At 63.2% G+C, this 111,205-nt stretch carries 109 protein-coding genes, 1 tRNA gene and 1 pseudogene (1 of these 111 running past the window's edge); 53 read left to right on the top strand and 58 right to left on the bottom strand.

Features of this window, described 5'->3' with window-relative positions; genetic code table 11:
* The 7 genes from J1C52_RS06350 to J1C52_RS06380 all read right to left on the bottom strand — a co-directional run.
* On the bottom strand, positions 1–970 hold the 5' portion of the coding sequence (locus J1C52_RS06350) for an ABC transporter substrate-binding protein (RefSeq protein ID WP_227427092.1). Its footprint begins 17 nt before the window's first position; the window shows 970 of its 987 coding nt (coding positions 1–970); the start codon lies at positions 968–970; its stop codon lies off the left edge, out of view.
* Positions 971–997: 27 nt separating this feature from the next.
* Positions 998–1,843 carry an ABC transporter permease gene (locus J1C52_RS06355; RefSeq protein WP_227427093.1) on the bottom strand — a complete coding sequence of 282 codons (846 nt, stop codon included), beginning with the start codon at positions 1,841–1,843 and terminating at the stop codon, positions 998–1,000.
* Positions 1,840–2,772, bottom strand: a complete 933-nt coding sequence (locus J1C52_RS06360) for an ABC transporter permease (RefSeq protein WP_227427094.1) — start codon at positions 2,770–2,772, stop codon at positions 1,840–1,842. The genes J1C52_RS06355 and J1C52_RS06360 overlap by 4 nt, the downstream gene beginning before the upstream one ends.
* 95 nt (positions 2,773–2,867) lie before the next feature.
* Entirely contained in the window at positions 2,868–3,650 is a 783-nt protein-coding gene (locus J1C52_RS06365) for an ABC transporter ATP-binding protein (protein WP_227427095.1), read from the bottom strand.
* Position 3,651: 1 nt separating this feature from the next.
* Entirely contained in the window at positions 3,652–5,109 is a 1,458-nt protein-coding gene (gene hydA / locus J1C52_RS06370; RefSeq protein WP_227427096.1) for a dihydropyrimidinase, read from the bottom strand.
* 19 nt (positions 5,110–5,128) lie between these two features.
* Complete coding sequence (locus J1C52_RS06375; protein WP_227427097.1) at positions 5,129–5,542, bottom strand: hypothetical protein; 414 nt, start codon at positions 5,540–5,542, stop codon at positions 5,129–5,131.
* A complete protein-coding gene (locus tag J1C52_RS06380; protein WP_227427098.1) occupies positions 5,539–6,786 on the bottom strand; it encodes a Zn-dependent hydrolase in 1,248 nt (415 codons plus the stop codon). Before J1C52_RS06380 ends, J1C52_RS06375 begins: the two co-directional genes overlap by 4 nt.
* A gap of 187 nt (positions 6,787–6,973) precedes the next feature.
* Here J1C52_RS06380 and J1C52_RS06385 point away from each other — a divergent pair, with 187 nt between their 5' ends.
* Positions 6,974–7,591: a TetR family transcriptional regulator C-terminal domain-containing protein gene (locus tag J1C52_RS06385; protein WP_227427099.1), complete on the top strand. Its 618-nt coding sequence runs from the start codon at positions 6,974–6,976 to the stop codon at positions 7,589–7,591.
* Here the strand turns inward: J1C52_RS06385 and J1C52_RS06390 are convergent.
* The 8 genes and pseudogenes from J1C52_RS06390 to J1C52_RS06425 form a co-directional block, all read right to left on the bottom strand.
* On the bottom strand, positions 7,572–8,417 hold the full coding sequence (locus J1C52_RS06390) for a DMT family transporter (RefSeq protein WP_255618399.1): 846 nt from the start codon (positions 8,415–8,417) through the stop codon (positions 7,572–7,574). The genes J1C52_RS06385 and J1C52_RS06390 overlap by 20 nt on opposite strands.
* 31 nt (positions 8,418–8,448) lie before the next feature.
* Positions 8,449–9,753, bottom strand: a complete 1,305-nt coding sequence (gene preA / locus J1C52_RS06395) for an NAD-dependent dihydropyrimidine dehydrogenase subunit PreA (RefSeq protein ID WP_227427101.1) — start codon at positions 9,751–9,753, stop codon at positions 8,449–8,451.
* Between the two features lie 98 nt (positions 9,754–9,851).
* Positions 9,852–11,186 carry an NAD(P)-dependent oxidoreductase gene (locus J1C52_RS06400; RefSeq protein WP_227427102.1) on the bottom strand — a complete coding sequence of 445 codons (1,335 nt, stop codon included), beginning with the start codon at positions 11,184–11,186 and terminating at the stop codon, positions 9,852–9,854.
* Between the two features lie 509 nt (positions 11,187–11,695).
* Positions 11,696–12,424, bottom strand: coding sequence for an amino acid ABC transporter ATP-binding protein (locus tag J1C52_RS06405; RefSeq protein WP_227427103.1), 729 nt, complete (start codon positions 12,422–12,424; stop codon positions 11,696–11,698).
* Positions 12,421–13,077 carry an amino acid ABC transporter permease gene (locus J1C52_RS06410; RefSeq protein ID WP_227427104.1) on the bottom strand — a complete coding sequence of 219 codons (657 nt, stop codon included), beginning with the start codon at positions 13,075–13,077 and terminating at the stop codon, positions 12,421–12,423. Before J1C52_RS06410 ends, J1C52_RS06405 begins: the two co-directional genes overlap by 4 nt.
* The gene (locus J1C52_RS06415) at positions 13,077–13,793 is read right to left on the bottom strand and encodes an amino acid ABC transporter permease (protein WP_227427105.1); all 717 of its coding nucleotides are present in this window, start codon (positions 13,791–13,793) and stop codon (positions 13,077–13,079) included. Before J1C52_RS06415 ends, J1C52_RS06410 begins: the two co-directional genes overlap by 1 nt.
* Before the next feature lie 77 nt (positions 13,794–13,870).
* Positions 13,871–14,740 (bottom strand): amino acid ABC transporter substrate-binding protein, encoded by an 870-nt coding sequence (locus tag J1C52_RS06420; RefSeq protein WP_227427106.1) that lies wholly within the window; start codon positions 14,738–14,740, stop codon positions 13,871–13,873.
* Between the two features lie 27 nt (positions 14,741–14,767).
* Positions 14,768–15,763, bottom strand: a pseudogene (locus tag J1C52_RS06425) (D-cysteine desulfhydrase); the annotation flags it as partial.
* Positions 15,764–15,952: 189 nt separating this feature from the next.
* Between J1C52_RS06425 and J1C52_RS06430 the strand changes: the two are divergent.
* Positions 15,953–16,819: a LysR family transcriptional regulator gene (locus J1C52_RS06430; protein WP_227427108.1), complete on the top strand. Its 867-nt coding sequence runs from the start codon at positions 15,953–15,955 to the stop codon at positions 16,817–16,819.
* Positions 16,820–16,882: 63 nt separating this feature from the next.
* Here J1C52_RS06430 and J1C52_RS06435 read toward each other — a convergent pair.
* The 4 genes from J1C52_RS06435 to J1C52_RS06450 form a co-directional block, all read right to left on the bottom strand.
* A tRNA-Met gene (locus J1C52_RS06435) sits at positions 16,883–16,959 on the bottom strand.
* Between the two features lie 62 nt (positions 16,960–17,021).
* The gene (gene mnmH, locus J1C52_RS06440; protein ID WP_227427109.1) at positions 17,022–18,080 is read right to left on the bottom strand and encodes a tRNA 2-selenouridine(34) synthase MnmH; all 1,059 of its coding nucleotides are present in this window, start codon (positions 18,078–18,080) and stop codon (positions 17,022–17,024) included.
* A gap of 51 nt (positions 18,081–18,131) precedes the next feature.
* On the bottom strand, positions 18,132–20,663 hold the full coding sequence (locus tag J1C52_RS06445; protein ID WP_227427110.1) for an ABC transporter permease: 2,532 nt from the start codon (positions 20,661–20,663) through the stop codon (positions 18,132–18,134).
* Positions 20,663–21,364 carry an ABC transporter ATP-binding protein gene (locus J1C52_RS06450; RefSeq protein ID WP_227427111.1) on the bottom strand — a complete coding sequence of 234 codons (702 nt, stop codon included), beginning with the start codon at positions 21,362–21,364 and terminating at the stop codon, positions 20,663–20,665. The genes J1C52_RS06445 and J1C52_RS06450 overlap by 1 nt, the downstream gene beginning before the upstream one ends.
* Here J1C52_RS06450 and J1C52_RS06455 point away from each other — a divergent pair.
* Positions 21,363–22,082 (top strand): arylesterase, encoded by a 720-nt coding sequence (locus J1C52_RS06455; protein WP_227427112.1) that lies wholly within the window; start codon positions 21,363–21,365, stop codon positions 22,080–22,082. The genes J1C52_RS06450 and J1C52_RS06455 overlap by 2 nt on opposite strands.
* Here the strand turns inward: J1C52_RS06455 and J1C52_RS06460 are convergent.
* Both J1C52_RS06460 and gltX read right to left on the bottom strand, forming a co-directional pair.
* Positions 22,079–22,393: a hypothetical protein gene (locus J1C52_RS06460; protein ID WP_227427113.1), complete on the bottom strand. Its 315-nt coding sequence runs from the start codon at positions 22,391–22,393 to the stop codon at positions 22,079–22,081. The genes J1C52_RS06455 and J1C52_RS06460 overlap by 4 nt on opposite strands.
* Positions 22,390–23,721, bottom strand: coding sequence for a glutamate--tRNA ligase (gene gltX, locus J1C52_RS06465; RefSeq protein WP_227427114.1), 1,332 nt, complete (start codon positions 23,719–23,721; stop codon positions 22,390–22,392). The genes J1C52_RS06460 and gltX overlap by 4 nt, the downstream gene beginning before the upstream one ends.
* A 65-nt stretch (positions 23,722–23,786) precedes the next feature.
* On the opposite strand from gltX, the gene J1C52_RS06470 reads away from it, so the two are divergent.
* The 3 genes from J1C52_RS06470 to J1C52_RS06480 all read left to right on the top strand — a co-directional run bounded on the left by J1C52_RS06470 (position 23,787) and on the right by J1C52_RS06480 (position 26,462).
* On the top strand, positions 23,787–24,200 hold the full coding sequence (locus tag J1C52_RS06470) for a metallopeptidase family protein (protein WP_227427115.1): 414 nt from the start codon (positions 23,787–23,789) through the stop codon (positions 24,198–24,200).
* A 68-nt stretch (positions 24,201–24,268) separates the two neighbouring features.
* Complete coding sequence (locus tag J1C52_RS06475; RefSeq protein ID WP_227427116.1) at positions 24,269–25,765, top strand: fused MFS/spermidine synthase; 1,497 nt, start codon at positions 24,269–24,271, stop codon at positions 25,763–25,765.
* Positions 25,766–25,820: 55 nt separating this feature from the next.
* Positions 25,821–26,462: an imm11 family protein gene (locus tag J1C52_RS06480; protein WP_227427117.1), complete on the top strand. Its 642-nt coding sequence runs from the start codon at positions 25,821–25,823 to the stop codon at positions 26,460–26,462.
* A 233-nt stretch (positions 26,463–26,695) separates the two neighbouring features.
* Here the strand turns inward: J1C52_RS06480 and J1C52_RS06485 are convergent, their stop codons facing one another.
* Positions 26,696–28,471: an SLC13 family permease gene (locus tag J1C52_RS06485; RefSeq protein WP_227427118.1), complete on the bottom strand. Its 1,776-nt coding sequence runs from the start codon at positions 28,469–28,471 to the stop codon at positions 26,696–26,698.
* A 185-nt stretch (positions 28,472–28,656) separates the two neighbouring features.
* Between J1C52_RS06485 and acuI the strand changes: the two genes are divergently transcribed.
* A complete protein-coding gene (acuI, locus tag J1C52_RS06490; protein WP_227427119.1) occupies positions 28,657–29,649 on the top strand; it encodes an acryloyl-CoA reductase in 993 nt (330 codons plus the stop codon).
* Between the two features lie 95 nt (positions 29,650–29,744).
* Positions 29,745–30,443: a c-type cytochrome gene (locus J1C52_RS06495; protein WP_227427120.1), complete on the top strand. Its 699-nt coding sequence runs from the start codon at positions 29,745–29,747 to the stop codon at positions 30,441–30,443.
* 4 nt (positions 30,444–30,447) lie between these two features.
* Here the strand turns inward: J1C52_RS06495 and J1C52_RS06500 are convergent, their stop codons facing one another.
* On the bottom strand, positions 30,448–31,902 hold the full coding sequence (locus J1C52_RS06500) for a sensor histidine kinase (RefSeq protein WP_227427121.1): 1,455 nt from the start codon (positions 31,900–31,902) through the stop codon (positions 30,448–30,450).
* A complete protein-coding gene (locus J1C52_RS06505; protein WP_227427122.1) occupies positions 31,899–32,630 on the bottom strand; it encodes a response regulator transcription factor in 732 nt (243 codons plus the stop codon). Before J1C52_RS06505 ends, J1C52_RS06500 begins: the two co-directional genes overlap by 4 nt.
* A 192-nt stretch (positions 32,631–32,822) precedes the next feature.
* On the opposite strand from J1C52_RS06505, the gene J1C52_RS06510 reads away from it, so the two are divergent.
* From J1C52_RS06510 to J1C52_RS06525, 4 genes are all read left to right on the top strand, one after another.
* Positions 32,823–34,061, top strand: coding sequence for an ABC transporter substrate-binding protein (locus J1C52_RS06510; protein WP_227427273.1), 1,239 nt, complete (start codon positions 32,823–32,825; stop codon positions 34,059–34,061).
* 97 nt (positions 34,062–34,158) lie between these two features.
* On the top strand, positions 34,159–35,028 hold the full coding sequence (locus J1C52_RS06515) for a carbohydrate ABC transporter permease (RefSeq protein WP_227427123.1): 870 nt from the start codon (positions 34,159–34,161) through the stop codon (positions 35,026–35,028).
* Positions 35,021–35,911 carry a carbohydrate ABC transporter permease gene (locus J1C52_RS06520; RefSeq protein ID WP_227427124.1) on the top strand — a complete coding sequence of 297 codons (891 nt, stop codon included), beginning with the start codon at positions 35,021–35,023 and terminating at the stop codon, positions 35,909–35,911. The genes J1C52_RS06515 and J1C52_RS06520 overlap by 8 nt, the downstream gene beginning before the upstream one ends.
* A 4-nt stretch (positions 35,912–35,915) precedes the next feature.
* Positions 35,916–37,013, top strand: a complete 1,098-nt coding sequence (locus tag J1C52_RS06525; RefSeq protein ID WP_227427125.1) for an ABC transporter ATP-binding protein — start codon at positions 35,916–35,918, stop codon at positions 37,011–37,013.
* Positions 37,014–37,348: 335 nt separating this feature from the next.
* Here J1C52_RS06525 and J1C52_RS06530 read toward each other — a convergent pair whose 3' ends face one another.
* The 6 genes from J1C52_RS06530 to J1C52_RS06555 all read right to left on the bottom strand — a co-directional run bounded on the left by J1C52_RS06530 (position 37,349) and on the right by J1C52_RS06555 (position 41,015).
* Positions 37,349–38,152, bottom strand: coding sequence for a DUF1217 domain-containing protein (locus J1C52_RS06530; protein WP_227427126.1), 804 nt, complete (start codon positions 38,150–38,152; stop codon positions 37,349–37,351).
* Positions 38,149–38,553: a flagellar biosynthesis repressor FlbT gene (gene flbT / locus J1C52_RS06535; protein ID WP_227427127.1), complete on the bottom strand. Its 405-nt coding sequence runs from the start codon at positions 38,551–38,553 to the stop codon at positions 38,149–38,151. The genes J1C52_RS06530 and flbT overlap by 4 nt, the downstream gene beginning before the upstream one ends.
* Positions 38,550–38,927, bottom strand: coding sequence for a flagellar biosynthesis regulator FlaF (gene flaF, locus J1C52_RS06540; protein ID WP_227427128.1), 378 nt, complete (start codon positions 38,925–38,927; stop codon positions 38,550–38,552). Before flaF ends, flbT begins: the two co-directional genes overlap by 4 nt.
* Positions 38,928–39,001: 74 nt before the next feature.
* Complete coding sequence (locus J1C52_RS06545) at positions 39,002–40,195, bottom strand: flagellin (protein WP_227427129.1); 1,194 nt, start codon at positions 40,193–40,195, stop codon at positions 39,002–39,004.
* Between the two features lie 214 nt (positions 40,196–40,409).
* Positions 40,410–40,751 carry a hypothetical protein gene (locus J1C52_RS06550; protein ID WP_227427130.1) on the bottom strand — a complete coding sequence of 114 codons (342 nt, stop codon included), beginning with the start codon at positions 40,749–40,751 and terminating at the stop codon, positions 40,410–40,412.
* 6 nt (positions 40,752–40,757) lie between these two features.
* Positions 40,758–41,015 (bottom strand): rod-binding protein, encoded by a 258-nt coding sequence (locus J1C52_RS06555; RefSeq protein ID WP_227427131.1) that lies wholly within the window; start codon positions 41,013–41,015, stop codon positions 40,758–40,760.
* Positions 41,016–41,105: 90 nt separating this feature from the next.
* Here J1C52_RS06555 and J1C52_RS06560 point away from each other — a divergent pair, with 90 nt between their 5' ends.
* Both J1C52_RS06560 and J1C52_RS06565 read left to right on the top strand, forming a co-directional pair.
* Entirely contained in the window at positions 41,106–42,449 is a 1,344-nt protein-coding gene (locus tag J1C52_RS06560; RefSeq protein WP_227427274.1) for a flagellar hook-length control protein FliK, read from the top strand.
* 39 nt (positions 42,450–42,488) lie between these two features.
* Positions 42,489–43,154, top strand: a complete 666-nt coding sequence (locus tag J1C52_RS06565; RefSeq protein WP_227427132.1) for a flagellar hook capping FlgD N-terminal domain-containing protein — start codon at positions 42,489–42,491, stop codon at positions 43,152–43,154.
* Between the two features lie 11 nt (positions 43,155–43,165).
* Here J1C52_RS06565 and J1C52_RS06570 read toward each other — a convergent pair whose 3' ends face one another.
* From J1C52_RS06570 to ileS, 6 genes are all read right to left on the bottom strand, one after another.
* Positions 43,166–44,278: a pyridoxal phosphate-dependent aminotransferase gene (locus J1C52_RS06570; RefSeq protein ID WP_227427133.1), complete on the bottom strand. Its 1,113-nt coding sequence runs from the start codon at positions 44,276–44,278 to the stop codon at positions 43,166–43,168.
* A gap of 42 nt (positions 44,279–44,320) precedes the next feature.
* Positions 44,321–45,847 carry a cryptochrome/photolyase family protein gene (locus J1C52_RS06575; RefSeq protein WP_227427134.1) on the bottom strand — a complete coding sequence of 509 codons (1,527 nt, stop codon included), beginning with the start codon at positions 45,845–45,847 and terminating at the stop codon, positions 44,321–44,323.
* The gene (locus J1C52_RS06580) at positions 45,841–46,506 is read right to left on the bottom strand and encodes an SDR family NAD(P)-dependent oxidoreductase (RefSeq protein WP_227427135.1); all 666 of its coding nucleotides are present in this window, start codon (positions 46,504–46,506) and stop codon (positions 45,841–45,843) included. Before J1C52_RS06580 ends, J1C52_RS06575 begins: the two co-directional genes overlap by 7 nt.
* A 25-nt stretch (positions 46,507–46,531) precedes the next feature.
* Positions 46,532–46,807, bottom strand: a complete 276-nt coding sequence (locus tag J1C52_RS06585; protein ID WP_227427136.1) for a DUF3253 domain-containing protein — start codon at positions 46,805–46,807, stop codon at positions 46,532–46,534.
* Positions 46,786–46,992, bottom strand: coding sequence for a DUF2798 domain-containing protein (locus tag J1C52_RS06590; RefSeq protein WP_227427137.1), 207 nt, complete (start codon positions 46,990–46,992; stop codon positions 46,786–46,788). The genes J1C52_RS06585 and J1C52_RS06590 overlap by 22 nt, the downstream gene beginning before the upstream one ends.
* Positions 46,993–47,054: 62 nt before the next feature.
* Positions 47,055–49,931, bottom strand: coding sequence for an isoleucine--tRNA ligase (gene ileS / locus J1C52_RS06595; RefSeq protein ID WP_227427138.1), 2,877 nt, complete (start codon positions 49,929–49,931; stop codon positions 47,055–47,057).
* Positions 49,932–50,140: 209 nt separating this feature from the next.
* Between ileS and J1C52_RS06600 the strand changes: the two genes are divergently transcribed.
* Positions 50,141–50,554, top strand: a complete 414-nt coding sequence (locus J1C52_RS06600; protein ID WP_227427139.1) for a VOC family protein — start codon at positions 50,141–50,143, stop codon at positions 50,552–50,554.
* Here J1C52_RS06600 and cutA read toward each other — a convergent pair.
* From cutA to J1C52_RS06615, 3 genes are all read right to left on the bottom strand, one after another.
* Positions 50,536–50,865: a divalent-cation tolerance protein CutA gene (gene cutA, locus J1C52_RS06605; RefSeq protein WP_227427140.1), complete on the bottom strand. Its 330-nt coding sequence runs from the start codon at positions 50,863–50,865 to the stop codon at positions 50,536–50,538. The genes J1C52_RS06600 and cutA overlap by 19 nt on opposite strands.
* Entirely contained in the window at positions 50,862–51,833 is a 972-nt protein-coding gene (locus J1C52_RS06610) for a hypothetical protein (protein WP_227427141.1), read from the bottom strand. Before J1C52_RS06610 ends, cutA begins: the two co-directional genes overlap by 4 nt.
* Positions 51,834–51,962: 129 nt before the next feature.
* Positions 51,963–53,333: an L-serine ammonia-lyase gene (locus J1C52_RS06615; protein ID WP_227427142.1), complete on the bottom strand. Its 1,371-nt coding sequence runs from the start codon at positions 53,331–53,333 to the stop codon at positions 51,963–51,965.
* Between the two features lie 131 nt (positions 53,334–53,464).
* Between J1C52_RS06615 and J1C52_RS06620 the strand changes: the two genes are divergently transcribed.
* From J1C52_RS06620 to J1C52_RS06650, 7 genes are all read left to right on the top strand, one after another.
* Entirely contained in the window at positions 53,465–53,851 is a 387-nt protein-coding gene (locus J1C52_RS06620; RefSeq protein ID WP_227427143.1) for a c-type cytochrome, read from the top strand.
* A 60-nt stretch (positions 53,852–53,911) separates the two neighbouring features.
* Positions 53,912–54,700, top strand: coding sequence for a ribose-5-phosphate isomerase RpiA (gene rpiA / locus J1C52_RS06625; protein ID WP_227427144.1), 789 nt, complete (start codon positions 53,912–53,914; stop codon positions 54,698–54,700).
* A gap of 18 nt (positions 54,701–54,718) precedes the next feature.
* Entirely contained in the window at positions 54,719–56,083 is a 1,365-nt protein-coding gene (gene gorA / locus J1C52_RS06630; RefSeq protein ID WP_227427145.1) for a glutathione-disulfide reductase, read from the top strand.
* 65 nt (positions 56,084–56,148) lie between these two features.
* Entirely contained in the window at positions 56,149–57,276 is a 1,128-nt protein-coding gene (gene hflK / locus J1C52_RS06635; RefSeq protein ID WP_227427146.1) for an FtsH protease activity modulator HflK, read from the top strand.
* A complete protein-coding gene (gene hflC / locus J1C52_RS06640; protein ID WP_227427147.1) occupies positions 57,276–58,280 on the top strand; it encodes a protease modulator HflC in 1,005 nt (334 codons plus the stop codon). Before hflK ends, hflC begins: the two co-directional genes overlap by 1 nt.
* A 12-nt stretch (positions 58,281–58,292) precedes the next feature.
* Positions 58,293–58,496 carry a DUF2065 family protein gene (locus J1C52_RS06645; protein WP_227427148.1) on the top strand — a complete coding sequence of 68 codons (204 nt, stop codon included), beginning with the start codon at positions 58,293–58,295 and terminating at the stop codon, positions 58,494–58,496.
* A 123-nt stretch (positions 58,497–58,619) separates the two neighbouring features.
* Positions 58,620–60,107 (top strand): Do family serine endopeptidase, encoded by a 1,488-nt coding sequence (locus tag J1C52_RS06650; protein ID WP_370633233.1) that lies wholly within the window; start codon positions 58,620–58,622, stop codon positions 60,105–60,107.
* A gap of 70 nt (positions 60,108–60,177) precedes the next feature.
* On the opposite strand, the gene J1C52_RS06655 is transcribed toward J1C52_RS06650, so the two are convergent.
* Positions 60,178–60,636 (bottom strand): peptidoglycan-binding domain-containing protein, encoded by a 459-nt coding sequence (locus J1C52_RS06655; protein WP_227427149.1) that lies wholly within the window; start codon positions 60,634–60,636, stop codon positions 60,178–60,180.
* Between the two features lie 145 nt (positions 60,637–60,781).
* On the opposite strand from J1C52_RS06655, the gene J1C52_RS06660 reads away from it, so the two are divergent.
* The 12 genes from J1C52_RS06660 (at position 60,782) to tpiA (ending at position 74,211) form a co-directional block, all read left to right on the top strand.
* On the top strand, positions 60,782–61,105 hold the full coding sequence (locus J1C52_RS06660) for a 2Fe-2S iron-sulfur cluster-binding protein (protein ID WP_227427150.1): 324 nt from the start codon (positions 60,782–60,784) through the stop codon (positions 61,103–61,105).
* Positions 61,106–61,195: 90 nt separating this feature from the next.
* The gene (locus J1C52_RS06665; RefSeq protein WP_227427151.1) at positions 61,196–62,935 is read left to right on the top strand and encodes a PAS-domain containing protein; all 1,740 of its coding nucleotides are present in this window, start codon (positions 61,196–61,198) and stop codon (positions 62,933–62,935) included.
* Positions 62,936–62,995: 60 nt separating this feature from the next.
* Complete coding sequence (gene tsaE, locus J1C52_RS06670) at positions 62,996–63,475, top strand: tRNA (adenosine(37)-N6)-threonylcarbamoyltransferase complex ATPase subunit type 1 TsaE (protein WP_370633234.1); 480 nt, start codon at positions 62,996–62,998, stop codon at positions 63,473–63,475.
* Positions 63,472–66,411 carry a double-strand break repair protein AddB gene (addB, locus tag J1C52_RS06675; RefSeq protein WP_227427153.1) on the top strand — a complete coding sequence of 980 codons (2,940 nt, stop codon included), beginning with the start codon at positions 63,472–63,474 and terminating at the stop codon, positions 66,409–66,411. The genes tsaE and addB overlap by 4 nt, the downstream gene beginning before the upstream one ends.
* Positions 66,404–69,709 (top strand): double-strand break repair helicase AddA, encoded by a 3,306-nt coding sequence (gene addA / locus J1C52_RS06680; protein ID WP_227427154.1) that lies wholly within the window; start codon positions 66,404–66,406, stop codon positions 69,707–69,709. The genes addB and addA overlap by 8 nt, the downstream gene beginning before the upstream one ends.
* A 57-nt stretch (positions 69,710–69,766) precedes the next feature.
* The gene (gene trxA / locus J1C52_RS06685) at positions 69,767–70,087 is read left to right on the top strand and encodes a thioredoxin (protein ID WP_227427155.1); all 321 of its coding nucleotides are present in this window, start codon (positions 69,767–69,769) and stop codon (positions 70,085–70,087) included.
* Positions 70,088–70,186: 99 nt separating this feature from the next.
* Positions 70,187–70,738, top strand: coding sequence for an ATP-dependent protease subunit HslV (gene hslV / locus J1C52_RS06690; protein ID WP_227427156.1), 552 nt, complete (start codon positions 70,187–70,189; stop codon positions 70,736–70,738).
* A complete protein-coding gene (gene hslU, locus J1C52_RS06695) occupies positions 70,735–72,036 on the top strand; it encodes an ATP-dependent protease ATPase subunit HslU (protein WP_227427157.1) in 1,302 nt (433 codons plus the stop codon). Before hslV ends, hslU begins: the two co-directional genes overlap by 4 nt.
* An 82-nt stretch (positions 72,037–72,118) precedes the next feature.
* Positions 72,119–72,469 (top strand): SUF system Fe-S cluster assembly protein, encoded by a 351-nt coding sequence (locus J1C52_RS06700; RefSeq protein WP_227427158.1) that lies wholly within the window; start codon positions 72,119–72,121, stop codon positions 72,467–72,469.
* Positions 72,469–73,032, top strand: a complete 564-nt coding sequence (locus J1C52_RS06705) for a sugar O-acetyltransferase (RefSeq protein ID WP_227427159.1) — start codon at positions 72,469–72,471, stop codon at positions 73,030–73,032. Before J1C52_RS06700 ends, J1C52_RS06705 begins: the two co-directional genes overlap by 1 nt.
* Before the next feature lies 1 nt (position 73,033).
* Positions 73,034–73,426, top strand: a complete 393-nt coding sequence (locus J1C52_RS06710; protein WP_227427160.1) for a HesB/IscA family protein — start codon at positions 73,034–73,036, stop codon at positions 73,424–73,426.
* 56 nt (positions 73,427–73,482) lie between these two features.
* Positions 73,483–74,211, top strand: coding sequence for a triose-phosphate isomerase (gene tpiA, locus J1C52_RS06715; RefSeq protein ID WP_227427161.1), 729 nt, complete (start codon positions 73,483–73,485; stop codon positions 74,209–74,211).
* Here the strand turns inward: tpiA and J1C52_RS06720 are convergent.
* Positions 74,208–74,888, bottom strand: a complete 681-nt coding sequence (locus tag J1C52_RS06720; protein ID WP_227427162.1) for a rhomboid family intramembrane serine protease — start codon at positions 74,886–74,888, stop codon at positions 74,208–74,210. The genes tpiA and J1C52_RS06720 overlap by 4 nt on opposite strands.
* A gap of 85 nt (positions 74,889–74,973) precedes the next feature.
* Complete coding sequence (locus tag J1C52_RS06725) at positions 74,974–75,669, bottom strand: sugar transferase (RefSeq protein WP_227427163.1); 696 nt, start codon at positions 75,667–75,669, stop codon at positions 74,974–74,976.
* A gap of 448 nt (positions 75,670–76,117) precedes the next feature.
* On the opposite strand from J1C52_RS06725, the gene J1C52_RS06730 reads away from it, so the two are divergent.
* A complete protein-coding gene (locus J1C52_RS06730; RefSeq protein WP_227427164.1) occupies positions 76,118–76,954 on the top strand; it encodes an ExeA family protein in 837 nt (278 codons plus the stop codon).
* Between the two features lie 3 nt (positions 76,955–76,957).
* On the opposite strand, the gene J1C52_RS06735 is transcribed toward J1C52_RS06730, so the two are convergent.
* On the bottom strand, positions 76,958–77,380 hold the full coding sequence (locus tag J1C52_RS06735) for a VOC family protein (RefSeq protein ID WP_227427165.1): 423 nt from the start codon (positions 77,378–77,380) through the stop codon (positions 76,958–76,960).
* Positions 77,381–77,513: 133 nt separating this feature from the next.
* Between J1C52_RS06735 and J1C52_RS06740 the strand changes: the two genes are divergently transcribed.
* The 7 genes from J1C52_RS06740 (at position 77,514) to J1C52_RS06770 (ending at position 87,015) form a co-directional block, all read left to right on the top strand.
* On the top strand, positions 77,514–78,293 hold the full coding sequence (locus J1C52_RS06740; protein WP_227427166.1) for a thymidylate synthase: 780 nt from the start codon (positions 77,514–77,516) through the stop codon (positions 78,291–78,293).
* The gene (locus J1C52_RS06745) at positions 78,293–78,772 is read left to right on the top strand and encodes a dihydrofolate reductase (RefSeq protein WP_227427167.1); all 480 of its coding nucleotides are present in this window, start codon (positions 78,293–78,295) and stop codon (positions 78,770–78,772) included. Before J1C52_RS06740 ends, J1C52_RS06745 begins: the two co-directional genes overlap by 1 nt.
* 419 nt (positions 78,773–79,191) lie before the next feature.
* Positions 79,192–79,833, top strand: a complete 642-nt coding sequence (locus J1C52_RS06750; protein WP_227427168.1) for a hypothetical protein — start codon at positions 79,192–79,194, stop codon at positions 79,831–79,833.
* 24 nt (positions 79,834–79,857) lie between these two features.
* Complete coding sequence (gene bcsA / locus J1C52_RS06755) at positions 79,858–82,287, top strand: UDP-forming cellulose synthase catalytic subunit (RefSeq protein ID WP_227427169.1); 2,430 nt, start codon at positions 79,858–79,860, stop codon at positions 82,285–82,287.
* Positions 82,284–84,515 carry a cellulose biosynthesis cyclic di-GMP-binding regulatory protein BcsB gene (locus J1C52_RS06760; protein ID WP_227427170.1) on the top strand — a complete coding sequence of 744 codons (2,232 nt, stop codon included), beginning with the start codon at positions 82,284–82,286 and terminating at the stop codon, positions 84,513–84,515. The genes bcsA and J1C52_RS06760 overlap by 4 nt, the downstream gene beginning before the upstream one ends.
* A complete protein-coding gene (locus J1C52_RS06765; RefSeq protein WP_227427171.1) occupies positions 84,512–85,582 on the top strand; it encodes a glycosyl hydrolase family 8 in 1,071 nt (356 codons plus the stop codon). The genes J1C52_RS06760 and J1C52_RS06765 overlap by 4 nt, the downstream gene beginning before the upstream one ends.
* Entirely contained in the window at positions 85,579–87,015 is a 1,437-nt protein-coding gene (locus tag J1C52_RS06770; protein ID WP_227427172.1) for a hypothetical protein, read from the top strand. The genes J1C52_RS06765 and J1C52_RS06770 overlap by 4 nt, the downstream gene beginning before the upstream one ends.
* A gap of 52 nt (positions 87,016–87,067) precedes the next feature.
* Here J1C52_RS06770 and phaZ read toward each other — a convergent pair whose 3' ends face one another.
* Positions 87,068–88,348: a polyhydroxyalkanoate depolymerase gene (gene phaZ / locus J1C52_RS06775; RefSeq protein ID WP_227427173.1), complete on the bottom strand. Its 1,281-nt coding sequence runs from the start codon at positions 88,346–88,348 to the stop codon at positions 87,068–87,070.
* A gap of 121 nt (positions 88,349–88,469) precedes the next feature.
* Between phaZ and J1C52_RS06780 the strand changes: the two genes are divergently transcribed.
* The 3 genes from J1C52_RS06780 (at position 88,470) to phaR (ending at position 91,538) form a co-directional block, all read left to right on the top strand.
* Positions 88,470–90,272, top strand: coding sequence for a PHA/PHB synthase family protein (locus J1C52_RS06780; RefSeq protein ID WP_227427174.1), 1,803 nt, complete (start codon positions 88,470–88,472; stop codon positions 90,270–90,272).
* A 136-nt stretch (positions 90,273–90,408) separates the two neighbouring features.
* Positions 90,409–90,852 (top strand): phasin family protein, encoded by a 444-nt coding sequence (locus J1C52_RS06785; RefSeq protein ID WP_227427175.1) that lies wholly within the window; start codon positions 90,409–90,411, stop codon positions 90,850–90,852.
* Between the two features lie 143 nt (positions 90,853–90,995).
* Positions 90,996–91,538 (top strand): polyhydroxyalkanoate synthesis repressor PhaR, encoded by a 543-nt coding sequence (gene phaR, locus J1C52_RS06790; protein ID WP_227427176.1) that lies wholly within the window; start codon positions 90,996–90,998, stop codon positions 91,536–91,538.
* Between the two features lie 3 nt (positions 91,539–91,541).
* On the opposite strand, the gene J1C52_RS06795 is transcribed toward phaR, so the two are convergent.
* The 9 genes from J1C52_RS06795 to J1C52_RS06835 all read right to left on the bottom strand — a co-directional run bounded on the left by J1C52_RS06795 (position 91,542) and on the right by J1C52_RS06835 (position 100,135).
* The gene (locus J1C52_RS06795; protein ID WP_227427177.1) at positions 91,542–92,837 is read right to left on the bottom strand and encodes an NAD(P)/FAD-dependent oxidoreductase; all 1,296 of its coding nucleotides are present in this window, start codon (positions 92,835–92,837) and stop codon (positions 91,542–91,544) included.
* Positions 92,834–94,189 (bottom strand): glutamine synthetase family protein, encoded by a 1,356-nt coding sequence (locus J1C52_RS06800; protein ID WP_227427178.1) that lies wholly within the window; start codon positions 94,187–94,189, stop codon positions 92,834–92,836. Before J1C52_RS06800 ends, J1C52_RS06795 begins: the two co-directional genes overlap by 4 nt.
* The gene (locus tag J1C52_RS06805; protein WP_227427179.1) at positions 94,186–94,872 is read right to left on the bottom strand and encodes a type 1 glutamine amidotransferase; all 687 of its coding nucleotides are present in this window, start codon (positions 94,870–94,872) and stop codon (positions 94,186–94,188) included. Before J1C52_RS06805 ends, J1C52_RS06800 begins: the two co-directional genes overlap by 4 nt.
* Positions 94,873–94,949: 77 nt before the next feature.
* Complete coding sequence (locus J1C52_RS06810) at positions 94,950–96,284, bottom strand: glutamine synthetase family protein (protein WP_227427180.1); 1,335 nt, start codon at positions 96,282–96,284, stop codon at positions 94,950–94,952.
* Positions 96,285–96,287: 3 nt separating this feature from the next.
* Positions 96,288–97,139, bottom strand: a complete 852-nt coding sequence (locus tag J1C52_RS06815; protein ID WP_227427181.1) for an ABC transporter permease — start codon at positions 97,137–97,139, stop codon at positions 96,288–96,290.
* A complete protein-coding gene (locus J1C52_RS06820; RefSeq protein WP_227427182.1) occupies positions 97,136–98,017 on the bottom strand; it encodes an ABC transporter permease in 882 nt (293 codons plus the stop codon). Before J1C52_RS06820 ends, J1C52_RS06815 begins: the two co-directional genes overlap by 4 nt.
* 48 nt (positions 98,018–98,065) lie before the next feature.
* The gene (locus J1C52_RS06825) at positions 98,066–98,803 is read right to left on the bottom strand and encodes a transporter substrate-binding domain-containing protein (protein ID WP_227427183.1); all 738 of its coding nucleotides are present in this window, start codon (positions 98,801–98,803) and stop codon (positions 98,066–98,068) included.
* Between the two features lie 25 nt (positions 98,804–98,828).
* Complete coding sequence (locus tag J1C52_RS06830) at positions 98,829–99,602, bottom strand: ABC transporter ATP-binding protein (protein ID WP_227427184.1); 774 nt, start codon at positions 99,600–99,602, stop codon at positions 98,829–98,831.
* A 107-nt stretch (positions 99,603–99,709) separates the two neighbouring features.
* On the bottom strand, positions 99,710–100,135 hold the full coding sequence (locus tag J1C52_RS06835; RefSeq protein ID WP_227427185.1) for a YHS domain-containing (seleno)protein: 426 nt from the start codon (positions 100,133–100,135) through the stop codon (positions 99,710–99,712).
* A gap of 132 nt (positions 100,136–100,267) precedes the next feature.
* On the opposite strand from J1C52_RS06835, the gene ettA reads away from it, so the two are divergent.
* The 6 genes from ettA to J1C52_RS06865 all read left to right on the top strand — a co-directional run bounded on the left by ettA (position 100,268) and on the right by J1C52_RS06865 (position 105,833).
* Positions 100,268–101,923 carry an energy-dependent translational throttle protein EttA gene (gene ettA / locus J1C52_RS06840; RefSeq protein WP_227427186.1) on the top strand — a complete coding sequence of 552 codons (1,656 nt, stop codon included), beginning with the start codon at positions 100,268–100,270 and terminating at the stop codon, positions 101,921–101,923.
* A gap of 127 nt (positions 101,924–102,050) precedes the next feature.
* Positions 102,051–102,353, top strand: coding sequence for a BrnT family toxin (locus tag J1C52_RS06845; protein ID WP_227427187.1), 303 nt, complete (start codon positions 102,051–102,053; stop codon positions 102,351–102,353).
* The gene (locus J1C52_RS06850) at positions 102,310–102,564 is read left to right on the top strand and encodes a CopG family antitoxin (RefSeq protein WP_227427188.1); all 255 of its coding nucleotides are present in this window, start codon (positions 102,310–102,312) and stop codon (positions 102,562–102,564) included. The genes J1C52_RS06845 and J1C52_RS06850 overlap by 44 nt, the downstream gene beginning before the upstream one ends.
* A gap of 64 nt (positions 102,565–102,628) precedes the next feature.
* Positions 102,629–103,942 carry a 3-deoxy-D-manno-octulosonic acid transferase gene (locus J1C52_RS06855; RefSeq protein WP_227427189.1) on the top strand — a complete coding sequence of 438 codons (1,314 nt, stop codon included), beginning with the start codon at positions 102,629–102,631 and terminating at the stop codon, positions 103,940–103,942.
* Between the two features lie 77 nt (positions 103,943–104,019).
* Entirely contained in the window at positions 104,020–104,712 is a 693-nt protein-coding gene (locus J1C52_RS06860) for a hypothetical protein (protein WP_227427190.1), read from the top strand.
* 20 nt (positions 104,713–104,732) lie between these two features.
* Complete coding sequence (locus J1C52_RS06865; RefSeq protein WP_227427191.1) at positions 104,733–105,833, top strand: hypothetical protein; 1,101 nt, start codon at positions 104,733–104,735, stop codon at positions 105,831–105,833.
* Here the strand turns inward: J1C52_RS06865 and J1C52_RS06870 are convergent.
* On the bottom strand, positions 105,830–106,744 hold the full coding sequence (locus tag J1C52_RS06870; RefSeq protein WP_227427192.1) for a glycosyltransferase family 2 protein: 915 nt from the start codon (positions 106,742–106,744) through the stop codon (positions 105,830–105,832). The two genes, J1C52_RS06865 and J1C52_RS06870, sit on opposite strands and share 4 nt — an antisense overlap.
* 2 nt (positions 106,745–106,746) lie before the next feature.
* Positions 106,747–107,730, bottom strand: coding sequence for a KpsF/GutQ family sugar-phosphate isomerase (locus J1C52_RS06875; RefSeq protein ID WP_370633235.1), 984 nt, complete (start codon positions 107,728–107,730; stop codon positions 106,747–106,749).
* 105 nt (positions 107,731–107,835) lie between these two features.
* Between J1C52_RS06875 and J1C52_RS06880 the strand changes: the two genes are divergently transcribed.
* Positions 107,836–108,186, top strand: coding sequence for a fluoride efflux transporter FluC (locus tag J1C52_RS06880; RefSeq protein ID WP_227427194.1), 351 nt, complete (start codon positions 107,836–107,838; stop codon positions 108,184–108,186).
* Positions 108,183–108,524, top strand: a complete 342-nt coding sequence (locus tag J1C52_RS06885) for a fluoride efflux transporter FluC (RefSeq protein WP_227427195.1) — start codon at positions 108,183–108,185, stop codon at positions 108,522–108,524. Before J1C52_RS06880 ends, J1C52_RS06885 begins: the two co-directional genes overlap by 4 nt.
* 24 nt (positions 108,525–108,548) lie before the next feature.
* On the opposite strand, the gene J1C52_RS06890 is transcribed toward J1C52_RS06885, so the two are convergent.
* From J1C52_RS06890 to J1C52_RS06900, 3 genes are all read right to left on the bottom strand, one after another.
* The gene (locus J1C52_RS06890) at positions 108,549–109,337 is read right to left on the bottom strand and encodes an enoyl-ACP reductase FabI (protein ID WP_227427196.1); all 789 of its coding nucleotides are present in this window, start codon (positions 109,335–109,337) and stop codon (positions 108,549–108,551) included.
* 11 nt (positions 109,338–109,348) lie between these two features.
* On the bottom strand, positions 109,349–110,578 hold the full coding sequence (gene fabB, locus J1C52_RS06895) for a beta-ketoacyl-ACP synthase I (RefSeq protein ID WP_227427197.1): 1,230 nt from the start codon (positions 110,576–110,578) through the stop codon (positions 109,349–109,351).
* 91 nt (positions 110,579–110,669) lie between these two features.
* Positions 110,670–111,137 carry an RrF2 family transcriptional regulator gene (locus J1C52_RS06900; RefSeq protein WP_227427198.1) on the bottom strand — a complete coding sequence of 156 codons (468 nt, stop codon included), beginning with the start codon at positions 111,135–111,137 and terminating at the stop codon, positions 110,670–110,672.
* Positions 111,138–111,205 lie beyond the last annotated feature (68 nt).

Raw genomic sequence — 111,205 nt, forward strand, 5'->3', positions numbered from 1 at the left:
CGGTGATGGCATGGGTCCATGCCCCTTCGGGTTCGCGGGTGATGACCGGGTCAGAGCCGCCCGCCAGAAGCGAGGCGACCGTGCGCTCGTAATCGGCCGGGTCCAGCGCGCCGTTCGAGCCTGCGGTCAGCAGCGCCACTTCGCCCATCATGCGGATCTGATGCGCTTCGGTCTGCGCGCCGGTCTGGTCGTATTCCAGAACGATCATGGCGGCGTCTTCGGGGTTTTCCTCGGCCCATTTCCAGCCGCGCATGGATGCGCGCACGAAGCGGGTCATCTTGTCGACAAAGGCCGGGTCGGACAGGTTCTCTTCCAGCACATAGAGGCCGTCTTCCAGCGTGGCGACGCCCTGGTCCTCGTATTTGAACGTGACCAGATCCTCGGGCGTCAGGCCGCCGTCGATGACCTGCCAGTATTCGTTGTAGGTCATGGTCGAAATGCAGGCCGCCTGACCGTTCAAAAGCGGGTCCACGTTGAAGCCTTGGCGCAGAACCTCGACCCCGTTTTCGCCGCCCTCGGTGGGAATGCCGAGCTGGCTCATCCAGCTGAGGAAGGGGAATTCATTGCCGAAGAACCACACGCCCAGCGTTTTGCCAGTGAAGTCCTCGGTGGTCTCAATGCCCGCATCCTTGCGGCAGGTCAGCATCATGCCCGACGATTTGAAGGGCTGCGCGATATTGACCATGGGCAGGCCTTTCTCGCGCGCGGCCAATGCCGCGGGCATCCATTCCACGGTCACATCGGCACCGCCACCGGCCAGCACCTGCGTGGGCGCGATGTCGGGGCCGCCGGGCAGGATGGTGACGTTCAGGTCTTCTTCGCTGTAATAGCCGTTTTCCAGCGCCACATAGTAGCCTGCGAATTGCGCCTGCGTGACCCATTTCAGTTGCAAGGTCACGTCATCGGCAGCAAACGCCGTGCTGGCGGCCAGCGACAGGGCCGCTGCGGTGAATGTCGTCTTCAGTTTCATGGTCTTCCCCCGTGTTGGTTGGTGGTCTTATTTGCGGTGCGATGGGTGCCAGAATGTCACCCGCCGTTCGATCCAGGCTATCAGGCCGTATGCGCTGGTGCCGACCATCGCTGCCACGGCAATTTCAGCCCAAACCAAGTCTATCGACAAGCTGCCCACGGCGGTCGAGATGCGAAAACCCATCCCGCGCGTGGGAGAGCCGAAATATTCAGCAACTATAGCGCCGATCAGTGCCAGCGTGGTGGCAATTTTCAACCCGTTGAAGACAAAGGGCATCGCGGCGGGCAGGCGCAGTTTGAACAGGGTTTGCGCGTAGCTTGCGGCATAGGTGCGCATCAGGTCGCGCTGCATGGAATCGGTGGCCTTCAACCCTTGCACCGTGTTCACAAGGATGGGGAAGAACACCATCACCACCACGACAGCCGCCTTGGATTGCCAGTCGAAACCGAACCAGTTGACCATGATGGGCGCGACCCCCACGATGGGCAGCGCGGCGAAGAAATTGCCGATGGGCAGCAAGCCGCGCGTCAGAAAGCCCGAGCGGTCGATGGCAATCGCGCAAAGGAACGCCGCCGCTGCCCCGATGAGGAACCCGCGAAACGCGCCTTTCACCACGGTTTGCACGAAATCCGTCCAGAGAATGTCGAGCGAGGCGGCGAAGGTCTGGGCCACAAGGCTCGGGGCGGGCAAGATGACCTGGCTGACCTCCAGCCCCCGCACGATCCCCTCCCAGAGCACCAGAAGGGTGACACCGAACAACAGCGGCACCGTCAGGCGCACCAGCCCCGTGCTGCGCCAGCGCGAATTGGCCAGCCATATATTCGCACCCCATGCCGCGATCCAGAAACCAAGGCTTGCGACAAGGGCCATCATGCGCGCCCCTCCATCCGGCCAAGCGCCACGCGCTGGGTCAGGTCCAGAAGCGTGACCAGAAGGCCCGCAAGGATGGCGGCGGCAAAAAGCGCGGACCAGATGGCCAACGGCGCGCCGAACTGGTCGCCGATCAGGATGCGCGCGCCTAGGCCCGACACGGCCCCCGTTGGCAACTCACCCACGATGGTGCCCACGAGCGCCGCTGCAATGCCGATTTTCAGCGAAGTGAACAGGAACGGCAGCGACGCGGGCAACCGCAGCTTCAGGAAGCTTTGCAGCCCGCTTGCGTCATAGGTTTTCAACAGGTCTAACTGGCTGGGGTCGGGCGCTCGCAGCCCTTTGACCATACCCACCAGCACCGGGAAGAAGCAAAGATAGGCCGAGATGATCGCCTTCGGCACGCCGCGCCCCTCGATACCCAGTTGCGACGAGACGACGATAATCATCGGCGCCAGCGCCACGATGGGAATGGTCTGGCTGATGATCGCCCAAGGCATCAGGCTCATATCCGCCACGCGGCTATAGACAATCGCAACCGCGCCAAGGATGCCGACCGCCATGCCCAAGGCAAAGCCCCAGAGCGTGGATTGCAGCGTGATCCACGCGTGATAGATCAGCGAGCGATTGGAAAAAGCGCGGCCTTTCAAGGCCATGTCGCCTGTGGTTTTCCAAAGCTCTGCACCCACTTGCGCAGGCGTGGGCAGGCGTGGGCGGTCCAAGGCATAGGCCGCGCGTACATGCTCGGAATTGTCGGCCATCAGGCGAAAGACCGATACGGACCGCCGTTCGACCGAACCCTCGGGCGTGATCGTGGAGCCCGCGCGCTCTGCTTGGTCAAGTGCCACGCGGATATTCATGGGCGCGACGGCCAGATACCACAGCAGCACGATGCCGCCCAAAACAGTCAATATGGGCAAAAGGTTACGCATCGGCGACACCCGCCCCGGACTTGATCCGGGGCCTTGCCGTCGGCGCGGCCGGCCAGCGGCCCCGGATCAGGTCCGGGGCGCGGGGTGCTTCGCCCTTAGTCATAGCTATGCCCCGCCCGCAGCCCTTCGCGCACCCGGTGCGACAGCGCCAGGAATTCCGGCGTTTCCCGCAAATCGAGCGGCCGCTCGCGAGGCAGGGTGCTTTCAATGACATCGGTAATCCGCCCCGGTCGCGGGCTCATCACCACGATCTTGGTCGAAAGATACACCGCCTCGGGGATGGAATGCGTCACAAACCCCACCGTCTTGCCGGTTTTGGCCCATAATTTCAGAAGCTGTTCGTTCAGATGGTCGCGCACGATTTCGTCGAGTGCGCCGAAGGGTTCGTCCATCAGCAAGATATCGGCATCAAAGGCCAATGCCCGCGCGATAGAGGCGCGCTGCTGCATCCCGCCCGAGAGCTGCCACGGGAATTTCTTCTCGAACCCTTCCAGATCGACCAGCTTCAACACGTGCTGCACCCGGTCGGCCATGTCCGATTTCGCGTAGCCCATGATCTCCAGCGGCAGGCGAATATTGCCGCCGATGGTGCGCCACGGGTAAAGGCCTGCATGCTGGAACACATAGCCATAGGCACGGTTGCGCCGCGCCTCTTCCGGGGTCAGGCCGTTCACGGTCAAGCTGCCCGCCGTGGGCTTTTCCAAGGCCGCGATGCAGCGCAGAAAGGTCGTCTTGCCGCAGCCGGACGGGCCGATGAAGGACACGAAATCGCCCTTCTCGATGGTCAGGTCCACGTCTTTCAGCGCGTGGACCGGGCCATCGTTGGTCTGGAAGGTCAGGCTCAGGTTCTGGGCCTGGATTACAGGGTCTTGCACCAAGTCAGACCCCCGTCGCCGGAATGCCCGTGCGCTGCACCGGGCGCGGGGCGGTCAGGTCTTTCCACGTGCTCAGCGCTTGGTTCGTCACGCCATTTCCGGGGCGCTTGATGAATTGACCATGGCCCTCTTGGGTGCGCACCTCGCCGTCATGGATGGCCACTTGCCCGCGGGTCAGCGTGAAGCGCGGCAGGCCTTTCACTTCCTTGCCCTCGAACACGTTATAATCAATGGCCGATTGCTGGCTGGCGGCGCTGATCGTCTTGGTCTTGGCCGGATCCCAGACCACGATATCGGCATCCGCGCCCACAAGGATGGCCCCTTTGCGCGGGTAGCAGTTGAGGATCTTGGCGATATTGGTCGAGGTGACGGCGACGAATTCGTTCATCGTCAGCCGGCCTGTTTCGACGCCATGGGTCCAGAGCATGGGCATCCGATCTTCAAGGCCGCCGGTGCCGTTCGGGATCTTGGTGAAATCGCCCACGCCGTAGCGCTTCTGCTCGGTGGTAAAAGCGCAATGGTCTGTCGCCACGACCGACAGCGACCCCGATTGCAAGCCCGCCCAAAGGCTGTCCTGATGCTGCTTGTTGCGGAAGGGCGGCGACATGACACGGCGGGCGGCATGGTCCCAGTCGGGATGGGAGTATTCGCTGTCATCGAGCGTCAGGTGCTGGATCAGCGGCTCGCCCCAGACACGCTTGCCTTGGGCGCGGGCGCGGCGGATCGCTTCATGCGCTTCCTCGCAGGAGGTGTGCACGACATACAACGGAACCCCCGCCATATCGGCGATCATGATGGCGCGGTTGGTGGCCTCGCCCTCGACCTGAGAGGGCCGGGAATAGGCATGGGCTTCGGGGCCGGTATTGCCGGCGGCCAGAAGTTTCGCCGACAGCTCCGCGATCACATCGCCATTCTCGGCATGGACCATGGCAATGCCGCCAAGTTCCGCCAAGCGGTTGAAGGATGAATAGAGTTCGTCGTCATTCACCATCAGCGCACCCTTGTAGGCAAGGAAATGCTTGAAGGTGTTGATGCCGCGCTCTTCGATCACGGTTTTCATGTCGTTGAACACCTGCTCGCCCCACCATGTGACCGCCATGTGGAAGGAGTAATCGCAATTCGCGCGGGTGGATTTGTTGTCCCAACGCTTGATCGCGTCGAGCAGGCTTTCGCCTTGGTTCGGCAGGCAGAAATCCACCACCATCGTGGTGCCGCCCGCAAGGGCCGCGCGCGTGCCGGATTCGAAATCGTCGCTGGAATAGGTGCCCATGAAGGGCATTTCCAGATGTACATGCGGGTCAATGCCGCCGGGCATGACATAGGCGCCCGTGGCGTCAAGCTCAGTGTCGCCTTTCAGGTTCGGGCCGATTTCGACTATCTTGCCGCCCTCGATCAGCACATCGGCCTTGTAGGTCAGGTCATGCGTGACGATGGTGCCGTTCTTGATGACTGTGGTGGTCATGCGGTGCCTCCTTTTCCACTTATTGCATTGTGCAAACGCGTATTGTGCCTCTGCCTGACGCACCCGCGAGGCATTCGCATTGGGTTCTTCCGTTTGCATAGATCACGAGGTAACACCGAGAAGGGCACCCGTCCGCCTTGTCATAGCGATTGAGAGCAGCGGATAACTCATCTTCCGACATTCGTTCGATGCGTGCGATCTGGCCATCATTGGCCGCGTTCACGATTTCAAAGTAATCACTATCCGAGATGAGATCGGGATTGTCGTCTCTCAAAACAGGAACGAATATCACTTGCTTGGTTATGCGTTCGTCGGCAAGTGCCTGTTGTTTTACAACCTCAAGCGCTTTGGCCCTGTAGGCGGTTATCAGTTCACCATCCTCGCTGTTGAATTGCGCGAGCCACTCAACGATTGTGTCGGTCCCAACGCTCATTCCACAATCTCCGCCGTGTTCAGCACCGCGTGCAGCAGCACATCCGCGCCTGCCTTGGCCCAGTCCTTGGTGATCTCTTCCGCCTCGTTATGCGACAGGCCATCCACGCACGGGGTCATTATCATCGCCGTTGGGGCCACATCATTGATCCAGCACGCGTCATGCCCCGCGCCCGACACGATATCCATGTAGCTATAGCCCAGTTCTTCCGCCGCATCGCGCACGGCCTTCACGCACCCCTCGTCAAAGGCGGGCGGGTCGAATTGGCCGACGATGTGGCTCTCAAAACTGACGCCGATCTCTTCGCAAAGCCTGGGTGCGCGTTCCATGAATTCCGCGACCATTGCGTTCAGCTTGTCCAGCAGATGCGTGCGCATATCGACCGTGAAGACGACGCGGCCGGGGATGATGTTGCGCGAGTTTGGATAGACGTCGATATGCCCGATGGCACCCACCGCGTTCGGCTGGTTCTTCATCGCGATCTCGTGCACCAGTTCCGTCACCAGCGCCAGCCCGCGGCCTGCGTTCTTGCGCATATGCATGGGGGTGGAGCCGGTGTGCGATTCCTTGCCCGTCACCGTGCATTCGATCCAGCGCAGCCCTTGCCCGTGGGTGACGACGCCCACATCCTTGCCCTCGGCCTCTAGGATCGGGCCTTGTTCGATATGCAACTCGAACATGGCGTGCATCTTGCGCGCGCCGACCGGCTCATCACCCACCCAGCCGATGCGCTTCAACTCGTCCCCGAAGCGTTTGCCTTCAGCATCGACCCGGTCATACGCCCAATCCTGCGTGTGCCGCCCGGTAAAGACGCCAGAGGACAGCATGGCAGGCGCAAAGCGTGTGCCCTCTTCATTGGTCCAGTTCACCACCACGATGGGATGCTTGGTCTTGATGTCCAGATCGTTCAGCGTGCGCACCACTTCCAGACCGCCCAACACGCCGAGGACGCCGTCATACTTGCCGCCCGTGGGCTGTGTATCCAGGTGGCTGCCCATATAGACCGGCAGCGCATCGGGGTCTTGGCCTGCGCGGGTGGCGAACATGTTGCCCATCGTGTCCACGCCCATGCTCATGCCCGCATCTTCGCACCAGCGCTGGAACAGGGCGCGGCCCTCGGCATCGGCATCGGTCAGGGTCTGGCGGTTGTTGCCGCCCGCCACGCCGGGGCCGATCTTGGCCATCTCCATCAAGCTGTCCCAAAGCCTGTCGGGGTCGATGCGGAAATTTTCGGCGTTGCGCATGTCATGTCCTTCTTGGCAACTGAGAATCCGCCTTGCGGCGTCACTGGCTGGGCAGAGCGTGGGCCAGCACTTGGCCCTTGGTCAACAATTTTTGACCAAATGGACAGAAAAACATCGCAAGCTGCGCGGAACAGTTGAATCCTGCCCGCGCCTTGTGCAGCATAACCGGGAAAGGCGAGCAGTGCAGATGGACAGCCCCAGAAAAGCGACGCGGATTCAACGCGAGAAGCGCGAGATCATTCTGGCCGCGGCGCTGGATGCCTTCTCCGAGGATGGGCTGCGCGGTGCGACCTTGGAAAAGATCGCCGAGAAGGCGGGCATGTCGAAGCCGCATGTCGTCTATTACTTCGGCAGCAAGGACGCCATCTATACAGAATTGCTGCAAAGCCTGCTCGATGTCTGGGTGCAGCCCCTGCGTGACCTGTCCGAAGATGCCGACCCTTTGGCCGCGATCCTGACCTATATGCGCCGCAAGCTGCGGATGAGCCAGGACATGCCGCGCGAATCGAAGATGTTCGCGACAGAGATCCTGCACGGTGCCCCACGGATGCGCCCGCAGCTTTCGGGCGAGTTGAAGGCGCTGGTCGATGAAAAGGCGGCCCTCATCGCGGGCTGGAGCGCCGAAGGAAAGATCGCGCGGGTCGATCCGCATCACCTGATTTTTTCAATCTGGGCGATGACGCAGCACTACGCCGATTTCGACATCCAGGTCGAAGCGGTGTTGGGCGAAGAGCGCAAGCCGGGCCTTTACGACGAGGCGGATGCCTTCCTGACAGAGTTCTTTGTCAGGGCGCTTCGGCCCTGAGCAGCATGAGAAGCGCCGCGAGCGTGGCGGCGATTCCCAGCAGGATCAACGCGTTGGGCCAGCGCCCGATGCTGATGTCCCACAAGACCACCCATGACGGGACCAGGTAGGTATAGGCCATGACCTTGGCGGGCGGCAGGCGGCTGGATGCATATTGCAACAGGAAGAAGGTGAGCGCCGTCGTCACGATGGCCAGATACGCCAAGACCCACCACAGGCGCGCGGGCAGGTCCATGAAGGGCGTTCCCAAAGCCTCGGGCGCGGCATAGGCACATGTCACGACCAGCGCCCCCAAAGTGGTAGCGAAAGCGGATTGCAGGGGCGTCACATCTTGGCAAAAGCGACGCAGCACGGCCGGGACGGCGGCATGGGCCAGCGCGCCCAAGACGAAAATCGCCTCTCCGGTGCCGATCTCGAATCGCAAGAGCGCCGCAAGGTTGGCGCGGAAGATGACCCAGGTCGCCCCCAGCGCCCCGATCAGCAGGGCCGACAGAACCCAAGCGCCTGTGCGCTGGTGCAGGAGCAGCCAGCCATAGCCCGCGGCCATCAGGGGCGTCAGGGTAAACACGGCAGAGGTGGACACGGCGCTGGTGCGCGCCAGTGCCTCGAACATGGTGATGAAATAGAGGGCCATCAACGCACCCACCAGTGCGAAGCGCCAGAAGCGCGCCCAGACCGGGCGCACCCCCATCCATACCAGCACCGCCCCCAACACGACCGCGGCCAGCGCGAAACGCAGCGCCATCAGCACGCCGGGGTCTATATCGCCCGCGACAAGGTGGCCGAAGGAAAAGCTGAGCGAGACCAAGGCCGAGAAAAGCAGCATCGCCGCATGGCCTTGCCTGTCAGCTGTCAATCTATTCAGCCGCCTTGGCCATCGGGTTGTTGGGGTGGGTTGTCCAGTTGGCATAGGCCTCTTCCACCACCTTGCCCGTGCGTTCATCGGTCTGGCCGGGGGCAAGTGTTTCCATGGTGATGCAGTCTTCCACCGGGCAGACATTGACACATAGGTTGCAGGCGACGCATTCGTCATCCTGCACCTCGAAGACGCGGTCGGGCGACATGGAAATCGCCTGATGCGAGGTGTCTTCGCAGGCGGCATAACAGCGCCCGCATTTGATGCACAGATCCGGGTTGATGCGCGCCTTGGTGATGTGGTTGAGGTTCAGGTATTGCCAATCCGTGACATTCGGCACGGCGCGGCCCACGAAATCGCTGGTCGATTTGTAGCCTTTCTCATCCATCCATTGGCTGAGGCCAGAGATCATTTCCTGCACGATCTTGAACCCATAGGTCATGGCGGCGGTGCAGACCTGCACATTGCCCGCGCCAAGCGCCATGAATTCAGCGGCATCGCGCCATGTGGTCACGCCACCGATGCCGGAAATGGGCAGGCCCGCAGTCGCCGGGTCGCGCGCGATTTCGGCCACCATGTTCAGCGCGATGGGTTTGACCGCAGGGCCGCAATAGCCGCCATGCGTGCCGCGACCGTCGATCATCGGCTCCGGGCTCATGGCGTCCAGATTGACCGAGGTGATGGAATTGATCGTGTTGATAAGCGAGACGGCATCCGCACCGCCATTCTTGGCCGCGCGTGCGGGCACCCGAATATCGGCGATATTGGGCGTCAACTTCACGATCACGGGCTTGTCGTAATACATCTTGCACCAACGCGTGACCATTTCGACATATTCGGGCACTTGGCCCACAGCCGCGCCCATGCCGCGCTCGCTCATGCCATGCGGACAGCCGAAATTCAGCTCGATCCCGTCGGCGCCGGTCTCTGCCACGCGCGACAGGATGGCTTTCCACGATTCCTCGTCGCAGGGCACCATGATCGACACGATCATCGCCCGGTCGGGGTAATCGGCCTTGACGCGGGCGATTTCCTCTAGGTTGGTTTCCAGCGGCCGGTCGGTAATAAGTTCGATGTTGTTCAATCCCAGCAGACGGCGATCCGCGCCCCAGATCGCGCCGTAGCGCGGGCCGTTCACGTTGACGACGGGCGGGCCTTCGGCACCGAGCGTTTTCCAGACAACGCCGCCCCAGCCGGCCTCGAAGGCGCGGCGGACATTGTATTCCTTGTCGGTCGGCGGGGCAGAAGCCAGCCAGAACGGGTTGGGGCTTTTGATGCCCAGAAAGTCTGTCGTCAGGTCAGCCATGGCGGCAACTCCCTACCTGTGGTTTTCGCGCTGCGCGCCCCGGACCTGATCCGGGGCCGTGTGGTCCAAGAGTTCCCGGGTCAAGCCCGGAACGGGTGTCACGCCATGAGCGTGCGGTGAATGTCTTCGGCGGCGTCGCGGCCTTCGGCCACAGCCGTGACAGTCAGATCATCGCCGCCCGTGGCACAATCGCCGCCGGCCCAAACCCCGGCGACAGAGGTCGCGCCACTGTCGGAAACGGCGATCTTGCCCCGCTCCAGCGTCAGGCCATCGGGCGCACCGCTCAGCGTCTGGCCGATGGCCTTGAACACCTGGCCGGCGGGCAGGGTGAAAGTATCATCCGTGACCACCAGCTTGCCGTCGCGGGTTTCTGTATAGGCAAAGGTGACACCGGTCAGGCTGCCATTGCCCTCTATCCCCACGGGCGCGGCATTGCAGATCAGGCGCACGCCCTTGTGCTGCGCATGTTCTTGTTCATGCCCCGAGGCGGACATCGCGTCCTGCCCGCGCCGATAGACGATAGTCACCTCTTCGGCACCCAGAAGCTTGGCCTGCACGCCTGCGTCGATCGCGGTCATGCCGCCGCCGATGACAACCACGCGCCGCCCGATGGGCAGGGCGGCCAAATCCTCGGCCTGCCTCAGCTCGGCAATGAAATCGACCGCATCCTCGGCATGATCCTTGTCTTCGCCCGGAATGCCGAGCGCGTTCACCCCGCCAAGGCCCATGCCAAGGAAAACGGCGTCATACTCGGCCTGCAACGTCGCAAGACTTATCTGCGCGCCCAGCTTCTCGCCGTGACGAATCTCGATCCCGCCGATCTGCAACAGCCACTCCAGTTCGCGCTGGGCGAAATCATCGGCGGCCTTGTAGGCGGCGATGCCGTATTCGTTCAGGCCACCGGCCTTGGGCCGGGCTTCGAAAATCACGACATCATGCCCGTGCATCGCCAGCCTGTGCGCGCAAGCCAAGCCCGCCGGACCGGCGCCGACCACGGCCACACGCTTGCCGGTGCTGGCCGCGCGGGTGAACGGGTGGGTGCCCGCTGCCATCAGCGTGTCGGTGGCAAAGCGCTGCAATTGCCCGATTTCGACCGGCTTGCCCTCTGCGGCTTCACGCACACAAGCCTGTTCGCACAGCGTTTCGGTCGGGCAGACCCGCGCGCACATACCGCCGAGGATATTCTGGCTCAGGATCGTGCGCGCCGCAGCCTCTGGCGTGCCTGTCGCGATCTGCCGAATGAAGAGCGGAATGTCGATTTCGGTCGGGCAGGCGGTGATGCAAGGCGCGTCATGGCAGAAATAGCACCGGTCGGCGGCAACCGTCGCCTCATGCGCGTCCAGTGGCGGATAGGCGTCGCGGAAGTTCTGCTTCAGGGTTGCGGGGTCTAAGCGTGCTGGCTTCAGGCCGTCGCTTCGCTGCGGTGTGGTCATGGCTGATTCCCGTTGGCTACTGCACATAATGCAGCACACTTCTAGAATTCTGACCAGATGGTAAAAAATTCTGGATGCAAAAAACCATGATCGCATGATAGGGCGTTTTGCGCGCGCGCGACCCGTAAGGGTTTATCCTGAAAGGGGTTTTTGGGCTGTGAGCGTCTGGAGATGCAAATTTGGCGGGCCAAGTCTGTCCTGCCTGCAATTTGTGCAGTTTTGCAGTTTCGGCGCGCTCTGATCCGCGTCGCCCCGTGATTTCGGCCATGCAATTTGGCCAAGTCGAGCGTCAGAGGGACATCGGGCAACTCTTGGCCGCTGCGCGGCGCGCGGGCCGTCAAATTCCTTCAAAGGAATTTGCAAATCTCTTTAAAAGAGATTTGACCCCGCCCAAAGCAGCCTTGTCCCCGTCAGGAACGCCGGAGCGCTGGCGCTGGGCTAGCCGAAGGGCGAGCATTCGTGAACTTGGCTCTTGGCCCGATTGCGAATGCGTTTCGGAACAGGGGTTTTCAGTGGTTCAGGATCTTGCTCAGGAAGTCTTTTGCACGGTCGCTTTCCGGCGCGCTGAAAAACTGCTCCGTAGGTCGATCTTCGACGATTGCGCCCGCATCCATGAAAACCACGCGATCGGCCACTTTCCGGGCGAAGCCCATTTCATGCGTGACCACCATCATCGTCATGCCGTCGCTGGCCAGTTCCACCATGACATCCAGCACTTCGTTAATCATTTCGGGGTCCAAGGCCGATGTCGGTTCATCGAAGAGCATTGCAATCGGGTCCATCGCCAGCGCCCGAGAGATGGCGACCCGTTGCTGTTGACCGCCGGACAAGGCACCGGGGTGCTTGTCGATATGTTGTGTAAGGCCGACCCGGTTCAGAAGCGTTTCCGCTTTGGCGACGGCCTCGTCCCGGCTGCGATCGAGCACTTTCTGCTGGGCAAGGCATAGGTTTTCCCGAACCGTCATGTGCGGGTAAAGCTCGAAATGCTGAAAGACCATGCCGATCCGCGCCCGCAGCTTGGTCAGGTCGGCCCCGCGCGCCGTGACCTCGGTGCCATCCACCAAGATGCTGCCCTTCTGCGCGGGCTCCAACCCGTTCACGCATTTGATGAGCGTCGATTTCCCGGACCCGGACGGCCCGCAGACCACGACGACCTCGCCCTTCGCAACCTTGGTGCTGCAATCGGTCAGCACCTGAAAGTCGCCATACCATTTAGAGAGGTTTTCTATCTCGATCATGCTGTTTTTGCTTTCTGAAGGCGCCGCACGAAAAGCGATCCTGCGAAACAGATCACGAAATAGACGATGGCGGCGAAGATATACATTTCGACAAGGCGCCCTTCCGTGCGCGCGACGATGGACGAGACGGTCATGAAGTCCCGCAGCGAGACGACGAACACAAGGCTGGTATCCTGGAACAGGATGATGCCCTGCGTCACAAGGATCGGGATCATATTGCGAAAGGCTTGGGGCAGCACGATGTAACGCTGTATCTGCCAATAGTTCAGCCCGCTTGCCTGACCTGCCTGCGCCTGTCCTTTGCGCACGGACTGGATGCCGGCCCGGATGATTTCCGAGAAATAGGCCGCCTCGAACAGGGTGAACGCAATCAGGGCGGAGTAGAAATTGCCGATCGGGCGGCCCAAAGCCAGGGGCACAAGGAAATAGAACCAGAAGATCACAAGGATCAGCGGAACGGAGCGGATCAGGTTCACATAGGTCGCCGCGAACAGCGACAGCGGCAGGATGCCCGACAAGCGCATCAGGGCCAGCAATGTGCCAAGCACAATGCCCCCCATCATGGCAAGGAAGGTAAGCCAAAGGGACAGCTGCAAACCTTCCATCAGGAAGGGCAGATTGTTGGCGATGACTGCGAAATCGAAATCCGACATTATCGCGACCCCATATAGCCGGGAATGCGGGTGTAGCGCTCAGCGACCTGCATGATGATCGTGGCCAAGAGCGCGATGCAGACATAGATGACGGTCGCGGCCGTATAGGCTTCGAACCCGTTGAACGTGTATTCGGCGATCTGCTGGCTTTGCGCTGTCAGTTCCAAAAGCCCGATTGTCAGCGCCAGGGACGAATTCTTGAAGATTGTCAGGAACTCAGATGTCATTGGCGGAACGATCAACCGGAAAGAGATGGGTAGCAGAATGTAGCGATAGGTCTGCGCGACCGAGAACCCGTTGGCATAAGACGCGTTCGTCAGCCCTTGTCCGACGGCGCTGATGCCGGCGCGCACCTGCTCTGCAACCCGGCTGGCCGTGTAAAGGCCCAACGCGATGACGGCCGTGACATATTCCGGGTTGGGCATGTCACGCTTGATCCACCGGCCCATGTCGTCGGGCACCAGTTCGGGCATGACGAAATACCAAAGAAACATCTGCACAAGAAGCGGCACGTTTCGGAACAGCTCGACATAGGCCGTGCAAATGAAGGCGATCGGGCGCGACGGGAGGGTGCGGCCGACGCCGACAAGGATGCCCACGATAAGGGCCAGAACCCAGGCGGTCAATGCGACGGCGAAGGTCCATTGCACGCCCATGACAAGCCAGTCGAGATAGGGATCCGTGAACAGGACGCCCCAGTTCCAATTATAGTCCATTTTGGCCGATCCTTGCGCGCGGGACGAGGGGAGGAGGTTAAGGGGGACAAGCCGCCCCCCTTTTCATGCCGCAGGCGTTATTGCGGCAGTGCATTCAGCTGGAAAGCCGTGCGCAGCATGTCCGATTGCTCGACACCCAAGGGGCCAAACCAGCGCTCGTAGATTTCATTGATCTCGCCAGAGCGGAACAGGTCTGCCAGCGCCCGTTTGCCGACCAGTTCGAAATCGCTTTCGTTGCGCGGCACCATCAGGGCATAGGGGTCATAGGACAGAAAATCGCCCACAACAGCAAAGGCCTCGGGCGTGCGCGACTTGGCAACAAGGCCGTGCAACAGGATATGGTCGGTCGAATAGGCATCGACGCGGTCGGTTTCGAGCGCGAGCATCCCCTCTGCATGGTCGCGCACGGGCAGTATATCGATGTCCAGGCCGCGTGCTTCCATCTCGCGCAGGATGGCGCGTTCGTTCGTGGTGCCCTGCGCAAGGCCGATGCGCTTGCCAGCAAGGTCGTCGATCCCGTTGATGCCGCTGTCGGCGCGCGTCAGGATCTTCGTGCCGGTGATAAAGGTGATGGGCAGATATTCGACCTGTTCCTGCCGTGTCAGGTTGTTGGTGGTCGAGCCGCATTCCAGATCTATCGTGCCATTCGCCATCAGCGCGATGCGCGTTTGCGGCGTGACCGGCACGAACTGCACCTCAAGCTCTTTGCCAAGCGTTTCTTCAACGGCATCGACAACGGCCATGCACAGGTCGATGCTGTAGCCTACCGGTGTCTGGTTCTCATCAAGATAGGCAAAGGGGACAGAGCTTTCGCGGTGGCCCAGAACGATGCTGCCACGTTCCGCGATCGCGGCCAGCCGCCCTTGCGTGATGTCTTGCGCAACTGCCGCGCTGCCGAAGGCCGCCACGGTCGTCGTGATTGCCAGAAATTTCGTCAGATGTTTCATAACCAGTCTCCTGTCGGTGAGTTTGTTTTACTTGGACGAGAAAAGATCGGGGTATCCGAACAGTGCCGCGCTACCGCCGGTGTGAAGGAACACGATATTCCGCGCGCCGCTGAACTCTCCGCGCTGCACAAGGTCGATCAGCCCGGCCAGCCCCTTGCCGGAATAGACCGGGTCGAACAAAAGCCCTTCCAGCTCGGCCAGCAGGCGCACGGCGTTCCGCATTGCGTCGGTCGGCAACCCATAGCCGGGGCCGACATAGTCGCAATTGGCGCGCACGCGGTCGCGGTCGATGTCAAAGCCCGCGCCCAGGTGGTCCATGGTTCTGCACGCCAGATCGTAGACCATGGATTCCTGTTTCTCGCGGGGCGCGCGCACGCCGATCCCCAGCAGGTTCAGGTCCGATTGCGCGGCTGCAAGACCGGCGACCAGTCCCGCTTGCGTGCCAGAGCTGCCGGTTGCATGAACAAGATGGTCAATCTCGAGGGACATGTCACTGGCCTGCGACAGCAGTTCCACCGCGCAATTGACATAGCCAAGCGCCCCGACCGGGTTCGACCCGCCGCCGGGGATGATATACGGCGTCCGACCGTCCGCGCGCAGGCGCTCGGCAAGGATTTCCATCTCTTTCGCCATGTCGGCCCCGCCGGGCCGCCGACCGACCGTTGCACCGTGCAACCTGTCCAGCAGGACGTTGCCGCCGTCGGTATAGTCGGTGTTCGTGTAGCCCGTGCGGTCTTCCAGAAGGATATGGCATCCCAGTCCAAGCTTCGCCGCCGCTGCCGCGGTTTGCCGGGCGTGGTTGGACTGGGTTGCCCCTTGCGTGATGACGCAATCCGCCTTCTGCGCCAACGCATCGGCCATCAGGAATTCCAGTTTGCGGGTCTTGTTGCCACCTCCGGACAGCCCGGTGCAATCGTCGCGCTTCACCCATATTCGCGGTCCGCCCAAATGCGCGCTCAACCTGTCCATCGGTTCCAATGGCGTTGGAAGATGCGCCAGTGACACGCGCGGAAAGCTCTGAAGCTTTCGGCGTACGGAGTCGCAACTATCCTTAACAAGGGTTTGGGCGGAGGACGCGTCAACAACCACACTCATGGCGTTACAGCCTTTCATTTGTTTATTTTGTTTGGGTATCACTTCCTTTCGGCCGCACAAAATGCTTCTATCTTTGGGCACTCATAGAAAAAGTATGACTAAAGCATGGATACACGGTTGTTTGGCGATGTCTTGACCTTGCTTGAGGAAGGTAATCTCAGCAGGGCCGCAGAGCGGCGCAACATTACCCAGCCCGCCTTTTCACGGCGGATACGCGCTTTCGAGGACTGGGTCGGAATGCCCTTGCTGGATCGTGCGCCGAACCGGGTCGGCCTGCATCCAACGCTGGACGCGAATGCCGACGAAATACGAGCGACGATCCGGCGTATCGAAGAGCTTCGGGCCCGGTTGCGCAGCGCCGGCGCTGGAACCGCGCGGCTGGTCGTGGTCACGCAACATGCGCTCGCCGCACGTATTACGCCGGATGCATTGGGCGCGATCCACCGGGTGGAACCGACCATGACGATGCGTCTGCGAACCATGAACCGCGAAGACTGCGTGTCATTTTTCGTGCGTGGCGATGCCGATTTGCTGATGATCTACGAAGCGCGTGGCTTTCCGCCCTTGCCATTCGACGACAGCATCAGCCGACGTGTCTGGATGCCCGATACCCTGATCCCGGTATGCGGTGGCGCCATGCGCCATTCGCTTGCGTCAGATCAGAAACCAAAAGGGCGCTTCGCGATCATCCGCTACCCGGAAGACAGCCATTTCGGTCAGTTGGTCAGCCGCAGCGGGAATGAAACTGCCATGATGGCGGCCGGAGGGCATGTTGTGGTGGAAACGGCCTTCAGCGTTGCAGCGCTTGAACTGGCCTTGGCGGGGATCGGGGTGGCATGGATTCCGCACAGCATGTGCATTCGCAAGCTGGCATCGGGCGAACTGGTAAACCTGGGCGCCCATTTCGGTCTGATCCCTTTGGATGTAAGCCTGTTCCATGCCAAGAAAAACCGTCAAGCGCAGCAAATCGTCGCGCAGCTTTAGCTTGCGATCCAGCCAAATGGGGTCAATGGCACAAGGATGCCAGCTATCAAAACAGAGGGGTATTGGTAGCGGAGGAGGGACTTGAACCCCCGACACGCGGATTATGATTCCGCTGCTCTAACCAACTGAGCTACTCCGCCATTTCCGTGCACGCGTTTAAGTGAGCCGGCTCAGAGCGTCAAGCCCAGATGCGCCGCGAAACTCAAGAATTCGACCGGCTTTTCGCGGCAATGTCACCGATGCGCCGGGCCGCATCGGCAAGGGTGTCATCCGACAGGTTCGGCAGCGCCAGGCGCGCCAGCGGTGTCGTCTTTTTGGCCACGCGGGCATAGCGCGGATCGTAATGTTCGGAGATCAGCTCTCGCGCCAAGGCGACCGGTTCGGCGGCCATGTATTGCCAGTCGTGCACCCGCGCCGCCGGGTGATGCTTGCGCAAGCTGTCCAAGACTTGGGCCACCCTGTCTTTGTCCTGCGCAAGGTCGCGGTAGCGCGCGGCGATGTAGTTGGCGCGTGCGTCCAGCGGTGCCGTTATCTCTATGATCTCGGCACCGCGCATCGCGTCCCAAAGCCCCGGCGGCAATCGGATTGCGCCGATGCGGTTCGACTCTGCCTCGAGGATCACGGGGCGGGTCGGGTCCAGCGCGGCGGTGGCTTGCGCTAAGCGCGTCTCGAACAGCTTTTGCGAGGGCTGCGTGCCGATGCCGCCAAAGACCGATCCGCGATGACCGGCCAAGGCTTCAAGGTCGATCACCTGCGCACCCATCCCGGCCAGATGGGACAGGATGTCGGTCTTGCCGGTGCCGGTTCCGCCGTTCAGCAGGATCACTTGTGCCGGGAAGGGCGCGTCATAAAGTTCGGCAAGCACCAGGCGCCGCCAGCTTTTGTAGCCACCTTCCAGCACATGAACGCGCCAACCGATTTGCGACAGGATCGTCGCGAAAGACCCCGATCGCTGCCCGCCGCGCCAGCAATAGACCAGGGGCTGCCAGTTGCCCGGCTTGTCGGCCAGCGCGGTTTGCAGATGGTGCGCGGCATTCTGCGCGACCAGCGCCGCCCCCAGTTTGCGCGCCATGAACGGGCTGTCCTGCTTGTAGATCGTGCCGACCTGCGCGCGCTCTGCATCGGACAGCACCGGCAGGTTGATCGCGCCGGGGACATGGTCCTCGGCGAATTCCGAGGGCGCGCGCACGTCGATTACCGTGTCGAACGGGGCGTTTTGCAGGGTGCGGATGGCGTCCGGGGCGTAGCGTGTCAGGGTCATGGCGGAAGCTATAGGCGCTCTGCCCGTGGCTTTCACGCGGAAAAGCCGCGTCTAGTCCTGCGCACGCAAGATGCGGGCCGGTTTCGCCCCCAAGGGTCTGAGCGCGAACAATAGCCCCGCGACGAGCGTGGCGATGATCCCGCCCGCGATGATCCCCAGTGCCGAATAGGGTTCGAACCGGAAAGGGCTTTCCATCACGAAGCGCATGACCGCCCAACTGGCCAATGCCCCCGCGCCCAAGGCCACGACCCCCGCCGCTGCCCCCATCAGGGCCGCGCGCAGGGCAAAGCTGGTCAGGATCGCGCGGCGGCTTGCGCCGAGGGTTTTCATCACGGCGGATTCGAACACGCGTGCACGTTCACCTGCCGCCGCTGCCCCGATCAGCACCACGAAGCCCGTCAAGAGCGTGGCAAGGGCCGCGTAGCTCGTGGCGGTGGCCATGGTCGACAGCGCTTCCGTCACACGCTCTGCGGCTTCGCGCACGCGGATGGCGGTGATGTTGGGGAACATGTTTGACAGGTCGCGCAGGATCGCACCCTCGGCGGCCTCGGTCGCGTAGACCGTGGCGATATGCGTATGCGGCGCGGCAGAGATCGGCATGGGCGACATAACCATGACAAAGCCGATGCCCCCGGTCGAGAAATCGACCTCGCGCAGGCTGGCGATGGTTGCCGTGATCTCGCGGCCCAGCACGTTGACGGTGACGGTATCGCCCAAGGTCAGGCCCAGCTCGTCGGCCTCTTCTTGGGCAAAGCTGACCAGCGGCGGGCCGGCATAATCGGGTGCCCACCATTCACCCGCGGTGAGCGTTGTGCCCTCTGGCAGGGCGGCGGAATAAGATACGCCCCGATCCCCGCGCAGCACCCAATGGCCCGCGTTGGGATGCTCGCGCGAGGGGATGCCGTTCAGCGCCGTGACCACCCCGCGCAGCATGGGCGCGGTTTGCACATCTTCAACATCCGGGTCTTGGGCCAGCCGCTCCAAGAACCCGTCGAGTTGTGAATTCTGGATATCGAGGAAGAAATAGCTTGGCGCGCGCTCGGGCAGGTCGGTGGCGATGGCATTGCGCAGGTTGTGGTCGATCTGGCCCACGGCGGCCAGCACCGTCAGCCCAAGGCCCAACGACAGGATGACCGCGCCCGCACCCTCGCGCGGGTTGGAAATAGCGCCCATCGCCATGCGCAGCGCGGTCTTGCCGCGCAGCGCGCGCGCCCGCGCCAGCCGCCGTGCCATGGCCCGCACACCGACCGCCGCCAGCGCCAGCACCACGAGAGCGCCCAGCACCCCGCCTGCCGTGGCATAGGCCAAGCGCGGGACAGAGGCGAAGGCCGCAGAAATCAGCACCAGCGCCACCACGAGCGCCGCGATGACCAACAGGTAGGGCAGGCGCGGCCACGCGGCCGTGGCCTCTGACGCGCCGCGGAAGATGGCCGCCGCGCGCACATGTTCGGTGCGGGCCAAAGGCCAGAGCGCAAAGATCAGTGCGGTCAGCGCGCCGTAGATCGCGGCCTCTGCCAGCGCTGCGGGCGAGAGGGTAATCTGCAACGACACGGGCAGTTGATCGGCCACCAAGGGCGCGACGATAAACGGAACCAGCGCCCCCAGCGCCAGCCCCACGGCCAGCCCCAGCCCGGTCAGAACGCCGATTTGCATCAGGTAGATGGTAAAGATCGTGCGGCTTTGCGCGCCCAAGGTTTTCAGCGTGGCGATGGTGTTGGTCTTGCCGTCCAGATAGGTGCGCACGGCAGCGGACACACCGACGCCGCCCACCGCCAGACCTGCCAGCCCGACCAGCACAAGGAAGGATGACACCCGGTCGATGACCCGGCGCACCTGCGGCGCGGCGTTGCGGCTGTCGCGCCAGCGCACGCCTGCGCCCTCAAGCCCTGCCAAGGCGGCCTCGCGCGCTTGGTCCAGATCGGTATCTGGCAGAAGCAGGCGATAATTCACCTCATACAAAGTGCCCGGCCCCAGCAGTTCCGCATCGGCCAGATCGGCGGTGCGCACCAGCGTGCGCGGGCCAAGGCCGAAATTGCCGCCGAACCCGTCGGGTTCGCGCAGGATATGCGCGCTCAGCACGAAATCCTGCACGCCAAGGCGGAAGGTGTCGCCAATCGCCAGCCCAAGGCGGTCGGCCAAGATCGGCTCCATCACGCCGCCGGGCAGGCCATTCGCGCCCTCCAGCGCTTGCGCGAGCGGGATCGCCGGGTCCAGCCGCATCTCGCCCACCAGCGGATAGGCGCTGTCCACGGCTTTCACCTGCGTGATCGCGCGCTCGGCATCCTCGCCGCCCGTGCCCGCCACGGCCATGGACCGGAAATCGACCACTTCCGACACGGCGCTGGCGAACCCGTCGATAAAGGCGCGTTCCTCCGGGTTGGCCTCGCGGTAGGTGAAGCGCAATTCCGCGTCGCCACCCAGAAGCGCCGCGCCCTCGCGTTCCAACCCCGCATCAATCGCGCTGCGAATGGACCCGATGGCGGCAATCGCCCCCACACCCAACGCCAAGCAGGCGAGGAACACCCAGAACCCGCGCAAGCCGCCGCGCAATTCGCGGCGGGCGATGTTCCATGCCACCCGCATTATTCGGCGGCCTTGGCCAGTTGCGGCTTGTCATCTGCAATCCGCCCATCCGCCAGATGGATGACCCGGTCGCAGCGTGCGGCCAGTTCGGGCGCATGGGTGACAAGCACCAAGGTCGCGCCGTGGCGGTCGCGCAACCCGAACAGCAGATCCATGATCGCCTGACCGTTCGGGCCGTCCAGATTGCCTGTCGGCTCATCCGCCAGCAGAATATCGGGGCGGGGTGCTGCGGCACGGGCCAACGCCACGCGCTGTTGCTCGCCGCCCGACATTTGTGCCGGGTAATGGTCCATCCGGTGGCCAAGGCCCACGGCGCGCAATTCTTCCTCGGCGCGGTCGAACGCGTCGGCTTTTCCCGCCAGTTCCAAGGGTGTGGCCACATTTTCCAGTGCGGTCATGGTCGGGATCAGGTGGAAAGACTGGAACACCACCCCCATATGAGCCCTGCGGAAACGGGCAAGCGCGTCTTCGTTCAGGTTGGTCATGTCATGGCCAAGCGCGGTGATCCGGCCTTCGGTCGCGCGTTCCAAGCCCCCCATCAGCATAAGGAGCGATGATTTGCCCGACCCCGAAGGCCCAACCATGCCCACCGTTTGCCCGCGCACAATGTCGAGAGTGATGTCACGCAAGATAGTGACCGGCCCGGCATTTCCTGCAAGGGTCAGCCCGACATTCGACAAGGAAAGCACGGAATCAGCCATGAAATACGTCCTGCATCGCTTCGTTCCCTTGGCATATGGGGTTATGCGCGCCGCTGGCAACCGCGCGCGGGCCGCTGTCTGGGGTTTAACGGCTTTGTGTGCGCTTTCCGTTGCACCCGCCATGGCCGACACGGTGCGGCTGGTCGCGCTGGGCGACAGCCTGACCCAAGGCTACGGCCTGCCAGAGGAAGAGGGCTTTGTCCCCGTGCTGGAAGCTTGGCTGCAAGCGCAGGGCGCGGATGTGACCGTCATAAATGCGGGCGTGTCGGGCGACACCACGGCGGGCGGGCTTGCGCGCATGGACTGGACGCTGGCCGAACCCGTGGATGCGATGATCGTGGCTCTGGGCGGCAACGATTTGCTGCGCGGTCTAAGCCCGCGCACCAGCCGCGAGAATCTTGACGGCATTCTGGCCCGGCTGGAGCGCGAGGGCATTCCGTCGCTGCTCGTGGGCCTTCCCGCGCCGGGCAATTACGGCCCCGAATTCAAGAATGCGTTCGAGGCAATGTATGTCGACTTGGCCGCGAAATACGACGTGCCGCTTTACCCCGATTTCCTGCGCCCCCTGTCGGAAAAGGCCGAAGCGGGCATGTCGTTTCGTGACCTGATGCAGGATGACAATATCCACCCCAACGCCACCGGCGTGCAGGCCATTGTCGAGGCGATGGGGCCAGAGGTTCTGGCGCTGGTGCAATCGGTGGCAGGGGCCGAGGGTTAACCGGGGCAGGCGAAAGGCACAAAGGTGCTGGCCATCCCTTCGTTCATGGTCATGACGGTCAGCAGATCGGCCAGCGCACGTTCCTGATCAGACTTTGGGCAGATGCGCCCGCGTTCGGTGCAGCCCTGAGCGATGAAAGCCGCGTTTGCCGTCAGAAAGCCGTCGCTGATCCCGTCGCGCCCCACCAAGCCCAAAGCATCCTCCAACGCGGCGGCGTAAAGCGTGCATTTACGCTCGGTCCATGTTTGCGCGTCGGCAGCCATCGCGCCGCCAAGCGCAAGGCCCAACGCCATGACCGCGCGAAAGTTCATGCCTCGCGCACCGGAACCTTTTGCAGCAGCGGCATCAGCGCGCCCATGTCCGGGCCACGCTCTTGCCCGGTCAGGGCCAGCCGCAGCGGCATGAACAACCCTTTGCCCTTGCGCCCGGTTTCGGCCTTGACCGCGTCGGTCCAGTCCTTCCAGGCGGTGGGGCCATAGGGCGGGGGCGGCAGAAGCGTCATGGCCTGCGCGATGAAATCGCGGTCTTCCTCTGCGATCACCGGCTGCGCCCCATCGCGGCAAAGCGCCCACCACGCGCTCAGATCGTCCAGCTTGCCGATATTCTCGCGCGCCACGTCCCAGAATTGGGGCGCGATGTCATCGGGCACGCCAAGCGCGCGAATGGTGTCGGCCACCGCAGAATAGGGCCGCGCTTGCAGATCGCCACGGGTCAGCGGCCACAGGTCTTCGGCGTCGAACTTGGTTGGGGCCGCGCCGAATTGCGACAGGTCGAACCCGTCCGCAATCTCGTCCAGCGACATGCGCAGATCGACCGGCTGGCTGGACCCAAGCCGCGCCATCAGCGACAAAAGCGCGTTCGGCGTCACGCCCTGCGCGCGCAGGTCGCGCAACGAGAGCACGCCCAGACGCTTCGACAGCGCCTCTCCCTGCGGGCCGGTCAGAAGCGAGTGGTGCGCGAAACTCGGGACGGTGCCGCCTAAGGCCTCGATTATCTGGATCTGGGTCGCGGTATTCGTGACATGGTCCGACCCGCGCACGACATGGGTGATGCCCATTTCGGTATCATCCACCACGGACGCGAGCGTATAGAGCACCTGCCCATCCGCGCGGATCAGCACAGGGTCTGACACGCTTGCGGCATCAATCGAGAGCGGCCCCAGAATGCCATCTTCCCAGTCGATCCGCGTCTGGTTCAGCAGGAATCGCCAGTAGCCCGCACGCTCCGCGCGCAAAGCGTCGCGCTGGGCTTCGGTCAGGGACAGTGCCGCGCGGTCATAGACGGGCGGGCGGCCCATGTTCAGCTGCTTCTTGCGCTTCAGGTCCAGCTCTGTCGGGGTCTCGAAGCATTCGTAGAACCGGCCATCGGCCCGCAGCTTCTCGGCGGCGTCGCGGTAGCGGTCCAGCCGTTTGGACTGCTGCTCGATCCGGTCCCAGGTCAGCCCCAGCCATTCCAGATCGAACTTGATCGCGTCGATATATTCCTGCTTCGACCGTTCCTGATCGGTGTCATCCAGCCGCAGGATGAAGGTGCCCCCCTGCTTGCGCGCGATCAGGTAGTTGAAGAGCGCCGTGCGCAGGTTGCCGATATGCAGATAGCCCGTGGGCGACGGAGCGAAGCGGGTAACGATGCTGGCCATGAATGGACCCCTTTTTGCTGCGCTTTCCTCTTTCACAAGGGGCGCGCTCATGCAAGACCAAGCGCATGAGTGACCAAGCCCCCTTCGCCGACAGCCTGCCCCCGGATGATGCCGATTTCCTTGCACTGGTAGAGGCAGCGATCGCCGATCTGCCCGAGCCATTTGCCGCCCATGCGCGCAGCATCGCTGTGCAGATCGTGGATTTCGCCCCCGATGCAATGCTGGACGAGATGGGGATCGACGACCCGTTCGAGTTGACGGGCCTTTATGACGGCACGCCCTTGCCTGAAAAGCTGGGCGGGCAGGCATTGGGGCCGGACACGATCTGGCTGTTTCGCCGCCCCATTCTGGACGAGTGGGTGGCGCGCGGCGACGTTCCCTTGGGGCATCTGGTGGCGCATGTCTACCTGCACGAGTTGGGGCATCATTTCGGCTGGTCCGACGACGACATCGCCCAAGTTGCCCCGTGGATGGATTAGGCGCGCGGCATGTGCTTGTCAGCGTCTTGGCTTGGCCCTAACGTGCCCGTGCAGCTTTGGGAGGGCAGATGCACAAGCTCTGGGTTTTGATCGCGGTTCAGGCGACCGTCGCCGCCGCCAGCCTTGTGGTGGAAATTGTCGCGGGGCGGATGCTGGCACCCTATGTGGGCATGTCGCTTTACACATGGACCTCGATTATCGCGGTGGTGCTGGCGGGGTTCTCTGCGGGCCATTGGGTCGGCGGGCGGTTGGCGGAACTGCCGCCGGATCAGGCCCTGCGGGCGAATGGCTGGGCGCTGCTGGCCGCCGCGCTGACCACCGGGGGCGCGCTTTATCTGCTGCGTGGCGTGGCCGGGCCGGTCATCACCAATCTGGAACACCCTGTCGTCGTCATCGTGGTGCTGACAACGCTGGTGTTCTTCCTGCCGTCCTTCTTTGCTGGCATTCCCGCGCCCATCCTTAGTCATGTCGCGGTTCTGCGCCATCCCGACCACGCGGGCCGCGCGCTGGGTGCAATGTTCGCGGCGGGCGCATGGGGGGCAATCCTTGGCACGCTGGCGGCCGGGTTCATTTTCATCTCTTGGCTGGGCAGCACCGGCACGCTGGTTGTCGTCACGGTGGTTTACGTCGCCTTGGCGCTACACAGCCTATGGGCCGCGCGCGGCTTTGGCGCTTGGGTCAAGCAAGGGGCGCTGGCGGCGCTTTTGCCCTTGGTTCTGGCGGGCACGACCCTGACCCGCCCTGACCCGTGCCTTGTCGAAAGCAGTTATTTCTGCATCCGCGTGGTGGACCAGCCCGGCACGCCCTTGGTGCGGTTCATGGTGCTGGATCATCTGGTGCATGGTGTCTCGGACGAGGAAGACGCCCGCGCGATGATTCCTTCGCACGGGATCATGCTGGACGGGCTGGCCCGCCTGCGCATGGAGGACCGCGACGCATGGTCGGCCTTTCTGATCGGTGGTGGCAATTACGCCCTGCCACGCGCATGGGCCGCGCATGAGGAACCCGTCGATGTGACCGTGGCCGAAATGGACCCCGAGGTGACGCGCATCGCGTCAGAGTATTTCTGGTTCGACCGCGACACCGCCAATGTCATCCATGCCGATGCGCGCCGCGTTCTGACGCTGTCGGATACGCAGTATGACATCGTGATCGGTGACGCCTTCACCGACATCGCGGTGCCCGAACACCTGATTACGCAGGAATTCTTCAGCCTTGTGAATGATCGGCTGAACCCCGGCGGGGCCTATATCATGAATGTTATCGACCATATGGACCGGCTGGAAGCGCTGGCCTCTGTCGTGGCCACCGCCAAACAGGTCTTTGACGTGGTCGAGGTCTGGGCCGACCCGCTGCATGATCCAAACGAGGACCGCCGCGTGTTCATCATGGTCGCGGGCGACGCGCCCACGCCCGTCAGCCGTTTTACGCACCTGCACCCGGAACCCCGCCAAGTGGTGCGCGTGGGCGCCCAGTCGATCAACGATCTGGTCGCGCGCGATACGACCGTGGTGATGACGGATGATTACGTGCCCATCGCGCGGCTGATGGGCGCGCGCAGCTAGGCGAAACCACGGTTCCCGGCGCTGATCGGGCTTTGCTTTCGGAGGTGCGTTCGCCATGATCTATTTCGCTATCCGACCCGATTACCAGGATGATCGCTGGCTGCGCCCGAACCTGTCCGCGTCAGAAACCGAGATGACGGATTGGGACGCAAAGCAATGGTCACTGTTCCGAAACATCAAGACAGGTTTCACCGGCAAGCTGACATCGTCGTCGGTTGACCTGCTTCAGTCACAGACGGTTCATATCAACAATGTCAAAAACCGTCCCCTCACGGTGCTGGGCGCGCATGGCATGGCTCCGGACGATATCGTTCTGGTATCTGGTGCGATCAAATCGGTCATCGAAGAACTGGCCCCCAAAGCGTTCGAATTCGTCCGAATGCCCAAGCTGAAGGATCACGCGACTGGCCGGTTCGCGGCAGAGGCGGACCTGTATTTCGCGCGCGCAAGATACGAGGCCGATGCGGTCGATACGTCCGAGGCACCACTGAAAGAGCTGCGGGCGGTGTCCCCCGGCTGGCGCAAATCCAAGTTTCGCGGGAAATACGCATTGCGCGGCCGCAAATTGCCCAAGACGGATTATTTTCGCGAGGCGAAGACCGGGATCGGTTTTTGCACGGAAAGCTTCAAGACACAGCTCGAAATAGCCGGCGCAACCGGTTGGGTGTTCTTTCCCTGCGCCGTTTCAGGCCGATAGACCGCAAAGGGTGACTGCCCGATAGCGACAAAACTGCGCGACCCATCCTGACATCCGGCAAGCGCCGATCACCAGTCCTTTCGCGCATTCGCCCAAGAATTACCCGAGCGCTCTCACGACAGAAGCGACCAGACCGTGCAACTGACGGCATGACTTCGAGTGTCGCTTTCGAGTGCATAGGCTCGCTTTGAGCATTTACCTGTTTTCTTTAAAGCGACCAGATTCGTCCCTCTCTAAAACGGGAAGAAGCGCGGGATCACCAATATTGCCATCACCGCATACAGCAAGTTCAGCGGCAGGCCCACGCGCAGGAAGTCGGTGAATTTGTAGCCCCCCGCACTGTAGACGAAGGTGTTCGTCTGGTAGCCGATGGGCGTTGCAAAACTTGCCGAGGCCGCCAGCATGACTGCCATGATGAAGGGGCGCGGATCGTAGCCCAGTTCCAGCGCCAGCGCGATCACGATCGGGCCGACCAGCACCGCGACTGCGTTGTTCGACAGCATCTCGGTCAAGGTGGTGGTCAGCAGATAGACCGCGATCAGCACCGCAAGCGGACCCAAGCCGCCCACCAGGTTGACAAGTTGGCTGACGATCAGTTGCGCGGCCCCCGTTTCGGTCAGCCCCATGCTCAGCCCCAGCATCCCGAAAATCAGGAACAGGATGCGCCAGTCGATGGCGTCGAACGCCTCTTCCGGGTCCACGCAGCGGGTGAGCATGACAACCACCGCGCCGATCACGGCTAGCCCTTCGATGGGCATGATGTTCAGCGCCGCCAGCACCACCACACCCAGAACGGCGGCGATCGCAATGGGCGCCTTGCCCCGCCGCACCGGCTGCTCCGAGGGTTGGGTCAGGTTGACGATGCCGCCATCCTCGATCATCCGCTGGATGCCTTCGGGCGGCCCTTCCAACAGCAGAGTGTCGGCGAATTGCAGACGCAGGTCTTGCACGTCTTCCGAGATGTTGCGCTCTTGGCGGTGTACCGCCATCAGGTAGACCCCGTAGCGCCGCCGCAGCTTCAGCGCCTTGATGGGCCGGCCGCGCAGGTGCGAATTTGGGCCGATACTGGCCTCCATCGTGATTGTGCGGTCGGCGGTTACTGGCGCAAAGCCGCTATCTGCCATGTCGCGGAATTCGATTTCGCCATTGTCTTTCAGTCCCAGAATCTCGCCCGTGTCCGTCTTGATCACGACGCGGTCGCCGGCCTCCAGCACCACATCGTCCATCGTGCGCCGGAGCGAGACTTCACCGCGCACCACGTCCAGAACACGCGCCGATCTGCCATGAAAAGGCAGGTCCGACAGCGTTTTGCCAATATAGGCCGACCCCGCCGGGATCAGCAGGCGCGCCATGAACTTGCGCTTGCTGTCATTGCCCAGCATCGACGCCATCGAAGTGCGGTCGGGCAGCAGGTAGCGTCCCGCGAAAACCATGTAGCAAATCCCCACGGTGGCGATTATCAGCGCGGGCAGCGTCATCTCGAACATGGTCAGGGGCGGCTGGCCCGCGTCGGTGGCGACCCCGCTCATCAGGATATTGGTCGAGGTGCCGACCAGCGTCAGTGTGCCCCCGAAGATGGCGGCATAAGACAGCGGGATCAGCAGGCGCGAGGGGGCAACCCCCACGGAACTGGCGACAGAGATCATCACCGGGGTCAGCAGGATCACCACCGGCGTGTTGTTCATGAAAGCAGACGCCACCATCGCGCCGCCCATCATCAGGAACATCGCCCGCAGGTAAGACCCGCGCGCATGGCGACGCAGCCAGATGCCCAACAGTTCCAGCACGCCCGTGCGCTCCAGCGCCGCCGACAGGATGAACATCATCGCGATCGTGATCGGCGCGGGCGAGGCGAAGACTTGCAGGAAATCCGCGCTGGGCAAGATGCCCGTGACCAGAAGCGCCGCCGACGCCCCCAGCGCGGTCACTTCGGGGGGGTAAATCTCTTTGACGAAGCTGAACAGCACGAGGGCCAGCAGCATCAAGATGAAGATTTGCTCAAGCGTCATTCAAGGCCTTCGGCATGGCAGGGCGTTGTCGCGCAGTTAAGTCTGAAATCCGGCCATCTCTCAATGGCGAATCGGGGCATGGTCCGCGCATCGGGCGCAACCGCTGCGAAATACCGCAGTCCGGCATGGTCAAACAGCCTTGGCTGAATTACCGTGCCCCCAAATATCAGGATGAGGGGAACCCAATGACATTCAAAGCACTTGTGGTCGAGAAACTGGAAGACGGCAGCACCTCGGCTTCGGTTCGGGAGTTGACCGAGGACCGCCTGCCAGCGGGCGAAGTTCTGGTGCGGGTGTCGCATTCCACAGTCAATTACAAGGATGGGCTGTGCATCGGCCCCGGCGGCGGGCTGGTGCGCAGCTATCCGCATGTGCCGGGCATTGATTTCGCCGGCACGGTCGAGGCGTCGGATGATCCGCGCTACAAGCCCGGCGATGCGGTCGTCCTGACAGGCTGGCGCGTGGGCGAGGCGCATTGGGGCGGCTACGCGCAAAAGGCGCGCGTCAAGGCGGATTGGCTGGTGCCCTTGCCCGATGGGCTGAGCGCGCGGCAGGCCATGGCCGTGGGCACGGCGGGCTTCACGGCCATGCTGGCCGTCATGGCGCTGGAAGATCACGGGCTGAAACCGGGCCACGGGCCGGTTCTGGTCACGGGTGCCGCGGGCGGCGTCGGCTCTGTCGCCGTCGCGATCCTTGCGGCGCTGGGCCACGAGGTTGCCGCCGTCACCGGGCGTCCGGAAACCGAAGCCTATCTGCGTGATCTGGGCGCGACCCGGATCGTGCCGCGCGAAGAGCTGAACGAAACCGTCAAGCGCCCGCTTGAATCGGAAACATGGGCGGGCTGTGTCGATGCCGTGGGCGGCGCGATGCTGGCACGCGTTCTGGGGCAGATGAAATACCGCACCTCGGTCGCGGCGGTCGGTCTGGCGGGGGGCGCGGCACTTCCGGCGACCGTCATTCCCTTCCTGCTGCGCGGGGTGAACCTGCTGGGCATCGATTCCGTGCTGCAACCCTATGACAACCGCCTGCGCGCGTGGCAGCGCATTGCCAAGGATCTGCCGATGGACAAGCTGGAAGCCATGATCCAGCCCGCCACGCTGGCCGACCTGCCCCAGATTGGGGCGGACATCCTGAAAGGCAAGGTGCAGGGCCGGGTCGTGGTGGATGTGAACGCCTGACCGGGCGATAGACGCGGGGGCGGTGTTTACTTGGGGCTTTGGGCGATTAGGTCAGGAAGCGATGAGCTGACGAAATCCAAAGACCAGAGGTGAACATGTCCCCGCGTCCCGACCCGATAGAGAACATGCCCCCCGCCGACAAATTCCTGCGCTTGGGCGTCGTTGCCAGTTTCGCACTGTTGCTGCTGCTGGTGACTGCGCGCAGCTTCATGGATGGGCCAGAACCGTCTGCTGCGCCGCAAGTGGCCGAAGCCCCTGCCGTGGAAGAGCAGGGGACAGAGGTCGCGGTCGCCCCCAACGAACCGGAACCCGCTGCGCAAGAGGTCGCCGCCCAAGATGCGCCGGTCGAAGCCGACAGCACCGCAGTGGCGACAGAGCTTGCCGAAGCCCCGGAACCGGCCGCTGCCGACCCCGCCGCAGAGGACACAGCCGCAGAGGAGACCGGCACAACCGATTGGCTGGAAAGCTCTGCGCTGCTGGCCAGTGCCGATATCGACGCGGGCGAAAGCGCCTTTCGCCAATGCGCGACCTGCCACCAATACGCGACCGAGCGGAACGCGGGCGGTCCGCACCTGGTCGGCATCGTGGGCCGCGCAGTGGGTTCGGTTGAGAACTGGCGCTATTCCAGCGCCTTGCAAGACGCGGGCGGTATCTGGACGCCTGAACGCCTGAATGCCTGGCTGACCAATCCCGACGACTACCTGCCCGGCAACCGCATGGCCTATCCGGGCGTGCGGACGGAACAAGAGCGGATCAACATCATCGGCTTTCTTGCCGCGCAGGGGCAGGGCTGACCCGTTAGCCGCGCGGCAAAACGATCCGCGCGCACAGGCCTTGGGGGCGTTGCTCGAATTCCAGCTCGCCCCCGTGCTGCGCGGCAATCGTGGCGACAATGCTTAGCCCCATGCCGAAGCCGGAAATCGGCGTGCCATCGGCATCGGCAAGGTTCTCGCCGCGCTGAAACGGGTCGGTCAGGCGGCGCAGGGCATCGGCATCCAGCTCGCGCCCGGCATCCTGCACGTCCAGCAACACGCGTTCAGACGTGGCGCTCAGGGTGACATCGGCCCGCCGCCCGTATTTCAGAGCGTTCTCGATCAGGTTGCACAGCGCCCGCTCCAGCGCGAGCGGGCGGCCGGTGAACAGCAATCGGCGCGTTTCGGGCAGGTTCATGCGGCGACGCCTGCCAAGCGCAAAGACGGTTTGCGCGGTGTCCATGCTGGCGGGCGCGGTAAACGTCATCGTCACGGGGCGGCCGGTGTCGTGGTAATCATCGACCACGGCCTCGGTCAGCGCGGCAAGGCAAAACTCGCGCAGTGGCTCTGCGGCGATCTCGGCACGGGTGAAGGTCAGAACTTCTTCGATCATGGCGCCCATGCGGTCCAGATCGGCCTCGAACCGCGCGCGCAGGGTTTCATCCTCGATCAGCGCGGCGCGCAGGCGCAGGCGCGTGGCGGGCGTGCCAAGGTCATGGCTGACGCCCGACAGCACCATCGCACGCCGCGCGAGCCGCGCGCGTTCATCCGCAAGGTAGCCATTGACTGCGGAAATCGTGGCGCGCAATTCCTCGGGGCCGGTCAGGGCCATATCGGCGGTGTCGCCGGGGCGGCGGCGCTGCGCCAAGGCTTGGGCAAAGTCGCGAAAACCGCCGGTCATGTCGGCGGCATGACTGAGCAGCATCATCAGCGCCAGCGCCGCCAGCAAAAGCGCGCCGATGCGCCAGTCGCGCGGTTGCGCATCGCAAGACCAAAGCGGGCTTTCGGCGCGCCACCATGTGCCGCTATCGGCGCGCAGGAACAAAACCGGGTCAGAGCAAAGCTGCGCGAGGTTGCGCGACAAGGCTGCCATGCCATCATAGGCACCGGTCTGGCTGCCCAGGTTGGCCACGGGGTATTGCAGGCTCGGGCTGACCACCTGCACCTGCAACCGCGCGCCGCCGCCCTGTTCGGCCCCGTCCGGGCCGGGCTGGCGAAACGCGACCGAGGTTATGCGCGAGGACGCGGGCAGCCCCGCGTCATCCGCGCCGGGCGGGGGCGCGCCCGCAGCCGCGCGCCCCAGCGCGATCAGCCTGACCTCTGGCGGCAGCGGCGCGTCCAGCAGAACGGTTGCGGCCAGAGTGTGGCCCATCTGCGCCGCCCGGTCCAGATGGTCCTGCCACGCATGGGTCGAGGACAGCCACAGCCACGCAGCCGCCACACCTGTCGCCATGGCCGCAACGATCCAGATGCTGGCCCAAGCCCGCAGGGTGGTGGTCATGTTTCCGCCTCGACCGGGCAGGACAGAACATAGCCAATACCGCGCGCGGTTCGGATCAGAGTGGGATCCTTGGGCGCGTCTTCCAGCTTGCTGCGCAGCCGACCGACCAGCATGTCGATGGCGCGGCCCTCGGCGGGGTCGGACGCGCCTTCGCCCAGAACGTCCATGGCTTCTGCGATTTCCTCGCGAGAGAGCGGGATTTCCGGGTTCGCGAGGAACACCTGCAACAATTGCCGCTCGCGCGCTGAGAGCGCGACCTCGTAGCCGCCCGGTGCTTGGGCGCTCGGCTCGCGCGTGTCATAGCGCCAGCCTGCGAAGCGATAGACACGCGCCTGCCGCCGATAGGCCAGCGATGCCGCGCGCCGTGTGCGCCGCAGCACCGCGCGCACTCGGGCCACCAACAGATCGGGGTTGAAGGGTTTGGCGATATAGTCATCCGCCCCCGACCGATAGCCCGCCATGCGATGGTCATCCGCCGACAGCGCCGAGACCATGATGACCGGCACATCGTGATCCTTGCGCAATTGCTGGCAGATGCGCAGCCCGCTTTCATCCCCCAGCATGACATCCAGCAAGATCAGGTCCACGCGCCCCGAGTCCATCTGCTGCAACACGCCCGCGCCGTCATGCGCGCCAACCACGGCAAAGCCGTTGCGCTGCAACCAGCCCACCATCATGGCGCACATCTCCTTGTCGTCATCGACCACAAGCAGGCGGGAAATGGCCATCTTCGTTCTCCAAGACGCTGTGACTGGATCGGGTTTAGCACCAAGACGCGGGGTTTTGTAACAGCCTGTAACAAGCGGCCCGAAAATCCGCTCTGCCGCGGGTTCAAGCCTGTTGCACGCGGGCCGGGGGCTGCGCCAAACTTGCCGCGTGTGGCGGATGTCCCGCCTACCATCTGGGAGGATGACATGACTATGAAGATGATCCTTGCGACTTCGGTCGCGTCTTTCTGCATGGCTGGCGCTGCGCTGGCAGAGCCGCAGGCAGAAGTTCTGCATTGGTGGACCTCGGGCGGCGAAGCCCGCGCCGTGGCCGTGTTGCAGGAAGAATTTGCAAGCCGTGGCGGCAGCTGGACCGACATGCCCGTCGCGGGCGGTGGCGGCGATGCGGCAATGACCGCGCTGCGTGCCCGCGTGCTGGCAGGCAATGCGCCCACGGCCGTGCAACTGAAAGGCCCGGCCATTCAGGAATGGTATGAAGAGGGCGTTCTGGCCGACATCTCTGCGGTGGCGCAGGAACAAGGCTGGGCCGATATCCTGCCGGCATCCATCGCAGGCCATATGCAGTGTGAAGGCACCTGGTGTGCGGCCCCCGTGAACGTGCACCGCGTGGACTGGGTCTGGGCGAACAAGGCCATTCTGGACGAGCACGGCATCGCCATGCCCACCACCTGGGACGAATTCAACGCCGCCGCCGAAAAGCTGCAAGCGGCTGGCATCACGCCGCTCGCGCATGGCGGTCAGGCATGGCAGGACGCGACCGTGTTCGAAACCGTCGTGCTGGGCGTTGGCGGGCCAGAGTTCTTCCGCTCGGCGCTGATCGATCTGGACATGGACGCGCTGCAATCCGACACGATGAAAGCGGTGTTCGACCAGATGCGCACCATGCGCGGCTATGTGGACGCCAATTTCTCGGGCCGTGACTGGAACCTTGCCACCGCGATGGTCATGAATGGCGAAGCCGCCTTCCAGATCATGGGCGACTGGGCCAAGGGCGAATTCCTGGCCGCGGGCAAAGTGCCGGGCGAGGATTTCCTCTGCGCCTCGACCCCCGGTGACGGCTACCTGTATAACGTCGACAGCTTCGCGATGTTCGACGTCGAAGGCGAAGACGCGGTTGCAGGCCAGAACCTGCTGGCAGAGCTGATCGTGGGTCAGAACTTCCAGAAAGTGTTCAACCTGAACAAAGGCTCCATCCCGGTGCGTAGCGATGTCGCGCTGGACGAGTTCGACAGCTGCGCCGTTCTGTCGGCAAATGACATGGCGGCCACGTCGGAAGCAGGCTCTCTGCTGCCGTCCTATGCTCATGGCATGGCGCTGCGCGGTGCGCAGGCTGGCGCGATCACCGATGTCGTGACGGCGCATTTCAACAGCGACATGTCGTCGGAAGACGCGGTCGCCATGCTGGCTGACGCGGTCGCAAACTCGATGTAAGCCAACCGGGCCGGGGAACACGTATTTCCCGGCCCATCCCTTGCCGCGCCGCGTTGCGTCGCGCGCGCCGCACCCCTCACCCCGAAGGAGGCTTCCCATGCAATGGCTTGAACGCCATGTGCCGAAGCTTGTTCTGGCACCCAGCTTTATCGCGGCCCTTCTGTTCGTCTACGGCTTTATCGGCTGGACGGCCTGGGTCAGCTTCACCCGCTCGCGCCTGCTGCCGAATTACGACCTGGTCGGCACCATCCAGTATGAACGGCTTTTCGCCTCTCCCCGGTGGGAGGTCGCGCTCAACAACCTGTTCGTGTTTGGCGTGCTGTTTATCGGCATTTCCATGCTGCTGGGCCTGCTGCTGGCCATTTTCCTTGACCAGAAAATCCGCACCGAAGGCGTGCTGCGCACGATCTACCTGTATCCGATGGCGCTGTCGCTGATCGTGACGGGCACCGCGTGGAAATGGATGCTGAACCCCGGCCTTGGGCTGGAAGCGATGGTGCGCGGCTGGGGGTTCGAGGACTTCACCTTCGACTGGATTACCGATCCCGACATGGCCATCTATACCGTTGTCATCGCGGGCGTCTGGCAGGCGTCGGGCTTTGTCATGGCGCTGTTTCTGGCCGGTCTGCGCTCGGTCGATGGCGAGATCATCAAGGCCGCGCAGGTCGATGGTATCCCGACCCACCGCATCTATACCGCGATCATCATTCCCTCGATGGCGCCGATCTTCCTGTCGGCCTTCATCGTGCTGTCGCATCTGGCGATCAAAAGCTTCGATCTGGTCATCGCACTGACCGGCGGCGGCCCCGGCTACGCGACCGACCTGCCGGCCACCTACATGTATGCGATGGCGTTTTCGCGCGGAGACATCGGGCAGGCGGCGTCCAGCGCGATGGTCATGATGATGATCGTTTTCGCGATCGTCGTTCCTTACCTCTATTCCGAATTGAGGGCGAAAAATGACTGATGTTCCCTACGCCCCGCCCACCCAGTCGCGCGCGCTGAAAATCGCACTGCGCTGGGGGCTGTATCTGATGCTGACGGTCTTTGCGCTGTGGTATCTGCTGCCACTATTCGTGATGGTCACGACCTCGCTCAAAAGCCTTGAAGAAATCCGCACCGGCAGCCTGATCGCCCTGCCGCGCGAGGTGACGCTGGAGGCATGGCGCACCGCGTGGTCGGGTGCCTGCACCGGCATCCAATGCGAAGGGTTGCGGCCCTATTTCTGGAACTCGGTGCTGCTGGCGGTGCCGGCGGTTCTGATCTCGACCATCCTTGGGGCGATGAACGGTTATGTGGTCGCGCAATGGCGCTTTCGCGGTGCTAATATCATCTTCGCGCTGATGCTGTTTGGCTGCTTCATCCCGTTCCAGGTGGTGCTGCTGCCGATGGCGCGCACGCTCGGCATTCTGAATATCGCGGGCACCATTCCGGGGCTGATCTTCGTGCATGTGATCTACGGGATCGGCTTTACCACGCTGTTTTTCCGCAACTATTACGTGACGATCCCGGCGGAACTGACCAAGGCCGCGAAAATCGACGGCGCGGGCTTCTTCCGCATCTTCTGGTCCATCTTCCTGCCGCTGTCGCTGCCCATCATCGTGGTCACGGTCATCTGGCAATTCACCCAGATCTGGAACGATTTCCTGTTCGGGGTGTCCTTCAGCCAGGCTGGAACCCAGCCGATCACGGTCGCGCTGAACAACATCGTCAACTCCACCACCGGCGTCAAAGCCTACAATGTCGACATGGCCGCCGCGATCATCGCCGCGCTGCCGACCTTGCTGGTCTATGTCGTCGCCGGGAAATACTTCATCCGCGGGCTGACCGCCGGGTCTGTGAAAGGGTAATTCCATGTCTGCTATTCTAGAGGTCGACGGCCTGTTCAAAAGCTATGGCACGACCGAAATCCTGAAAGACATCAATGTTAGCATCGACAAGGGCGAATTCCTTGTACTGGTGGGGCCGTCGGGCTGCGGGAAATCGACCCTGCTGAACTGCATCGCGGGCCTGGAGCCGATCTCGGGCGGCTCGATCCGCATCGCGGGGCAAGACATGACAGAGGTCAGCCCCAAGGACCGCAACATCGCGATGGTGTTCCAAAGCTATGCGCTTTACCCGACCATGTCCGTTGCGCGCAACATCACCTTCGGGATGCAGGTGCGCGGCGTGGACAAGGCCACGCAGGCCGCGAAACTGGCCGAAGTGGCGCGGCAATTGCAGATAGAGCCGCTTCTGAACCGCCGTCCGGGGCAGTTGTCGGGCGGCCAGCGCCAGCGTGTCGCGATGGGGCGCGCCTTGGTCCGTGATCCCGCGCTGTTTTTGTTCGACGAGCCTCTCTCGAACCTAGATGCCAAGTTGCGCGTGGAAATGCGCACGGAGATCAAGCGCTTGCATCAGGATTTGGGTGCCAGCATGGTCTATGTGACGCATGACCAGATCGAAGCGATGACCCTTGCCACCAAGATCGTGGTCATGAAAGGCGGCATCATCCAGCAGATCGGCACCCCGCATGAGATCTATACACGCCCGGCCAATACCTTCGTGGCCGATTTCATGGGCAGCCCGGCGATGAACCTGATCCCGGCACGGGCGCAGCCCGATGGCACCGGCAGCATGATCGAGATCGCCCGCGATGGGGCCGATCCCTTGCGGCTGCATGACCCGCGCCCGTCGGGCGTGTCGGGCGATATCTTGCTGGGGTTGCGGCCCGAAGACATGCACGAAGCCAGCAAACGGCCGGGCGAGGCGTCGCAAGCCGGAGAGGTGCGGATCGAAGTGGTCGAACCCGCCGGGGCCGACACGTTCGTGGTGGCCCGGCTGGGTGGCAAGGAAGTCACCTCGCGGCTTTCGGCGGATACCTTGGCACGGGCGGGCGAGACTTTGGAATTCCGCTTCGATCTGTCGAAAGCGTCCTATTTCGCGCCGGAAACCGGCGAACGGTTGGGCTAAAACCCCGACCGTTTGCAAGCTACGGGTCGCGTGAGGCGGTGCCAATATCGCCGCGTCGCCTGCGACTGCGCTTTTTGAAAAATAGGCGGGCGCCTATGCTGCGATTTGGCTCTCGCCGTTGTGCGGTGCCGGTATCGGGCGGCTCTGTTCCCTGATCTGACTGTCAGTACGGCCATACTGCGCTCGCCTGTGCACCGCTTGGCCCGTGCTACCTGCCTTGTGCCGGTTGGCGCATGTCGCTTGGCGGCGACATCTTTCGGCAGGCTTACGGGGCGGTTTGGCTGCGCTGCCCTGCCTTCCCCGACGCGCGAGGCAGGGTTGGCACAACGCTTGCATTACCCGGCGCGCAGGTTCGACAAGAGCGTCAGGGCCACGGCGGCCCCACTCATCCCGGCCTGGGTCTCTCGCAGCTGGTCCATCAGCAGAAAGCGTTGCGTGATCTTTTCAACCATCTCGGGCGCCGCCAGTTCGCGCATATCATCGGTGCCGAACCTTTTGGACACAGCGCTTTGCAGACGTTTGACCTGCTCGTCGATGTCCAGCGCGGCAAACTCCTTCGGCAGGCCCAAGGCGGTTTCCATCACCCGCCGCGTCGGCGGGTCGCCCAGGACCTGATACCAGCGCGCCGTGTCGGAGCGCAGGCTGTCGGCGATTTCCGGCATCTTCCGGGCAAAGGCGAGCGAGAAGCGCATGGTCTCGTCGCTGTTGCCAACGGCCACTTCGAATTCCGACGCCTGGTAACGGCGCGCAAGGCTCTCGGCCAGACCGGCGGCGGGCGTGCCCGTGCCACCCGGAGCGAGATGCGCCATCTCTTGCGCGAGCGCGAGGTAGCGCTTGTCCGCCAGACGGTTGGCCAAGGCAGAGCGGTCACTCACGCCATCGGTGATAACCTTGCGGATAAAGGCCCGATTGTCGAGGTCATCCTGAAGCCCGAAAGCCCCCAAGACGACTGATAGTGCCCGCCTGTTTCCGACCAGGTCATCGGCGGTGTTGATCTTGCCGAAATCCCGAATGAACGAATTCGTGGCTTGTTCGACCGCGGGGCTGCGGGCAAAGCTCTCTTGCTGGCGGACCTGGGTGCGTTTCAGAAACTCCCAGCCAACGACCCCTCCGACCGGAATGATCGGCTGAAAGCTCATACCCGTTGCGCGGCCAGTAGCCGTGCCTCTCGTGGCAGCAAATTGCGCAGCGCCTTCAGCGTTTGGTAATATTCGCCCGCCAGCGCGGCATTTGTCGCGTCATTCAGGTGGCGGCTGCTGTCGATATCCAGGAAAACCTGGCTGAGCTGTTCGATCGCGCGCAGAAGCGGTTTCTGCAACTCCTCGGGCGCTCCATCGCCGGACAAGATAAGCTGCGCCAGATAGCAGGTTCGCTTTACGGGCGTCTTCGCGTCATCGGGATGGATTGCATCGCGCAAGCGCAGCACGTTCGCGTTGGGAGTCTTGATCGACAAGCTTGTGCGCTTGTCGCCGTTTTCGATAATCGCGCCATTCAGCAAAACGCGTTCGCGTGGGGCAAGACGAATGACAAGGCCGGTCATGATAGATCTCCTTGACCTTTCAGGCCGCGCATGATCGCGATGTTGAGGTCGATCAGAACCTCTGCATCGGCCATGCCCTTCACCACGGCATCGGTGTGATTGAGCGTGAATTGCGCAAGGCCCAACAATTGTGCCCGCAAGCCATCGGGAAGCTGGTTACCGGGATTGGCAAGGTCGAAGGCCAGCTCGCTCCATAATTTGCGGTTCTGATGAAGTGCCGAGACGAGCTGCGGGAAGCTTTTCGAGCCACCGGCCCGTGCATCGCGCAATCTGGCTGTGATCTGGGCGAAGACGTCATATTCGATCGAGCGTGGCGTCTTGTGAGCATTTGTCGGTGTGCCGTAGGCGGCAAGCGCCTTTGCATGGGCGTTCATTCGCTATCCCCTGAAATCTGTTCCAAAGTCACGAGCGGGTGGGCCCCCAAAGAAGGAGGCCCACGCCTGGTCTGTTAGCGGAACAGGGACAGGATGTTCTGCGGTTGCTGGTTCGCAATCGAGAGCGATTGGGTTGCCAGCTGCTGCTGAACCTGAAGCGCCTGCAGGCGGGCCGAGGTCGCCTCCATATCCGCATCCACAAGGCTGCCGATGCCCGAGGTCAGAGAGTCCGTCAGGTTGCTGACGAATTCCGCCTGGGTGTCGATGCGCATCTGCGCCGAGCCAAAACTTGCCGCGGCGTCGATGCTGGTTTCAATCAACGATTCGATTGTGGCCAAGGCACCGGCCGCATCGGTTTCAACGTCGATGGTGCTGAGCGTTGCCAGATCGCCGGAGCCTGCGTTCTTGAACTGGGCCGTCACTGACACATCGTCGGTGCCGTTATTGGTGAAAACCAGCTCGCCCGCGTTGCCGCTGTCGTAATCGACCTCCAGCCCGTCGATTCCAAGGCTGTCGATCGCGTTTTTCAGGCCCACGGCCACGATATCGGCGGTGGTGGTCGCGTCCACATCGGCCTGGCTGACAGTGTAGGACACGGTCTGATCGCCAATGCGCAGGCTGATCTTGTCGCCAGCTTCATAGGTCGGGTCTTCGATGGTCAGGGTTTCCGTGCCGCCGCCGCCATCCAGCGAGAAGGCCGCGCGGTCTTGGTTGGCCGAAGCGGTGCCGGTCGTCAGTGAGAAGGCCGCTTTGGCGGTGTATCCGCCGGTGGACATATCTTGGCCCACGACGTCAATTGTGCTGGTGCTCACGCCAGTGCTTGAGCGGTCAAGCGAAGACAGGACCGAAACGGTCGCGTTATTGGTCAGCAGGTTCAGGCCGTTGAATTGCGCAGCATTGACCACAGATTCGACTTGTTCGCTAAGTGCCGCGATGTCGGTCTGGATCTTGCCACGGTCGACGTTTTCTTCCTGCGCCGCGACGATCAGGCCTTTCATCTGCGTCAGCAGGTCAGTCACCGTTTCCGAAGCTTGGCGTGCAACGCCGATGGTCGAAGAACCAAGCGACAGGCTGTCAGAGATAGCCTTGAAGCCTTTCACATCGGATTCCATCGTTTTCGAGATGGACCAGACAGCGGCGTTGTCGCGGGCCGAGCCGACCGTTTTGCCGGTCGAGATTTCGGTCTGAGTCTGTGCCAGACCCTTGTTGATGCCGCGCAGGGTTTGCAGCGCGACCATTGCGCTGTTGTTCGTCAGAATGCTGGACATGATAGTTCCTTCATATCGGTGCGTTTTGCACATTGAGAGGATGCGCCGGATCCGGCGCGTATGAGTGCATTCTGCAGGCGACCTGATTTCGGGCCGATCGAGCTTTCTTTCGACAGGCCCATATTTGGCCGCCATAAGTTGAGAAGTCGTGAAGGAAATACGGCAATTTCGTGGCGGTGCCGCTTTTCTGCGCCCTTGGTTAACAAAGCGTGCGCTACGCCTTGTGCGCCAGCCTGCCTGGGCCCGTGTCAAGGCTTTCACGCGCCCCGTCGGCATTATAGGACCGTGTTTCCGGGGGGGTTTGCGCCTGTATGAGAAGCGATTTCGTGTCCTTCAAGGCTTGCATGACGGCCTGCAACAGGGCTGCGTTCGCGCGCGACAAGGCGATCAATCGTGATAAATCGGATGACACAAGGCGCGTCTTGCCCAGCCGCGTCACAAGGTCTTCTTTCGCGGTGGCGATGGTTTCGAGACCGGACAAATCGCCCGACAGAAGGGCCGTTTTCTCTGCTGCCAGAAGTGTTTCGATGTCCTGAATGGGGGTCGGGTCTTGCATCGTGGTTCAATCCTTTTGTGAGTAGTGACGAATGATCGTTTCCGCCAGCCCGATGCCGCCGCGCTGGGCGATTCGTTCGGCTTGTGCGTCCACCAGGAATGACGCGAATTGCGCCTCGCCGATGCCGCCGAAGGCTTCTGTTTTTCCGGCACCGGCAGCGGATAGCATTTGTGACAGGAACGCGGCCTCGAAGGCTTGCGCCGCGCTGGTCAGGCGCGCCTGCGGCACAGCGCGTGACATATTCGGGCTGATGGGGTCGATCATGGTTCTCTCCGTTAAGACTGCGGGCATGATCCCGCCTCTCGGTAAAGATTCGGTAAGCCCTTTGTGCCAAGCTCGGTGCAGGAGGTGCTGATGCAGAACACCGTTATACCTATGGACCGGGTGCCGATTCGGGCCGGTAAGGAAACGTCTGGAAACGCCGCCCCGGTCTTGGGCGACGGCGCGGCTTTCCTGCGACAGTTTCAGGACAGTGCGCTTCCCGCCAAGGGGCATGCCCCTTTGACGGATGTCGGGGCGCGGGCAGGCGGACGCGGCCGGGCCGAGGGTGATGAAAACCCGCCAGAGACTGCGGTTGCGTTGCCGACTGAAGACCTGCCCACGCAAGCGCCGCATTCGGTTGCGCCTACGTTACTGTCGGCGGAGGCTATCGAGGGCGATGCGTTGTCCGTTCAGGCCGCCGGGGAGGGGATTGTCATGGTTGCTCAAACGCTCCCGGCTGGCCCGGTTGCTGTGACGGATGACCAGCCTATCGCGCAAACGCCCGTGATCGCGGCGCGTTCTGACGGCTTTTCGCCTGTCAAAACAGTGCCCAGCGGCCCGATTGGAGCAATCCTCTCGCCGGTCGCTCCCGGATCGCCGGGGGCTTTTTCGGCGCACTCGTCGGGCGGCATGACGGTTGCCGCTCGGATAGAGTTGCCTGGCGGAATGGATGAGCGCGTCTCATCGCCAATGCTTACGCCTGTTCTTGCGGTAAAGGAGGGGAAGACTGCCACGCCGCCCGTCGGGCCGTCACAGGGCTTCGTTCAGCCGTTCCGCGCTCCGTTCGGTTGGCGTGATCTGGAAAAAGAACTCACGGCGCAAGAGGCGCGCGCGTCCCAAAGCAAGCTGCCCCAAGCCTCCGAGAATTTGCGCCCGTCACCCGCTTTGGCACTGCCCGTCCCCGGACCGATGGCGGAGCAAATGCTGCCTGGCGCTGCGATCGCCGGGGGCGAAGCCCTGCCCGCCGGCTTCGACGTTGGTGCGGATGGCATTCGTGTCGCACCGCCGCCCAGTGGCCCCGGCTCGATGACGGCCGCGACAGCGCTGCCCGTGGCGCAAAGCAGCGCGGCACAGGTGGCACAAGCTATTGCGACCGCACCCGGCGATCAGATCGAGATTACGCTCTCGCCAGATGAACTGGGCCGGGTGCGGATCCAGATGCATCAATCCGACATTGGCTTGCAGGTAGTCATCTCTGGCGAGCGGCCGGAAACGCTGGATCTGCTGCGCAAGAATATCACGCTGCTTGCGCGCGCCCTGTCCGAGCTTGGTTATGAGCAGGCCAGTTTCAGCTTTGGCGAGCAGGGCCGCGGGCAGAGCGACAGGCCGGGTCGCCCCGCTTCCGTCTTCGGAATGACTGCCGAAAACGCGGCCCTGGTCGAGATCGCCGCCCCGCCCAACGCAGCCCGAACCAGCGGCCTCGATTTGCGCATCTAGGCGCGAATTTCGTGAAACTTTTACTTCGAAAGATTGCCCATGCTTGACCCACTTGCCCCTGCAATGACCTCTCGCCCCAGCCCGTCGCAAACCGGGTCGGGCAGCGTGAATGCTGGTGATTTCCAGACGTTTCTTTCCATGCTGACCGCGCAGATCCAGAACCAGAATCCGCTGGAGCCGATCCAGTCATCCGATTTCGCGGCCCAGCTTGCAACCTTCTCCGGGGTCGAGCAGCAGGTGCAGACGAACCAGCTTCTGACACAGCTTGCCGGTCGGATGGGCCTGTCAGAGCTGGCCTCATGGGTCGGGCGCGACGTGCTGAGCGCGGCACCGCTTCGCTTCGATGGCAGCCCGCTTCAGCTTGTCCCGCCGGAAGTGGCCGGTGCAAACCGGGCCGAGCTTGTCGTCACCGATGCCAACGGCGCCGAGATCGGGCGCTACCCGGTCGATCCCGCGTCGTCCGAGATCCTGTTCGAAGTTCCGCCCGATAACGGCGTCATCCGCGAGGGAGAATACTATTCCTTCACCATGGTCAGCTACCAGGACGATACGGAATTGGGCGAGAACCCGGTTCTCGGATACTCCAACGTGCGAGAGGCCCGTTCGGATGCCGGGATGACGCTATTGGTGCTGGAAGGCGGCCATATCATCAGCAGCGACGATGTTATCGGCCTGCGCGACCCTGTCGCCATCAGCCCCGCGTGACCACGGGGCACCTAGCTCGAGGCGGTCAGCGCAGCCAGCGCCTGCGGCAGGGCCGTGGCGAATTCGTCCATTGCGGCGGGCGGCCCGGCGCTGACGCGGATGCAGCGGTTTTGCGGCGCGACGAAGGGCATACGCACGAACACGTCGCGCGCTATCAGCGCGTCGACCAACGCCTTGGCAAAGGCCCCGTCGCGCCCGGTATCGAGCGCCACGAAACTTGTGGCCGAGGGCAGCGCATACAGCCCGTTTTGCGCCGCGATCTGCGCAATGCGCGCCTTTGCACTCGCCAGTTCGCGCTGCACATGCGCCAACCAGTCCTGATCGGCCAGCGCCGCCAAGGCCCCGGCTTGTGCAATCCGTCCCATGCCGAAATGGTTTCGGATGCGGTCGAACATCGCGATCAGCGCAGGCGCGCCGATGGCATACCCAACCCGCAACCCCGCCAGCCCGTAAAGCTTCGAGAAGGTGCGCATCCGGATCACGCGCGGGTCATCCGGGTCGATCTGGGGCGCGGTGCCATCGGGGGCGGCATCAATATAGGCCTCGTCCAGCACCATAAGCGTGCCGTCGGGGACGGCTTTGGCCATACGCTCGACCACGCGGGCACTGTGCCATGTGCCCATCGGGTTGTCGGGGTTGCAGAAATACAGAAGTTTCGCCTGCACCGCTTCGGCGCGGGCCAGCAGCGCGCCGGGGTCTTCATGGTCGTCGCGGTAGGGCACCTTGTGCAACACCCCGCCAAACCCCGCCACATGGTAGTTGAAGGTCGGATACGCCCCGTCAGAAGTGACGACAGGGTCGCCCGGCGCCACCATCATCCGCACCAAAAGCCCCAAAAGCCCGTCAATCCCTTCGCCCACGGTAATATGCGCGGGCGTCACGCCATGATGCGCAGCCAGCGCCACGCGCAGGTCGTGCACCTCGGAATCGCCATACATCCACACCTCGGGAGCGGTGTCGCACATGGCCTGAACAGCCTTGGGCGATGGGCCGAACCCGCTTTCATTGGCCCCGATCCGGGCCTTGAAGGGGCGGCCATTGGCGCGGATATGCGCCTCTGGCCCGACAAAGGGCACGGTTGCGGGCAGGTCAGCAACAATCGGGTTGAAACGAGGCGTTTTCATAGCATTGGCATAGGTCACGGCGCGCAACAGGGCAAGCCCGCGCTACACGGTCGCGCCGCTGGCCAGCTTGTCGAGAAAGGCATCCGCCTCTGCCAGAACGGTGCGGCGCTTGTCATCGGCCATGCGGTCGAAGGTGCGATACATCTGCCCCATGCGCGGATTGCCCTCGAACCGGTCACGGTGGCGGATCAGGAAATGCCAGTAGAGCAAGTTGAACGGGCAAGCGCGCGGCCCGGTCTTGTCCTTCACCCGGTAGTGGCACGACCCGCAATAATCCGACATGCGGTCGATATAGGCGCCAGAACTGACATAGGGTTTCGACCCTACGACACCCCCATCGGCGAATTGCGACATGCCCACGGTGTTGGGCGCTTCGACCCATTCATAGGCATCGGCATAGACTGCCAGATACCACTCATGCACCTCTGTCGGGTTAATGCCCGCCAGAAGCGCGAAATTGCCGGTGACCATCAGGCGCTGGATATGATGCGCATAGGCCAGATCGCGGGTCTGGCCGACCGCGTGTTTCAGGCAATTCATATGGGTGTCTGCGCCCCAGTAAAGGGCGGGTAGCTTGCGCTGGTGGTTCAGCGCATTGCGACGCGGGTAGTCGCGCCCTTCAAGGAAATAGACACCACGGATGAATTCGCGCCAGCCGATGATCTGACGGATGAACCCTTCGACCGAATTGATCGGCGCGTGCCCGTCCGCATAGGCTTGTGCCGCGCGCTCGCATACCTTTAGCGGGGTCAGCAGCCCCGCGTTCAGATACAGCCCGATGACCGCGTGATAAAGATACGGGTCATCTTGCAGCATCGCGTCCTGATAGGTGCCGAAATCGGGCAAGGCATGGGTGATGAAATGATCGAGCGCGCGCAGGGCACCGGCACGGTCGGTTTGAAAGTGAAAGGGGCGCAGCGTGCCGAAATTGTCGGGAAAGCGCGCCTCGACCAGATCGAGCACCTTGTCCAGCACTTCATCGCCGCGCGCTTGGGGCGGGGCTTTGCGGAACAAATCGCCACTGGCGGGTTTGCGGTTGTCATGGTCGAAATTCCACTTGCCGCAGGCGGGCTTGTCACCGTCCATCAACAGCCCCGTTTTACGGCGCATCTCGCGGTAAAAATATTCCATCCGCAGGGCTTTGCGGCCCTCGGCCCAAGCCTCGAATTCGCGGTGCGAGCAGAGGAAGCGGGTATCTTCGAGCAGGGTAACTTTCAGCGGCAATTCTAGCATCGCGTCGATCAGCCGCCACTCGCCGGGTTCGGTCGCCAGCACCGTGTCGGTGCCGAATTCCTCGGCGCGGCGCAGCAGTTCCGCGGGAATGGAGCCTGCATTGCCCTCGTCCTCCAGCCGAGTATATGCCACGCGCCAGCCATCCGCCTGCAAAGCTGCCGCGAATTTGCGCATGGCGGTGAAGGTGAAGGCGATCTTCTTGGGGTGGTGGGGAACATAGCCCGCCTCGGATGCGACTTCGGCCATGACGACGACATCGCGGGTCGGGTCTGCCTCTGCCAGCGCCGACAGCCCTTTGGACAATTGGTCGCCCAGCACCAGAACCAGCTTCACCATGGCACGCTTGTCCCCGAATAGTCGTAGAATTGACCGGTCTGGTCGGGGCCAAGCCCATCCATCACATCGGCCAAGCGCCGGGCGGCGTGGTCGGGGGCAACCGCGGGATGTCGGCCCAGGTATTTCTCGGTGAATTTCGTCGCCACCGTGCCGGGATGAAGCGCCACGCAAGCCGCGTGTTTGTGGCTGCGCGCCAATTCGATCGCTGCCCCTCGGACGATCTGGTTCAGCGCCGCTTTCGACGCGCGGTAGCTGTGCCATCCGCCCGCGCGGTTATCGGCAATGGATCCGACGCGCGCCGAAAGTGCCGCGACGACCGACGCCTCATCGCGCGGCAAAAGGCGCGCGGCATGGGCCAGAACCAGTGCCGGGCCGGTCGCGTTCAGCGCGAATTGCGCGGCCATGCCTTCGGGGGTGATCTGTTTCAGGGCTTTCTCCGGGCCGTGTGCGCCGATTTCCAGCGCGCCCGTGGCGATGATGATGCGCTGAAACGGGCCATCCAGCGCCGACAGATGGGTGTTGACCGATGCCGCATCGGTCACGTCGAACCCGTGTTCGCTGCGTGACAGGCCCGTGACCTGCCAGCCCCGTGCCCGATATTCCGCGACCAAGGCGCGGCCAATCCCGCCCGATGCGCCGATGATAAGTGCCTGTTTCATATCGCCTCCTGCTTGAAGGGAGCAGCTAGGGCAGGGGGCGGCGCGGTCCAGAGCCGAGCGTCAGCCGGATCGGCCCGCGCGCGGCTAGCGGATGGACGGGGTGGCCTTTTTGCGTGGCTTGCAGCAGCCCCTCATCCTGCAACTGCGCTGCAACCTGTCGCAGCTGTGGCATCAGGGGCCGCCAATCGGCAGCAAGCATGCGGGCGGCTTCGGACGGGCAAAAGCTTTTGCCCGTCCCACGTTCCTGTGCAAGCGTCAGAAGCGCCGCGCGCAAGTCGCTCAGGCCAGTTTCTCGGCCCATTTGCGCGCATAGGGGCCAACCAGAACGGCCAAGGGCACCGCGATGACCCAAGCCACCGCCCAAGCATAGGCCCAACGCCCGATATAGCCGCTTCCCAGCCCCGTATTCACGGCCGTGATAAAACCCGACATGATGAAAGACATGATCGTGCCCATCAGCACGCCGGTCAGAATACGCAGTTTCATGGCTGTCCCTTTTTGCCCGATAACACAATCAATAGTGCGAATATGTTATCGGGCAAGGCTTGTCACCCAAGGGCAGCGCTGCATCGCGCGCATGTGTGCGGGTGGGCGTGGCTTCCGACATCGGGCGTGATTTTCCAGCAGCGTTGGCATTTTTCGCCGTCCGCGCGGGCAAAGACCACGGCCACGCCGGGGGCATCGTCCAGCGTGAACGCGCCTTCGGGGGCGGGGTCAGTGCTGAGGCTGATGCCAGAAGTGATGCACAGATCGGCAAATGCCTCTGGATCTGTGACGACCTGCGCTTGCGCATCAGGCAGGTGCAGCACCGGCGCGGCCTCCAGGCTTGCGCCGATGGTCTTGGCGCGGCGCTCTTCTTCCAGCGCGCCGGTCACGACACGGCGCAACATGCGCAGGGTCTTCATGCGCTGAGCCAGATCGGGGTCCAGCCAGTCTGTGGGCGTGGCCGGAATATCATGCAGGTGCACGCTGTCATCCTCGGACGGGAAGCGCGACAGCCACACATCTTCCATGGTGAAAGGCAGGATCGGGGCTAGCCATGTCACCAAGCGGTGGAACAGCAGGTCCAGCACGGTGCGCGCCGCGCGGCGGCGCAGGCTGCCCGGCGCATCGCAGTAAAGTGCATCTTTGCGCACGTCAAAGTAGAAGGCTGACAGGTCGGTTGTTGCAAAATTGAACAAGGCCTGGAACACGCCCTGGAAGTCATAGGCGTCGTAGCCCTTGCGGACCACTCCATCCAGCTCAGCCATGCGGTGCAGGATCAGGCGCTCCAACTCGGGCATGTCGGCGGGCGCGACGCGCTCGTCCTCGGACCAGCCCGACAGGTTGCCCAGCATGAAGCGCAGCGTGTTGCGCAGGCGGCGGTAGCTGTCGGCCACCCCTTTCAGGATTTCCTTGCCGATGCGCAAATCCGCCGTGTAGTCCGATTGCGCAACCCAAAGCCGCAGGATGTCCGCACCGTATTGGTCGATCACCTCTTGCGGGGCGACGGTGTTGCCCAGTGATTTGGACATTTTCATGCCCTTCTCGTCCAGCGTGAAGCCATGGGTCAGCACGCCGCGATAAGGCGCGCGGCCCTTGGTCGCGCAGGCTTGCAGCATCGACGAATGGAACCAGCCGCGGTGCTGGTCGGTCCCTTCCAGATAAAGGTCGGCAATCCCGTCGGGGCTGCCATCCGCGCGGTCACGCAGCACGAAAGCATGGGTAGAACCAGAGTCGAACCACACGTCCAGAATGTCAAAAACCTGCTCATAGGCTTCGGGGTCATGCAGGTTTCCAAGGACACGTTCCTTAAAACCTTTCACATACCAAACATCCGCCCCCTCTTTCTCGAACGCGGCCTTGATGCGGGCGTTGACCTGCGGGTCACGCAGCAGGAAGTCGGGGTCGGTCGGTTTCGCGCCCTTTTTCACGAAACAGGTCAGCGGCACACCCCATGCGCGCTGGCGCGACAGCACCCAGTCGGGGCGGTTCTCGATCATCGAATACAGACGGTTGCGCCCGGTCTGGGGCGTCCATTTCACCAGCCGGTCGATGGATTCCAGCGCGCGCTTGCGGATCGTGTCGCCATATTCACCCATCCCGTCATCGAGCGGTTTGTCGATGGCGGCGAACCATTGCGCGGTGTTGCGGTAGATCAGCGGCGCTTTCGAACGCCAGCTATGCGGGTAGCTATGGCGCAGCTTGCCCTTGGCAAAGAGCGCGCCGGCATAGGCCAGTTGCTTGATGACGGCCACGTTTGCGCCGCCTTCCTTGCCGTCGGGCTTGATGATGACCTCGCCGCCGAACAGCGGCAGATCGGCGCGGTAGCTGCCGTCTTCCAGCACGTTATAGGTCATCGGCAGGCCGTGTTTGAGGCCCACCTGATAGTCGTCATCGCCATGGCTGGGGGCGGTGTGGACGAACCCGGTGCCCGCGTCATCGGTGACATGGTCGCCGGGCAGCATGGGCACGTCGAAATCCCATTCGCCATTTGCGCCTTCGACACCCCGTAAGGGGTGGGCGAGGGTCAGCGCGGCGAGTTCATCCGCCGACACATCGCGCAGGCGTTGCGCCGTGACCTTGGCCGCCGCAAAGGCGCTTTCGGCCAGCGCATCGGCCAAGATGACCTTCTCGCCGGCATCCATCTTTGCGCCTTCGGGAACCTCGGTCACTTCATAAAGGCCATAGGCGATGCCGGGGCCGAAGCACACGGCGCGGTTTTGCGGGATGGTCCAGGGGGTGGTGGTCCAGATGACCACAGACGCGCCCTCAAGCGCGCCCGCGACGACCCCAAACCGCACCCAAATCGTATGCGACGTATGTTCGTGATACTCGACCTCGGCCTCTGCCAGCGCGGTTTTCTCGACCGGCGACCACATCACGGGCTTGGACCCCTGATAGAGCGAGCCGTTCATCACGAGCTTCATGAACTCGTCCGCGATCACGGCCTCGGCGTGGTAGTCCATGGTCAGGTAAGGGTCATCCCATTTCCCGGTGATGCCCAGACGCTTGAATTCCTCGCGCTGCACGTCGATCCAGCCGGCGGCGAAGCGGCGGCATTCCTGACGGAAATCGACCACGTCGACCGCGTCCTTGTCCAAGCCTTCGGCGCGGTATTTCTCTTCGATCTTCCACTCGATCGGCAGGCCGTGGCAATCCCAGCCCGGCACATAGCGCGCATCGCGGCCCAGCATTTGCTGGCTGCGGGTGATGAAGTCTTTCAGCACCTTGTTCAGCGCGTGGCCGATATGCAGATGGCCGTTCGCATAGGGGGGGCCGTCATGCAGGATGAAGGGCTTGCGGCCTTCGGCCGATCCGCGCAGGCGGTCATAGATGCCAAGGCGTTCCCACCGGGCCAGCCAGTCGGGTTCGCGGGCAGGCAGGCCCGCGCGCATCGGGAAGTCGGTTTCAGGCAGAAACAGGGTGTCTTTGTAGTCGGTCATATCAGCGATCTCTGGTTGGGAATTTGACGGGCAAGCGCAGTTTTGACCCGGCACTCCGGGCGCGTCAGAGTGCCGGGACGCTAATTCGCTGGATGATCGCTATGAAGAACATGCGCGCCTTATAGGGTCGGGCGCGCGCGGGGTCCAGAGGGGCGCTTGCCTGTTTTCGCCCGCTCCGCTAGCTCTGGGCCAAAACCGGAGGATGACCCATGCTGATGCCCTTTCACTTTGCCTATCATGTTCGTGACCTGACCGAAGCGCGTGCCTTCTACGGCGATGTGCTGGGCTGTGCCGAGGGGCGCAGCACCGAAACCTGGGTGGATTTCGACTTTTTCGGCCACCAGATCAGCCTGCATTTGGGCGAGCCTTTCGCCAACGCGCCCACGGGCAAGGTGGGCGAGCATATGGTGCCGATGCCGCATTTCGGGCTGGTGCTGGACGTGGACCGCTTTCGCGCGCTGGCCGACCGGCTGAAAGCGGCGGGTGTCGATTTCGTGATCCCGCCGACGCTGCGGTTCGAAGGGCAGCCGGGCGAGCAATGGACGATGTTTTTCCGCGACCCGTCGGGCAACCCGATAGAGGTGAAGGGCTATGCCAGCGCCGATCAGGTCTTTGCCAGCTGACATTCCTCTGCGATCCATTCCGCCACGCCGGGGCCAACAGCCGCGATGGGCAGGGCGGTGATCGCGGGCAGGCGGTAGATGTGATGCGTCGCGATCACCTCGCACAGCGCATCGAACAGCGCGGCGGGGGTTTTCAGGCGCAAGAGGACTTCACTCTCGGAATCGATCTGCCCCTGCCAATGGAACAGGCTTTCCACGCCGGGCAGGATATTGGCGCAGGCCACCAGCCGCGCCTTGAGCGCCGCGCGGGCAATCCTGCGCGCGCTGTCCTCGTCCGGGCAGGTGACTTCCACTTCCAGAAAATCGGTCATCGCACCCAATGCCCCGCATCCATGATTGCTGCCTTGCGAGCCAAATATTTCAGGGGCGTGGGCCGCGCGGCCATGATCTGGCGCAAAGCCGGGCCGTTTTCCTTGAAGATCATGCGCCGGAACGAAACATACTGGTTGAAGATGTCCCACAAATGCGGGGCGCGCGTGACCGCTTCGAGAGTCGCGACGGCTTGGTCGGAACCGTAGGCGTAGATCTCTGGCAAGGCGCGGTAATGCAGCGATTTCGCACCGTCGAGGCCCGTGTCACGCCGCCCGCCGCCCTCTGCCGCGATCGCCAAGGGCAGCACGATCTGGTCCAGCCACGGGAATAGCGCCTGTGTCGCCAGTTCCGGCGGCGGGTCGCGTTCGATCTGCGCGGCATAGTCCAGCAGGCGCGCGCCCAAGCTGTGCGGGCAGGTGCCGGTAAACCAGCCCGCGTTGAAATACAGGTAGCGCCGCCAGTCATCCGCGCCGAAGCGCGTGTCGAGCGTTTGCGCCATGTCCAGCCCGAAGCGGTCGTACAGCGCACCCCAGATCTGCGCGGTGCTGGGGCCATATAGCGGTTCGCGGGGCCATGTGGGTTCCACCCGTTGCGAGGCCGTGGGCGGCACCGCCACCACGTCAGCAAGCGGCCCGGTCACAAGCGTGTCGGTGTCGAAAAAGGCGAAAGGCTCGGCTTTGGGCAAGAGCGCGAGCGCCTCCAGCTTGTTGCCCTGCGGGTAACGCGCGCCGAAATGCTTGCTGTGCAGCGGCACGATATCCGCACCCAAGGCCCGCAATTCTCGGCGAATGGCGGGGCGGCTTATGCGCGGGTCGTCAGGCCAAAGCGGCCCCGGTTGCGGCTCTGCCACGACCAGCCGCAGATCGCGGTTTTCCGGGAAATGGCGCAGGCTGGCGGCGAATAGAAGCGCCTCGTATTGCAGCCGCCCGTCTTGCGCCACGATCAGGATATTGCGGATCGTTCCCATCTGCGCCCCTTCGACAACGCGCCTATGATAGGGGCAGACGCGGATCGGCGCAAAGCCATTTCATCTTGTCATAACGCTGCATGGCTGGGAGTTGGTCATAAGTGCAGGAATCCACGAATGAGCCTAATTTCAACAGTTTGGAATATTCACCGCAAGCCCGCCCAAGGCCGTTTCCTTGTATTTTTCCGACATGTCTGCCCCGGTCTGGCGCATCGCTTCGATACAATTGTCCAGCGGCATAAAATGCGTGCCGTCGCCGCGCAGCGCAAGCGACGCGGCGGACACCGCCTTGATCGCGCCCAAGCCATTGCGCTCGATGCAGGGCACCTGAACCAGCCCTTTGACCGGATCGCAGGTCATGCCCAGATGATGCTCCAGCGCGATTTCGGCGGCGTTTTCGATCTGTTCGGGCGTGCCGCCCAGCACGGCGGCAAGCCCTGCCGCCGCCATGGCCGAGGCCGCGCCGACCTCTGCCTGGCAGCCGCATTCCGCGCCAGAGATTGACGCATTATGCTTGACCAGCCCGCCAATGGCCGAAGCGGTCAGCAGGAATTCGCCGACGCGCGCCTCTGACGCGCCGGGCACATGGTCCAGCCAGTAGCGGATGGTCGCGGGCACAACACCCGCCGCGCCATTTGTCGGCGCGGTCACAACCTGTCCCCCGGCGGCGTTTTCCTCGTTCACCGCCATCGCGTAGGTGCTGATCCAGTCGTTGATGACATGGGGCGCGGTCAGGTTCAGGCCGCGCTCGCGCTCCAGCGCTTCGCGGATGGCTTTGGCACGGCGTTTCACCTTCAACCCGCCGGGCAGGGTGCCGTCGCTGTCCAGCCCCCGGTCGATACAGGCGCGCATCACGGCCCAGATGCGGCGCAAGCCTTCGTCCAGCGCATTCGGACCCATATGCGCCAGTTCATTCGCGCGTTTCATCTGCGCAATGCTCTTGCCAGAGGCATGGGCCATCTTCAGCATCTGGGCCGCGCTGGCGAACGGGTAGGGGATGGGCGTGACGGGGGCGGGTGGCTCTGCGCCCAGCTCTGTCTCTGTCACGACGAAGCCGCCGCCGATGGAATAGTAGGTTTCCTGCGCGATCACGTCGCCTTGGGCATCGGTCGCCATCAGCCGCAAGCCGTTGGCATGGCCGGGCAAGGCTGGGCCGTAGTCGAAGTGCAGATCTGTGGCCGGGTCGAAGCGCAGGGTGCCAAGCCCGTCGACCTCTACCGTGTGATCGGCCTGAATACGGGTCAGTTCCGCCTCTGCGCGGGTTGCGTCATAGGCCGAGGGGATGAAGCCCGCCAGCCCGAGGATGACGGCGCGGTCGGTGGCATGGCCCACGCCCGTGAAGGCCAATGATCCGTGCAGGCTGGCGCGCAGCCCCGCGACGGCAAAGGGCAGTCCGCGCAGATGGTCCAGAAAGCGCGCGGCCGCGACCATCGGCCCCATCGTATGCGACGAGGACGGGCCGATCCCCACCTTGAACATGTCGAAAACCGACAGAAACATCGCCCAACCCTCTCGCGCGTTATAGCGCCAGTGTTACAGGCCCATCGGGCGCGGTCAAATCCGGGAAGCGACAGTTTGGCGACCAAACAAGACCCCTTGGCAGATGCGCACGGCTCAGGCAGGGTTGTGGCATGAAACCGCTCCTCGCCCTTGCCCCGCTTCTGGCGCTTGTCGCCTGTTCACCCACCACCAGCCCGCAGGCCGGACGCAGCCTGTTCGCGCAGAATTGTGTGCAATGTCACGGGCAGGACGCGCGCGGTGGCGGCACGATCCCGGACCTGACCGGTCTTGCCTTGCGGGCGGGCGGCACCTATCCGCAGGCGATGGTGCTGGACAAGCTGGATGGCTATGCGCGTGGCCAGGCCGTTTATGCCGGGGTCGAGATGCCGCAATTCGGCTACCTGCTGACCGGGCCGCTGACCCGTGTGGAATTGCCGGGAGGCATGTCGCGCGAGATGCCCGAAAAGATAGCGGCGCTCGACAGCTACCTGCGCAGCATTCAAAGGGCGGGCGATTAGGCCTTAAACCTTGGCGGCGAAGCGCCTATAACCCTGCCAACAGCTTAACGAGGGCTTTGCATGACCGACCAGATGACCCCGATCGACCGCGCCAAATACGCGGCCGCCCATTGTGCCGCCGATTTCGTCAAGGACGGGATGCGCGTGGGGCTTGGAACCGGGTCCACGGCATCGTGGCTGGTACGCAGGCTGGGCGCGCGCGTGAAGCATGAGGGCTTGCGCATCATCGCGGTGCCGACATCGACGCGCACGGCAGAGCTTGCGCGCGAGGTGGGCATCAACGTGGTCACGCTGGACGAAGCGCGCTGGCTGGACCTGACGATTGACGGTGCCGACGAATTCGATGCCGAACTGACGCTTATCAAGGGCGGCGGCGGCGCGCTGTTGCATGAAAAGATCGTGGCCACCGCATCGGACCAGATGATCGTCATCACTGACCCCGCCAAGGAAGTCGCTGCGCTGGGTGCCTTTCCGCTGCCGGTAGAGGTGATTCCCTTCGGCTGGCAGGCGTCGAAAGCGCTGATCGAGGAAATTTTGGCCAGCATGGATGTGCTGGACCGCCGCACCGCGCTTCGCATGAATGGCGACGCGCCCTATACCACGGATGAAGGCAACTACATTCTGGACTTGAGCCTTGGGCGCATCGGCAACGCGCGCCAGTTGTCGCTGGTGTTGAACCAGGTACCGGGCGTGGTGGAAAACGGCCTGTTCGTGGACATCGCCGATCAGGTCATCATCGGCCATCCGGATGGGGCCTGCGAGTTGCGCGACCTGTCGGACGGGTCGGCGCAGGTCAGCCATCGTCAGGTCGAACTGGCCGAGGCCAGCAACATTTTCAACGACCTCTAGAACACGCAAGGAGGCATCATGCCTTTCGACTATGATCTGTTCGTCATTGGGGGCGGGTCTGGGGGCGTGCGCGCCGCACGTATTGCTGCAAGCGAGCATGGCGCGAAAGTCGCGCTGGCCGAGGAATACCGCATGGGCGGCACCTGCGTCATTCGTGGCTGCGTGCCCAAGAAGCTGATGGTTTTCGCCTCTGAATATCCGGGCCGCGTGGCCGATGCGCAGGCCTATGGCTGGGACGCGCAGATCGGCGCGTTCGACTGGGGCGCGTTCCGTGCCAAGCTGGATGCCGAGCTGGACCGGTTGGAAGGGATCTACCGCAAGGGTCTGGACGGTGCGGGCGTGACGGTCTTCGACTGCCGCGCTACGCTGGACGACCCGCATACGGTCGAACTGGCCGATGGCCGCAAGATCACGGCGCGGCACATCCTGATTGCCACGGGCGGCACGCCGGTTGTGCCAGAGAAATGGCAGGGGCAGGGGGTCATGACCTCGAACGAGGTGTTCCTGATGGACAGCCTGCCCAAATCGCTGCTGATCGTGGGCGGGGGCTATATTGCCAGCGAATTCGCCTGCATCTTCAACGGGATGGGCGTGAAAACGACGCAATTCTACCGCGGCGCGCAGATCTTGCGCGGCTTTGACGAGGAAGCGCGGGGCCATATCGCCGATGAAATGGCGGCAAACGGTGTCGATCTGCATCTGGGCACCGATGTGGTCGAGATGCGCAGCGAGGGCGGGCAGACCTTCGTCAAATCCTCGACCGGGCATGACACGAGCTATGACGCGGTCATGTTCGCGACCGGGCGCAAACCCGCGACGGATGGGCTGGGGCTGGACAAGCTGGGGCTGGAGCTTGCGCCCGGCGGTGCGATCCCGGTCGACCGCTACAGCCAGACCGCGATCCCGTCCATCTATGCCGTGGGCGATGTGACCAACCGCGCAAACCTGACGCCTGTTGCCATCCGCGAGGGCCACGCTTTTGCCGATACCGTTTTTGGTGGCACGCCGCGGTATTTCGACCACGGGCTGATTCCGACGGCGGTGTTCACCCGCCCCGAATTCGGCACCGTTGGCCTGACAGAGGAAGAGGCCCGCGCCCAAGGCCCGGTCGATGTGTATAGCGCGGCCTTTCGCCCCATGCACAGCCTGTTCGCGGGCCGCAACTCTCGCGCGATGATGAAGCTGATCGTCTGCGCCAAGACCGACCGCGTGCTGGGGTGTCACATCGTCGCGGATGGCGCGGGCGAGATGATCCAGCTTGCGGGCGTGGCCGTGTCGATGGGGGCCACGAAAGCACAGTTCGACGCAACCTTGGCGGTGCACCCGACCATGGCCGAGGAACTGGTCACAATGCGCAAACCCACGCGCAGCCATGCCGACTGAGGGTTGAATTCGCGGGCCGAAAACCCAAGTTTCAAACAAAGCTGTAAATCAGGAATGGAGTCCAGATGTCCGGAAATAACGGAGGGCCATGGGGAGGCGGCAATCGCGGCGGTGGCAACCGTGGTGGCGATGGCGGCAATAACGGCCCACGCGGCGGCGGTCAGCAAGTCCCCGAGATCGAAGAGATCGTGAAAAAGGGGCAAGAGCAGTTGCGCGTGCTGATGGGCGGGCGCGGCGGCACTGGCGGCGGCAATAACGGCGGCGGCGCGGGTGGCGGGTTCACCAAGCGCGGCGTGTTGCTGGGCGCGGTCGCGCTTGTTGCGGCTTGGGCGTTTGCCTCCTTCTACACCGTCCGCCCGGAAGAGCGTTCGGTCGAGCTGCTGTTCGGCCAGTATTACGCAACCGGCAATCCGGGTCTGAACTTCGCGCCTTGGCCCGTGGTCAGCGCCGAGGTGGTGCAGGTCACGACCGAACGCGTGACCGAAGTGGGCACCGGCCGATCCGCTCTGGACAGTGGCCTGATGCTGACCCGCGACGAGGCTGTTGTGGACATCGAATTCCAGGTTGTCTGGAACATCGCCGATCCCGCGCGCTTCCTGTTCAACCTTGCGGACCCCAGCGAAACCGTGCGCGCCAGCTCTGAATCGGCGATGCGCGACATTATCGCGCGCTCTGAACTGTCGCCCATTCTGAACCGCGACCGGGGTGCGATTGCGGCCGATCTTCAGGCGGCGGTGCAGAACCTGCTGGACAGCTACGACGCCGGGATCAACGTGATCCGGGTGAACTTCGACAAGGCCGACCCGCCCGAGCAGGTCATCAGCGCCTTCCGCGACGTGCAGACCGCGCGTCAGGAACGCGACCGGCTGGAGCGTGAGGCCGATGCCTACGCAAACCGCGTCTTGGCCGAAGCCCGTGGTCAGGCCGCGCAGCTGCGCGAGGAAGCCGAGGCCTATCGCGCGCAAGTGGTCAACAACGCGCAGGGTGAGGCGAGCCGCTTCATCTCTGTCTACAGCGAATACGTGAATGCGCCCGAAGTGACGCGCAAGCGGATGTATCTGGAAACCATGGAACAGGTGCTTGGCGACATGAACCTGACCATTCTGGACAACGTGACGGGGGGTGACACCGGCAGTGGCGTCTTGCCCTACTTGCCGCTGAACGACCTGAACCGTCAGAGGAGTGCAAACTGATGAAAAAAGCTGGTCTTTTGCTGCCCGCGCTTGCCGTGGCCGCGGTGGTTGCCTTCTCGTCGCTGTTCATCGTGGATGAACGTGAAAATGTTCTGGTGCTGCAATTCGGTCAGGTGAAGCAGGAAATCACCGAACCGGGTCTGGGCTTCAAAGTGCCCTTCATCCAGGAAGTGGTGCGCTATGACGCGCGCATTCTTGGCCTGCAAACGCAGCCCTTGGAAGTGACGCCGCTGGATGACCGCCGCCTTGTGGTCGACGCGTTCCTGCGCTGGCGCTTGCAAGACGTGACAGAGTTCCGTGAAGCCGTCGGTCTGGACGGTGTGCGCGGTGCCCAGGGCCGGATGGAGCGGATCATGAACGCCGCCATCCGCGAAGTGCTTGGCTCCGTGCCGTCGAACGCGGTGCTGTCCGAGGACCGCACGGGGCTGATGAACCGCATCCGCGATATTGCCAGCCGTCAGGCGCAATCGCTGGGGATCGAGGTGATTGACGTGCGTCTGACCCGCACCGACCTGCCGCAGGAAAACCTGGAAGCGACCTTCGCCCGGATGCGCGCCGAACGTGAACGCGAAGCCGCAGACGAGCGGGCGCGCGGGAATGAGGCGGCGCAGCGCGTGCGCGCGCTGGCCGACCGGACGGTGACAGAGCTTGTCTCGACCGCGCAGCGTGACGCCGAGATCGTGCGCGGTGAGGCTGATGCCGAACGCAACCGCATATATGCCGATGCGTATAATCTGGACCCGGAATTCTTCGCCTTCTCGCGCTCGATGCAAAGCTATGCAGCGGCGCTGCGGGGCGAAAACTCGACCATGGTTCTGCGCCCGGACAGCGAATTCTTCGCCTTCCTGCGCAGCGATGGCCTGAGCGGCGAAGCCTTGGCCGCCGCCGAAGCCTTCGCCCGCGAGTTGGAAGCCAATCCCGATGCCGGGCGCGAGCGTTTGCAGGAACCTAGCGAGCAAGAGCCCGATTCGGTGCGCGAGCTAGAAGACATGATCAGCAATTAAGGGTCGCAGGGCGTGACACTCTCGACGGTTGTCCTTGCCCTTGGATTGGTCCTTGTTCTGGAGGGGCTGGTGTTCGCACTGGCCCCTTCGCGCATCGAAGACCTGCTGCGCGCGCTGTCAGACCTACCAGAGGGCGCGCGCCGCCTGATCGGGGCGCTGGCGCTGGTGCTTGGCGGCGGGTTGATCGTGCTGTCGGGCGTGATCGCGGGCTCGTAACCCACTCTCACCTTTGGTTGAAATTCCATTTCACGAATTGCGTTTGTGCCGTTGTGCCATATCTATGGTGCAAGACGCGGGCCATCTGTCCGCCAATCATGACAGTGAAAGAGGAGTTCACATATGCCTTCCACCGTCGCGATCGCGCGCCAACAGGACAGCGCCGGGCTGATGCGCCTGGTCAAGCTGACAGTCGTGGCGCTTGTTTTCACCTTGGCGCAAGTCACGCTTCTTTCGGCGCAGGACCGCCCCGAGAGCTTTGCCGATCTGGCAGAACGTGTCAGCCCCGCCGTGGTGAATATTACCACCACGACCACGGTCGCCGCCCGGCTTGACGGCGCGCCGCAACTGCCCGAAGGGTCGCCCTTCGAGGATTTCTTCCGCGATTTCTTCGACGATCCGAACAACCCCGGCGGCCCGAACCGCCCGCAGCGCCCCCGTCAGGGTCAAGCGCTTGGGTCGGGTTTCGTCATCTCGCCCGATGGATACCTTGTGACGAATAACCACGTCATCGAAGGCGCGGACGAGATCATGATCGAGTTCTTCTCGGGTCTTGAATTGCAGGCGGAACTGGTCGGCACCGATCCGGCCACGGACATCGCACTTCTGAAGGTGGATCATGATGAAGACCTGCCCTTCGTGCCCTTCGGCGATGCCGAAGCCGCGCGCGTGGGCGATTGGGTTCTGGCCGTGGGCAACCCGCTGGGTCAGGGCTTTTCGGTCAGCGCGGGCATTATCTCTGCCCGTGGCCGCGCGCTGCAAGGCAATTACGACGACTACATCCAGACCGACGCCGCCATCAACCGCGGCAATTCGGGTGGCCCGCTGTTCAACATGGATGGCGAGGTGATCGGCGTGAATACCGCGATCCTGTCGCCCACGGGCGGGTCCATCGGGATCGGTTTCGCGATGTCGTCGAATGTCGTGACCGGGGTCGTCGACCAGCTGCGCGAATTCGGCAGCACCCGTCGCGGCTGGCTGGGCGTGCGCATCCAGAACATGACCGACGAAATGGCCGAAGCCGTGGGCCTTGATGAAGCGCGCGGCGCGATGGTCACAGAGGTGATGGATGGCCCCTCGCAAGAGGCCGGTATCTTGGCGGGCGATGTCATCCTTGAATTCGACGGCGGCGATGTGGCCGACAGCAACATGCTGGTGCGCCGCGTGGCGGATGCCGGCGTGGGCCGCGCGGTCGATGTGGTCGTCTTCCGCGATGGCGAGCCTTTGACCCTGTCGGTCACGCTGGGCCAGCGCGAACTGGCCGAAACCGCCAGCATGGCCGCCCCCGGTGCCCCCGCGCCAGAGCCGGAACCGTCCAGCTACATGGGCATGGAGCTGGCACCCCTGACCGACGCCTTGCGCGTCGAGATGGACCTGCCGGCGGGGCTGCGCGGCCTTGTCATCGGTTCGGTAGAGCCTGGTAGCGACGCGGCCGAGAAGGGTATTCTGCCGGGCGACCTGATTACAGAGGCGAACCAGCAGCCCGTGACCAGCGTGGCCGAACTGCGCGAGCGCGCCGATGCCGCGCGCGATGCCGGGCGCAAATCGCTTCTGGTGCTGCTGCGCCGTGGGGGCGATCCGCGCTTCGTGGCGCTGTCGCTGGAAGACTAAGCGCTTCCACCCTCTACAAATGCAAAACGCGCGCCCTGGCGGCGCGCGTTTTCATGTGTCAGGGCGAAATCTAGTTCTGCCCGAAATCGCGCGGCGACAGGCCAAGCCGTTGCGCGGTCTCCAACGTAAGGATGGGGCTGTCGAACCCGTTTGCCCGCTGGAACGCACGAACCGCGTCGCGTGTGGCGCTATCGGGCTGCCCGGTGATGGGACCGGCATAATAGTTCCGCGCTTGCAAGGCGCGCTGCAAACTGGCCACGAACACACTGTTCACGGTCTCTGGGCAGGGCACGCGAAAGGCGGTTTCCTCTATCACCCCGCTGGCCGGGGCAATGCCGCTGGTCGAATACCGCGCCCAGCACGCCCGGTTGGGGCTGGCGGGCAGGGACAGGCTGGCAGTTTCAACGCGGGCGCGCGTTGCGCCCACATCCGTGGCATGGGCCATTTCTGCACCGGCAAGCGCCGTGAACGCAAGAATCGCGCCCAGTTGCAGGACCATGGATCGGGTATGTCGGACTGACTGTTTCATGTTGGTTAAACTGCCCGCCGATTCGGGCACAATCTGGGCGCGAACGCGTCCATTTGTCGGTGCTTTCGCGCGGAAAACACGGCTGGCCAAACCGGGCGCGGTGGCTTATGTCGCTGCCTGAGATAGCGACGCAACGAGGGCGCAAATGGCGAAAATCACTTACGTCGAATTCAACGGCACCGAACATGTGGTCGATGTGGCCAATGGCATGACCGTCATGGAAGGCGCGCGTGACAACGGGATTCCCGGCATCGAGGCCGATTGCGGCGGTGCCTGCGCCTGTTCGACCTGCCATGTCTATGTCGATGCCGCCTGGGTCGAAAAACTGCCGCCCAAGGACGCGATGGAAGAGGACATGCTGGATTTCGCCTATCAGCCGGATGCCCAGCGCTCGCGCCTGACCTGCCAGTTGAAAGTGTCGGATGCGTTGGACGGGCTGAAGGTCTTCATGCCGGAAAAGCAAATCTGATCTTCTTAAGGTTGTCTGCAAGATTTTAACGCAGGCTTAACCAATCCGCGTCACTTTCCAGAGAACACGGTTTTTCTTGGGAAGGTGAACATGTCCGACGCGCTGTATCTGAGCCTTGCCATCGTTTCGACAAGTGCGTTGGTCTGTGGCGCGGTGGCCCTGCTGCTGATGGGGTTGCTGCCACGGCGGCGCTTGCGGCTGGACCCGCCCGATCTGTCCGAACAGGATGCGGTCTTCGTCTTTCGCGACGATGACCTTGTCGACTGCTCCGACCGTGGCCGCCAGCTTCTTGCCTCTGTCAGCGCCGCTTCTGACGGCTCGCGCCAAGAGTTGGAGCTGCTTCTGGGGTTCCTCGAACCCCGCTTTGCCGACTTGCGGCAGCAGCTTCGCCAATTGGTCACGCGTGGCACGCTGGAGTTGCAGGCCCATGACGGCAGTGGCCTTGTCCTGTCGGCTCTGCGCAAACAGGGGCTGACCCATATTCGCCTGACCGACACCCGCGCCGAAGGGGCGCTGGTCGCGCTGGACCGGCTGAGCTTCGAGGCGATGCGCGAAGAATTGTCGATCCTGCGCGATACCGTGGCCCATGTGCCGGTGCTGGCTTGGCGCTCTGACGCGGACGGCCGCGTGATCTGGGCGAACACAGCCTATATCGACGCCTTCCTTGCCAGCGACTCGGGGCGTGATGGTTTGACATGGCCCTTGCCGGACATCTTTCACGACCAAGACCCGGACGAGCATAAGCGCCTGTCGCTGGACCTGTCGGGCCGGATCGCGTGGTTCAGCCACATGCAGGCCGAGGCTGAAAGCGGCGCGCTGCATTTCGCCACGCCGATTGATCTGGCGGTGCAGACGGAAACCTCGCGCCGGGAAATCCTTCAGGTTCTGACGCGCACATTCGCGTCGCTGCCAACGGGGCTTGCGCTGTTCGACAAAGAGCGCCGGCTCCAGATATTCAACCCTGCGCTGGTTGACCTGATGGGGCTGGACCCGCTGTTCCTGGCCGCGCGCCCGAGCCTAGAGCAATTCCTCTATACATTGCGCGAATTGCGGATGCTGCCAGAGCCGAAGGATTTCGCCGCATGGCGCAGCGAGATTGCAGAGCTGGAGCAGGCGGCGCAGATGGGCACCTTCGATGACGAATGGTGCCTCGATACCGGGCGCGTGTTTCAGGTCACGGGGCGGCCACAACCCGGCGGTGCGCTGGCCTTCTTCTTCGAGGACGTGACCTCTGACGCGGCACTGGCCCGAAGCCTGCGCGCCGAGATCGAGATCGGGCAGGCGGTGTTCGACGGGTTGCAGGACGCCGTGATCGTCTTCAACACCGCGGGCGATACGCTGCTGGCGAACGCGCGCTACAGCCAGATCTGGGGCGAAAACCCGTGCGAGAATCTGGCCGATAGCGGGCTGCACCATGCGCTTGGGCTATGGGCGAAAAGTTCGGCGGCCTCTGCCTTTTGGGCGGAGCTGTCGCAATTCGCCGCCGTGGCGGGCGAGCGTCCGGTGCTCAAGGGCAGCGTTTGCCTGATGGACGGCACAAGCCTTGCGGTTCATGCCCGCTGGCTGCGGCCCGACTGCCTGATGATTACCTTCCGCCCGCTTGTGCAGGACGTCAGCACGCGGGACTTGCTTATCACCGCGCGTCATGCCCAAGCCCTGACGGCCCCCGACATCTTGGGTGGCCTGAGCGCGGCACGGCAGTCAAAGCCCCAGGCTGCGACACGCCCAAGTCAAGAGCGCAACGTGCTGCCAGAGCCGCCGGTGGACGCGATTGTCCCCCGCAAGACCCGGCTTGTGCAACACGCCGGCAGCCGCCCGCGCGCAAGGTAGCCACATAGCGCGCGCAAAGCTCTGGCGCGCGGGGCGGCGACATGGCACATCTTGGGCATGATGCCCGACCAAGCCCTGCACCTGACCAGCCCGACCCCGGACACGACCGCGAAGATCGCCGCCCGCCTTGGCCGCAGCCTGGGCGCGGGCGACGTGATCTTGCTGTCGGGGCCGGTCGGTGCGGGCAAAAGCCATTTCGCCCGCGCCCTGATCCAGTCGCGCCTTGCCGCGTTGGGGCGCCATGAAGATGTGCCCTCGCCGACCTACACCATCGTGCAAAGCTACGATCTGGACGGGCTGGAGCTTTGGCACGCCGACCTGTACCGGCTGGGCGATGCGTCGGAATGCGACGAGCTGGGCCTGATCGACGCGTTCGACAGCGCCGTTTGCCTTGTCGAATGGCCCGACCGTCTTGGTGCCCTGACCCCGAAGGACGCGCTGCACCTGACGCTTTCGGTGCAAGGCGAGGCGCGCGATCTGCGCTTCGAGGCACGCAGCCCACGTTGGCAGGCCCGCTTGACGGAGGCGTTGCAACCATGATCTTTCCGCCTTCGCACGCGCCGCGGGTGTTCGGTTTGCCCCCCGGTGCCGATTTTCCCGCCCTCTTTGCCGAGGGGCTGATGGCGCGCCTTACTGCGCACCCGCCAGAACTGCGCGCGCGGATAACGATCCTTGTCAATTCGGCGCGGATGCGCAGCCATATCCGCGACAGCCTTGCCGCCCTCGGGCCGGGCTTGTTGCCGCGCATTCGCCTTGTGACCGACCCGCTGGTCTTCGAGGGCGCGGCGGATGTGCCGCCCCCCGTCGCGCCGCTGCGCCGCCGGCTGGAACTGGCCCGGCTGGTGGGCAAGCTTCAGACCGCCGAACGCAGGCTTGCGCCGCGCGCGGCGGTCTACGATCTGGCCGAAAGCCTCGCGCGGCTCTTCTCAGAGATGCAGGCCGAAGGCGTTGCCTTTGACGCCTTCGACCGGCTGGACCTGAGCAATCATGCGGATCATTGGGTCAAGGCGCGCCAATTCCTCAGCCTTGCGACAGAGGTGATCGCGCAGGACAGTCCGGACGCCGAGGGCCGGATGCGCGCGCAGGTCGAGGCGCTGGCTGCCCGCTGGAAGATGGACCCGCCCACGGACCCGGTCCTTGTCGTGGGCTCTACCGGGTCGCGGGGGACGACGGCGCTGCTGATGCGCGCGGTCGCCCGCCTGCCCCAGGGCGCGGTCGTGGTGCCGGGGTTCGATTTCGACATGCCGCCCGGTGCATGGGCGCAACTGGCGACCGCGAATGCGGCAGAGGACCACCCACAATACCGCTTTCACGCCTTGCTTGATGACCTTGGTCTTGCGGCGGACAAGGTCCAGATCTGGCATGATGCCCCGGCCTTGCCGCGTGGCGCGCTGGTCTCTCTGGCGCTGCGCCCCGCTCCGCAGACCGACCAATGGTTGCGCGACGGGCCAGACTTGGGCGATCTGGCCCAAGCGACCGAGGGGCTGACCCTGATCGAAGCCCAATCGCCCCGCGCCGAAGCCACGGCCATCGCGCATTGCCTGTTCGACGCCGCGCGCAAGGGCCAGAGGGCCGCGCTGATTACGCCGGATCGCGACCTGACCCGCCGTGTCACTGCCGCGCTTCAGGTCTGGGGCATTACCCCCGATGACAGCGCGGGCCGCCCGCTGGCGCTGTCCGCGCCGGGGCGGTTCTTGCGGCAGGTGGCCGAGTTGTTCGTGCGGCGTCTGGATGTGCCCAAGCTCTTGGCCTTGTTGAAGCATCCGCTGGCGCATAGCGGCGCGGATCGCGGCACGCATCTGCTGCATACCCGCGATCTGGAACTGTTCCTGCGCGCGCGCTCGGTTCCGTTCCCGGACAGCGCGGTGCTCGATGCCTTCGCCCCGGATGATGGCCCCCGTCGCGACTGGGCGCGCTGGTTGACGGGTGTTCTGCCCGCGCGGCCCGATGCCTCTGCACGGCCATTGGGCCAGCTTGTCGCTGACCATCTGGCGCTGGCAGAGGCATTGGCCGCTGGCAGGGGCATAGACGGCGAAGTCGCAGAGGGCGCGGGCGGCCTGTGGGACGAAGCCGCCGGACAAGAAGCCCGCGCCGCCATGCAAGCCCTGAGCGCAGAGGCCGATGCCGGCGGCGATCTGACGCCCTTCGACTATGACGCGCTTCTGGCAAACCATTTCGCGGGCCGCGAGGTGCGCGAAACCGTCGCCGCCCATCCAGACATCATGATCTGGGGCACGCTGGAAGCGCGGGTGCAGGGGGCGGACCTGGTCATTGCCGCCGGGTTGAACGAAGGGATCTGGCCCAAGGTGCCAGAGCCTGACCCATGGCTGAACCGGGCGATGCGCGCGGAACTGGGCCTGTTGCTGCCTGACCGCCAGATCGGCCTGTCCGCGCATGATTTCCAACAGGCGATCTGTGCGCCGCGTGTGGTGCTCTCGCGCGCCATCCGCACGGCAGAGGCGCAGACCGTTCCCTCGCGTTGGTTGAACCGCTTGTGCAACCTGATGGAAGGCTTGCCCGAACAGGGCGGCCCGGCCGCTTTGCAGGCGATGCGCGACCGTGGCACAGCGTGGCTGGCAGAGGTGGAAGCGTTCGAGAGCGATCTGCGCAGAGTTCCCGACGGCCCGATCGCACGGACACCCGCCCCGCGACCCGCGCCCGCGCCGCCCGTGCGCCCCCACCGCTTGTCGGTCACGCAGGTCGAAGACCTGATCCGCGACCCTTACGCGGTTTATGCCCGTCACATCCTGGGGCTGGAAAAGCTGAAACCCTTGCTGCCCGCGCCCGATGCGCTGCTGCGCGGCACGCTGTTGCACAAGGTATTCGAACGCGCAACCGACGCGGATGCCCCGCCGCTGATGGATCTGGCCGAAACCATTCTGGCCGAAGCCGTGCCATGGCACAGCGCGCGGACCTTCTGGCTGGCGCGTTTGCGGCGTGTGGCACCGGCGCTGGAGGCGTTCTTTGCCGAGCAACCGGGCCGCATTGCCTTGCGAGAGGAGAAAGCCGCTTGGGTGCTGACCGACCCGCCCTTCACCCTGTCCGCCCAGCCCGACCGCATCGACGAATGGCCCGACGGGCGGGTCCATATCATCGACTACAAGACCGGCGCGCCGCCCTCGCCGGCAGAGCAGAAGGTCTTTGCAAAGCAGCTTTTGTTGCAAGCGGTCATGGCGCGAGAGGGGGCATTCGCCAAGCTTGGCCCCCGCGATGTGGCATGTGTGACCTATCTGGGTCTGAGCAGCGGTGAGCTCAAGCCCGATAAGACAAAGATAACCGAGGCGCTGCTGGACGAGATGCGCGAGAATTTCATCAAGCTGATCCGCGCGTATCAAGACCCCGGCCAAGGCTTCGCCTCGCGCCGCGCCGTCAAGCAAGAGCGGCGCTCGAATGATTATGACCATTTGGCGCGCTTCGGGGAATGGACGATGCAGGACAAGTCCGTGACGATCCGCGTGGGGTGGGACAATGACTGACGCCGCAACCCTTGCGCAGAACCGCGCGTCAGAACCGCTATCCTCGACATGGCTGTCGGCCAATGCCGGGTCGGGCAAGACCAAGGTGCTGACCGACCGGGTGGCGCGGCTGCTGTTGCAAGGCGTCGCGCCGCAGCACATCTTGTGCCTGACCTATACCAAGGCGGCCGCAAGCGAGATGCAGAACCGCTTGTTCAAACTGCTGGGCGCTTGGGCCATGCTGCCCGATGACAAGCTGCGCGACGCCCTTGCCGCGATTGGCGAGGCGGGCAGGACAGAGGCGCATCTGGCGCGCGCACGGCGGCTGTTCGCGGGCGCGATCGAAGCGCCGGGCGGGTTGAAGATCCAGACGATCCACTCATTCTGTGCCTCGCTTCTACGCCGCTTCCCGCTAGAGGCCGACCTGTCGCCCGCTTTCACCGAAATGGACGAACGCTCTGCCCGCGCGCTGCGCGCCGAGGTGTTGGAGGATCTGGCAGAGCAGTCGGATGTGGTCGCCCAGTTGGCACAGGTGTTTACCGGGCAGGATATCGAAACCCTGCTGGCCGAGATTTGCAACAAATCCGCCCTGTTCGACGGGCCCGCACCCATTGCCGAAGATTTCGGCCTGCCCGCGGGCATGGACGAGCAGCGCTTGCTGGCAGAGGTGTTTCTGGGCAGTGAAGCGGATCTGATCGCGCAGGCGCTGCCGTTTCTGGATGCAGGGGGGGCTAACGACATCAAGGCGGCGGCCAAGTTGCGTGCCGTTGACCTCACCCGGCCAAATTTGGGGCTATTGCCCAAGCTGGAAGCCGTCTTCCTGTTTGGCAGCGGTCAAAAGGTCAACACGGCCAGAATCGACAGTTTTCCCAACAAGGACACGCGCATTGCCATGGGCGCGTTGATCGAGCCGTTCAACCAGTTCATGGCGCGGGTAGAAGCCGCGCGCCCCTTGCGCCTTGGCCTTGCTGCATTGCGCCGCGCACAAGCCCTGCACGCTTTCGCCACGCCCTTCCTTGCCGAATACCGCGCCCGAAAGGACGCGCGCGGCTGGCTGGATTTCGACGATCTGATTATCCGCACAGGCCAGCTTCTGACCGATACATCCGTCGCGCAATGGGTGCTGTTCAAGCTGGAAGGCGGGGTCGATCATATTCTGGTCGACGAGGCGCAAGATACCAGCCCCGCGCAATGGCGTGTGATCGAATTGCTGACGCAGGAATTCACCTCTGGCCTTGGCGCGCGCGACGTGGCCCGCACGCTGTTCGTGGTCGGTGACAAGAAACAGTCGATCTATTCCTTCCAAGGGGCCGATCTGCGGGTGTTCGACAAGGTGCAAGCCGATTTCACCGAGCGCCTGACGAATGTCGGCCTGCATCTGACCCAAGCCGCGCTGGAGCATTCGTTCCGCTCGTCCGACGCGGTGCTGCGCGCGGTCGACATGACCTTTCAGACCGATGCCGAGGGTTTGGGCGGCCCGCCCACCCATATCGCCTTTCACGAGGCCATGCCGGGCCGGGTCGATCTGTGGCCTGCCATCCTGCCCGACAAGCCCGATGACAAGACCGAATGGTGTGAGCCCGTCGACACGATTTCGGACGAGCATCATACCCGCAAACTGGCCAAGACCATCGCCGCAGAGCTGCGCCGCATGATCGACGCGCGCACGCTGTTGCCACACAAGGACGGCCCCAAGGTGATGACCGAGGGCGATGTGCTGATTCTTGTGCGCAAACGATCTGGGCCGCTTTTCCACGAGATCATCACGGCCTGCAAAGCGGCCGGGTTGGCGATTGCGGGGGCGGACCGGTTGCGGCTGGGCGGCGAAATGGCGGTGCGCGACTTGACGGCGCTTCTGGCCTTTCTGGCCACGCCAGAGGACGACTTGTCGCTTGCGGCCTGCCTGCGCTCGCCCTTGTTCGGGTGGTCGGAAGATGCGCTGTATCGGCTGGCGCAGGGGCGCGCCAAGGGCGAATACCTGTGGACGCGGCTGCGCGGGCAGGGCGACACCCCCACGCTGGAAATCTTGCGCGACCTGCGCCGACAGACCGATTTCTTGCGCCCCTATGACCTGATCGAACGGATGCTGACCCGCCATGACGGCCGCCGCCGCCTGATCGCACGATTGGGGTCCGAGGCAGAGGACGGCATCGACGCCTTTCTTGCGCAGGCCTTGGCCTATGAGCAGGCGGAAATCCCGTCCTTGACCGGGTTCCTGACATGGCTGGAACGCGACGAGGTCGAACTGAAACGCGAATTGGACAGCGCCAGCCCCATGCTGCGGGTGATGACCGTGCATGGCGCGAAAGGTCTGGAAGCGCCGATCGTGATCCTGCCCGACACCGGGGATACGAGCTCGCCTGACAAAGACGATGTGGTCGATCTTGCAGGCCGCGCCGCATGGAAGGGCAAGGCAGGCGAGAACCCGGCCCCGCTGCAAGCCGCGCTCGACGCGCGCGCCTTGCGGCGCGCCGAAGAATCGGCGCGGCTTTTGTATGTTGCCATGACGCGCGCGGAAAGCTGGCTTATCGTGGCCGCGGCGGGCGAGGTGAAAAAGCCGGAAAGCTGGTATCTCCGTGTAGAGGCAGGCCTGCGCCTTGCCGGGGCCGAGCGGTTGGACACTCCGACCGGGCCGGACGGGCTACGACATGCCCATGGCGCTTGGCCGCAACAGGCCAAGGAAACCCCGCCAAAGACGCCCGCGCCCGTCGCCTTGGCCGACGCGCTTTGGCACCCCGCGCCACCGCCGCCCGAGCGCCCGCGCCCCTTACGTCCGTCCGATCTGGGCGGGGCCAAGGCGCTGCCGGGCGAGGCGGGACTGGATGAGGAAATGGCGCTGCGCCTTGGCACCGGGTTGCACCTGTTGCTGGAACACCTGCCACATTGGCCGCGCGACACATGGACCACGCGCGCCCCGCGCCTGTTGGCCTATCCCGAAGATGCCGAGCGCTTGCTGCCAGAGGCTGCGGCGGTGCTGGATGCGCCCGAGCTTGCCGCGCTTTTCGGCCCCGACAGCCTGGCCGAGGTCGAGATCGCGGGCCAGATCGGTGCGCGGCCCTTGTCGGGGGTGATCGACCGGCTGGTGGTCACGCCCGAGCATGTGCTGGCCGTGGATTACAAATCGAACCGCATGGTGCCCGAAACGGTCGCCGAGGTTCCTGAAGGTCTGCTGCGCCAGATGGGGGCGTATCTGGTGGCGCTGGAGCAGGCATTTCCGGGCCGCCGGGTCGAGATGGCGCTTCTGTGGACGGCCACAACGCGGCTGATGCGACTGCCCGACGCGGATCTGCGCGCGGCACTTGCCCGCGCGGGCGCTTGAATCCGCGCGCGCGGAGGCATAATTGAGAGATAACGAAGCCAACCCATGGAGGGGCCAATGCCCACAGTTGCTGTTACCGATGCCACGTTCGACGCCGAAGTGCGCCAGTCCGACATTCCCGTCGTGGTCGATTTCTGGGCCGAATGGTGCGGCCCCTGCAAGCAGATCGGCCCGGCTCTGGAAGAGCTCGCCGCCGAATATGACGGCCGCGTGAAGATCGCCAAGGTCAACGTGGACGAAAACCCCAACACCGCCGCCGCCATGGGCATTCGCGGCATTCCCGCGCTGTTCATGTTCAAGGACGGCAAACCCGTGTCGAACAAGGTCGGCGCGGCCCCGAAATCGGCGCTGCAATCCTGGATCGACGACGCCGTGTAAAAACCGGGGGCCGTTTGGCCCCCTGTTCTTTCCGGTCGCATCTGCCCGCGCGGCGGATGCCTTCGGCGGGAGTATGTGTTGCAAGATGAAGAGGGCGCGATGAGCGAGTTTCCCGGCTGGCATGGCACGACAATCGTAGCGGTCCGCCGAGGAGGCGAGGTCGTTGTCGCAGGCGACGGTCAGGTCTCGCTGGGCCAAACCGTCATCAAGGGCAGCGCGCGCAAGGTGCGCCGCCTTTCACCCGGCGGCTACGAGGTGGTCGCGGGCTTTGCCGGGTCCACCGCCGACGCGTTCACCCTGTTGGAGCGGCTAGAGGCGAAGCTGGAAGCAACGCCCAGCCAATTGGCCCGCGCGTCTGTCGAACTGGCGAAAGACTGGCGCACCGACAAATACCTGCAAAAGCTGGAAGCGATGCTCATCGTGACCGACGGGCGCGACCTGTTCGTCATCACCGGCGCGGGCGACGTGCTGGAGCCGGAGCATGACATCGCCGCGATCGGGTCGGGCGGGAATTTCGCGCTCGCCGCCGCGCGCGGGCTGATGGCGACCGATATGGGCGCCGAGGAGATTGCCCGCCGCGCCATGGCCATCGCGGCGGATATTTGCGTCTATACCAACGGTAACCTGACGGTGGAGAAGATCAGCGCATGACCGACCTGACCCCGCGCGAAATCGTGTCTGAACTGGACCGCTTCATCATCGGCCAAGCCGAGGCCAAGCGCGCGGTGGCTGTGGCGCTGCGGAGCCGTTGGCGGCGCAAGCAACTCAGCGCAGAATTGCGGGACGAGGTTTATCCCAAGAATATCCTGATGATCGGCCCGACCGGCGTGGGCAAGACAGAAATCAGCCGCCGCTTGGCGAAGCTTGCGAAAGCGCCCTTCATCAAGGTCGAGGCCACGAAATTTACCGAAGTCGGCTATGTCGGCCGCGATGTAGAGCAGATCATCCGCGATCTGGTCGATGCCGCGATTGCCCAGACACGCGAGCATATGCGCGAGGCCGTCAAGGCGCGCGCGCACAAGGCCGCGGAGGACCGGGTGATAGAGGCCATCGCGGGCAAGGACGCCCGCGACGCCACGCGAGAGATGTTCCGCCGCAAGCTGCTGGCGGGCGAGTTGGACGACACCGAGATCGAGATCGAGCTGGCCGATACCAGCAACCCGATGGGCGGCATGTTCGACATGCCGGGCCAGCCGCCGCAGATGATGAATATCGCCGACCTGTTCGGCAAGGCGCTGGGCGGGCGCACCACGCGCAAGAAGGTGACGGTGGCCGAAAGCCACGAGCTTTTGATCGCGGAGGAGGCCGACAAGCTGCTGGATGATGAGGCCGTGAAACTGGCCGCGCTAGAGGCTGTGCAGGAGAACGGCATTGTTTTCCTTGATGAAATCGACAAGGTCTGTGCCCGCGCCGATGCGCGCGGGGCCGATGTCAGCCGCGAAGGCGTGCAGCGCGACCTGCTGCCGCTGATCGAGGGCACGACCGTCAGCACCAAGCATGGGCCGGTCAAGACCGATCATATCCTGTTCATCGCCTCGGGGGCGTTCCATGTGGCAAAACCCTCTGACCTGCTGCCGGAATTGCAGGGCCGTCTGCCCATCCGGGTGGAACTGCGCCCGCTGACAGAGGGCGATTTCGTGCGCATCCTGACGGAAACCGACAATGCGCTGACCCGGCAATACACCGCGCTGATGGGCACCGAAGAAGTGGCCGTGACATTCGCCGAGGACGGGATTGCCGCGCTCGCCCGCATTGCCGCCGAGGTGAACCAATCGGTCGAGAATATCGGCGCGCGCCGCCTTTACACCGTCATGGAGCGCGTGTTCGAAGAACTGTCCTTCCACGCGCCGGATCGCGCCGGGCAAGAGGTTGTGGTCGATGCGGCCTTTGTCGAACGCAATATCGGCGATCTGGCCCGGTCCGCCGATCTTAGCCGCTACGTGCTCTGATCCGCTTGCAGCACTGGACGGGCGCGCAGATATTCTTATATAATCGCTCAGGAAATGACTTGTCCGAGGGAAGGGGTGGCCCATGCCACAAGACGAAGGCGATCTGCTGATCAAGCCCTCCAGCACCGAGCACGACCTGTACGAGCCAATCGTAGAGGCCTGCAAGACGGTCTATGACCCGGAAATCCCGGTGAATATCTTTGACCTTGGGCTGATCTACACGATCACCATATCCGACGCGGGAGAGGTCGAGGTCATCATGACCCTGACCGCACCGGGTTGCCCTGTCGCCGGGGAAATGCCGGGCTGGGTGGCCAATGCGGTCGAAGCCGTGCCCGGCGTGCAATCGGTGAATGTCGAGATGACCTTCGACCCGCAATGGGGCATGGACATGATGTCGGACGAAGCGCGGCTGGAATTGGGGTTCATGTGATGGAAACGCTCTTGTCCGAACGCGACAAGATGCTGTCGGGCGCGCCCTATGATCCGGGCTGTCCCGACCTGGTGGCGATCCGCAAACGTGCTCAGGCACTGATGCGGTCCTATAACCAGACCATATTGGGCGATCCGGAACGCGCAGAGCTGATGCAAGAGTTGCTGGGCACATGGAATGGCGCGGTGATCCGCCCGCCGTTTCATGTCGATTACGGCGTGAATATTCATTTTGGGCCGGGCTGTTTCGCGAATTTCAACCTTGTCGTGCTGGATGTCTGCGATGTGCGCATAGGCGCGCGCACCCAGATCGGGCCGAATGTGCAGATCCTGACCGCCGACCACCCGCGCGATGCCGCAAGCCGCGCCAAGGGGGTGGAATGGGGTGCGCCCATTGCCATCGGCGAAGATGTCTGGATCGGCGGCGGCGCGATCATTCTGCCCGGCGTCACCGTGGGTGACGGGGCAATCATCGCGGCAGGGGCCGTGGTCACGCGCGATGTGCCTGCGGGCGCGACCGCGCGGGGCAACCCGGCGCGATGCCATGACGGAAAAGAGGGCTGACATGTTTGGTATTCCCGGCAAATCCCCGGTCACGATGACCCCGGCTGCCGTGCGGCAGATCAAGCGCCTGATGGAGCGTGAGGGCGCGCAGGGCTTGCGCGTCGGCGTCAAGAAGGGCGGCTGCGCGGGCATGGAATACACCATGGAAACCGCGCAAGAGGTGGGTCAGCACGAAGAAGTTGTTGAGCAGGACGGTGCGCGCGTGCTGATCGCGCCGATGGCCCAGATGTTCCTGTTCGGCACAGAAATCGACTATGAAACCGGACTGATCGAAAGCGGTTTCAAGTTCCGCAACCCGAACGTGACCGAAGCTTGCGGTTGCGGGGAATCGATCAAGTTCGATGATGTCGACACCTTGACCGAACGCATGAACGCCGCCCGCGCCCAAGGCTGATTGCATCCTGCCCCGGTGGCGCGTATCCCTGTTGGTGCATAACAGGAGGATCGCCCATGCCCTGCAAACTCGCCGCCGGCAACTGGAAGATGAACGGCCTGCGCGCCGATCTGGTAGAGTTGCGCGCGCTTGTCGCGGTTCAGCCTGCGCCCGATTGCGGTGTCCTGATCTGCCCGCCCGCGACGCTTCTGGCCCCGATGGCCGAGATCGCGGCAGGCAGCCATGTGCAGCTTGGTGGACAGGATTGCCACACGGGTAAAAGCGGCGCGCATACAGGCGATATCTCGGCGGACATGCTCGCCGATGCGGGCGCGCGCTATGTCATTCTTGGCCATTCCGAGCGCCGCGCAGATCATGGCGAAAGCTCTGACCTGGTGGCGGAAAAAGCGCGCGCGGCCCATTCGGCGGGCCTGATCGCCATCATCTGCGTCGGAGAGACAGAGGCCGAGCGCGATGCAGGGGCCACGCTGGATGTGGTGCTGTCGCAGCTCAAAGCCTCTACCCCGGCGGGCGCAACGGCCGCGAACACGGTCATCGCCTACGAACCCGTCTGGGCCATCGGCACCGGCCGCACCCCCACGCTAGAACAGATTGCCGAAGTGCATGACGCGCTGCGCGCCACGGTGCCCGATGCGGATATGTCGCTGCTCTATGGCGGGTCGGTGAAGCCCGGCAATGCGGCAGAGATCTTTGGCTTGGCCAATGTCGATGGCGCGCTGGTCGGCGGCGCATCGCTGAAAGCGGCGGATTTCGGTGCGATCATCAGCGCGCTTGACGCGGCCTAAACCCGGTGGCCCAGCGACGGGGTGGCGATGGCGGCAAAGAGCACGCCGCCCACAAAGCCACCTAAGTGCGCTTCCCAAGCCAGCATCCCGGACATCAGCAGCCACAGAACCACGTTCAGAAGGGCCAGGCCCACCAATGAGCGCCAAAGCGGGCGCATCGGGCTGCCCAAGTGGTGACGCAACTGCCATTCCCAGAATTTCCACGCGCCGATCAGCCCGAACACGGCCCCTGACGCGCCCACCATCGGGGTTTCGGAATTCGACAGAAGCGCAAACCCCGCACCCCCGGCAAATGCACTGACGGCATAGAGCAGCAAAAACCCTTTTGGCCCGACCCGTGCCACCACGATGCCGCCCAAGGCCAGCACCGCAACCATGTTCCCCAGCAGGTGCAGCAGACTGCCGTGCAAGAAAGCATGGGTGAAGAACATGGCTATCGGCTGGCCGGGATAGACCGGCTCCCAACCCGACAGCAGGCCGTTCCAGAACGCGCCATACATCAGGAACACGCCACGCAGCCGCTCGAAGCCCAAAAGCCCGGTTTCGCCAAGTGTCAGCAGAATCTCGGGCACACAGGTCAGCGCCACCAGCCACAGAACGGCGGGGGTGTTTGTAACGGTCGGAAAGACGATGTTGCGTGGGGCCATAAGCGCGGCTTTGACATTCTCTTCCACCATATGCAAGTCATCCTGCGCGGGCCGCAAGGCGCGCGCTGTCCGACTCACCGTCGTGGAGGACCGAATGTGGGGGCGCATCTTCTGGTCAGTAACCCGTGCTGCGGATCAGGGTGCGAAGCGTTTCCCACACCAGGATAAGGTCGTTTTTCAGGCTGAGCGTGCGGGCATATTCCGCATCGATCTGGGCACGCCGCCGGAAATGGGCGTCATTGCGTTCCGACACCTGCCATTTGCCCGAAATGCCGGGGCGCAGTGACAGGTAGACGGGCAAGGTCGGGCCGTAGATCTCGACTTGGTCAAGCATCATGGGACGCGGGCCAAGCAGGCTCATATCGCCTTTCAAAACGTTGAAAAGCTGGGGAATTTCATCCATCGAGGTGCGGCGCAACACGGCGCCTACGCGCGTGACACGCGGGTCGTTCTTCAGCTTTTGGGTGGTTTCCCATTCCTGCCGGCGTTCCGGGTTTTCGCGCAACAGTTCCTCCAGCATCTGGTCGGCATTCTCGCGCATGCTGGAGAATTTCCAGATGCGGAACACGCGTCCATGCTGGCCAAGGCGCGCCTGGCTGTAGAAGACGGGATTGCCGGACATGGCATTCGCGATCGCGGCGACAAGCATGATCGGGATCACGAAGGGCAGGGCGGTCAGAACGATGGCAAGATCAAGCGCGCGCTTGCCGAACCGCGCGTAAAAACCGCGCGCCGCTTCCAGCTCCGCATTCTCGATACGGGACACGACTTCGGCGACCTTCATCTTTTGTTGCTGAAAAGGGATCGTCATCGGTTGCTCCCTGCCATCATCACGCACTCACACACACTGACGCCCCTGTTAGAGTCACTATCGACCAAGACCCGGTCACTACACCCGGCGTTCATGGCACCAATAAGGTGACAAAGAGACTTAAAACTAACTTACGCTTAACCATCCGGTAATTCACTAAAAAACCCCGAATGGGCGGCTTGCTGCCGAAGCAACGCGGGCGATTGTATGCCCGCCGGGGACAAACGCGCGCAGGTGCCGGTTCTGTTTCAAATTCACGGCAAACGCTTGTGCCACAGGCCTGTCAACAAGGCGCTCACGGCTGATTCGCAGGCTGCGATACCGGTCGCCATTTGGCGCGGACCCCCGGCGAGAATGTCACGCCCCTGCCGTCTTTGCGCTTGAATTTCGTCATTTCAAAGCGGTATCGCAGAAGCAGCGCGGGTCTGCGCAAATGGCAAAGGGCAGAATGGCACACGGGTTTTCCTCATATCTGGACCATTTCGGGTTCAAGCAAAGGCCGTTCTCGTTAACGCCCGATCCCGAATTCCTGTTCTGGTCCGATACCGCGCGCGGTGCCTATGCCATGTTGCAATACGGGCTTGCGACGCGTGCGCCGATCACGCTTCTGACAGGCGAAATCGGGGCGGGGAAAACGGTTCTGCTTCAGCATTTCATCGAGGAAGCGGATGACGACGACAGCCTGTCCATCGCGCTTGTGACCAACACCCGCCCCAACACGCGCGAGATTTTGCAATGGCTGCTGCCAGAGCTGACGCAAAGTGACCTGAGCGACGAATCCAAGTTTCTGAAGGTGCAGGAATTCCTGATCCAGGAGTTCAACGAGGGCCGCCGCGTGCTGTTGGTGATTGACGAGGCGCAGAACCTGTCCATGGAAGCGCTCGAAGAATTGCGAATGTTGACGAATATCAACCTGGGCAAGGAAGAGGTGCTTCAGCTGTTCCTGATCGGCCAGCCTGAGTTGCGCGACCATGTGCGCCGCAAGGAACTGGTGCAATTCGCGCAGCGCGTGGCCGCGAATTACCATCTACCCTACATGCAACCCGACACCGTGCTGCACTACATCTCGCACCGGTTGAAAGTGGCGGGCGGCAAGCCCAACATTTTCAGCAAGCAAGCGGCGCTGCTTATCCACGAGGTGACGGGCGGTGTTCCGCGCCTGATTAACCAACTTTGCGACATGTCACTGACCTACGCCTTCGCGCAGGGCGATCATGTCGTGAAGCGCGCCACCGTCCAGGCTGTGCTGGACGATGGCATTTTCTTTGCGCCGCTGCGCAACTAGACCTTACCAATGGCCGGTGTTTTCCATGCTGGCCCAAGGCTCTACCGGGTCGAGCGCCTTGCCCTTTTGCAACAATTCCACGCTGATATTGTCGGGCGAGCGCACGAAGGCCATGCGCCCGTCGCGGGGCGGACGGTTGATGGTCACACCATTGTCCATAAGGTGCTGGCAGGTGGCGTAGATGTCATCCACCTCGTATGCCAGATGCCCGAAATGGCGGCTGTCAGAGGGTAGGGCGTCATCGCCGTCCCAGTTCCAGGTCAGTTCTACCGGGCATTCCGGCTGTCCCGGCGGGGCCATGAAGATCAGCGAAAAGCGACCGCCTTCGCTGTCATGGCGGCGGATTTCTTCCAGCCCCAGCAGCTTGTAAAACGCCATAGAGGCATCGAGATCCTTGACCCGGACCATGGTGTGTAGATAGCGCATCCTGTCACTCCTTCTGTGTTGACTCGCAGGTATGTTCATTGCCGGGCGGATCAAGGCGCGGCGGGGGGTTTTCAAGACCAAAGAATCCGGGCATTGTCACGCTGAACACAGCATGATGTGGGTGGGGTGCGCGATGCAGCAATATCTGGACGGTTTGCGGTATATTCTGGACCATGGAACGCCCAGTGACGACCGCACGGGCACCGGCACCTTGTCGGTCTTTGGTTTGCAGATGCGCTATGATCTGGCCAAGGGCTTTCCGTTGGTGACAACAAAGCGCGTTCATCTGAAATCTATCATTCACGAGCTGCTTTGGTTCCTGTCCGGCGACACGAATATCGGATATTTGAAAGCCAATGGTGTTTCCATCTGGGACGAATGGGCCGATGAGGCTGGCGATCTTGGGCCTGTCTATGGCAAGCAATGGCGCGATTTCGGCGGGGTGGACCAGATCGAAACGCTGGTGTCGCAGATCAAGACCACCCCCGACAGCCGCCGCCTGATCGTCTCGGCATGGAACCCGGCCGATGTGCCCGACATGGCGCTCCCGCCCTGCCATACGCTGTGGCAAGTGCGCGTTCTGGACGGGAAACTGCATCTGCAACTCTACCAGCGGTCCGCCGACATGTTTTTGGGCGTGCCGTTCAACATAGCGTCGTATGCGCTGTTGCAGATGATGCTGGCGCGCGTCTGCGGGCTGGAGCCGGGGCATTTCGTGCATACGATGGGCGACGCGCATATCTATTCCAACCATATGGATCAGGTGAAAACCCAGCTCGCGCGCGACCCGCGTCCCTTGCCGCAGATGCGCATTCTGCGCACACCCCACAGCATTTTCGATTTCACCTATGACGATTTCCAGATCGAGGGCTACGATCCGCACCCCGCGATCAAAGCGCCGGTGGCGGTCTGATGCTGACCCTGATCGTGGCACGGGCCCGCAACGGGGCCATCGGGCGGGGCAACACCATCCCGTGGCACGCACCCGAAGACCTGGCGTTTTTCCAGCGGGAAACCTTGGGCGGCGCGGTCATCATGGGGCGCAACACATGGGACAGCCTGCCAAAGAAACCCTTGCCGCGGCGGATGAATATCGTTGTCACCTCGCGCCCGATCGCGGAAGAGGGCGCCCATGCCGCAACGCGCGACACGGCCCGCGACCTGGCCCGCGCGCATGGCTATGCGCGCCACTATGCCATTGGCGGCGCTGCGATTTACCAAGCGTTCCTGCCCGAAGCCGACCGTCTGCTGATTACAGAGGTGGCGCTGGATGTTCCCGACGCGGACACGTTTTTCGCCCCTCCCGACCTGTCTGGCTGGCGCAAGGTAACCACGATCCGATTGCGCGACGCCGGCCCGGCTTGCGAGGTCAGCGAATATCTTCGGATGTGACCCAGCCATGTGGCGCTTCGGCCACAAAGGTGGGCCGGTCAAATCGCGGGCACGAGCATACCACATCTAGCGGCTGACAGCTTTTCAGATCAACATGTAAGCCATACGGAAAAATCGTCTTCTACCATTGATGTATTCGCGTTTCGAAAATTGCGCGTCCCGCGTGAATTGGCGACAAATTCATGGCCCAGATGCCTTTCGATGGATGCAATGTTGCCACAACTCGGACAATTGGCTATTCTAAGTCCTAATAATTGATGCCCAAAATGGGCGCAGGCGGCGCAGGCAAGGCTTTGCCGGTCCGCAGAGGCAGAGGCAACTATGTGCAGGTCACTTGACCCAAATGTTTGCGCGTGTTCGCAGCGTTCCGCTTCCGGCGGTGGGTTTTCGCATGACCTTCACTTACATCGGGCGGGTTCATGCGGTCAGGAATTCTAGACAACGTCGCGGCTTTGGCCCGTATCCGCCGACGTGCGGGGGTGCTCGCCATACTGTTCGGCGCGGCTTTCCTGTCGGCCTGCGGGTTGCGTTTGCCCGGTGACAGCAGCAGCCCGACCGAACTGGCCGAGGCCACGACAGAGTTCCGCGTGGTCCCCGCGACCCGTGCCTTCATCAGCGTGCCGCAAGCGCTGCTGGTCATGGAGCGCGATCTGGGTGGCGCGGTCGAGCAGCGCGTGACGCTGCCCAACCAGACCACGCTGGCGGGCGAGAACATGATCATGCTGCGCGCCCAGCAGGCCGGCTACGCACGCGGCACACGTTTCGTGTTGAGTGAACAACTATCGCAATTTGGCGGTGCGCCGACCCCGTTCACGGGGGTGTCGGAAGGGGCGTTGACGGCCACGACCGACAGCTTTGGCGACATAACCTATACGACTATCCGTCCAGGTGGCGACATTGTCTGTGTGCTGGCATTCCGGCGCACGCAGACGGCCAGCCGCGCCTTGCCCAGCGGCACGCGCGCTTTGGACATCATGCTTAGAAATTGTGTGTCGGGCAGTGCCGAACAGGCGCTGGCCCCGATTGGTGCGAGTGCGTTCGGTCTTGGATTGCCGGGCTGATCCTTTTTTCAGGAGACTGATTTCATGAGCCTTCTTATTGCAACGCGGCGATTGAAGCCGGGCGAGATTGGCCTCGCCCTGCTTTGGTTTGCGATCGTCGTCCCCCTCGCATTTCTAGCCAGTATTCCCACATCGAACGCGGTGCAGGGCGCACTTGGCCTGTTCGCGGTTCTGTGCGTTGCCCTGCTCAAGCCGTTCACGATGAAAACCATCGTTGCACGTTTCGCGCTTCTGGCGATCGCGTCGGCCATCGTGATGCGCTACTGGTTCTGGCGCGTCACCTCGACCCTGCCGCCGGTGGAAGAGCCACTGTCTTTCGGGATTGCGGTGTCGCTCTTCGCGGTGGAAACCTACGCAATCTGGGTGTTCTTCGTCAGCTCTTTCATCACCGCTGACCCGATCGAACGTAAACTGCCGCCCAAGGTGGCTGCTGCAAGCCTTCCCACCGTGGACATATTGGTGCCCAGCTACAATGAGCCGATCGAAATGTTGTCGATTACGCTCTCGGCGGCCAAGAACATGCACTACCCGCAGAACAAGCGGACCGTGGTGCTGTGCGACGATGGCGGCACTGACGAGCGGTGCAACAGCGACGACCCGGTCAAGGCGCAGGCCGCGCGCAAGCGCCGCGCCGATTTGCAGGCGCTTTGCGCAGAATTGGGGATCGTCTACTCGACCCGCGAGCGGAACATCAACGCCAAGGCCGGCAACATGTCGGCCGCTCTGGAGCGGTTGAATGGTGATCTGGTCGTGGTGTTTGATGCCGACCACGTGCCCGCGCGCGATTTCCTGGCGCGCACCGTTGGCTATTTCGTGGTCGATCCCAAGCTGTTCCTTGTGCAGACGCCGCACTTCTTCCTGAACCCGGACCCGGTGGATCGCAATATCGGCCTGCGCGCCGATTGCCCGCCTGAAAACGAGATGTTCTACCATCAGGGCCACCGTGGTCTGGACCGCTGGGGCGGGGCGTTTTTCTGCGGCTCGGCCTCTGTCCTGCGCCGCGCGGCGCTCGATTCTGTGGGCGGCTTTGCAGGTGAAACCATTACCGAGGACGCCGAGACCGCCTTGGAAATCCATAGCCAAGGTTGGAAGAGCCTCTATGTCGATCACGCGATGATCGCGGGGCTTCAGCCGGAAACCTTCACCACTTTCATCGAACAGCGCGGGCGCTGGGCGACGGGCATGATGCAGCTTCTGCGCCTGAAAAACCCGCTGCGCCGCAAGGGCATGAGCTTGAGCCAACGCCTGTGCTACCTGAACTCGATGACCTTCTGGTTGTTCCCGCTGGTGCGGATGACCTTTATCCTGGCGCCCTTGGCCTACCTGTTCTTCGAATTGCAGATCTTCGTCGCGACCATCGAAGAGGTCGCGGTTTACATGTCCAGCTACATGGCGATCAGCTTCATGGTGCAGAACGGGCTGTATGCGCGCGTGCGCTGGCCCCTGATTTCGGAACTCTATGAAACCGCGCAGGCACCCTATCTGTCGGGCGTGGTCTTGCGCACGTTGTTCAAGCCGCGCGGCGCGAAATTCAACGTGACCGCCAAGGACGAGGTTCTGGAAGAGGATTTCCTTTCGCCGCTCTACAAGCCCCTGCTTATCCTGTGGGGGATCGCGCTTCTGGGCGTGCTGGCGGCTGCGGTGCGGTGGTTCCTCTATCCCGGCGACCACAACATCCTGATGATTGTGGGCGGCTGGGCCATCTTTAACTTCATCATCCTGTCGGCGGCACTGGGCGCGATTGGCGAGCGCCAGCAGCGCCGCGCCGTGCCGCGTGTGGACATGAACGTGCCCGCCGTCGCCGCCATCGGTGTGGGCGAGGATTACACCTTCACGGCTGCGACCGTGCTGGATTCCTCGACCAGCGGGGCCAAGCTGAAGCTGATCCCCGGCCCCGACACCGACCACGCCCATTTGGCAAGCCTCGACAAGGGGTCGGTTTTCTACTTCACGCCGGAATTCCCGAAATCGCCGCATCTGGAAAACGCGGTGCGGGTGCAGGTGGTCAATGTCCAGCGCACGCCGACCGGGCTTGTGCTGGGGGTTCGCTATGACCCCGATCAGCCCCTGATCGTGCGCGAAACGATTGCGCATCTGATTTTCGGCGACTCTTCGGTGTGGGAAGCGATCCGCGAAAGCCGTAACAAGCCCATGCCGCTGCTGAAGGGGATGGCTTATGTATTCTCGCTGGCCTTCACCTCTGTCGCGCATGTCATGAAAATGCTGGCCGCAGAGCCCGCGCGCCGCAAGCGGGCGCAAGAACGCGAGCGCGAAGTGGCCGTGGTCGCGGACGAGCCGGCGCATATCCTTGCGTTCGGCCAAGCTTTCGACCCGGTTCTGAGCGAGCCTGTCCACCCGATGCGGCAGATGCTGGCGCAAGGCCGTGGCGCCACCGATGGCCGGCTGCATTTCGATGCGCCCGGCACACATCCTGACCGGGGGCCGCGCGCATGACCAGATTGCCCTTCTCCGCTTCGGCCAAGGCGCTTGCGCTGTCGGCGATCATGTCGCTCTGCGCCGCCCCGCTTTTCGCGCAGGGCGGGCTGATCCTGTTGCCTGAACAGGATGCGGCGACGCCCGCGATGGATGCCGACATGGCCCCTTCGCCAGACCGCATCAACCTGCACCGGCAGTCGCAGGATACCACCGCCGGTGCACCGGCACCGCGCAAATGGGTGTCGCCGCTGCGCCTGACCGACCTGCAGGTGCGCCGCAACGGCGCGCTTGCGCGTGTCACGGGCGAGCGCGAGTTGGTGTCTTTCGATCTGTATGTCGCCGACCCCGCGCGCACGCAGCGGCTGCAACTTGTGACCGTGTCCAGCATCAACCTGCTGCCGGAGCGGTCATTCATGCGCGTCATGGTGAACGGGGTAGAGCTGGAAACCGTCCGTCTGGACAATTTCGAAACCCCCGGCGTCGATGAAATTGTGATCCCGCAAGGCACATTGCGGGCCGGGCGCAACGCCGTGCAGATAGAGTTCCGGCAGGGCCACCGCATCTATTGCGGGCCAGAGGCGTCGTTCGATCTGTGGACAGACGTGAACCTGGTCGACACCGGCATGGTCCTTGACCCCGCCGACCTTGGGTCCGGTCCCGATGCCTTTATGATGGGGCTGGCGGCGCAATCTGTCGCTTTCTCGCCGGTTGAAATTCGCGGCATCGACAGCCTTGGTGCTGAATCCGAGACTTGGCGCCGGGCGCTGGTGCGGCGGCTGAACCAGTCGCTGGTTGGCACGCCGGTTGTCTTTTCCTTCACCGATTACTGGACGACCGCGCTGGAAACCCCCGCCCGCGCGCGCATCACCATCCTGCCCGCGGCGCAGTCGACGATCAGCTTTCAGGTCGGGGGCGACGGTGCGCGTGTCATGGTGCTGGAAGTGGCCCAAGGCACCAACCCCGCCGACCTGCTGGACCAGATTCCGCAGCTAGAGCCGCAGGAACAAGCCGCGCGTGCACCGCTTCTGGTGGCCGATGCAGAGAACACCTTTGCGGATTTCGGCATCCAGACGGAACAATTCTCGCAGCGCTATGCGATCCGGCACCATCCTTTCCGTCTGCCCGATGACTGGCTGATCCTGACGGCCGAAAAGGCGCGCATCTTTCTGGATTACGCCTATGCGCCGGGCCTGCCTGACGAGGCGATGCTGCTCATCAGCGTCAACGGGCAATCCATCCGCCTGCTGCCCTTGCGCGACGAAGGCGGTGCGCCGATCACTCGTTTCCCGGTCGATTTCGAGGCGCGCATCATGCAGCCGGGCACCAATACGCTGACCTTCGAGATGATGGTTCCGGGCGATCCGGCCGACCTGCCATGCCAGGCCTATGACCAGCCGTTCCTGCAAATCGGCGGCAGCTCCAGCCTGTTCGTGCCCTATAGCCCGCCCATGTCCATCCCGGATATGGACCTCGCGTTCAGCGCGCTGACGCCCGACAGCCTGCGCCGCAATGAACTGAGCGGCCGGGCCTATTCCGATGCCGATGTGCTGACCCTTGCCGCCGCCTTGGCACGCTCGCGCGGGGATATCCGCCCTTCGACGTTGCATCTGATCTCGCTCGACGATCTGGGCGCGGTGCCGATGGCGCATCATCGGGCGGACCGCAAGCTTCTGGAAGATACCGTGCTGATAACCCCGGAATACGAGGCGCTGATGGCCGCGCAGCAAGCCGCGGATGATCCGTTCTCGGCCCGTTGGCAGCAAGAGCGCGGGCTGACGGCGGCCTTCAGCAATATCTGGTCGCTGCTTCTGGACCGGGTCTACTGGGTGCGTGACCGCATCTTCCCGTCGAATGGCGACCAGTTGAACGCTTGGCTGGCCGAACGGCGGGGGCAGGCAGTGCTGTTCCATCTGGACCCGGCCCGGCCGGACGAGATCTGGATGCTGCGCAGCGCAGACAGCGACATGACGCAGATCGCGCAATCCATCGCGGCGGCGCGTGAATATGGGCGCGGCCCGCGTGGACAGGTGTCCATCCTTGGCCATGACGGGCGCTGGGACAACTGGATCGCGCCCGACCGCAGGCCGGTGTTGCTGGAAGCGTGGTCCTTGCAGAATTTCCGCACCGCGATGGGTAATTTCGTGTCTGCGCGCCCAATTTTCTACACATTCCTGATGTTGTTCTTGGCGCTGGGCTCGGCGCTGGTCGCGCTGCGCCTCGTCATCTCAACCCGAGAGAAGCTATGAACAGACGGCATTTCCTATGCGGCACCGCCGCGCTTGCAATGGCTGGTCCCGGTCTGGCGCAGAGCATGACCGACCAGTTCGGCCAGGTCGCCCGCCCTTTATGGGAGGCTTGGAAAGAGCGCTTCCTGATGGCCGATGGCCGCGTGGTCGATACGCTGCAACGCGCCGCCAGCCATTCCGAGGGGCAGGGCTACGGAATGGTGCTGGCCACCTATTTCGACGATGCCGAAGCGTTCGCGCGGATGTACCAGTGGACCGAACGCAACCTTGCGGTGCGCGCCGATCCGCTTCTGGCGTGGCGCTGGCTGCCCGATCAGGTCAACGCCGTGCCAGACCGCAACAACGCGTCGGATGGCGATCTGTTCTATGCCTGGGCGTTGGTGCGGGCGTTTTCCCGATTTGGCGACCGCTCGCATCTGGCGCGCGCCCAAGAGATTGCCGAAGCGCTTGCCGCGACCTGCATCGTGCCCATGCCCGGCGCAGAGGGGCGCATCGTCATGTTGCCCGCGCAATTCGGCTTCAACCATGACACGCATCTGTCGATCAACCCGTCCTATTACATGCCGCTGGCCATGCGCGAAGTGGCTGCTGCGACCGGGGTTTCGGCGCTTGCAATCTGCGCGCAGCAGGGCGAGGCACTGATCGACCAACTGGCCCAGAACGGGCTTGTGCCCGATTGGGTCGACATCTCGGCAGAAGGGATGCGGGCTTCGGAAACGCTATCGCCCAATACCGGCTACGAGGCGCTGCGCGTGCCGCTTTTCATGGTCTGGTCGCGCATTCCGCGCCACTTGTCAGTGCGGCGCATGGCAGCGGTCTATGCCCGCACCGTCCAGCCCGGCGTGGGCGTGCCCACCGTTCTGGAACCTGTGTCGGGCACGGTGCTCGAAAGCTCTGGCGATGCGGGCTACCAGGCGATCGCGGGACTGATTACCTGCGCCGAGAACCTGACATCGGGGGCGCAGATCCCGCCCTTCACCAATGACCAGCCTTATTACCCGGCGACTTTGCACCTGTTTGCCATGATCGCCGCTTTCGAAACCTTGCCGGAATGTGTGCCGATATGATCCAGTTTCGCCTTCGCCACCGCCTTGTCTCTGTTGCGCTCGCCGCCTGCCTGACGGCCGGCGCGGTATCCGCGCAAACGGCCAGCTACGACGATCTGCGCGCGCTGCGATACTATGTGCAGCAGGGCGACACGGCGGCCATGAATGCCGAATTGCGCCGCCTGCGCGTGGCCTATCCCGACTGGACCCCGCCGTCGGACCTGAACCAGTTGCTGGTGCCGCAGGCCAGCGCCAGTGTCGATGAGGGGGCGATCTGGCGCCTGATCGAGCGGCGCGACTACGCCGGCGCACGGCGCGAGATCGACGCAAGCCGCCAAGCTGTCGCGGGCTGGACCCCGCCTGCCGATATGTTGCGCGTGCTGGAAACCAACGAGGCGCAGGACGCGTTCGACGCCGCCGCCGCCTCGCGCGATGCGGGCACCGCGATCGCGATTGCCCGCCGCTCGCCGCAGATCATGAGCTGCGAGCGGATCAACAATGCGTGGGTGCTGGCGGATATGTATGTGCTGTCAGGCCAGAACAGCGCAGCCGTGACCACATGGCGCAACACGGTGCAATCCTGCACCGCCTATAGCCAGATGGAACCTACGCTGGAAAAGGCCTCTGCCGTGGCCAGCCGGACAGAACTGGCCGGTATGTTCGATGTGGCCCGTGGCGCAAACCGTGCCGAAACGGAACGTCTGAACGCGCTCGAGCGGCGGTTGCTGGGCGGTGCGGCAGCCCCGGCTCCGCGCACGGCGGCCGCGCCTGCGCCGACCCCGCGCACGGCGGCCGCGCCTGCGCCGACCCCGCGCACGGCCCCAGCGCCGCAACCCGTGGCGACACCCGCACCCGCCCCGGCGGTCAGCCCGTCGCGGCTGCCTGCGCGCGGGGATAGCCGCATCGCAGAGGTGCGCGCGCTGAAAGAGCGTGAGCAATATGCGCGCTGCATCGCGGCCTCGAACAATCCGCGCTCGCTAGATGTTCTGTATGAACGGTCGTGGTGCCTGTTCAGCCATCAGCGCCCGACCGAGGCCCTGGTCGGGTTCCAGGCTACGGCCCCCGCTGGCGATGCGATTGGCCCCAATGTCGGGCGCGATGGCTATTACGGCCTGTCACTGGCCTATCTGGCCCTGAACATGACCGAGCAGGGTGCGCAGGTCGCCAGCAGCGCGCGCCTGACCGACACCCAGCGCGCAGAGGTCGAGGCGATCATTCTGGACCAGCGTGGCGTCAAGGCCTATCGCAAGGGCGACTACCGCCAGTCCATTGCCTATTTCAACGCGCTTGAACAGCTTCAGGGCGGGTTGCGGCGCGATCTGTCGATCTTGCGGGCCTATGCGCTGCTGAATTCTGGCCAGCGGGTTCAGGCGAAGGACGAATTCGAACGTCTGCACGCCCAGCTTGCCACTGCGGAAACGCGTCAGGGTTTGAACGCGGCGTTGGGCAACTGACCGAAATCTGGGATGACAATTGAAAACCCCCGCCAGTGGCGGGGGTCTTGTTTTAGCCGTTCGACACCGCGACCTTAAGCTGGCCCTTGCCGCTGCCACCATCGCCGGCATGGGTGTCCATGAACTCCATCACCAGCGGGCGGATATTGTTGCGCCAGGATTTGCCGGCGAAAATACCGTAATGCCCGGCACCGGGTTCGACATGGCTGGCCTTTTGCGCGTCGCTCAGGCCTGTCAGCAAGTCCAACGCGGCAAGGCATTGGCCGGGCGCACTGATGTCGTCTTTCTCGCCCTCGACGATCTTGACGGCAACATTCGTGACCTTGCCGATATCGACCTTGTGGCCATCGACCACGAATTCATTGCGCGCGATCTCGCGATCCTTGAAGATGCGTTCCACCGTCGAAAGGTAGAATTCCGCCGTCATGTCCATGACCGACAGGTATTCGTCGTAGAAGCGGTTGTGCTTGTCGCGCTCGCCGCCCGAGCCTTGGGCCTCAGCCGCGATCTTGTCGGTGAAGGCCTGCGCATGGCGTTCAAGGTTCATCGAGATGAAGCCGCCAAGCTGCAACAGGCCGGGATAGACCAGTCGGCCCACGCCTTTGTATTTGAAGCCCACGCGCTGGATGGCCAGATGCTCCAGTTGCCCCATGGTCACACGTTCACCGAAATCCGTTACCTCGGTGGGTGCGGCATCGGGGTCCACGGGGCCGCCGATCAGGGTCAGGGTGCGGGGCTGCGATTCGGGTTCCAGTTCCGCCAGGTAGGCGGTCGCGGCCAGCGCCAGCGGCACGGGTTGGCACACGGCAATCACATGCGTATCCGGGCCAAGATGGCGGATGAAATCGGTCAGGTAGAGGGTGTAATCCTCGATGTCGAACTTGCCCTCGGACACCGGGATGTCACGGGCATTGTGCCAGTCCGTGACCCAGACTTCGCAATCGGGCAACAGGCTTGCCACGGTCGAGCGCAGAAGCGTCGCGTAATGCCCCGACATGGGCGCGCACAGCAGAACGCGGCGCGGCTTGTCTGGGCGGCCATGCACTTTGAAGCGCAGCAGATCGCCAAAAGGGCGTGCAATTTCAACGACTTCTTCGACGATATGGTCGCGCCCGTCCTCTGCCACCACCGATGTGATGTTCCAGTCGGGTTTGATGACCATCCGCGCGAAGCTGCGTTCGGTCACGCGGCCCCAAGCCGACATGACCTTGAACATCGGGTGCGGCACCATGCCCCAAACCGGGTAGGATGCGAAGGCCCGCGCCGAGGCGCCCATCCATTCGTTCGTGTTGCGAATGGCTTCCATCAGGTCGTAGGTGGCCATGCCCTTCATGCAATCATCCTTTTCAGCGCTCGAACAGGTAACGCCAATCGTCCCTTTAACTCAAGTTGCGCGGCAGGTATCCTTGGCGAACGAATGCTGCGCATGCGAAGGGTAGGGGGAAATTCGCTGTATGACAACTTCTGAATATGATGATGGGAAAAAAGCCGAGCGCCTGAAAGAAAATATGGCCCGGATCGAGGCACTGACCGAACGCCTGACCAATGCCCTTGCCCATCGCACCCCTCCGCGCCCCAGCCTGCAAGCCCCCGATCCCGACCTGTTCCTGCACGGCGTGACCGCCTACTGGACCGAAATGGCCAAGAACCCGTCCAAGGCGCTGGAGCAGCAGCTGGAATTCTGGGGCAAATCGCTCAAGCACCATCTGGATGCGCAAAAGGCGCTGCAAAGCGGCAAGCTTCAGGCGCCCGAAGACAAGACGCCCGATGACCGCCGGTTCTCGAACCCGCTTTGGAAGACCCACCCCTATTTCAACTATATCAAGCAGCAATACCTGATCGCCTCTGAAAGCATGAAGGACGCGATCGAGAGCCTTGATTCGGTCGATCCGACCGAAAAGCGCCGCCTGCAATATTTCACCACCCAACTGGTCGACATGATGGCGCCGACCAATTTCCTGGCCACCAATCCCGACGCGCTTTTGAAAGCGGTCGAGACCGAGGGCGAAAGCCTTGTGAAAGGGCTGGAGAACCTTGTCCGCGATGTCGAGGCGAACCGGGGCGAGTTGCAGGTCACGCTGGCCGACAAGGAAGCGTTCAAGCTGGGCCAGAACCTTGCGACCACGCCGGGAAAGGTCGTGTTTCGCAACCACCTGTTCGAGCTGATCCAATACAGCCCCAGCACTGAAAATGTCTATCGCACGCCGCTTGTGATCTTCCCGCCATGGATCAACAAGTTCTACGTCATGGACCTGAAGCCGCAGAACAGCTTGGTCAAATGGATCGTGGATCAGGGCTATACGCTGTTCATGGTGTCATGGGTGAACCCGGATGCCAGCTATGCCGACACCAGCATGGATGACTACGTCGAGCAGGGCTATCTGGAAGCGATCCGGGTTGCACGCGAGATCACGGGCGAACCGCAGGTCAACGCGATCGGCTACTGCATCGCGGGCACCACGCTGTCGCTGACCTTGGCGCTGATGAACAAGCGCAAGGATAAATCGGTCCGCGCGGCGACGCTCTTCACCACCTTGACCGATTTCTCGAACCGGGGCGAGGTGGGCGTATTTCTGGAGGATGATTTCGTCGACGGGATCGAGGCCGAGTGCAACGAGAAGGGCTATCTGGACAGTTTCTTCATGTCGCGCACCTTTTCCTACCTGCGCTCGAACGACCTGATTTATGGCCCGGCCATTCGCAGCTACATGATGGGCGAAGCGCCGCCCGCGTTTGACCTGCTGTATTGGAATGGCGACGGCACCAACCTGCCGGGCAAGATGTGCGTCGAATACCTGCGCGGGCTGTGCCAGCAGGACAAGTTCGCCTCTGCCACGTTCCGCATCTGCGGCGAGGATGTGTCGCTGTCGGACGTGAAACACCCGATCTTCGCGGTGGGGTGCGAGACGGACCATATTGCTGCGTGGAAATCCAGCTTCCGGGGCGTGGCCAAGATGGGCAGCCGCGACAAGACATTCGTGCGCGCCCAGTCGGGCCATATCGCGGGCATCATCAATCCGCCGTCCAAGAAGAAGTACGGCCACCATGCCGGGCCAGAGGTCGCGGGCACGCCAGAAGACTGGCTGGAAGCGGCCGAGTTCCACGAAGGGTCTTGGTGGCATCTGTGGGAAGAGTGGCTGCGCAAGCGTTCCGGGGCCAAGGTTCCGGCGCGTATCCCCGGTGATTCGGGCTATCCGGCCCTTGCGGATGCGCCGGGCACCTATGTGGTCAGCACGAAAAACGAAGCCATGTCATAGGCTTGGTTCAGCGTGACCAGAAAAATGCTGCGGCGCAGAAAAAAACATTGAAATGCTGCGCTGCAGCGTGCATATTCTGTTCAGACGCAGGGAACATGTTGCGACCTGCCGGAAGTTACCGAACAGGAGAAGCACAATGGCTACCACCACCGACTACACCAAGATGATGAAAGACATGATGGGCGCAATGCCGATGGACACCACCGCGTTCACCGACATGTTCAAGACCCAGGCCGCTCTGACCGAGAAGATGAGCAAAGTTGCCCTGGAAGCTGCCGAAAAGTCGACCGAAGTTTCGACCAAGTGGACGAAGGCAACGCTGGCAAAAGCTGGTGAGCTGTCGACCGCCAAGGACGACCCCGCCGACTACACCAAAGCCATGACCGATTTCGCATCGGCTTCGGCTGAAACCGCTGCCGAGCATGTCGCTGCTTTCGCTGAAATCGCGAAAAAAGTGCAGATGGACACCGTCGAGCTGCTGATGGCTGCCGGCAAGGACATGCAGGAAGAAACCGCTGCTGCCGTCAAGAAAGCCACCGACACGGCAACCAAAGCGACGAAAGCTGCAACCGCCAAGTAAGGCGAGACAGTTCTCTCTCCAGCGGAACCGTTCCTCCCACGGTGACCCGCGACTAAAGGGTGCGCAGATGCTGCGCGCCCTTTTCTTTTGTTTCAACCTCCCCTAGGCTCTGCTGCACTGCAAAACCCAAGGGAGGGGGCCTCGTGTCACAAGACGCAAAACCGCTGCTGATAAAGCGCTATGCCAGTCGCAGGCTGTATAACACCGAAACCAGCGATTACGTGACGCTAGAGGACATCGCGGGCTTTATCCGCGACGGGCGCGAGGTGAAGATCGTCGATCTGAAATCGGGCGATGACCTGACGCGGCAATACCTGCTTCAGATCGTGGCCGAGCATGAAAGCCGGGGCGAAAGCGTACTGCCCATCGAAGTGCTGACCGATCTGGTGCGCAGCTACACGACGCAAGCGCAAAGCGTTGTGCCGCAGTTTTTGGCCATGTCGTTCGAAATGCTGCGCGAAGGTCAGTCCCAGATTGTCGAGAACATGGCCCGCGCCAACCCGATGGCCGCCATGCCGGGGTTCGAGGAAATGCAGCGCCAGCAGCAGGCTTTTATGAAAACCATGATGGCCGGGTGGCCGGGTCTGAAAGAGAGCGACAGCAAACCCGCTTCGGGCGATGATCTGGACGACATCAAGAAGCAATTGTCCGAATTGCAGGACAAGCTGTCGAAGCTGAACAAGTAAGCCCTAGACGCCCAACCGGTCACGCAGCGAAAACCACGTCATGGCCAGCGCCAGAAGCGGGCTGCGCAGGGCGGAACCGCCGGGAAAACTGGGCAGGGGCAGCTTGCTCATCAGGTCGAACCGTTCACTTTGACCGGTTATCGTGTCGGCCATGATGCGCCCCGCCAGCGTGGCCAAGGCAACGCCATGGCCGGAATAGCCCGATGCGGACAGCATGTTTGCACCGATCCGCATGAAACAGGGCAGGCGGGTCATGGTAATCGCCAGCGTGCCGCCCCAAGCATACTCGATGCGGGTATCGGCAAGCTGCGGAAAGACCTGCAACATCGGTTTGCGCACCGTGCGGATCAGGTCGGGAAAGCGGTAGCCATAGCTTTCGCCCCCGCCGAACAGCAGGCGGTTGTCTTCGGACAGGCGGAAGTAATTGATGACGAATTTGCTATCGGCCACGGCATGGTTTCGGGTCAGAACCGTGTCTTCGGGCAAGGGTTCGGTCGCCACGATGAAATTGTTGATGGGCATCACCTTGGCCGCCACTTGCGGCACCAGCCGACCCAAATAGCCATTCGCGGCCAGGATGACATGATCGGCCTGCACATGCCCGGTCTGGGTGCGCACAACGGGTTTCGCGCCGTCCTCTATCGCGACGACCAGCGCATTTTCATGGATGGTGGCCCCCGCCGCCAGCGCCGCGCGCGCCAAGCCCAAGGCAAAGCGCAACGGGTGCAGATGCCCCGCGCCATGGTCCAGCACACCGCCGCGATAGCCCGGTGCTTTCACCAGCGCCTGAATCTGCGTGCGGTCGAGCGGTTCCATATCGGTATAGCCGTAATCGCGCGCCAGTTTCTCGGCATAGGCGCGGGCATGGGGCAGGCCGCTGTCGTGCCAGTCGGCATGGATGACACCGGGCGCGATGGGGCAATCCATGCCGTGCCGCGCCACAAGATCATGCACCAGATCGCGCGCGTCCAGCCCGATCTGCCACAGGTGGCGCGCATCGTCGCGCCCGACCATGCGCTCGATCTCGTCCTGCTCTATGCGCTGGCCCGGTCCGATCTGCCCGCCATTGCGGCCCGATGCGCCAAAGCCGACCCGATGCGCCTCCAGCAGGCGCACCGAATAGCCACGCTCCGCCAGATGCAGCGCGGCAGACAGGCCTGTATAGCCGCCGCCGATGATGCAGACATCGGCCGTCACGGCCCCCTTTAGCGCGGGCTGAACGGGCAGGGGTGTGGCGGTCGCGGCATAGTAGCTGTCCGGGTAGTGCCCCGCGCGGTCATTGGCAAACAGCAGGTTCATACGTTCAACAGCAGATGCTCGCGCTCCCACGGGCTAATGACCTGCAAGAACTCGTGGTATTCGTCGCGTTTCACGGCCGCATAGGTCTTGCAGAATTCCGGTCCCAGAATGTCGTGCAGCGCGGTGGCATCCTCGAACAGGGACACCGCGTCGCCAAGCGTGCGGGGCAGTTCGTCCTCGTCCATATAGGCGTTGGTGCGGCATTCCTCGCGCGGGCCCTGCTGTTCGATCAGCCCCAGATAGCCACAAGCCAGCGACGCCGCGATGCCCAGATAAGGGTTGCAATCCATGCCCGCCAAACGGTTTTCCACGCGCCGCGCTGCGGGCGACGAAATCGGCACGCGCAGCCCCGTGGTGCGGTTGTCATGGCCCCATTCCAGGTTGATCGGCGCCGCGAAATCCGGGACGTAGCGGCGATAGCTGTTCACATAGGGTGCAATCAGCGCCACGGCTGACGGCAAGTGCCGCTGCAAGCCGCCGATGAAATGCATGAAGGCGTCCGTGCTATCGCCTTCTTCGGTCGAGAACAGGTTCTGCCCGGTGCCCGTGTCCAGCACCGAATGGTGAATATGCATGGCGCTGCCCGGTTCACCCTCGATCGGTTTGGCCATGAAGGTGGCGAACATGTCATGGCGCAAGGCCGCTTCGCGGATCATGCGCTTGAAGTAAAAGACCTGATCGGCCAGCACCAAGGGGTCGCCATGGGCGAGGTTGATTTCCACCTGACCGGCCCCGCCTTCTTGCAGGATGCCGTCAATTTCCAGCCCCATGGCTTCGGCGAAATCATAGATGTCGTCGATCACCTTGCCGTATTCATCCACGGCGGACATGGAATAGGCCTGCCGCGCCGCCGCGCGCCGACCCGTCCGGCCCATGGGGGGGATGATGGGCATGTTGGGGTCCAGATTGCGGGCGACGAAGAAGAACTCCATCTCTGGCGCGATGACGGGTTGCCAGCCTTTCGCCTGGTAAAGCTCCAGCACGCGGCGCAACACGTTGCGGGGCGCGGTCGGGATCGGTTTGCCGTTCGCATCCTCTGCATCGTGAATGATCTGCAAGGTCCAGTCGGCGGTCCATGGCGCCGCGGTCACGGTCGAGAAATCGGGCCGCATGATCATGTCGGGTTCCAAATCGGCCCCGTCGCGGAAATCTGCCCAACCGCCGGTGATCGTCTGCAAAAAGATCGAGGTGGGCAGGTAGTATTTCGCCGTCTCGTCGAATTTGAATGCAGGCATGGCCTTGCCGCGCGCGACGCCGGCCATGTCCCCGATGATACATTCCACCTCGTCCAGGCGGCGGCCTTCCAGATAGTCGCGCGCGGCTTGAGGGATTTGATCGCGCCAGCTTGTCATGCCTGCACCTGTGCGTGTTCCTTGAAAAAAGCGGCAATGCGCGCGGCGATCACATCGCCCTGCGCACCGCCCAATTCGGTTTCGGCCCTGTCCAGCAGCGCGTCGGGGACAACCCCGCGCCCGCGATGGTCGATCAGCCCCTTGATGACCGCATCGGAATATTCCGGATGCGCCTGAACCGAAAAGCCATGACCGGGATAGAGCAGCGCGGCATGGGCGCAAAACGCGTTCCAGCCCACGGTCTGCGCGCCCTCGGGCGGGGTGATGACCTGATCCTGATGCCACGCGTTCAGCCGCAGCGGCCCGGTGTCGAAGCTGTAATCCTGCGCGCCCACGGCCCAGCCGCCTTGGTATTTCGCAACCGTGCCGCCAAGCGCCTGCGCCATGGCCTGATGCCCGAAGCACACGCCCACCACGGGCACATTCGCTGCGAAAGCGTCGCGGATGAACTGCTCCAGCCGCGCGATAAAGGGCAGATCGTCATAGACCCCGTGGCGCGAGCCGGTAATCAGCCAGCCATCGGCGTCATGCACGTTGCCGGGAAATTCCATCGCTTCGACATGCCAGCTTTGGAAGGTAAAGCCATTCCCGTCCAGCAATCGGATGAACATGGACGGGTATTGCCCCAGCTTCGCGCCAAGCACCTCGGGCGGACGCCCGCATTCTAGGATACCGATCTTCATGGTATGGGTCTTTCGGGGTTCTCTGCGCAAACGCTACAGCGCCCCAAGGGCACGCGCAAGGCCGCCGCACGCGTGGGCTACAGGCTGTCCAGGTAAAGGGTCGCCAGGTCTTGCGGGCTGAGCGCGGCAAGCTCTGCGATCTCTTGGCGCTTGGTGCGGGTGAAATTGTCGATCAGCCGGTCGGGAAAGATCCTTGGCATGAGGGTCGAGGTCGAAAAGCGGTCGACCGCCATTTCCCATGACTCCGGAATCTGCGGCAGGTCTTGCGCATAGGCATTGCCGACTAGGGGCGCGGGCGGGGCGATCTGGTCGGTCAGTCCCAGCTCCATCCCGCCAAGGATGGCGGCCAGTACCAGATAGGGGTTCGCATCGCCGCCGGGCACCCGATGCTCGAACCGCCGCGCGGCGTTTGGCCCGTTGGGCACCCGGATAGAGGCGGTGCGGTTTTCATAGGCCCAGCCAATCCCGGTGGGCGCATGTGCCCCCGGCACCAGCCGGTCATAGCTGCCCGCATGGGGCGCGAAGATCAGCGTGGCATCGGCCATCGTGGCCAGCACCCCGCCAATTGCGTGGCGCAAGGCGTCGGACCCCTGCGGGGTGCCATCGTCGAAGATGTTGCGCCCGTCGCGGTCCAAGAGCGAGGCATGGACATGCAGCCCGCTGCCCGACGCATCGGGGTAGGGCTTGGCCATGAAGCTGGCCGCGAACCCATGCGCCCGCGCCAGACGCCGGACCAGCAGCTTGAACAACCAAGTGTCGTCAGCCATCCGCAACGCGTCGGTGCCGTGGTTCAGGTTGATCTCGAACTGTCCCGGCCCGGCTTCGGATGTGGCGGTGTCGGCGTCAATGCCCAAGGCCTCGCAGCCCTCATAGAGCGCATCGAAAAAGGCGTTGAACGCATCCATGACCTGCATCGACAGGGTTGCCGCCCCCCAGCCGCGCCGCCCGGTGCTGGGGCTGACGGGTGGCTGGAACGGGCCTTCGCTGTCGTCGATCAGGTAGAATTCCAGCTCTGTCGCGGTGACGGCGGTCAGGCCACGCGCCGCCAGCCGGTTGACGACAGCTTCCAGCGCATGACGGGCATCGCCGCCGAAGGGCGTGCCATCCTCGCGGTGCATGGCCATCGGCAGCATCGCCGCTTCCGGCCCGATCCACGGCATGGGCAGCAGCCCGCGCGCGGTGGGGCGCAGGAAACCATCGGCATCGCCGGTGTCGAACAGAAGCGGGCTGTCTTCGATGTCATTGCCGCGAATATCAAGGTTCAGCGCCGAGAGTGGCATCTTGGCTTGCCCCGCCATCAGCTTGGGCAAGGCTTGCGGCGACATGCGCTTGGCGCGTGCCACCCCGTTCAGGTCAGGAATGACGATGCGGATCTGGCGCAGCAATTCGGGATCGGGATGCGTGGCGGCCATGGTCTACCGAATATATTGCGGGCGAAAGCGGAACCGCGCGCGCCGGGTTTGCGGCAAATGCCGGTTCAAGCGCCGCCCGACCAGCCCGTAGACCGCGACGATCACCAGCGTCAGGGCCACGAAATAGGCGGCCACCAGCGGATAGGCGACGAAGGGGTTGAAGGTCTGGTCCACGAAATAGCGCGCGTAATAGAACGCCTCGCCCACCTGCTGGCGCGCGGGGAAGGCCGACAGGAACACCAGCGTTGTGGAATGCGTCAGGAAAATCGCCTCATTCGTGTAGCTAGGCCATGCCAGCCGCAGCATGTTCGGAAAGATCACGCGCCGAAACTTGGTCCAGCCGCGCATCCCGTAGGCGTCGGCCGCTTCCAGATCGCCCTTGGGGATGGATTGCAACGCGCCGTGGAACAGCTCTGCCGAATAGGCGGTGGTGTTCAGCACCAGCACGAACAACCCGCCCACCTGCGCCGTGGTCAGCGCCGAGGTGTCGACCGTCAGCGTGACAAAGCCCAAGGGAATGTCGATGCCGCTGCGCGGCAACAGCACGAAGGCCGCGTAGAAAAAGAAGAACTGGATGAACAGGGGCGAGCCACGGAAGACGAAGATGAACCCGCTCGCAGGGCGCGACAGCCACGGGTTCTGGCTGAACCGCGCCATGGCCACGGCCACCGACAGGCCAAAGCCGATGGCGATGGCAAGGCCCGCGAAATAGATGTTCCACATCAGGCCCGACCCGATCAGGAAGACCTGATCGCAAAAGGTGATGTCCAGACCGCGCGGCAACAGCCGTTCGCCGAAATCGCGGCCCAAGGCGCGGAAGGCGTATGCCTCGAAGCTTTCCCAGCAGGTTCTCATGCGGCGGCCTTTCGCATCCGCTCACCCGCGGCGGTGGCTTGGCCATGCGACAGGCGACGACCCAGCCACGCGAAAACACGTTCGCTGATCCATGTCAGGAACAGGTAGAAGATCAGCAGCGCCAGAAAATACCACATGCGCCAGTCAGGGTGGGGGTAGGAAAACAGCGAGGTTTTCTGCCCGCCCAGTTCCCGCGCCCAATAAACGATGTCTTGCAGCCCCAGAAGGAACAGAAGCGGCGTGGCCTTTATCAGGATTTGCCAGATATTCGACAGGCCCGGCAGTGCGTAAACCCACATTTGCGGTAGCACAACGCGGCGAAAGGCTTGCGCGCGTGTCATACCATAGGCTTCGGCGGTTTCCACCTGCGCGCGGGGCACGGCCTGCATGGCCCCGTGCAACGTGTTGGCCACGAAAGCGCCGAAGACCAGCGCGAAGGCCAGCACCGCCATGCCGAAAGCATAAGCCGTATACAGCCATTGGGGCGAGCCGTTGGGCGGCACTTTCGCCTCTGGGCAGACAAGGAAATCGGTGCCTTGGCGGATCGGCTCTGTCCAGTCGGGGCAGCGGACCTGGTGCAGCATCCATTCAATGCCTTGGCCAAGCGCGATGGGCACGAACAGGAAGAACACGATATCGGGCACGCCGCGCACGATGTTCACATAGACCTTGCCGACCGCGACCAGCGGCAGAAAGCGCGCGCGCAGCGCCAATGCCCCAAGCATCCCCATGCCAAGCGCTGCCGGTGCGGTGACGGCCAGCAGGACCAGCACCAACAGGAACGCCCCGTAAAAGTTCAGATGGGTCGCCGATGTCAGGTAACAGGCGAACCAGTCGAAACCTTCAAGGACAGAGGGGTCAGAGCAAAAGCTGAACATGCGCGCGGGCGAGGGGGCAGGGCCAAGCGCTGGCCCCGCCCGTTTGCCTTACTCGAACAGCGGCTGGTCTTCGCCGAACCACTTGGTAATCATGGCATTCAACGAGCCGTCGGCCTTCATCTCGGTAATCACGCCGTCGAAGGTCGCGCGCAGTTCGTCGTCGCTTTGGCGGGTGCCGACACCGATCCCGTCGCCCAGCAGCACGTCATCGCCAAGGAAAACAAGCTCACCCGCCGAGTCGGTGACATAGGGGTCAAGAAAGGCCTTGTCGGCCAGAACCGCATCCACTTCGCCATTGCGCAGGGCAGCGATGGTTTCATCCGGCGTCGGGAATTCCAGCAGGTCTGCGTCCGACTCGGCGATATAGCCCGCCTGAATGGTGCCCGACTGCGCCGCCACGACGCCCGACATGGTCACGCTCGCATCGGTGCCTGCCAACGCGATGAAGGCCGAGGGTTCGGGTTGCAGGTAGTTCTGGCTGAACGAGATGACTTCCTTGCGGGCGTCGGTAATGCTCATGCCGGCCATAATGGTGTCATAGTTGCCGGACACCAGATTGGGGATGATCGTGTCCCAATCGTTAATGACCCATTCGCAGGTCAGACCGGCGCGGGCACAGATTTCGTCGCCCAGTTCGCGCTCGAACCCGTCCAGCTCGCCCGTGGCATCGTTGATGAAGTTATACGGAGGGTAAGCCCCTTCCGACCCCATGCGCACCACGTCTTGCGCCAGTGCGGCGCTTGCGCCAAAGGCCGCCAGCGACAGGCCAAGGATCAGTTTTTTCATTGTCATTCTCCCGGTTGGTTTTTGGTTAGTTGGGTTGGCTATGGCTGAGGAATTGCTTCAGCCGCTCGGATTGCGGATTGCCGAACAGGGTGTCGGGTGGACCCTCTTCCTCTATGCGGCCATCGTGCAGGAAAACCACATGGCTGGACACATCGGCGGCCATGCGCATGTCATGGGTCACGATCAACATGGTGCGCCCTTCCTGCGCCAGCGCCTTGATGACGCGCACCACTTCCTGCTCAAGCTCGGGGTCCAGCGCAGAGGTCGGTTCGTCGAACAACAGCGCGCGTGGCTCCATACACAAGGCGCGCGCGATGGCGGCGCGCTGTTGCTGCCCGCCCGACATCTGCGCGGGGTAGACATCGGCCTTGTCGCCGATGCCCACCTTGTCCAGCAGCGCGCGGGCGCGGGGTTCCACCGTTGCGGTGTCCTGTTTCAAGACATGCACCGGCGCTTCCATCACGTTTTGCAACACGCTCAGATGCGACCAAAGGTTGAAGCTTTGAAACACCATCGACAGGTTGGTGCGAATGCGCGTGACCTGCGCGCGGTCGGCGGGTTGGCGCGATGCACCCGTGCCGCGCCAGCGCACGGGTTCGCCCTCGAACAAGATCTCGCCTTGCTGGCTGTCTTCCAGTAGGTTGCAGCAGCGCAAAAGCGTGGATTTGCCCGACCCCGACGACCCGATCAGCGAAATCACGTCGCCTTTATGCGCCGCAAGGCTGACGCCTTTCAGCACTTCAAGCGGCCCATAGGCCTTGTGAAGCTCGCGGATCTCGATAACGGGCGTGTCGGGCATGTGACCTTGCTGGCGTAACCTTTGGGCCATTTCTGCCCAAAAACAGGGCAATGGCAAGGGTGCTCACGCCTCGTGCCCCTTGGTGACGCTGCGTCGCGCCGCCGTGCCTAGTTGTTGCGCAACCCTGGCCAGTTCGCATCGGCCCGCGCGATGAAGCCCGGAATGTCTCGCTCCCAGCGGCGTTGAATGCGGCGATTTGCGTTCAGGTAAAGCTTGCCATCGACGATGACCCAAGCCTCGGGGTCGACTGGGGCCAGGTAGCCCTCGGCCACGGCCCATGCACAATTGCCCCCATATTGCGGGGCGTAGGCAGCGGGGTCGGCGGCAAAGGCATCGCGGTTGGCCGCCGATGCGAAATGCCAGCGCTGCCCGTTCCAATCAAGGCTATAGGACGCATCACCGCGGCGCGGCGCACCTTCCGTGAAATAGGCCACCGGGTCATAGCCGTCGAGCGCGGGCGCGGCTTGCGCCAGAAGCGGCGTCGCAGGCAGGGCCAGCAGCGTGGCGACCAGTAGGGCGCGGCGAGAGATCATGGCATCCTCCATCGTGACTGCTTCACCCTACGCAGCACGCGCCCAAATCGTAACATCACCCTTGTGTGAATGGCTTGCGACAGCGCCGCGCGGGCTGTAGGTGTCTGGCCAAACAGATCAGGAGCAAGCTTCATGGCGTCGTATCAATATGTCTACCACATGGATGGCGTGTCCAAGACCTATCCGGGTGGCAAGAAATGCTTCGAGAATATCCGCCTGTCCTTCTTGCCGGGTGTGAAGATCGGCGTGGTGGGCGTGAACGGCGCGGGCAAATCGACGCTGTTGCGCATCATGTCCGGGGCCGACAAGGATTTCACCGGCGAGGCATGGGCCGCCAAGGGTGCCAAGGTCGGCTACCTGCCGCAAGAGCCGCATCTGGACCCGTCGCTGGACGTGCGCGGCAATGTCATGCTGGGCGTGGCGGAAAAGCAGGCGAAGCTTGACCGTTATAACGAACTGGCCATGAACTACTCGGACGAAACCGCCGAGGAAATGGCCAAGCTCCAAGACGAGATCGACGCCGAGAACCTTTGGGATCTGGACAGCCAGATCGACGTGGCACTAGAGGCGCTGCGCTGCCCGCCGGATCATGCCAATGTCGAAACCCTGTCGGGCGGTGAACGCCGCCGCGTGGCGCTATGCAAGCTGCTGCTGGAAGCGCCCGACATGTTGCTTCTGGACGAACCGACTAACCATCTGGACGCCGAAACGGTCGCGTGGCTGCAACAGCACCTGATCGACTACAAGGGCACGATCCTGATCGTCACGCATGACCGCTATTTCCTTGACGACATCACTGGCTGGATTCTGGAACTCGACCGCGGCCGCGGTATTCCTTACGAGGGGAATTATTCTTCGTGGCTGGAGCAGAAAGCCAAACGCCTCGCGCAGGAAGCGCGCGAGGACAAGTCGCGCCAGAAATCGCTGGAGCGTGAATTGGAATGGATCCGCGCCGGGGCCAAGGCGCGGCAGGCCAAATCCAAGGCCCGCATCGCGGCCTATGAAGAAAAGGCCAGCCAGTCCGAGCGCGAAAAGATCAGCCGCGCGCAGATCATCATCCCCAACGGCCCGCGTTTGGGCGGCAAGGTCATCGAAGTGACCGACCTGCGCAAAGGGTTCGAAGACAAGCTTCTGATCGAAAACCTGTCCTTCGCGCTGCCGCCCGGTGGCATCGTGGGCGTGATCGGGCCGAACGGGGCCGGGAAATCGACCTTGTTCCGTATGCTGACCGGGCAGGAACAGCCCGATGCGGGGACGGTCGAATTCGGGGACACGGTGCAACTGTCTTACGTCGACCAGTCGCGCGATGCTTTGGACGCCAACAAGACAGTGTGGGAAGAAATCTCGGACGGGTTGGACATTATCCAACTGGGCGACGCCGAGGTGAACAGCCGCGCCTATTGTTCTGCCTTCAACTTCAAGGGCGGCGACCAGCAGAAGAAGGTGGGCCTGCTGTCGGGCGGCGAGCGCAACCGCGTGCATATGGCGAAACTCTTGCGCGCGGGCGGGAACGTGCTTCTGCTCGACGAGCCGACCAACGATCTGGACGTGGAAACCCTGCAAGCGCTGGAAGCGGCGCTGGAAGATTTCGCGGGCTGCGCCGTTATCATCTCGCACGACCGCTTCTTCCTTGACCGGCTGTGCACGCATATTCTGGCCTTTGAAGGCGAGGCGCATGTCGAATGGTTCGAAGGCAACTTCGCGGCCTATGAGGAAGACAAGAAACGGCGGCTTGGTCCGGACGCGCTGGAGCCGAAGCGGGTGAAGTATAAGAAGTTTACCCGATAAGTTGTTAAAAACTGAATGAAAACCAAACGCGGGGACGCAAGGCTTCCCCGCGTTTTCTTTATGTTGACCAAGGCGAGCTATTTACAAGCAAGCATATCTTGCTTGGCTGCACATTTGTACATACATTATGATCGACTTCGATTGGGACAGCGGTAACAGTGCGAAATGCGAGAAGCATGGGCTGACCCGCGCCCAGATCGAAGCGATGTTTCGTTCGGGCTTGCATGTCGCGCCCGACCCGGAGCACTCCACTCTGGCCGAACAGCGCTTTATCGCGGTCGGCCTGACACGCGAAGGTCGACCGGCCTTCATTGCCTTTTGCTGGCGGGACGGCAGAATCCGGCCCATCAGTGCCCGTTACATGCACGCCCGAGAGGTGGCCCGCTATGCCCAAGCCTTCCCCGACATCCGTTCCCGTCCTGACCACTGACAGGGCCGCCGAGGAGTTTCTTGAGCAAGACCTCTCGACGCTCGATTTCGCGCAGTTCAAACCCATGCGGTTCGAAGCGTTGCCTAAATCTGCGCGCTTGACCATGCGCTTGCCCGAACCTCTGATCGCGGCATTGAAAGCGCGCGCGAAGGAACGCGGTATCCCTTACCAGCGCCTGATCCGCGAAGCGTTGGAACAAGCTCTCGACTAACCCCACCTTGCACCCGCCCCCGCAATCGGCGACAAGCCGCTGAACCATTCCAAGGGGCCAGACCATGCGACAGCCTCCGGCGTTGATCCGGGCCTATATGGCGTTTTCGCGCCTGTCCGCGCCGATCTGGCACGCGGCGCTGAACTGGCGTGCGAAGAAGGGCAAGGAAGACCCCGCGCGTTTGTCCGAGCGTTGGGGCCAGCCTGCGCAGGCGCGGCCAGAGGGGGAACTCCTGTGGCTCCACGGGGTCAGCGTGGGCGAGGTGACGGTGCTTCTGACGCTTTTGGAGCGCCTCTCGCAAACTCGCCCGCAGACACATTTCCTGCTGACCTCGATCACCCGCGCGGCGGCCGATGCGATGGCCAAGCGTCAATTGCCGCCCCGCGTCATACACCATTACGCGCCCGCCGATTACCCGGTGGCGGTCACGCGCTTTCTTGACCACTGGCGCCCCGATGCGTTTGTGCTGTCGGAAATGGACCTCTGGCCGCGCCTGCTGGCGGAAACGAAAAAGCGCGGCATTCCCATGGCCATCGTCAACGCCCATGTCACCCCCCGCCGCCTGCGCAACCGCAAGCGCGTGGCAAGCGCGAATGGCTGGCTGATGGACCTGTTCGACACCATCCATGTGCAGGATGCGCGCTCGGCGGAGTTGTTCGCCGAAATCAATGCGCCGATGGACAAGATCAAGGTCACGGGCCTGTTGAAAGCCGCGTCGAACCCGCCGCCGGACCACCCGGACGCCCGCAATGAAATCGCGGCGCAGATCGGCACGCGCCCGCGCTGGCTGGCCGCCTCTACCCGGACAGAGGAAGAGGCGCAGGTGATGCAGGTGCACCGCATGGCGCTAGAGACATGCCCTGACCTGCTGATGATTATCGCGCCCCGCCAGATGAAAGACGCCGACCGAACAGAGGCCGATGCGCGTGCCGTCTTCGACCCCGCGCGCATTGCGCGGCGGTCCAAGGGCCAGCCCATTACGCCGCAAACGCAGGTCTATATCGCTGACAGCATGGGCGAGATGGGGGTCTGGCTGCGGCTGGTGCCGGTGGCCTATCCCGGCCAGTCGCTGCCGCTGGATGGGCGCGTGATGACCGGCAAGAACCCGTTCGAGGCCGTGGGGCTTGGCGTGATGGTCGTCCATGGCCCGCATTTCGGGAATTTCCGTGCTGCCTACGAGTTGCTGGCGGCCGAGGGCGCGGCTTTGGCCGTGGCCGATGCGGGGGGCATGGCGCAGGCCGTGGTCGCCGCCCAAGACCCTTCCTTCCGCGCGCCCTATCTGGAGGGCGCGGCCCGCGTGCAGGCGCAGGTCATGGCCCCGCTGGAACAGGCCGCGCTTATGATCGGCACGATGCTGCCGCGGGATAAGGACAAATGAAATACTCGTTTTAACCGCCTGCAAGGCACGGTATGCACGGGCCGGAAACTGGACAACAGAACGGAAAGGTCTGGGACATGGACAAACTTCGCGTCTATATCGGTTGGGATTCTCGCGAGGATATCGCCTATCAGGTGGCCAAGCAGTCGCTGGAAAAGCACGCCACCATTCCGGTCGAGGTGATCCCGATCAAGCTGCAAGAGCTGGTCGATCAGGGGCTCTATACGCGCGAGATTGACCCGCTGGCCTCGACCGAGTTTACCTATTCGCGTTTCCTTGTGCCGTATCTGGCCGGATACGAGGGCTGGGCGATCTTCGTCGATTGCGACTTCCTCTTCTTCGGCGATGTGGCCGAGCTTCAGCAATACATGGACCCGTCCAAGGCGGTTTGCGTCGTGCAGCACGACTATAAGCCCAAGGAAACCACCAAGATGGACGGGGTGCCGCAATCGGCGTATCCGCGCAAGAACTGGTCGTCCTTCATGCTGATGAATTGCGCCCATCCCAGCACGAAGCAACTGACGCCCGAAGTGGTCAACAGCCAGACCGGCGCTTATCTGCACCGTCTGCAATGGGCGCAAGATGATGAAATCGGCGCGCTGCCCACCGGCTGGAACTGGCTGGAAGGCTGGTATGACAAACCGGCAGAGGGTTATCCGCAAGCCGTGCACCACACCCGCGGCGGTCCGTGGTTCAAGGAATGGCAGGACGTGGATTACGCCGCCGAATGGCTGGCCGAAGCCGCCGAGTATGAGGCCAAGGCCGGGTGACGTGGTCCGCGCTTGCTCAGATGGACGGCATCGTCGCGCCGCCGGGGCTGTTTCCGGCGCGCGACCTTCCGCCACTGTCGCGCTGGCGCACCGATGACCCCGTGCTGCGGGACCGCTATGACACCGACACGCTGATCTATGGCGCTGTCTGGAGCGCGCAGGCCAAGCGTCTGCGCGTCTTCGCGCCGCGCCCGCTGAACCTGTGGCCGATCTTGCGCGGTGCGCGGTGGCTGGCTGATGGTACGGCCTTGAGCAAGCCGAAGCTGCGCCGCTTCAAGCGCTACGCTACGCTGGAGTTTGACGCGCCGCAGCCGGTCGTGCAGCTTGGCTTCGAGAGCGAGGGCTGGCAGGCTTCGTGCCCCGTTCAGCGGGCCGACCTTGCCCCCTTCGCGGGGGGCAACGTGCTTTACACCATGTCGCAGAACAATGATCTGGATTGGGTCTGCGATTGGGTCATGTATCACCACCGCGCCCACGGGGCCGATGCGGTGCTGATCTCTGACAACCGCTCGACCGCCTACACGCCTGACGATCTGCGCGCGCGGCTGGTGGGGTTGGGTGTGCTCAAAGCGGTGCTGGTGCAGTCTGTGCCCTATCGCTACGGGCCAAGTTCGCAGATCTGCACGCGGGCGTCGGATGCGCGCTACTTGCAAAGTGCGACAGCGAATTTCGTGCGCGAGGCGTGGCTTGGCAGGGCCAGTGCCGTTCTGTCCTGCGATATTGACGAGATCGTCGCCAGCCAATCCGGGCGCAGCATTTTCGATGCGGTGCGCAACTCGCGGCTGGGGGTTGTGACCTTTCCCGGATACTGGCGCTTTTGCGACCCGGCGCAGGACAGCCCGACGCATTCGGACCATGTCTATACGCGGTCCGACCGGCTAAAGCCTTGTCCCACGAAATACGCGTGGCGGCCCGATGGCTGGCTGGGCAAGTGGTCATTGATGACCCACAGCCTTGAATCCGTGCCGCGCCGTTGGGCCAGCGGCGCGCCCGATTTCTGGTTTTTGCATTGCGACGGGATCACCACGCGCTGGAAAGCGGGCCGCGAAAAGGCGGATGCGGCATTGTCGCAAAGCTATGACAAGAACGCGAAAATGGCGCTCGCGCGGGGCGGGCTTTAGCGCTTGAAAAGCTTCGTTTCCAGCGTCCAGACCAGATGGGACAACCGGGTCGATTTCACATCCTGATAGACGAAGGGCCGTCGCACTTTGCGCGTGGTCGTAAGGTAATCCTCGGCGAAGGGCAGCGTGTTCGCAGGCCTGTTGCGCAGGCGCAGGACGCTGTCCGCGTCCATGTCGTGAAAGAACGCATTCTCGCGCACCCGCGCGGGCAAGATACGTTGCGCAAGGGATCGGCTGCGCGCGCGCCAGCGAAAGATCGGGACTTCGGGGCAATAAAAGCCCCAAGGCGCGTGCAGCCATTGCATGGGGCGGAAAAGGCTTTGCGCCTGTTGACCATTCGCGCCCTCGCTAGGTTGAAACCGCCAGCCCGCCGCGCGCAGGGCCTGCACATCGGCAATGCAGATATCAGCGTAGAAGTTCCACGGTCTGAGCGCATTGTCCCGCGTGCGGATCTGAAGCGACCCCGGCACATCGCTGGGGGTCGCGGTCCAGCCGGCCTTTTTCTTGATCGCCTTGATGAAAAACGGATAGACGAAGGCCGCGTCAGTTGGCGCAAGAGCCTGTTCGACATGGTCCATATCGGTGGCGTCGGGGCTGCGGACAAGCTGTGTGTCCTCTTGCAGATACAGCAGAAAGCGCGTGTCGCATTCGGCAAGCGCGCGTTGCATGTTGCCGTATAGCCCGCCATGAAACCCTTTATCGCCAGAGGCCACGATCACGCGCACGCCGTCCATGGTCCGGGCTTCTTCCAACAGCGCAAGCTGCGCGGGGTCGTCGCTGGCATCATCCATTACAAGCACGGGCGCACCGGGCAAATGCCGCCGCACCGACGCGAGGCAATTGCGCAGATGCGCCGGACGGTTATAGGTCATGATCGCGACCGTCAGCGTGGCCGGAGGGGCAAGCAGCATCCTCAGACAACGCCCGCGCGCAGGCAGTCATGCAGGCGGATCATGCCCTGCACCTGCTGCGCGTCATCGACCACGCAAAGCGCGTTCACCTTCTTGCCGTTCATGACTGCCACCGCTTCGGACACCAGCGCATCGGGGCCGATGGTCTTGGGGTTGCGGGTGGCCACGTCGCGGGCGCGGCGGGTCATCAGCCCGTCCATGTTGCGGCGCAAATCGCCGTCGGTGATGATACCTGTCAGCCGCTGCCCCTCGACAATGATCGCCACGCCATAGCCCGTGCCGGTCATGCGCATCAGCACATCTGGCATAGGCGTGTCTTCGGCGACCAAGGGCAGCACATCGCCCGTATACATCAGGTCGGCCACGCGCAGGAATTGCGCGCCCAGCTTGCCGCCGGGGTGGAAGACATGGAAGCTTTCAGGATCGAACCCGCGCCGCTTCATGACCGCGACCGCCAGCGCGTCGCCAAGCGCCATGCTGGCGGTGGTCGATGTCGTGGGGGCCATGCCGATCGCGCAGGCCTCTGGCACATCGGGCAGGCGCAGGACCGTATCCGCCGCGCGCCCTAGCGTGCTGTCGGGCGCGCGCGTGATCGCGATCAGCGGAATGCCGAAGCGGCGGGTGTAGCTGATGACATCACTCAACTCGCGCGACTCGCCGGAATTCGACAAGAGGATGCAGCAGTCTTCTTGCGTAATCATGCCCAGATCGCCATGGCTGGCCTCTGACGCATGGACGAAATGCGCGGGCGTTCCGGTCGAGGCGAAGGTCGCCGCCATCTTGCGCCCGACATGGCCCGATTTGCCAATGCCCACCACGATCAGCCGGCCCGAAAGCCCGGTCAGGCGTTCGACGGCCTCGGCGAATTCATGGCCCAGTGCGTCGCCCATCTGCAAAAGCGCCTGCGCCTCGGTGCGCAGAACCTCGCGGCCTGCCGCGATTGCATCTTCGATTGTCTTTTGCGGCACCGGCCTGACCTCTTGCATTTGGTGTGCGCGACTTAGCGCGCCGCCCATTGGCAAGTCAATTGCAGGGCGGCCGCTTTCAGATTGGGCCTTTGCGGCGAACTGCGCTAAAGCTGGCGCATGGACGTGACGATCACATCTTTGGGCGCTGTGTTCCTGGGCGGTGCCTTGGGCGGGCTGGCGCGGGCATGGCTGGCGACCCGGCTGACCGGGGCAGGCGGGCTATTGGCCGTCAACACCTCTGGCAGCTTCGCCTTGGGGTGGTTGGCTGCGACGGTTGCGCCTGAAAGCGCGGTCTGGCTGTTCTGGGCAACCGGCGTTCTGGGGGCTTACACGACCGTGTCCAGTTTCGCGTTGCAAAGCGTGCAGATGTGGCTGGAGGGCGCGCGCGGGCGGGCATCCGCCAATGTCATCGCCGCCGTTGTCTTGTCCGTGGCCGCCGTGGCGCTGGGCTATGGGCTGGGGGCCATGCCATGATCTGGGTCGCCCTTGGCGCGGGCTTGGGCGCGCTGGCGCGGGCGGGCCTGTCGCTGGCGCTGCCGCTATGGGGCACGCTTCTGGCCAATGCGCTGGGGTCTGTCCTGATCGGCCTTCTTGCCGCTTGGCCCATGTCGGCGCGGATGCGCGGCTTTGCCATGACTGGCTTTTGCGGCGGCTTCACCACGTTTTCGCTGTTCGGCCTTGAGACGTTCGCACTGCTGGCCGAGGCCCGCTACACGCCCGCCGCCGCCTATGTCGCGGCAACGCTTGCGCTGTCCTTGGGCGGGGTGGCATTGGGCCTGTCGGTCGGCAAGCGGTTGCGGAGTGACGGATAGACGGGGCGCGCCGCGCCGCGCCCTTTACAGATTGTCTACCTGCGGCAGGCCCATGATGTGATAGCCGCCATCGACATGCACGATCTCGCCCGTCGTATGTGCGCCGTAATCGCTGGCCAGAAACACCGCCGCACCGCCCACGCTTTCCAGCGTGGCGTTGCTGCGCAGGGGGGCGTTTGCTTCGGTGTGGCGGTAGGTCTTGCGCGCGCCACCGATGGCGGCCCCTGCCAGCGTCTTCATCGGGCCGGGGCTGATCGCGTTCACGCGAATGCCCTCTGGCCCCAGATCATTCGCCAAGTAGCGCGTGGCACTTTCCAGCGCGGCCTTGGCCACGCCCATGACGTTGTAAAACGGCGTCACCTTGTTCGAGCCTTGGAAGGTCACGGTCAGCAGGCAGCCGCCATTGGGCATGAGTTCGGCGGCGCGGCGGCCTGCGTCGATGAAGCTGAAGCAGCTGATGTCCAGAGAATGCGCGAAATTCGCGCGGCTGGTGTCACGGAAGCGGCCCGTCAGTTCCGCCTTGTCGGAAAAGGCAATGGCATGGACCAGGAAATCCATGCTGCCCCAACGGGTTTTGAGCGCGGCAAAAGCCGCGTCCATCGACGCGTCGTCACTGACATCGACATCCAGCAACAGGTCTGACCCGACGCTTGCGGCCAAGGGTTCCACGCGTTTGCCAAACGCCTCGCCCTGGTAGCTGAAGGCCAGCTCTGCGCCCTCTGCCGCCAGCGCTTGCGCGATACCCCACGCGATGGAGCGCTCATTGGCGACCCCCATCACCAGCCCGCGTTTGCCTTGCATCAGCCCTGTCATGGCGTGTCTCCTCAGTCGCGATAGGCGCTGAACACCAGCGTCGCATTGGTGCCGCCAAAGCCGAAGCTGTTGGACAGGACAGAGTCGAATTCGACATTCTCGACCAGCGAGGTGGCGATCTCTTCGGGGCGAATGGCCGGGTCCAGCTGCGTCACATTGGCAGAGGCGGCGATGAACTTGCCCTGCATCATCAGAAGCGAATAGATCGCCTCATGCACACCCGTCGCGCCAAGGCTATGGCCGGTCAGCGATTTGGTGGAGGAAATGGGCGGCACATTGCCTTCGCCCCAGATGCGGCGGATGGCTTCGACCTCTGTCACGTCGCCTGCCGGGGTCGAGGTGCCATGCGCGTTGATATAGCTGATAGCCCGGCCCTCTGGCAGCGTGCCAATTGCCAGCCGCATCGACCGCTCGCCACCTTCGCCCGAGGGTGCGACCATGTCCGCCCCGTCCGAGGTGGCGCCGTAGCCGGTGATCTCGGCATAGATCTTGGCACCGCGCGCTTTCGCGTGTTCCAGCTCTTCCAGCACCAACATGCCGCCGCCGCCTGCGATGACAAAGCCGTCGCGTGTGGCGTCGAACGCGCGCGCGGCGGTTTCTGGGGTGTCGTTATACTTGGACGACATGGCCCCCATCGCATCGAACAGGCAGGACAGGGTCCAGTCCAGTTCCTCGCCGCCGCCTGCAAAAACGATGTCCTGCTTGCCCATCTGGATCAGTTCGGCGGCGTTGCCGATGCAATGCGCCGAGGTCGAGCAGGCCGAGGTGATCGAATAGTTCACGCCCTTGATCTTGAAGGGCGTGGCCAAGCAGGCCGAATTGGTCGAGGACATGCAGCGCGTTACCATGAACGGCCCCATGCGCTTGGGGCTGCCTTTCTCGACCACGATCTTGTGCGCCTGAAACAGGTTCGAGGTGGACGGCCCGCCCGACCCGGTCACAAGCCCGGTGCGCGGGTTGGAAATGTCGCTGTCGTCCAGCCCGGCATCGGCGATCGCCTGCTGCATGGAGAGGAAGTTATAAGCCGCACCCGGCCCCATGAAGCGCAGGTCGCGCTTGTCGATATGGTCTTCGAGCACGATGTTGGGCTGGCCCTTGACCTGGCTGCGAAAGCCATGCTCGGCGTATTCGGGGGCAAAGACAATGCCCGAGCGGCCCTTGCGCAGGCTGTCCGACACCTCTTCGGCGCTGTTTCCGATGGGTGAGATGACACCCAGACCTGTAACGACTACGCGACGCATGACCGCCCCCCTTTTGCTTTTCTGCCGCCCGACTGTCTAGGGCAGGGCGGTCGTCAGGGCAAGCCGCAAGCGTGTGCCGTGGCCCTTGGGCTCAATGCAGGCTGGCGCAGCTTTCGGGGGTTTGCGGGGCCATGTCCAACAGCTCGCGCAAGCCGCAATTTCCGCGCACCAGGTCTTGCAGCGTTATCATGTCCAACTCGTGATAGAACGCATCCAGCGCACGCTTCAGGTAGTTGCGCAGCCGGCAGGCATGGACCAGCGGGCAGGTGTTGCCGTCGGGCGAGAAACATTCCGCGAAAGGTGTTCCGGCCTCGAAGACGCGAAACACCTCGCCAATGGAAATATCGGTGCTGTTGCGCGCCAGTTTCAGGCCGCCGCCCCGCCCGCGCAACGTGTCGACATAGCCGTGCTCTTGCAGCGTATGCACCACCTGCAACAGATGATGCACAGAGGCGTTGCACCGTTCGGCGATATCCGCGGTGCGCAGCTTCTCGCCGTCATTGATCCCGCAGGTCATGAGCACCCGCAGGGCCAGATTGGTTCGTGTTGTCAGGCGCATCGTTTCCAGCTTCCTTTTGGGCTTGTCTAGCGAGGTTGGCGGGAAAAATCCTGATCTGAATCAAGTTA

The sequence above is a fragment of the Roseibaca sp. Y0-43 genome (assembly GCF_020667835.1).
GTDB lineage: Bacteria > Pseudomonadota > Alphaproteobacteria > Rhodobacterales > Rhodobacteraceae > Roseinatronobacter.

Bases quoted from the DNA above. Each gene is read 5' to 3' on its own strand.
- J1C52_RS06355 (WP_227427093.1), bottom strand. From the start codon at position 1,843: ATGATGGCCCTTGTCGCAAGCCTTGGTTTCTGGATCGCGGCATGGGGT.
- J1C52_RS06360 (WP_227427094.1), bottom strand. From the start codon at position 2,772: ATGCGTAACCTTTTGCCCATATTGACTGTTTTGGGCGGCATCGTGCTG.
- hydA (WP_227427096.1), bottom strand. From the start codon at position 5,109: ATGACCACCACAGTCATCAAGAACGGCACCATCGTCACGCATGACCTG.
- J1C52_RS06375 (WP_227427097.1), bottom strand. From the start codon at position 5,542: ATGAGCGTTGGGACCGACACAATCGTTGAGTGGCTCGCGCAATTCAAC.
- J1C52_RS06380 (WP_227427098.1), bottom strand. From the start codon at position 6,786: ATGCGCAACGCCGAAAATTTCCGCATCGACCCCGACAGGCTTTGGGAC.
- J1C52_RS06385 (WP_227427099.1), top strand. From the start codon at position 6,974: ATGGACAGCCCCAGAAAAGCGACGCGGATTCAACGCGAGAAGCGCGAG.
- J1C52_RS06390 (WP_255618399.1), bottom strand. From the start codon at position 8,417: ATGCTGCTTTTCTCGGCCTTGGTCTCGCTCAGCTTTTCCTTCGGCCAC.
- preA (WP_227427101.1), bottom strand. From the start codon at position 9,753: ATGGCTGACCTGACGACAGACTTTCTGGGCATCAAAAGCCCCAACCCG.
- J1C52_RS06400 (WP_227427102.1), bottom strand. From the start codon at position 11,186: ATGACCACACCGCAGCGAAGCGACGGCCTGAAGCCAGCACGCTTAGAC.
- J1C52_RS06405 (WP_227427103.1), bottom strand. From the start codon at position 12,424: ATGATCGAGATAGAAAACCTCTCTAAATGGTATGGCGACTTTCAGGTG.
- J1C52_RS06410 (WP_227427104.1), bottom strand. From the start codon at position 13,077: ATGTCGGATTTCGATTTCGCAGTCATCGCCAACAATCTGCCCTTCCTG.
- J1C52_RS06415 (WP_227427105.1), bottom strand. From the start codon at position 13,793: ATGGACTATAATTGGAACTGGGGCGTCCTGTTCACGGATCCCTATCTC.
- J1C52_RS06420 (WP_227427106.1), bottom strand. From the start codon at position 14,740: ATGAAACATCTGACGAAATTTCTGGCAATCACGACGACCGTGGCGGCC.
- mnmH (WP_227427109.1), bottom strand. From the start codon at position 18,080: ATGACCCTGACACGCTACGCCCCGGACGCCATCCGCACCCTGCAAAAC.
- J1C52_RS06445 (WP_227427110.1), bottom strand. From the start codon at position 20,663: ATGCGGGTGGCATGGAACATCGCCCGCCGCGAATTGCGCGGCGGCTTG.
- J1C52_RS06455 (WP_227427112.1), top strand. From the start codon at position 21,363: ATGAAATACGTCCTGCATCGCTTCGTTCCCTTGGCATATGGGGTTATG.
- J1C52_RS06450 (WP_227427111.1), bottom strand. From the start codon at position 21,364: ATGGCTGATTCCGTGCTTTCCTTGTCGAATGTCGGGCTGACCCTTGCA.
- J1C52_RS06460 (WP_227427113.1), bottom strand. From the start codon at position 22,393: ATGAACTTTCGCGCGGTCATGGCGTTGGGCCTTGCGCTTGGCGGCGCG.
- gltX (WP_227427114.1), bottom strand. From the start codon at position 23,721: ATGGCCAGCATCGTTACCCGCTTCGCTCCGTCGCCCACGGGCTATCTG.
- J1C52_RS06470 (WP_227427115.1), top strand. From the start codon at position 23,787: ATGAGTGACCAAGCCCCCTTCGCCGACAGCCTGCCCCCGGATGATGCC.
- J1C52_RS06475 (WP_227427116.1), top strand. From the start codon at position 24,269: ATGCACAAGCTCTGGGTTTTGATCGCGGTTCAGGCGACCGTCGCCGCC.
- J1C52_RS06480 (WP_227427117.1), top strand. From the start codon at position 25,821: ATGATCTATTTCGCTATCCGACCCGATTACCAGGATGATCGCTGGCTG.
- J1C52_RS06485 (WP_227427118.1), bottom strand. From the start codon at position 28,471: ATGACGCTTGAGCAAATCTTCATCTTGATGCTGCTGGCCCTCGTGCTG.
- acuI (WP_227427119.1), top strand. From the start codon at position 28,657: ATGACATTCAAAGCACTTGTGGTCGAGAAACTGGAAGACGGCAGCACC.
- J1C52_RS06495 (WP_227427120.1), top strand. From the start codon at position 29,745: ATGTCCCCGCGTCCCGACCCGATAGAGAACATGCCCCCCGCCGACAAA.
- J1C52_RS06500 (WP_227427121.1), bottom strand. From the start codon at position 31,902: ATGACCACCACCCTGCGGGCTTGGGCCAGCATCTGGATCGTTGCGGCC.
- J1C52_RS06505 (WP_227427122.1), bottom strand. From the start codon at position 32,630: ATGGCCATTTCCCGCCTGCTTGTGGTCGATGACGACAAGGAGATGTGC.
- J1C52_RS06510 (WP_227427273.1), top strand. From the start codon at position 32,823: ATGAAGATGATCCTTGCGACTTCGGTCGCGTCTTTCTGCATGGCTGGC.
- J1C52_RS06515 (WP_227427123.1), top strand. From the start codon at position 34,159: ATGCAATGGCTTGAACGCCATGTGCCGAAGCTTGTTCTGGCACCCAGC.
- J1C52_RS06520 (WP_227427124.1), top strand. From the start codon at position 35,021: ATGACTGATGTTCCCTACGCCCCGCCCACCCAGTCGCGCGCGCTGAAA.
- J1C52_RS06525 (WP_227427125.1), top strand. From the start codon at position 35,916: ATGTCTGCTATTCTAGAGGTCGACGGCCTGTTCAAAAGCTATGGCACG.
- J1C52_RS06530 (WP_227427126.1), bottom strand. From the start codon at position 38,152: ATGAGCTTTCAGCCGATCATTCCGGTCGGAGGGGTCGTTGGCTGGGAG.
- flbT (WP_227427127.1), bottom strand. From the start codon at position 38,553: ATGACCGGCCTTGTCATTCGTCTTGCCCCACGCGAACGCGTTTTGCTG.
- flaF (WP_227427128.1), bottom strand. From the start codon at position 38,927: ATGAACGCCCATGCAAAGGCGCTTGCCGCCTACGGCACACCGACAAAT.
- J1C52_RS06545 (WP_227427129.1), bottom strand. From the start codon at position 40,195: ATGTCCAGCATTCTGACGAACAACAGCGCAATGGTCGCGCTGCAAACC.
- J1C52_RS06550 (WP_227427130.1), bottom strand. From the start codon at position 40,751: ATGCAAGACCCGACCCCCATTCAGGACATCGAAACACTTCTGGCAGCA.
- J1C52_RS06555 (WP_227427131.1), bottom strand. From the start codon at position 41,015: ATGATCGACCCCATCAGCCCGAATATGTCACGCGCTGTGCCGCAGGCG.
- J1C52_RS06560 (WP_227427274.1), top strand. From the start codon at position 41,106: ATGCAGAACACCGTTATACCTATGGACCGGGTGCCGATTCGGGCCGGT.
- J1C52_RS06565 (WP_227427132.1), top strand. From the start codon at position 42,489: ATGCTTGACCCACTTGCCCCTGCAATGACCTCTCGCCCCAGCCCGTCG.
- J1C52_RS06570 (WP_227427133.1), bottom strand. From the start codon at position 44,278: ATGAAAACGCCTCGTTTCAACCCGATTGTTGCTGACCTGCCCGCAACC.
- J1C52_RS06575 (WP_227427134.1), bottom strand. From the start codon at position 45,847: ATGGTGAAGCTGGTTCTGGTGCTGGGCGACCAATTGTCCAAAGGGCTG.
- J1C52_RS06580 (WP_227427135.1), bottom strand. From the start codon at position 46,506: ATGAAACAGGCACTTATCATCGGCGCATCGGGCGGGATTGGCCGCGCC.
- J1C52_RS06585 (WP_227427136.1), bottom strand. From the start codon at position 46,807: ATGGGCCGAGAAACTGGCCTGAGCGACTTGCGCGCGGCGCTTCTGACG.
- J1C52_RS06590 (WP_227427137.1), bottom strand. From the start codon at position 46,992: ATGAAACTGCGTATTCTGACCGGCGTGCTGATGGGCACGATCATGTCT.
- ileS (WP_227427138.1), bottom strand. From the start codon at position 49,931: ATGACCGACTACAAAGACACCCTGTTTCTGCCTGAAACCGACTTCCCG.
- J1C52_RS06600 (WP_227427139.1), top strand. From the start codon at position 50,141: ATGCTGATGCCCTTTCACTTTGCCTATCATGTTCGTGACCTGACCGAA.
- cutA (WP_227427140.1), bottom strand. From the start codon at position 50,865: ATGACCGATTTTCTGGAAGTGGAAGTCACCTGCCCGGACGAGGACAGC.
- J1C52_RS06610 (WP_227427141.1), bottom strand. From the start codon at position 51,833: ATGGGAACGATCCGCAATATCCTGATCGTGGCGCAAGACGGGCGGCTG.
- J1C52_RS06615 (WP_227427142.1), bottom strand. From the start codon at position 53,333: ATGTTTCTGTCGGTTTTCGACATGTTCAAGGTGGGGATCGGCCCGTCC.
- J1C52_RS06620 (WP_227427143.1), top strand. From the start codon at position 53,465: ATGAAACCGCTCCTCGCCCTTGCCCCGCTTCTGGCGCTTGTCGCCTGT.
- rpiA (WP_227427144.1), top strand. From the start codon at position 53,912: ATGACCGACCAGATGACCCCGATCGACCGCGCCAAATACGCGGCCGCC.
- gorA (WP_227427145.1), top strand. From the start codon at position 54,719: ATGCCTTTCGACTATGATCTGTTCGTCATTGGGGGCGGGTCTGGGGGC.
- hflK (WP_227427146.1), top strand. From the start codon at position 56,149: ATGTCCGGAAATAACGGAGGGCCATGGGGAGGCGGCAATCGCGGCGGT.
- hflC (WP_227427147.1), top strand. From the start codon at position 57,276: ATGAAAAAAGCTGGTCTTTTGCTGCCCGCGCTTGCCGTGGCCGCGGTG.
- J1C52_RS06650 (WP_370633233.1), top strand. From the start codon at position 58,620: ATGCCTTCCACCGTCGCGATCGCGCGCCAACAGGACAGCGCCGGGCTG.
- J1C52_RS06655 (WP_227427149.1), bottom strand. From the start codon at position 60,636: ATGAAACAGTCAGTCCGACATACCCGATCCATGGTCCTGCAACTGGGC.
- J1C52_RS06660 (WP_227427150.1), top strand. From the start codon at position 60,782: ATGGCGAAAATCACTTACGTCGAATTCAACGGCACCGAACATGTGGTC.
- J1C52_RS06665 (WP_227427151.1), top strand. From the start codon at position 61,196: ATGTCCGACGCGCTGTATCTGAGCCTTGCCATCGTTTCGACAAGTGCG.
- tsaE (WP_370633234.1), top strand. From the start codon at position 62,996: ATGCCCGACCAAGCCCTGCACCTGACCAGCCCGACCCCGGACACGACC.
- addB (WP_227427153.1), top strand. From the start codon at position 63,472: ATGATCTTTCCGCCTTCGCACGCGCCGCGGGTGTTCGGTTTGCCCCCC.
- addA (WP_227427154.1), top strand. From the start codon at position 66,404: ATGACTGACGCCGCAACCCTTGCGCAGAACCGCGCGTCAGAACCGCTA.
- trxA (WP_227427155.1), top strand. From the start codon at position 69,767: ATGCCCACAGTTGCTGTTACCGATGCCACGTTCGACGCCGAAGTGCGC.
- hslV (WP_227427156.1), top strand. From the start codon at position 70,187: ATGAGCGAGTTTCCCGGCTGGCATGGCACGACAATCGTAGCGGTCCGC.
- hslU (WP_227427157.1), top strand. From the start codon at position 70,735: ATGACCGACCTGACCCCGCGCGAAATCGTGTCTGAACTGGACCGCTTC.
- J1C52_RS06700 (WP_227427158.1), top strand. From the start codon at position 72,119: ATGCCACAAGACGAAGGCGATCTGCTGATCAAGCCCTCCAGCACCGAG.
- J1C52_RS06705 (WP_227427159.1), top strand. From the start codon at position 72,469: ATGGAAACGCTCTTGTCCGAACGCGACAAGATGCTGTCGGGCGCGCCC.
- J1C52_RS06710 (WP_227427160.1), top strand. From the start codon at position 73,034: ATGTTTGGTATTCCCGGCAAATCCCCGGTCACGATGACCCCGGCTGCC.
- tpiA (WP_227427161.1), top strand. From the start codon at position 73,483: ATGCCCTGCAAACTCGCCGCCGGCAACTGGAAGATGAACGGCCTGCGC.
- J1C52_RS06720 (WP_227427162.1), bottom strand. From the start codon at position 74,888: ATGGTGGAAGAGAATGTCAAAGCCGCGCTTATGGCCCCACGCAACATC.
- J1C52_RS06725 (WP_227427163.1), bottom strand. From the start codon at position 75,669: ATGACGATCCCTTTTCAGCAACAAAAGATGAAGGTCGCCGAAGTCGTG.
- J1C52_RS06730 (WP_227427164.1), top strand. From the start codon at position 76,118: ATGGCACACGGGTTTTCCTCATATCTGGACCATTTCGGGTTCAAGCAA.
- J1C52_RS06735 (WP_227427165.1), bottom strand. From the start codon at position 77,380: ATGCGCTATCTACACACCATGGTCCGGGTCAAGGATCTCGATGCCTCT.
- J1C52_RS06740 (WP_227427166.1), top strand. From the start codon at position 77,514: ATGCAGCAATATCTGGACGGTTTGCGGTATATTCTGGACCATGGAACG.
- J1C52_RS06745 (WP_227427167.1), top strand. From the start codon at position 78,293: ATGCTGACCCTGATCGTGGCACGGGCCCGCAACGGGGCCATCGGGCGG.
- J1C52_RS06750 (WP_227427168.1), top strand. From the start codon at position 79,192: ATGCGGTCAGGAATTCTAGACAACGTCGCGGCTTTGGCCCGTATCCGC.
- bcsA (WP_227427169.1), top strand. From the start codon at position 79,858: ATGAGCCTTCTTATTGCAACGCGGCGATTGAAGCCGGGCGAGATTGGC.
- J1C52_RS06760 (WP_227427170.1), top strand. From the start codon at position 82,284: ATGACCAGATTGCCCTTCTCCGCTTCGGCCAAGGCGCTTGCGCTGTCG.
- J1C52_RS06765 (WP_227427171.1), top strand. From the start codon at position 84,512: ATGAACAGACGGCATTTCCTATGCGGCACCGCCGCGCTTGCAATGGCT.
- J1C52_RS06770 (WP_227427172.1), top strand. From the start codon at position 85,579: ATGATCCAGTTTCGCCTTCGCCACCGCCTTGTCTCTGTTGCGCTCGCC.
- phaZ (WP_227427173.1), bottom strand. From the start codon at position 88,348: ATGAAGGGCATGGCCACCTACGACCTGATGGAAGCCATTCGCAACACG.
- J1C52_RS06780 (WP_227427174.1), top strand. From the start codon at position 88,470: ATGACAACTTCTGAATATGATGATGGGAAAAAAGCCGAGCGCCTGAAA.
- J1C52_RS06785 (WP_227427175.1), top strand. From the start codon at position 90,409: ATGGCTACCACCACCGACTACACCAAGATGATGAAAGACATGATGGGC.
- J1C52_RS06795 (WP_227427177.1), bottom strand. From the start codon at position 92,837: ATGAACCTGCTGTTTGCCAATGACCGCGCGGGGCACTACCCGGACAGC.
- J1C52_RS06800 (WP_227427178.1), bottom strand. From the start codon at position 94,189: ATGACAAGCTGGCGCGATCAAATCCCTCAAGCCGCGCGCGACTATCTG.
- J1C52_RS06805 (WP_227427179.1), bottom strand. From the start codon at position 94,872: ATGAAGATCGGTATCCTAGAATGCGGGCGTCCGCCCGAGGTGCTTGGC.
- J1C52_RS06810 (WP_227427180.1), bottom strand. From the start codon at position 96,284: ATGGCCGCCACGCATCCCGATCCCGAATTGCTGCGCCAGATCCGCATC.
- J1C52_RS06815 (WP_227427181.1), bottom strand. From the start codon at position 97,139: ATGAGAACCTGCTGGGAAAGCTTCGAGGCATACGCCTTCCGCGCCTTG.
- J1C52_RS06820 (WP_227427182.1), bottom strand. From the start codon at position 98,017: ATGTTCAGCTTTTGCTCTGACCCCTCTGTCCTTGAAGGTTTCGACTGG.
- J1C52_RS06825 (WP_227427183.1), bottom strand. From the start codon at position 98,803: ATGAAAAAACTGATCCTTGGCCTGTCGCTGGCGGCCTTTGGCGCAAGC.
- J1C52_RS06830 (WP_227427184.1), bottom strand. From the start codon at position 99,602: ATGCCCGACACGCCCGTTATCGAGATCCGCGAGCTTCACAAGGCCTAT.
- J1C52_RS06835 (WP_227427185.1), bottom strand. From the start codon at position 100,135: ATGATCTCTCGCCGCGCCCTACTGGTCGCCACGCTGCTGGCCCTGCCT.
- ettA (WP_227427186.1), top strand. From the start codon at position 100,268: ATGGCGTCGTATCAATATGTCTACCACATGGATGGCGTGTCCAAGACC.
- J1C52_RS06845 (WP_227427187.1), top strand. From the start codon at position 102,051: ATGATCGACTTCGATTGGGACAGCGGTAACAGTGCGAAATGCGAGAAG.
- J1C52_RS06850 (WP_227427188.1), top strand. From the start codon at position 102,310: ATGCCCAAGCCTTCCCCGACATCCGTTCCCGTCCTGACCACTGACAGG.
- J1C52_RS06855 (WP_227427189.1), top strand. From the start codon at position 102,629: ATGCGACAGCCTCCGGCGTTGATCCGGGCCTATATGGCGTTTTCGCGC.
- J1C52_RS06860 (WP_227427190.1), top strand. From the start codon at position 104,020: ATGGACAAACTTCGCGTCTATATCGGTTGGGATTCTCGCGAGGATATC.
- J1C52_RS06865 (WP_227427191.1), top strand. From the start codon at position 104,733: ATGGACGGCATCGTCGCGCCGCCGGGGCTGTTTCCGGCGCGCGACCTT.
- J1C52_RS06870 (WP_227427192.1), bottom strand. From the start codon at position 106,744: ATGCTGCTTGCCCCTCCGGCCACGCTGACGGTCGCGATCATGACCTAT.
- J1C52_RS06875 (WP_370633235.1), bottom strand. From the start codon at position 107,730: ATGCAAGAGGTCAGGCCGGTGCCGCAAAAGACAATCGAAGATGCAATC.
- J1C52_RS06885 (WP_227427195.1), top strand. From the start codon at position 108,183: ATGATCTGGGTCGCCCTTGGCGCGGGCTTGGGCGCGCTGGCGCGGGCG.
- J1C52_RS06890 (WP_227427196.1), bottom strand. From the start codon at position 109,337: ATGACAGGGCTGATGCAAGGCAAACGCGGGCTGGTGATGGGGGTCGCC.
- fabB (WP_227427197.1), bottom strand. From the start codon at position 110,578: ATGCGTCGCGTAGTCGTTACAGGTCTGGGTGTCATCTCACCCATCGGA.
- J1C52_RS06900 (WP_227427198.1), bottom strand. From the start codon at position 111,137: ATGCGCCTGACAACACGAACCAATCTGGCCCTGCGGGTGCTCATGACC.